Annotated in this window: 98 protein-coding genes, 1 tRNA gene, 3 rRNA genes, 4 pseudogenes and 1 other annotated feature (2 of these 107 cut by a window edge); of the genes and pseudogenes, 70 read left to right on the top strand and 36 right to left on the bottom strand. The window is 73.9% G+C overall.

Annotated elements, in window-relative coordinates:
• The 3 genes from ACU616_RS24655 to ACU616_RS24645 all read right to left on the bottom strand — a co-directional run.
• Positions 1–795: the 5' portion of a PP2C family protein-serine/threonine phosphatase gene (locus ACU616_RS24655; protein ID WP_446761026.1), read on the bottom strand. It extends 660 nt beyond the left edge of the window; 795 of the gene's 1,455 nt are visible here — the first part of the coding sequence; its start codon is at positions 793–795; the stop codon falls past the left edge of the window.
• Positions 792–1,520 (bottom strand): GAF and ANTAR domain-containing protein, encoded by a 729-nt coding sequence (locus ACU616_RS24650; RefSeq protein ID WP_446761025.1) that lies wholly within the window; start codon positions 1,518–1,520, stop codon positions 792–794. The genes ACU616_RS24655 and ACU616_RS24650 overlap by 4 nt, the downstream gene beginning before the upstream one ends.
• 87 nt (positions 1,521–1,607) lie before the next feature.
• Entirely contained in the window at positions 1,608–2,654 is a 1,047-nt protein-coding gene (locus ACU616_RS24645) for an MBL fold metallo-hydrolase (protein WP_446761024.1), read from the bottom strand.
• A 41-nt stretch (positions 2,655–2,695) separates the two neighbouring features.
• On the opposite strand from ACU616_RS24645, the gene ACU616_RS24640 reads away from it, so the two are divergent.
• From ACU616_RS24640 to ACU616_RS24615, 6 genes are all read left to right on the top strand, one after another.
• Complete coding sequence (locus tag ACU616_RS24640; protein ID WP_446761023.1) at positions 2,696–3,190, top strand: PH domain-containing protein; 495 nt, start codon at positions 2,696–2,698, stop codon at positions 3,188–3,190.
• Between the two features lie 403 nt (positions 3,191–3,593).
• Entirely contained in the window at positions 3,594–4,193 is a 600-nt protein-coding gene (infC, locus tag ACU616_RS24635; protein WP_446761022.1) for a translation initiation factor IF-3, read from the top strand.
• 115 nt (positions 4,194–4,308) lie between these two features.
• Entirely contained in the window at positions 4,309–4,503 is a 195-nt protein-coding gene (gene rpmI, locus ACU616_RS24630) for a 50S ribosomal protein L35 (RefSeq protein WP_446761021.1), read from the top strand.
• A gap of 34 nt (positions 4,504–4,537) precedes the next feature.
• Positions 4,538–4,924 carry a 50S ribosomal protein L20 gene (gene rplT, locus ACU616_RS24625; protein ID WP_093579784.1) on the top strand — a complete coding sequence of 129 codons (387 nt, stop codon included), beginning with the start codon at positions 4,538–4,540 and terminating at the stop codon, positions 4,922–4,924.
• A 169-nt stretch (positions 4,925–5,093) separates the two neighbouring features.
• Positions 5,094–5,885 (top strand): TrmH family RNA methyltransferase, encoded by a 792-nt coding sequence (locus tag ACU616_RS24620; protein ID WP_446761020.1) that lies wholly within the window; start codon positions 5,094–5,096, stop codon positions 5,883–5,885.
• A gap of 26 nt (positions 5,886–5,911) precedes the next feature.
• Positions 5,912–6,505, top strand: a complete 594-nt coding sequence (locus tag ACU616_RS24615) for a DinB family protein (protein WP_446761019.1) — start codon at positions 5,912–5,914, stop codon at positions 6,503–6,505.
• A 14-nt stretch (positions 6,506–6,519) separates the two neighbouring features.
• On the opposite strand, the gene ACU616_RS24610 is transcribed toward ACU616_RS24615, so the two are convergent.
• From ACU616_RS24610 to ACU616_RS24600, 3 genes are all read right to left on the bottom strand, one after another.
• Positions 6,520–7,869 carry a hypothetical protein gene (locus ACU616_RS24610; RefSeq protein WP_446761018.1) on the bottom strand — a complete coding sequence of 450 codons (1,350 nt, stop codon included), beginning with the start codon at positions 7,867–7,869 and terminating at the stop codon, positions 6,520–6,522.
• 98 nt (positions 7,870–7,967) lie between these two features.
• On the bottom strand, positions 7,968–10,262 hold the full coding sequence (locus ACU616_RS24605; RefSeq protein ID WP_446761017.1) for a diguanylate cyclase domain-containing protein: 2,295 nt from the start codon (positions 10,260–10,262) through the stop codon (positions 7,968–7,970).
• Positions 10,263–10,364: 102 nt separating this feature from the next.
• Complete coding sequence (locus tag ACU616_RS24600; RefSeq protein WP_446761016.1) at positions 10,365–11,207, bottom strand: EamA family transporter; 843 nt, start codon at positions 11,205–11,207, stop codon at positions 10,365–10,367.
• 114 nt (positions 11,208–11,321) lie between these two features.
• Here ACU616_RS24600 and pheS point away from each other — a divergent pair, with 114 nt between their 5' ends.
• From pheS to ACU616_RS24585, 3 genes are read left to right on the top strand one after another with little or no spacing between them, the layout of a single operon-like run.
• Complete coding sequence (pheS, locus tag ACU616_RS24595; protein WP_446761015.1) at positions 11,322–12,389, top strand: phenylalanine--tRNA ligase subunit alpha; 1,068 nt, start codon at positions 11,322–11,324, stop codon at positions 12,387–12,389.
• Positions 12,386–14,860: a phenylalanine--tRNA ligase subunit beta gene (gene pheT / locus ACU616_RS24590; protein WP_446761014.1), complete on the top strand. Its 2,475-nt coding sequence runs from the start codon at positions 12,386–12,388 to the stop codon at positions 14,858–14,860. The genes pheS and pheT overlap by 4 nt, the downstream gene beginning before the upstream one ends.
• Positions 14,853–15,659, top strand: coding sequence for an SDR family NAD(P)-dependent oxidoreductase (locus ACU616_RS24585; protein WP_446761013.1), 807 nt, complete (start codon positions 14,853–14,855; stop codon positions 15,657–15,659). Before pheT ends, ACU616_RS24585 begins: the two co-directional genes overlap by 8 nt.
• Before the next feature lie 6 nt (positions 15,660–15,665).
• Here the strand turns inward: ACU616_RS24585 and ACU616_RS24580 are convergent, their stop codons facing one another.
• On the bottom strand, positions 15,666–16,199 hold the full coding sequence (locus ACU616_RS24580; protein ID WP_446761012.1) for a 3-keto-5-aminohexanoate cleavage protein: 534 nt from the start codon (positions 16,197–16,199) through the stop codon (positions 15,666–15,668).
• Between the two features lie 185 nt (positions 16,200–16,384).
• Between ACU616_RS24580 and argC the strand changes: the two genes are divergently transcribed.
• The 14 genes from argC to ACU616_RS24510 all read left to right on the top strand — a co-directional run bounded on the left by argC (position 16,385) and on the right by ACU616_RS24510 (position 33,958).
• Positions 16,385–17,425: an N-acetyl-gamma-glutamyl-phosphate reductase gene (gene argC / locus ACU616_RS24575; RefSeq protein ID WP_446761011.1), complete on the top strand. Its 1,041-nt coding sequence runs from the start codon at positions 16,385–16,387 to the stop codon at positions 17,423–17,425.
• Positions 17,422–18,573: a bifunctional glutamate N-acetyltransferase/amino-acid acetyltransferase ArgJ gene (gene argJ, locus ACU616_RS24570; protein ID WP_446761010.1), complete on the top strand. Its 1,152-nt coding sequence runs from the start codon at positions 17,422–17,424 to the stop codon at positions 18,571–18,573. The genes argC and argJ overlap by 4 nt, the downstream gene beginning before the upstream one ends.
• Positions 18,570–19,637, top strand: coding sequence for an acetylglutamate kinase (gene argB, locus ACU616_RS24565; protein WP_446761009.1), 1,068 nt, complete (start codon positions 18,570–18,572; stop codon positions 19,635–19,637). Before argJ ends, argB begins: the two co-directional genes overlap by 4 nt.
• Positions 19,634–20,818 (top strand): acetylornithine transaminase, encoded by a 1,185-nt coding sequence (locus tag ACU616_RS24560; RefSeq protein ID WP_446761008.1) that lies wholly within the window; start codon positions 19,634–19,636, stop codon positions 20,816–20,818. Before argB ends, ACU616_RS24560 begins: the two co-directional genes overlap by 4 nt.
• Positions 20,815–21,762, top strand: a complete 948-nt coding sequence (gene argF / locus ACU616_RS24555; RefSeq protein ID WP_446761007.1) for an ornithine carbamoyltransferase — start codon at positions 20,815–20,817, stop codon at positions 21,760–21,762. Before ACU616_RS24560 ends, argF begins: the two co-directional genes overlap by 4 nt.
• Positions 21,759–22,295, top strand: a complete 537-nt coding sequence (locus ACU616_RS24550; RefSeq protein ID WP_446761006.1) for an arginine repressor — start codon at positions 21,759–21,761, stop codon at positions 22,293–22,295. Before argF ends, ACU616_RS24550 begins: the two co-directional genes overlap by 4 nt.
• Positions 22,292–23,752, top strand: coding sequence for an argininosuccinate lyase (argH, locus tag ACU616_RS24545; protein ID WP_446761005.1), 1,461 nt, complete (start codon positions 22,292–22,294; stop codon positions 23,750–23,752). Before ACU616_RS24550 ends, argH begins: the two co-directional genes overlap by 4 nt.
• Positions 23,716–24,399, top strand: coding sequence for a DNA-3-methyladenine glycosylase (locus ACU616_RS24540; RefSeq protein ID WP_446761530.1), 684 nt, complete (start codon positions 23,716–23,718; stop codon positions 24,397–24,399). The genes argH and ACU616_RS24540 overlap by 37 nt, the downstream gene beginning before the upstream one ends.
• Positions 24,392–25,669 carry a tyrosine--tRNA ligase gene (gene tyrS, locus ACU616_RS24535; RefSeq protein WP_446761004.1) on the top strand — a complete coding sequence of 426 codons (1,278 nt, stop codon included), beginning with the start codon at positions 24,392–24,394 and terminating at the stop codon, positions 25,667–25,669. Before ACU616_RS24540 ends, tyrS begins: the two co-directional genes overlap by 8 nt.
• Positions 25,670–26,036: 367 nt before the next feature.
• Positions 26,037–27,560: ribosomal RNA gene (locus tag ACU616_RS24530) — 16S ribosomal RNA — on the top strand.
• Positions 27,561–28,090: 530 nt separating this feature from the next.
• A 23S ribosomal RNA gene (locus tag ACU616_RS24525) occupies positions 28,091–31,232 on the top strand.
• 125 nt (positions 31,233–31,357) lie between these two features.
• Positions 31,358–31,474, top strand: a 5S ribosomal RNA gene (gene rrf / locus ACU616_RS24520).
• Together the 16S, 23S and 5S rRNA genes form the textbook arrangement of a ribosomal RNA operon.
• A 1,047-nt stretch (positions 31,475–32,521) precedes the next feature.
• Positions 32,522–33,499 (top strand): hypothetical protein, encoded by a 978-nt coding sequence (locus ACU616_RS24515; protein WP_446761003.1) that lies wholly within the window; start codon positions 32,522–32,524, stop codon positions 33,497–33,499.
• Between the two features lie 99 nt (positions 33,500–33,598).
• Positions 33,599–33,958: a single-stranded DNA-binding protein gene (locus ACU616_RS24510; protein WP_446761002.1), complete on the top strand. Its 360-nt coding sequence runs from the start codon at positions 33,599–33,601 to the stop codon at positions 33,956–33,958.
• 23 nt (positions 33,959–33,981) lie between these two features.
• Here ACU616_RS24510 and ACU616_RS24505 read toward each other — a convergent pair whose 3' ends face one another.
• Positions 33,982–35,313: a DUF1015 domain-containing protein gene (locus ACU616_RS24505; protein WP_446761001.1), complete on the bottom strand. Its 1,332-nt coding sequence runs from the start codon at positions 35,311–35,313 to the stop codon at positions 33,982–33,984.
• A 171-nt stretch (positions 35,314–35,484) separates the two neighbouring features.
• Here ACU616_RS24505 and ACU616_RS24500 point away from each other — a divergent pair, with 171 nt between their 5' ends.
• The gene (locus ACU616_RS24500) at positions 35,485–35,856 is read left to right on the top strand and encodes a tetratricopeptide repeat protein (protein ID WP_446761000.1); all 372 of its coding nucleotides are present in this window, start codon (positions 35,485–35,487) and stop codon (positions 35,854–35,856) included.
• Positions 35,853–36,986: an HAD-IIA family hydrolase gene (locus ACU616_RS24495; RefSeq protein WP_446760999.1), complete on the top strand. Its 1,134-nt coding sequence runs from the start codon at positions 35,853–35,855 to the stop codon at positions 36,984–36,986. The genes ACU616_RS24500 and ACU616_RS24495 overlap by 4 nt, the downstream gene beginning before the upstream one ends.
• Before the next feature lie 37 nt (positions 36,987–37,023).
• Here the strand turns inward: ACU616_RS24495 and ACU616_RS24490 are convergent, their stop codons facing one another.
• Entirely contained in the window at positions 37,024–37,362 is a 339-nt protein-coding gene (locus ACU616_RS24490; RefSeq protein ID WP_446760998.1) for a sterol-binding protein, read from the bottom strand.
• A 213-nt stretch (positions 37,363–37,575) separates the two neighbouring features.
• On the opposite strand from ACU616_RS24490, the gene ACU616_RS24485 reads away from it, so the two are divergent.
• The 5 genes from ACU616_RS24485 to ACU616_RS24465 all read left to right on the top strand — a co-directional run bounded on the left by ACU616_RS24485 (position 37,576) and on the right by ACU616_RS24465 (position 42,593).
• Positions 37,576–37,860 (top strand): hypothetical protein, encoded by a 285-nt coding sequence (locus ACU616_RS24485; RefSeq protein WP_446760997.1) that lies wholly within the window; start codon positions 37,576–37,578, stop codon positions 37,858–37,860.
• The gene (locus ACU616_RS24480) at positions 37,860–38,684 is read left to right on the top strand and encodes a TlyA family RNA methyltransferase (RefSeq protein WP_446760996.1); all 825 of its coding nucleotides are present in this window, start codon (positions 37,860–37,862) and stop codon (positions 38,682–38,684) included. The genes ACU616_RS24485 and ACU616_RS24480 overlap by 1 nt, the downstream gene beginning before the upstream one ends.
• 94 nt (positions 38,685–38,778) lie before the next feature.
• Positions 38,779–39,837, top strand: coding sequence for an NAD kinase (locus tag ACU616_RS24475; RefSeq protein ID WP_446760995.1), 1,059 nt, complete (start codon positions 38,779–38,781; stop codon positions 39,835–39,837).
• Entirely contained in the window at positions 39,812–41,704 is a 1,893-nt protein-coding gene (recN, locus tag ACU616_RS24470; protein ID WP_446760994.1) for a DNA repair protein RecN, read from the top strand. Before ACU616_RS24475 ends, recN begins: the two co-directional genes overlap by 26 nt.
• A 172-nt stretch (positions 41,705–41,876) precedes the next feature.
• Entirely contained in the window at positions 41,877–42,593 is a 717-nt protein-coding gene (locus ACU616_RS24465) for a methylase (RefSeq protein ID WP_446760993.1), read from the top strand.
• A 69-nt stretch (positions 42,594–42,662) separates the two neighbouring features.
• Here ACU616_RS24465 and ACU616_RS24460 read toward each other — a convergent pair whose 3' ends face one another.
• Entirely contained in the window at positions 42,663–43,529 is an 867-nt protein-coding gene (locus ACU616_RS24460) for a TetR/AcrR family transcriptional regulator (RefSeq protein WP_446760992.1), read from the bottom strand.
• 215 nt (positions 43,530–43,744) lie between these two features.
• Here ACU616_RS24460 and steA point away from each other — a divergent pair, with 215 nt between their 5' ends.
• From steA to ACU616_RS24420, 8 genes are read left to right on the top strand one after another with little or no spacing between them, the layout of a single operon-like run.
• On the top strand, positions 43,745–44,881 hold the full coding sequence (gene steA, locus ACU616_RS24455; protein WP_446760991.1) for a putative cytokinetic ring protein SteA: 1,137 nt from the start codon (positions 43,745–43,747) through the stop codon (positions 44,879–44,881).
• Positions 44,878–45,831 carry a copper transporter gene (locus tag ACU616_RS24450; protein ID WP_446760990.1) on the top strand — a complete coding sequence of 318 codons (954 nt, stop codon included), beginning with the start codon at positions 44,878–44,880 and terminating at the stop codon, positions 45,829–45,831. Before steA ends, ACU616_RS24450 begins: the two co-directional genes overlap by 4 nt.
• Positions 45,828–46,661 (top strand): hypothetical protein, encoded by an 834-nt coding sequence (locus ACU616_RS24445; RefSeq protein ID WP_446760989.1) that lies wholly within the window; start codon positions 45,828–45,830, stop codon positions 46,659–46,661. The genes ACU616_RS24450 and ACU616_RS24445 overlap by 4 nt, the downstream gene beginning before the upstream one ends.
• A gap of 29 nt (positions 46,662–46,690) precedes the next feature.
• Positions 46,691–48,322, top strand: a complete 1,632-nt coding sequence (gene murJ / locus ACU616_RS24440; RefSeq protein WP_446760988.1) for a murein biosynthesis integral membrane protein MurJ — start codon at positions 46,691–46,693, stop codon at positions 48,320–48,322.
• Positions 48,315–49,520, top strand: coding sequence for a glycosyltransferase family 4 protein (locus tag ACU616_RS24435; protein ID WP_446760987.1), 1,206 nt, complete (start codon positions 48,315–48,317; stop codon positions 49,518–49,520). Before murJ ends, ACU616_RS24435 begins: the two co-directional genes overlap by 8 nt.
• The gene (locus tag ACU616_RS24430) at positions 49,517–51,910 is read left to right on the top strand and encodes a hypothetical protein (protein ID WP_446760986.1); all 2,394 of its coding nucleotides are present in this window, start codon (positions 49,517–49,519) and stop codon (positions 51,908–51,910) included. The genes ACU616_RS24435 and ACU616_RS24430 overlap by 4 nt, the downstream gene beginning before the upstream one ends.
• Positions 51,888–53,636 carry a CTP synthase gene (locus ACU616_RS24425; RefSeq protein ID WP_446760985.1) on the top strand — a complete coding sequence of 583 codons (1,749 nt, stop codon included), beginning with the start codon at positions 51,888–51,890 and terminating at the stop codon, positions 53,634–53,636. Before ACU616_RS24430 ends, ACU616_RS24425 begins: the two co-directional genes overlap by 23 nt.
• Before the next feature lies 1 nt (position 53,637).
• Entirely contained in the window at positions 53,638–54,237 is a 600-nt protein-coding gene (locus tag ACU616_RS24420; protein ID WP_446760984.1) for an NUDIX domain-containing protein, read from the top strand.
• Positions 54,238–54,327: 90 nt separating this feature from the next.
• On the opposite strand, the gene ACU616_RS24415 is transcribed toward ACU616_RS24420, so the two are convergent.
• Together ACU616_RS24415 and ACU616_RS24410 are read right to left on the bottom strand one after the other, a co-directional pair.
• Complete coding sequence (locus tag ACU616_RS24415) at positions 54,328–55,026, bottom strand: hypothetical protein (RefSeq protein WP_446760983.1); 699 nt, start codon at positions 55,024–55,026, stop codon at positions 54,328–54,330.
• Between the two features lie 47 nt (positions 55,027–55,073).
• A complete protein-coding gene (locus ACU616_RS24410; protein ID WP_446760982.1) occupies positions 55,074–55,715 on the bottom strand; it encodes a hypothetical protein in 642 nt (213 codons plus the stop codon).
• A gap of 179 nt (positions 55,716–55,894) precedes the next feature.
• On the opposite strand from ACU616_RS24410, the gene ald reads away from it, so the two are divergent.
• The 8 genes from ald (at position 55,895) to ACU616_RS24370 (ending at position 62,810) form a co-directional block, all read left to right on the top strand.
• On the top strand, positions 55,895–57,010 hold the full coding sequence (gene ald, locus ACU616_RS24405; protein ID WP_446760981.1) for an alanine dehydrogenase: 1,116 nt from the start codon (positions 55,895–55,897) through the stop codon (positions 57,008–57,010).
• On the top strand, positions 56,989–57,966 hold the full coding sequence (locus ACU616_RS24400; protein WP_446760980.1) for a site-specific tyrosine recombinase XerD: 978 nt from the start codon (positions 56,989–56,991) through the stop codon (positions 57,964–57,966). Before ald ends, ACU616_RS24400 begins: the two co-directional genes overlap by 22 nt.
• A 200-nt stretch (positions 57,967–58,166) precedes the next feature.
• Positions 58,167–59,075 (top strand): ParA family protein, encoded by a 909-nt coding sequence (locus ACU616_RS24395; RefSeq protein WP_446760979.1) that lies wholly within the window; start codon positions 58,167–58,169, stop codon positions 59,073–59,075.
• Positions 59,076–59,148: 73 nt separating this feature from the next.
• A complete protein-coding gene (locus tag ACU616_RS24390; protein ID WP_446760978.1) occupies positions 59,149–59,658 on the top strand; it encodes a hypothetical protein in 510 nt (169 codons plus the stop codon).
• Between the two features lie 61 nt (positions 59,659–59,719).
• Complete coding sequence (locus ACU616_RS24385; protein ID WP_446760977.1) at positions 59,720–60,568, top strand: segregation and condensation protein A; 849 nt, start codon at positions 59,720–59,722, stop codon at positions 60,566–60,568.
• Entirely contained in the window at positions 60,565–61,416 is an 852-nt protein-coding gene (gene scpB, locus ACU616_RS24380; protein ID WP_446760976.1) for an SMC-Scp complex subunit ScpB, read from the top strand. Before ACU616_RS24385 ends, scpB begins: the two co-directional genes overlap by 4 nt.
• Positions 61,417–61,537: 121 nt before the next feature.
• The gene (locus tag ACU616_RS24375) at positions 61,538–62,386 is read left to right on the top strand and encodes a pseudouridine synthase (RefSeq protein WP_446760975.1); all 849 of its coding nucleotides are present in this window, start codon (positions 61,538–61,540) and stop codon (positions 62,384–62,386) included.
• A gap of 112 nt (positions 62,387–62,498) precedes the next feature.
• The gene (locus tag ACU616_RS24370; RefSeq protein WP_446760974.1) at positions 62,499–62,810 is read left to right on the top strand and encodes a DUF559 domain-containing protein; all 312 of its coding nucleotides are present in this window, start codon (positions 62,499–62,501) and stop codon (positions 62,808–62,810) included.
• A gap of 76 nt (positions 62,811–62,886) precedes the next feature.
• Here ACU616_RS24370 and ACU616_RS24365 read toward each other — a convergent pair whose 3' ends face one another.
• Positions 62,887–64,086, bottom strand: coding sequence for an ROK family protein (locus tag ACU616_RS24365; RefSeq protein WP_446760973.1), 1,200 nt, complete (start codon positions 64,084–64,086; stop codon positions 62,887–62,889).
• A gap of 66 nt (positions 64,087–64,152) precedes the next feature.
• Here ACU616_RS24365 and xylA point away from each other — a divergent pair, with 66 nt between their 5' ends.
• The 10 genes from xylA to ACU616_RS24315 all read left to right on the top strand — a co-directional run bounded on the left by xylA (position 64,153) and on the right by ACU616_RS24315 (position 72,564).
• Positions 64,153–65,343, top strand: coding sequence for a xylose isomerase (xylA, locus tag ACU616_RS24360; RefSeq protein ID WP_446760972.1), 1,191 nt, complete (start codon positions 64,153–64,155; stop codon positions 65,341–65,343).
• Position 65,344: 1 nt separating this feature from the next.
• A complete protein-coding gene (xylB, locus tag ACU616_RS24355) occupies positions 65,345–66,745 on the top strand; it encodes a xylulokinase (RefSeq protein WP_446760971.1) in 1,401 nt (466 codons plus the stop codon).
• Complete coding sequence (locus tag ACU616_RS24350; protein ID WP_446760970.1) at positions 66,742–67,656, top strand: aldose 1-epimerase family protein; 915 nt, start codon at positions 66,742–66,744, stop codon at positions 67,654–67,656. The genes xylB and ACU616_RS24350 overlap by 4 nt, the downstream gene beginning before the upstream one ends.
• 120 nt (positions 67,657–67,776) lie before the next feature.
• Positions 67,777–68,139, top strand: a complete 363-nt coding sequence (gene aroH / locus ACU616_RS24345) for a chorismate mutase (protein ID WP_446760969.1) — start codon at positions 67,777–67,779, stop codon at positions 68,137–68,139.
• Between the two features lie 44 nt (positions 68,140–68,183).
• The gene (cmk, locus tag ACU616_RS24340; protein ID WP_446760968.1) at positions 68,184–68,927 is read left to right on the top strand and encodes a (d)CMP kinase; all 744 of its coding nucleotides are present in this window, start codon (positions 68,184–68,186) and stop codon (positions 68,925–68,927) included.
• Complete coding sequence (der, locus tag ACU616_RS24335) at positions 68,924–70,273, top strand: ribosome biogenesis GTPase Der (protein ID WP_446760967.1); 1,350 nt, start codon at positions 68,924–68,926, stop codon at positions 70,271–70,273. Before cmk ends, der begins: the two co-directional genes overlap by 4 nt.
• A gap of 62 nt (positions 70,274–70,335) precedes the next feature.
• The gene (locus ACU616_RS24330; protein WP_446760966.1) at positions 70,336–71,217 is read left to right on the top strand and encodes an alpha/beta fold hydrolase; all 882 of its coding nucleotides are present in this window, start codon (positions 70,336–70,338) and stop codon (positions 71,215–71,217) included.
• 75 nt (positions 71,218–71,292) lie between these two features.
• Positions 71,293–71,366: transfer RNA gene (locus tag ACU616_RS24325), tRNA-Pro, on the top strand.
• A gap of 291 nt (positions 71,367–71,657) precedes the next feature.
• Positions 71,658–72,200: a helix-turn-helix domain-containing protein gene (locus ACU616_RS24320; protein ID WP_446760965.1), complete on the top strand. Its 543-nt coding sequence runs from the start codon at positions 71,658–71,660 to the stop codon at positions 72,198–72,200.
• On the top strand, positions 72,163–72,564 hold the full coding sequence (locus tag ACU616_RS24315; protein ID WP_446761529.1) for a transposase: 402 nt from the start codon (positions 72,163–72,165) through the stop codon (positions 72,562–72,564). Before ACU616_RS24320 ends, ACU616_RS24315 begins: the two co-directional genes overlap by 38 nt.
• Positions 72,565–72,926: 362 nt before the next feature.
• Here ACU616_RS24315 and ACU616_RS24310 read toward each other — a convergent pair whose 3' ends face one another.
• The 5 genes from ACU616_RS24310 to ACU616_RS24290 all read right to left on the bottom strand — a co-directional run bounded on the left by ACU616_RS24310 (position 72,927) and on the right by ACU616_RS24290 (position 78,489).
• On the bottom strand, positions 72,927–73,832 hold the full coding sequence (locus ACU616_RS24310; protein WP_446760964.1) for an asparagine synthase C-terminal domain-containing protein: 906 nt from the start codon (positions 73,830–73,832) through the stop codon (positions 72,927–72,929).
• A gap of 379 nt (positions 73,833–74,211) precedes the next feature.
• Positions 74,212–74,742: an IS630 family transposase gene (locus ACU616_RS24305; RefSeq protein ID WP_446760963.1), complete on the bottom strand. Its 531-nt coding sequence runs from the start codon at positions 74,740–74,742 to the stop codon at positions 74,212–74,214.
• A 47-nt stretch (positions 74,743–74,789) separates the two neighbouring features.
• A complete protein-coding gene (locus ACU616_RS24300; protein ID WP_446761466.1) occupies positions 74,790–75,182 on the bottom strand; it encodes a hypothetical protein in 393 nt (130 codons plus the stop codon).
• 553 nt (positions 75,183–75,735) lie between these two features.
• Positions 75,736–76,689 (bottom strand): CapA family protein, encoded by a 954-nt coding sequence (locus ACU616_RS24295; RefSeq protein WP_446760962.1) that lies wholly within the window; start codon positions 76,687–76,689, stop codon positions 75,736–75,738.
• Between the two features lie 1,155 nt (positions 76,690–77,844).
• A complete protein-coding gene (locus ACU616_RS24290) occupies positions 77,845–78,489 on the bottom strand; it encodes a site-specific integrase (RefSeq protein ID WP_446760961.1) in 645 nt (214 codons plus the stop codon).
• A 49-nt stretch (positions 78,490–78,538) separates the two neighbouring features.
• Here ACU616_RS24290 and ACU616_RS24285 point away from each other — a divergent pair.
• The 4 genes and pseudogenes from ACU616_RS24285 to ACU616_RS24270 all read left to right on the top strand — a co-directional run.
• Positions 78,539–79,297: pseudogene (locus ACU616_RS24285) on the top strand (IS256 family transposase); the annotation flags it as partial.
• A gap of 217 nt (positions 79,298–79,514) precedes the next feature.
• Complete coding sequence (locus tag ACU616_RS24280; protein ID WP_446759525.1) at positions 79,515–80,780, top strand: IS110 family transposase; 1,266 nt, start codon at positions 79,515–79,517, stop codon at positions 80,778–80,780.
• Positions 80,781–80,887: 107 nt separating this feature from the next.
• Positions 80,888–81,373, top strand: a pseudogene (locus ACU616_RS24275) (transposase); the annotation flags it as partial.
• Between the two features lie 94 nt (positions 81,374–81,467).
• Positions 81,468–82,673, top strand: a complete 1,206-nt coding sequence (locus tag ACU616_RS24270; protein ID WP_446761528.1) for an NAD(P)-dependent alcohol dehydrogenase — start codon at positions 81,468–81,470, stop codon at positions 82,671–82,673.
• A 94-nt stretch (positions 82,674–82,767) separates the two neighbouring features.
• Here the strand turns inward: ACU616_RS24270 and ACU616_RS24265 are convergent.
• The 5 genes and pseudogenes from ACU616_RS24265 to ACU616_RS24245 form a co-directional block, all read right to left on the bottom strand.
• Positions 82,768–84,048: pseudogene (locus ACU616_RS24265) on the bottom strand (IS3 family transposase).
• Positions 83,633–83,761 (bottom strand) — a sequence feature (AL1L pseudoknot). Its footprint overlaps the pseudogene before it by 129 nt.
• A gap of 49 nt (positions 84,049–84,097) precedes the next feature.
• A complete protein-coding gene (locus tag ACU616_RS24260) occupies positions 84,098–84,424 on the bottom strand; it encodes an MFS transporter (protein ID WP_446760960.1) in 327 nt (108 codons plus the stop codon).
• A 267-nt stretch (positions 84,425–84,691) separates the two neighbouring features.
• Positions 84,692–85,846, bottom strand: a complete 1,155-nt coding sequence (locus tag ACU616_RS24255) for an acyl-CoA dehydrogenase family protein (RefSeq protein WP_446760959.1) — start codon at positions 85,844–85,846, stop codon at positions 84,692–84,694.
• A gap of 97 nt (positions 85,847–85,943) precedes the next feature.
• Positions 85,944–86,402, bottom strand: coding sequence for a MaoC family dehydratase (locus ACU616_RS24250; protein ID WP_446760950.1), 459 nt, complete (start codon positions 86,400–86,402; stop codon positions 85,944–85,946).
• Between the two features lie 178 nt (positions 86,403–86,580).
• Positions 86,581–90,111, bottom strand: coding sequence for an indolepyruvate ferredoxin oxidoreductase family protein (locus ACU616_RS24245; RefSeq protein ID WP_446760958.1), 3,531 nt, complete (start codon positions 90,109–90,111; stop codon positions 86,581–86,583).
• A 738-nt stretch (positions 90,112–90,849) separates the two neighbouring features.
• On the opposite strand from ACU616_RS24245, the gene ACU616_RS24240 reads away from it, so the two are divergent.
• Both ACU616_RS24240 and ACU616_RS24235 read left to right on the top strand, forming a co-directional pair.
• The gene (locus ACU616_RS24240) at positions 90,850–91,029 is read left to right on the top strand and encodes a hypothetical protein (RefSeq protein WP_446760957.1); all 180 of its coding nucleotides are present in this window, start codon (positions 90,850–90,852) and stop codon (positions 91,027–91,029) included.
• Positions 91,030–91,243: 214 nt separating this feature from the next.
• On the top strand, positions 91,244–94,855 hold the full coding sequence (locus tag ACU616_RS24235; RefSeq protein WP_446760956.1) for an indolepyruvate ferredoxin oxidoreductase family protein: 3,612 nt from the start codon (positions 91,244–91,246) through the stop codon (positions 94,853–94,855).
• A 104-nt stretch (positions 94,856–94,959) separates the two neighbouring features.
• On the opposite strand, the gene ACU616_RS24230 is transcribed toward ACU616_RS24235, so the two are convergent.
• From ACU616_RS24230 to leuC, 3 genes are read right to left on the bottom strand one after another with little or no spacing between them, the layout of a single operon-like run.
• Positions 94,960–95,742, bottom strand: coding sequence for an RraA family protein (locus tag ACU616_RS24230; RefSeq protein ID WP_446760955.1), 783 nt, complete (start codon positions 95,740–95,742; stop codon positions 94,960–94,962).
• The gene (gene leuD / locus ACU616_RS24225) at positions 95,735–96,334 is read right to left on the bottom strand and encodes a 3-isopropylmalate dehydratase small subunit (protein WP_446760954.1); all 600 of its coding nucleotides are present in this window, start codon (positions 96,332–96,334) and stop codon (positions 95,735–95,737) included. Before leuD ends, ACU616_RS24230 begins: the two co-directional genes overlap by 8 nt.
• A 3-nt stretch (positions 96,335–96,337) precedes the next feature.
• Positions 96,338–97,744 carry a 3-isopropylmalate dehydratase large subunit gene (gene leuC / locus ACU616_RS24220; protein WP_446760953.1) on the bottom strand — a complete coding sequence of 469 codons (1,407 nt, stop codon included), beginning with the start codon at positions 97,742–97,744 and terminating at the stop codon, positions 96,338–96,340.
• 415 nt (positions 97,745–98,159) lie between these two features.
• Here leuC and ACU616_RS24215 point away from each other — a divergent pair, with 415 nt between their 5' ends.
• Together ACU616_RS24215 and ACU616_RS24210 are read left to right on the top strand one after the other, a co-directional pair.
• On the top strand, positions 98,160–99,551 hold the full coding sequence (locus ACU616_RS24215; protein WP_446760952.1) for an SLC13 family permease: 1,392 nt from the start codon (positions 98,160–98,162) through the stop codon (positions 99,549–99,551).
• 127 nt (positions 99,552–99,678) lie between these two features.
• On the top strand, positions 99,679–100,299 hold the full coding sequence (locus ACU616_RS24210; RefSeq protein WP_446760951.1) for an IclR family transcriptional regulator: 621 nt from the start codon (positions 99,679–99,681) through the stop codon (positions 100,297–100,299).
• Positions 100,300–100,611: 312 nt separating this feature from the next.
• Here the strand turns inward: ACU616_RS24210 and ACU616_RS24205 are convergent, their stop codons facing one another.
• The 5 genes from ACU616_RS24205 to ACU616_RS24185 all read right to left on the bottom strand — a co-directional run bounded on the left by ACU616_RS24205 (position 100,612) and on the right by ACU616_RS24185 (position 104,730).
• Positions 100,612–101,070, bottom strand: coding sequence for a MaoC family dehydratase (locus ACU616_RS24205; RefSeq protein ID WP_446760950.1), 459 nt, complete (start codon positions 101,068–101,070; stop codon positions 100,612–100,614).
• 30 nt (positions 101,071–101,100) lie between these two features.
• Positions 101,101–101,988, bottom strand: a complete 888-nt coding sequence (locus tag ACU616_RS24200; protein WP_446760949.1) for an amidohydrolase family protein — start codon at positions 101,986–101,988, stop codon at positions 101,101–101,103.
• Entirely contained in the window at positions 101,985–102,893 is a 909-nt protein-coding gene (locus tag ACU616_RS24195; RefSeq protein WP_446760948.1) for an SDR family NAD(P)-dependent oxidoreductase, read from the bottom strand. Before ACU616_RS24195 ends, ACU616_RS24200 begins: the two co-directional genes overlap by 4 nt.
• 224 nt (positions 102,894–103,117) lie before the next feature.
• On the bottom strand, positions 103,118–103,645 hold the full coding sequence (locus ACU616_RS24190; RefSeq protein WP_446760947.1) for an MBL fold metallo-hydrolase: 528 nt from the start codon (positions 103,643–103,645) through the stop codon (positions 103,118–103,120).
• Positions 103,645–104,730, bottom strand: a complete 1,086-nt coding sequence (locus tag ACU616_RS24185) for an S-(hydroxymethyl)mycothiol dehydrogenase (protein WP_446760946.1) — start codon at positions 104,728–104,730, stop codon at positions 103,645–103,647. Before ACU616_RS24185 ends, ACU616_RS24190 begins: the two co-directional genes overlap by 1 nt.
• Before the next feature lie 159 nt (positions 104,731–104,889).
• Between ACU616_RS24185 and ACU616_RS24180 the strand changes: the two genes are divergently transcribed.
• From ACU616_RS24180 to ACU616_RS24155, 6 genes and pseudogenes are all read left to right on the top strand, one after another.
• Positions 104,890–105,972, top strand: a complete 1,083-nt coding sequence (locus tag ACU616_RS24180) for a Rieske 2Fe-2S domain-containing protein (RefSeq protein WP_446760945.1) — start codon at positions 104,890–104,892, stop codon at positions 105,970–105,972.
• Positions 105,973–106,034: 62 nt separating this feature from the next.
• Positions 106,035–106,331: a hypothetical protein gene (locus tag ACU616_RS24175; RefSeq protein WP_446760944.1), complete on the top strand. Its 297-nt coding sequence runs from the start codon at positions 106,035–106,037 to the stop codon at positions 106,329–106,331.
• Between the two features lie 125 nt (positions 106,332–106,456).
• A pseudogene (locus ACU616_RS24170) lies at positions 106,457–107,416 on the top strand (PDR/VanB family oxidoreductase); the annotation flags it as partial.
• A gap of 32 nt (positions 107,417–107,448) precedes the next feature.
• Positions 107,449–108,660, top strand: coding sequence for a cytochrome P450 (locus ACU616_RS24165; RefSeq protein WP_446760943.1), 1,212 nt, complete (start codon positions 107,449–107,451; stop codon positions 108,658–108,660).
• 94 nt (positions 108,661–108,754) lie between these two features.
• The gene (locus ACU616_RS24160) at positions 108,755–109,495 is read left to right on the top strand and encodes an IclR family transcriptional regulator (RefSeq protein ID WP_446760942.1); all 741 of its coding nucleotides are present in this window, start codon (positions 108,755–108,757) and stop codon (positions 109,493–109,495) included.
• 57 nt (positions 109,496–109,552) lie between these two features.
• Positions 109,553–111,133, top strand: a complete 1,581-nt coding sequence (locus ACU616_RS24155) for an AMP-binding protein (protein WP_446760941.1) — start codon at positions 109,553–109,555, stop codon at positions 111,131–111,133.
• 405 nt (positions 111,134–111,538) lie between these two features.
• Here the strand turns inward: ACU616_RS24155 and ACU616_RS24150 are convergent, their stop codons facing one another.
• From ACU616_RS24150 to ACU616_RS24130, 5 genes are all read right to left on the bottom strand, one after another.
• Complete coding sequence (locus ACU616_RS24150) at positions 111,539–112,081, bottom strand: winged helix-turn-helix domain-containing protein (RefSeq protein ID WP_446760940.1); 543 nt, start codon at positions 112,079–112,081, stop codon at positions 111,539–111,541.
• Positions 112,082–112,112: 31 nt separating this feature from the next.
• Positions 112,113–112,376: a hypothetical protein gene (locus ACU616_RS24145; RefSeq protein WP_446760939.1), complete on the bottom strand. Its 264-nt coding sequence runs from the start codon at positions 112,374–112,376 to the stop codon at positions 112,113–112,115.
• Positions 112,377–112,493: 117 nt separating this feature from the next.
• Positions 112,494–113,741: a DUF3500 domain-containing protein gene (locus ACU616_RS24140; protein ID WP_446760938.1), complete on the bottom strand. Its 1,248-nt coding sequence runs from the start codon at positions 113,739–113,741 to the stop codon at positions 112,494–112,496.
• Positions 113,731–114,594, bottom strand: coding sequence for a fumarylacetoacetate hydrolase family protein (locus ACU616_RS24135; protein WP_446760937.1), 864 nt, complete (start codon positions 114,592–114,594; stop codon positions 113,731–113,733). The genes ACU616_RS24140 and ACU616_RS24135 overlap by 11 nt, the downstream gene beginning before the upstream one ends.
• Positions 114,594–115,343, bottom strand: the 3' portion of a protein-coding gene (locus ACU616_RS24130) for a family 1 glycosylhydrolase (RefSeq protein WP_446760936.1). The gene runs 252 nt beyond the window's last position; 750 of the gene's 1,002 nt are visible here — the last part of the coding sequence; its start codon lies off the right edge, out of view; its stop codon occupies positions 114,594–114,596. Before ACU616_RS24130 ends, ACU616_RS24135 begins: the two co-directional genes overlap by 1 nt.

The following is a 115,343-nucleotide window of genomic DNA, read 5'->3' as shown; positions in this document are numbered from 1 at the left end:
CGTGGCGGCGGTGAGCGGCGGCAGCTGCTGCCAGACCAGCTCGGCCGACGGCGACCGCGGGCGGCTGCGCCGGGCGCGCTCCAGCGCGTCACCGTGGGTGCTCGTGGAGACGAGCAGGTGCGCGACCATCGAGGCCAGCCACGAGCACTGCTCGCGCAGGCCGGGGTCCTCCAGGTCCCGGGCCGCGGCCACCCGCGCCTCCAGGACGCCGATCCGGTCGGCGCCGTCGAGCAGTGGTACCCACAGGCGGGGCAGGCCCCCGGCCTCCGACGGCAGGAGCTGTCCGGTCCGGAAGACGCGCCCGGGCAGCGTGCCCTCCACGGTGACCGGCTCGGCGGGCGGCGAGCCGTCGCCCGGGAGCCGCACCAGCCGGCGCTGCTCGTGGTCCACGACGTGCACGGCGATCTCGACGCCGAGGGCCCGGCCGCCCTCCGCCGCGAGGGGGACCACCTGCTCCGGCGCGGCGGTGCGGGCGGCCTCGAGCAGCTGCAGCAGCGCGGCGAGCGGGCCGGTGGTGGGTCGGGGCGGGCGCAGCGGCCGGGAGTACGGCACCCGCCAGGCTGCGCGGAGCTCGTCGAGGCGCTCGTTGACGGCCACGGCCAGCAGGTCGCCGTCGACGTCGGGCAGCTCCACCAGCCCCTCGAGGTGCGCCTCCACGTCGATCAGGTCGGCGTTCCCGCCCAGGCCGAAGTAGCGGGTCCACAGCTGCTCGGGGGTCAGGTCGGCGTGGCCGAACGCGGCGTGCAGCCGGGCCCGCCGGGCGTCGGCGGGCACCTGCTCGGGCGAGGCCGTCACCGGCGCCGGCGGACGGCGGAGTCGACCACCGACCGCGCCGCCTGCCGCAGCGACCCCGACTCCCCGCCGGACCGGGACAGGAGCATGGCCAGCGCGGTCTCCTCGCCGACCCCGTGCCGCGCCATCAGCACGCCCTTCGCCGTGTTCACCACGTCGCGGGAGGTCACCGCCCGGCGCAGCTCGGCGCTGGCCCGCCGCGCCGCCTCCCGGGTCGTCACGTGGGTGACCAGCAGCGCCGCCTGGGCCGCGAACAGGACGAGCAGCGAGGCGTCGTGGGCGGTGAAGGCCCCGGGCCGGTGGCCGTACACCTTGAGGGCACCGAGGGTGCGGTCCCCGGTCACCATCGGCGCACTCATCGAGGACCGCAGCCCGAGACCGACGGCCGCCGACGCCCAGCCCGGCCAGCGGGAGTCGGCACCCAGGTCGTCGGCGCGCACCAGCGTGCGATCGGCGACCGCGGCCAGGCACGGCCCCTCGTCGAGCTGGTACTGCAGCGCGTCGGCGCGCTCGACCCGCGGGTCGGTCGACCCCGACGAGCGCCGTCCGGCGTCGTCGACGATCGACACCCCGGCACCGTCGGCGCCCGGGACGACCTCCAGCGCCAGCGAGCCGATCAGGCCCAGTGCGGTCGCCACGGTCTCCTCGGACAGCAGCAGACCCGACATGCGGGCGAAGACGACCGACAGTTCGTCGGCCAGGGGCAGGGAGGGGACGTCCTGGCGCACGGGCACCTCGGGGGGAGCGGCCGTGGCGCTCCCGTCGCTTCGAGATACCGCGGCCTGCGGAGATCCCAGGCTAGTCGCGGTCCGCGCTCAGCGGAGCTGCGCCGCCGTCCAGGCCGGCACCGGGCCGCCGTCGCCGACGACGAGCCCGCGGCTGGCCAGCAGCCGCAGGTGGGCGTCGGTCTCGGTGACGGCGAAGATCCGCATCCGCCGCTCGTAGTCCGACCACGGCCGGGACCAGGTCAGGTGCGCGGCGAGGTCCCACGGCGTGCTGCCCGGGTGTGCCCGGACGGCGGCCAGCAGCTCGGCCAGCCGGCGCTCGTGGTGCGCGCGCAGCTCCCGGGTCCGCTCGGCCAGCCCCCGGAAGCGCCACTCGTGGCCGGGCAGCACCTCGGCCACCTCCCGTCCGGCGACCGCCTCGAGCGACCCGAGGTAGTCGTGCAGCGGATCGCCCGCGCCGGGGTGGGTGGAGATGTTCGGGCTGATCCGGGGCAGCACGTGGTCACCGGCGAAGAACAGGCCGGTGTCCTCGTCGGCGAAGCACAGGTGCCCGGCGGTGTGGCCGGGGGTGTGCACCGCGCGCAGCGACCAGCCGGGCAGGTCCGCGCGGTCGCTGTCCTCCAGCAGCCGGTCGGGCCGGGCCAGCCGCCGCCAGTGCACCCGCTCCTCGGGGGTCCCGGCGTCCGAGCGGGCGTCCTCCTCGGGCGCACCGAGGCCGACGAGGAAGGCGACCTCGGTCTCGGTCGACGCCTCGGCGGAGCGGTCGAGCATCGCGGCCATCGCCGACACGTCGGCCGGGTGCATCGCCACCCACGCCCCGGAGGCCTCCCGGACCCGGGCCGCCAGCCCGACGTGGTCCATGTGCATGTGGGTGACGAGGACGCCGCGGACCTCGGCGACGTCCCCGCCGATCGCGGTCAGGCCGGCGCGGAGGGCGTCCCAGCTGTCGTCGGCGTCCCACCCGGTGTCGACGAGGCCGAGGCCGCCGCCGGCGAGCTCGAGCACGTAGGCGTTGACCCAGCGCAGGGGGCCGGGCATCGACACCGGGACCGACCACAGCCCCGGCCGCACCCGCTCGACCGGGGGCAGCGTCCGCTCCTGCCAGGCCGTCCGCTGCGCGTGTCCGGTGACCTCCACGCCCAGCACTCTGCCAGCCGCCCGGCTGGGACCATGGGGGTGTGCCGACACCGCCCGCCGCCCCCGACCGCGTCACCGCCGTCCCGCGCCGGATGCGGCTCGTCTGCGCCCTCGCCGCCGCCGCGGTCGTGGTGGCCATGGGCGTCGTCGCGGCGCTGCTGACGTCGTCCTCGACCGGGGTGGTCGCCTTCGGTCCCGCCGACCAGGCCGCGATGCTCGGTCTCGGGGTGTTCGTCGGCGCCGGCGTGCTGTTCCTCGGCCGGGCGCGGGTCGACGCCGACGCCGCCGGGGTCCGGGTGCGCAACGTGCTGGGCCGGCACGAGCTGCCGTGGGACGCCGTCCGGGCCGTGCGCTTCGGCCGGTCGGCGTCCTGGGCGAGCCTGGAGCTCACCAACGGCGACGAGGTCACCGTCATGGCGGTGCAGGCCCTCGACGGCGAGCGGGCCGCGGACGCCGTCGAGGGGCTGCGGGCGCTGCTGGCGGCCCACCGCGCCGCCCACCCCAGCCCGGCGACCGGGCCCCTGCTCTGGGACTGAACAAGGACGCTGCTGCCCCCCACCCCTCGCTGGCGCTCGGGGCGGGCCCCTGCAGGAGGGCCGTTCCAGCACGTCGCCACGCTCGGGGCGGAGCCGGCGCAGGGGGAATGACCGCGGGCCGGCGGGCGCTGTAGCATGGGCGAGCCTCCCCGCTACACGAGGCGCGCGAACCACCACCCAGCGGCCCCGCCCCGGGCCGCTGACCAAGAGGAGCCCGCTCCCACCTGGCGCCGTCGAGGCGCCCAGGTCCCGGATCGCGAGAGCCCGGCCCGCCCCGGCCGGTGTTGTCGCGACGGGCACGACCCCCCGCGGGTCCGTGCCGCACCGGCGAACGGGCCCTGTGAGCACCTGCTCACGGGGCCCGCGTCGTCCCGGTGCCCGGTCGGGCGCGACTCCTCCCGCGATGAGCAGAGGAGAGGCCATCACCGAGCCCCGTATCAACGACCGTATCCGCGTCCCCGAGGTCCGCCTGGTCGGTCCGGAGGGCGAGCAGGTCGGCATCGTGCCGATCGGCGAGGCGCTGCGACTGGCGCAGGACTCCGAGCTCGACCTCGTCGAGGTCGCGCCCATGGCCCGGCCGCCGGTCGTCAAGCTGATGGACTACGGGAAGTTCAAGTACGAGTCCGCCCAGAAGGCCCGCGAGGCCCGGCGGAACCAGGCGCTCACCGTCATCAAGGAGATGCGGCTGCGCCTGAAGATCGACCCGCACGACTACGAGACCAAGAAGGGCCACGTCGAGCGCTTCCTCAAGGGCGGCGACAAGGTCAAGATCACCGTGATGTTCCGCGGCCGCGAGCAGTCGCGCCCGGAGATGGGCTACCGCCTGCTGCAGCGGCTGGCCGCCGACGTCCAGGAACTGGGCGTCGTCGAGTCCAACCCCAAGCAGGACGGCCGCAACATGGTCATGGTGATCGCTCCGCACCGGAACCAGGCCGCGACCGACGGCGCCCGCCGTCAGGCGAAGGCCGACCGGGCCGCCGAGGGCTCCGCCCCGACGGCCTGACGACCCTCCTGCAGGGCCGAGGACCGCACCACCACGGACGGACGGTGCCGTGCGGCAGCAGCGTGCTGCCGCACGGCGCGCCCGCGCGACGACAGACGAACAGGACGACGAGGACATGCCGAAGCAGAAGACCCACAAGGGCACCGCCAAGCGGGTGCGCGTGACGGGCGGCGGCAAGCTCATGCGCGAGCAGGCCAACAACCAGCACAAGTTCGAGCACAAGTCCTCGCGGCGCAAGCGCCGGCTCGACCAGGACCAGGTCCTGTCCCCGGCCGACACCAAGACCCTCAAGAAGCTGCTGGGCATCTGAGCCCCCGCCTCCCCGAACAGAGAGGAGTCTTCACGTGGCACGCGTGAAGCGGGCGGTCAACGCCCAGAAGAAGCGCCGGACGACCCTCGAGGCCGCCAGCGGGTACCGCGGTCAGCGTTCGCGCCTGTACCGCAAGGCCAAGGAGCAGATCCTCCACTCGGCCACCTACAACTACCGCGACCGCAAGGTGCGCAAGGGTGACTTCCGCAAGCTGTGGATCACCCGCATCAACGCCGCGGCCCGGCAGAACGACATGACCTACAACCGGTTCATGCAGGGCCTGAAGCTGGCCGGCATCGAGCTCGACCGCCGCGTGCTCGCCGAGCTCGCGGTCAACGAGCCCGCCGCGTTCGCCGCGCTGGTGGAGACCGCCCGGGCCGCCGTCGCCGCGGCCCCGGCCGGCGGCGAGCAGGCCGCGTAACGCACTCCTCCCCGACGCCGTCGGTGACCGGTCCGCAGGGACCGGCACCGGCGGCGTCGGCGTCTGCGGGGCCCGACCACCCGGCGAGATCTGCACAGTGGTGCCCTCCCAGGCCCCGAAGGGCACCACTGTGCAGATCTCGCGGCCTGGGACGGGAGGGGACGACGACGTGAGCGAGCTGCTGACCGAGCGGTCGGGCCGGGTGGCCGCCGCGCGCAAGCTGACCCGCCGGGCCGGCCGGGACGCCGCCGGCGCGTTCCTCGCCGAGGGCCGCCAGGCGGTCTCCGAGGCGCTGGCGACCGCACCCCACACCGTCCGGGAGGTGTTCGCCACGGAGGCCGCCGCCGCGGCGCACGCCGACCTGCTGGCCGGCTCCCCGGTCCCCGTCCGGCCGGTCACCGAGCGGGCCGCCGCCGGGCTGTCGGAGACGGTGACGCCGCAGGGCCTGGTCGCCGTCTGCGCGCTCTCCGACGTCCCCGCCGGGCGGCTGGTCGACGCCCCGCCGGCGCTCACCGTCGCGCTGGCCGGGCTGGCCGACCCGGGCAACGCCGGCACGGTGCTGCGCACCGCCGACGCGTGCGGAGCCGGCGCCGTGGTCTTCGGCGCCGGGTCGGCCGACCCCTACGGCGGCAAGGCGGTCCGCTCCAGCGCCGGCAGCCTGTTCCACGTCGACGTCGTCCGCAGCGCGCCCCTGGGACCGCTGCTGGCCGGGTTGCGGGGACGCGGGGTGAGCGTGCTGGCTGCCGACGGCGGCGGCGAGACCGCTCTCGACGAGCTGGGGGACACCCTGGCCGGCCCGGTGCTGTGGCTGTTCGGCAACGAGGCCCGCGGGGTGCCGGCTGAGCTGGCCGCGGCCGCCGACGCCCGCGTGCGGATCCCGATGCGCGGCCGGGCGGAGAGCCTCAACCTCGCCGCGGCCGCCGCGATCTGCCTCTACGCCACCCAGCTCGCCCAGGGGTGACGGCACCGGCTGGCAGGGTGGCCGCCGTGGACGACGCCGCCGCCAAGAGGACCCTGCACGGCTCCCTGGTCACCGCCCGCGAGACGCTGCTGTGGAAGCTCGAGGGCCTCTCGGAGTACGACGTCCGCCGGCCCCTGACCCCCACCGGCACCAACCTGCTCGGGCTGGTCAAGCACCTGGCGTGCATCGAGGGCGGCTACCTGGGCTTCGTCGTGGGCCGGCCGATCCCCGGGCCCATGCCGTGGGACGACGAGGACGCCGGGCCCGACGACGACCTGTGGGCCACCGCGGAGGAGTCGCGCGCCGACGTCCTCGCGCTGTACGCCCGCGCCACCGCGCACGCCGACGCCACCGTCGAGGCGCTCCCGCTAAACGCGGTCGGCGAGGTGCCGTGGTGGCCCGAGGAGCGGCGCCGGCCGACGCTGCACACCCTGCTGGTGCACGTGCTCGCCGAGGTGAGCCGGCACCTCGGGCACGCCGACGTGCTGCGGGAGGGCCTCGACGGCGCGGCGGGGCTGCGCCGGGAGGTCAGCAACCTGACCCGCGACGGCGACGCGGACCGGGCCGCCCACCGCGAGCAGGTCGAGCGGGCCGCCCGGCAGGCGGCCGGCCTGGCCTGACCGTGTGGCGGCGCTCAGGCGGCCGCGGTCTCCCGCTCCTCGAGCTCGGCGAAGGAGGTCACCGTGCCGTCGCGCGCCAGCCGCCGGGTGGTGCGCGCGTGCCGGGCGAAGCGCAGCAGCGCCAGGACGACGTAGACCCCCGACAGGACCAGCACCAGCACGCGGTCGGCGTCGGCGGGCAGCAGGATGCTGCCGACGAACTGCACCGCGAACAGCGCGAACAGGGTGGCCGCGCCGGAGGCGGTCAGCCGCAGGCCGACCAGCAGGGAGACGGCGAACAGCGACTGCGCGGCGGTGAGCAGCAGCTCGGTGCGCTGCTGGGCGTCCAGCGGCAGGCCGGAGAACGACGTCGAGCTCAGCGCGAAGACCAGCGGGATGGTGCCGACCAGCAGCGTCCACTGGTTGACCTTGCTCGACAGCAGCGTGCCCAGGGAGTCCGAGGCGCGCAGCCGCGACGCGTAGAGGCACGCGACGATGAGCTCCGGCGCCTCGCTGGCCAGCGGGGCCACCCACTGCACGAGCAGGAACTCGTCGACGCCGAGCGTCGTGCCGGTCTCGACCAGCGACTCGGCGAAGTGCTCGGCCGAGAGCAGGATGACCAGCGCGGCGACGGCGATGACCCCGGCCACCCAGGCGCGCCGCCGTCGCCTCGGCTGCTCGCCCAGCCACCGCGAGGTGCCGATGAGGTCGGGGTCCTCGGCCGGCGCCTGGGCCAGCCGGCGGGCGTAGAGGACGAAGATCGTCACCAGCACGACGGCGTCGACGATCGTCAGGCTCGAGCGCAGCGGCAGGTGCAGCGAGTACAGGGTGGCGATGCCGAGGAACACGACCTCCGGCGACATGGCCGGTGCCAGCCGCACCTCGCCGCGCCGCGTGCCGGCAGCGCCGGAGCCCGACCGGCGGGAGCGCGCGACGGCGACCGCCGCCACCAGCACGACCAGCGGCCAGCCGACGCCGACGAGCACCCGGTTGGCGCCGGTCATGTTGGCCAGCGCCAGCGAGCAGGCGTCCTCCCCGCCGCCGGGCGGCGTGCACGAGCCGGTGTCGCCGAACGTCGTCCCGGCGGTCCAGGTGAAGACGAAGTCGACGGCGTACTCGGGCAGCACCGCCAGCAGCGCCAGCAGGGCCAGCGCCAGGCCGGCGCTGATGTCGACCTGCGCCGCCTCGGCGGCCCACGACAGCAGGAAGGCCGCGCCGACGATCGCGGTGCCGTAGAGCAGCGCCTGCAGCGGAGGCGGCAGGTCCGGCGCGGGCAGGCCCAGGTAGGCGGCCGCGCCCAGGGAGACGCCGGGCAACGCGACGAGCGCCGCGGCCAGGAGGGGCGCAGGCGGCCGTCGCCGCGGGGACGGGTCGGCGTCGGGCACGGGCGCACCTCCGGGGACGCGAGCGGGGGACGGCGCACCCCGCGCCGTCCCCCGCTCCTACCCCCGGCGGGCCCGGCTGCACGCCGGGCGGGCCGCCGTCAGCCGAGCGCGGAGGGGGCCGGCACCGGCACCGCGTCGCGCACCACCGCCCGGCGCCCGGCCTTGCGGTCGTACATCCGCAGGTCGGCGGCGTGCAGCAGGTCGGCGAAGGCGTCGCCGTCGGCCGGGCAGACGCTCACCCCGATGCTGGCCCCCACGCCCACCTCCGTGCCACGCAGCGACACCGGGCGGCGGATGGAGGCGGCCAGCTCCTCGGCCACCCGCCCGGCCTCGGCCGCCGCCGTCTCCGGGGAGAGGTCGGGCAGGGCGACGAGGAACTCGTCGCCGCCGAGGCGGGCCACCAGGTCGCGGCGGCGGACGCGGTCGCGCAGCCGCCGCGCGACCACCTGCAGCAGCTCGTCGCCGGCGGCGTGGCCGAGCCGGTCGTTGACCTCCTTGAACCCGTCGAGGTCGACGAACAGCAGGCCCAGCGCGTCACCGCGGGCGCGGGCCTCCCAGATCGCCGCCTCGACCTGCTCCTCCAGCCGGCGCCGGTTGGGCAGCCCGGTGAGCGGGTCGGTGCAGGCCAGCTCCTGGATGCGGGCCAGCGCGGCCGACGTGCGGTCCCGTTCCCGCACCAGGGCACGCTCGGCCTCCACCCGGGCGGTGACGTCGACCTGCACGCCGATGTACTGGACGACGGTGCCGTCGGCGTCGTGCACGGGCGCGAGGTGCAGCTCGTTCCACCACGGCGTGCGCTCGGGGCCGCGCAGGTTGAGCACGGTCTCCCGGCAGGGCCTCCCGGCCTCGACCGCGGCGCGGATGCGGGCCACCGCGCCCGGGTCGGTGTCGGGGCTCTGCAGCAGCCGGCAGTTGCGGCCGAGGATGTCCTCCGACGGCAGGCCAGCCAGCTCCCGGAATGCCTGGTTGGCGTAGACGATCGGCTGGTCGGGCAGCCGCACGTCGACGACGGTCACCCCGCTCGGCGTGGCCTCCAGCGCGCGGCGCAGCAGCACCTCGGCGTTCGTCGTCCCCACGGCCAGGCCGCCGGCCGGGCGTCTCGCGGGCGCCGCCGGGACCGGTGGGCTGGCGGCGGGGGCCGGGGCCGGGCCGGTGCGCGGCGCCACCCGCGACAGCAGCGACGACGCCGCCCGCGACACCGTCGTCCGCTCGTAGGTGAGCGCGTACTCGAAGGTGCGCTCCATGTCCGGGCCGTCGCCGCCGAGGTCGCGGGCCAGCAGCGCGGCGCTGAAGTGCGGGGAGAGCACGGTGACGTCCCACTCGCCGCGGACCGGGTCCTCCGGGGACAGGGCCGCGCCGCGGACGCCCGGCAGCGGCTCGACCGGCAGGTCCTCGCCGAGCGCGCAGACGAAGCCGGTGCGCTCGACGAGGTCGCGGTAGCGCTGCGTGGTCGAGACGGTGAAGTGGCGGGCCTCCTGGAAGGTCGCGGCCACGACGCAGGTCTCGCCCAGGCGCATGGCCTCCCGCTCCAGCTGCTTGGACAGCTCGATGAGCAGCGCCTTGGGCGCGCGCCGCAGCGGCACGTGGTCGGGCAGGCACGCGAAGGGCGAGACCTCCCCGACGGCGCCGCTGGGCCGGCCGGCGCCGGGCAGCACCAGCTCGCCCACCGGCCGGTCGGCCACCGGCCCGAGCGCGGGGCGGCCGAACAGCCACCCCTGCCCGAGGGTGGCGCCCAGGCCGCGCGCGGCCTCCAGGTGGCCCTCCTGCTCGATGCCCTCGGCCAGGACGACGGCGCCGCTGCGCTCGGCGTAGGCGTTGACCGCGTTCATGATCTCCGCGACCGCCGGGCCGGGGCGCTCCTGCACCAGGCGCAGGTCGAGCTTGACCACGTCGGGGCACAGCAGCGGCAGGAACGCCAGCGACATCGACTCCGCGCCGACGTCGTCCACGGCGATCGCCCAGCCCAGCTCGCGCACCCGCTCGACCGTGCGCAGCAGCTCGGCCGGCCGCGCGGCGATGGCCCGCTCGGTGATCTCCATGACCACCCGCAGGTGGCCGGGGGCGCGCTCGGCGATGGCCAGCAGGTCGGCCAGCGGCGCCGTGTCGAGCACCTCGGGCTCGACGTTGACGAAGACCGTCAGCGGCGCCACGAGCGCGGCGTCGACCGCACCGCGGAAGGCGGCGGCCCGGCACGCCTCGTCGAGCTCGGCCAGCCGGCCGGCGGCGCGGGCGGCGGCGAACAGGGCGTCGGGCCGCTCCAGCGGGCCGACCGGGCCGCGGGCGAGCGCCTCGTAGGCCACCACGCGCCCGGTGTCGAGCTCGACGATCGGCTGGAAGACGCTGTGCATGCCCCGCAGGGCGTCGGCGAGCGGGACGTCGGTGACGAGGGGCATCCGTGCCTCCGGGGAGTGGCTCACCCAGGGGTTGTCGGCAGGGGGGAGCCCGCGGACGTGCCGGGGCGGCCGCGGGTCCCCCGGAGGGGGGAGCCGCCGGGCTCAGGCCGGCAGGGCGATCAGGACGACGGCCGCCGCGGCCACCGCCAGCCCGGCCCGCTGGGTGCCGGACAGCCGCTCGCGCAGCACCACCTGGGCGAGCACCACCGTGCTCGCCGGGTACAGCGCGGCCAGCACGCCGGTGACGGCGAGCCGACCGCCGACCTGCGTGGCGGCGAGGAACAGGGCGTTGGCCGTCACGTCGCCGATCCCCGTCAGCAGCACGACCGGCAGCGCCGGGCGCGCCACCCGCAGCGACCGCCGGGCGAGCAGCGCGAGCCCGCCCACCAGCAGCACCGACACCACGCGGGCGGCGACGAGCGGGCCGAGCCCCGACTCCCCGCCGGTGCGGTCGAGCAGCACGAAGAAGGCGCCGAAACCGGCGCCGGCGGCCAGCGCGGAGGCGACCGTGCCCAGCCGGGCGGTGCGCAGCGAGGACAGCCCGCCCTCGGCCGCGACGAGCACCACCGCGGCCAGCGCCAGCACGATGCCGGAGGCGGCGAGCACGCCGATCCGCTCGCCGAGCAGCAGCCCGCCGAGCACCGGCAGGGCCGCGGCCGACACCGCCGTCACCGGTGCCACGACGCTCATCACACCGGCGGCCAGCGCCCGGTAGAAGAGCAGCAACCCGGCAGCCCCGGCGGTGCCGGCGCCCGCACCCCAGACGAGGTCGGCCCGGTCCGGGTCGCCGCCGAGGACGGGCAGCAGCGGCAGGAGGACGACCAGCCCGGCGGCCTGCGACACCGCGACGACGGCGACCGTGGCCGCCCGCCGGCTGGCCAGCCCGCCGCAGAAGTCGGCCATCCCGTAGACGACGGCCGACGCGAGCGCCAGCAGCACCGCCACGGCGCCCACTCTGCCGGGGCCCCGTGAGCCGTCCCTGCCCGGGTCCGGCCGCCGCCGGGCGTGTCCCGAAACCCGGGCGCGACGGTCCCGGGGCGCCGGGCAGAATGGCCTCCCGTGTCCGGCGCCAACGACCCCTACGACCCCAAGCAGGTCGCGGCCCTCTCCGCCGAGGCCCTCGACGCGGCGGTCGCCGCGGCCCGGGAGGCCTTCGCGACGGCGGCCGACCTCGAGGCGCTGGCCGCCGTCCGCCCGGCCCACCTCGGTGACCGCGCCCCCGTGCCGCTGGCCCGCCGCGAGCTCGGTGCGCTGCCGCCGGCCGCCCGCGCCGACGCCGGGAAGCGGGTCAACGCCGCCCGGGTCGCCGTCACCGAGGCCCACGACCTGCGGCGCGCGGAGCTCGAGGCCGAGCGCGACGCCCGGGTGCTGGCCGAGGAGCGGGTCGACGTCACCCTGCCCTGGGACCGCACGCCGCGGGGCGCCCGCCACCCGCTGACCACGCTCATGGAGCGCATCGCCGACGTGTTCGTCGGGATGGGCTACGAGGTGGCCGACGGCCCCGAGGTCGAGGCGGAGTGGTTCAACTTCGACGCCCTCAACATCCGGCCCGACCACCCGGCGCGCACGATGATGGACACCCTGTTCGTGGCCCCCGAGGACTCCGGCCTGGTGCTGCGCACGCACACCAGCCCGGTGCAGGCACGCACGCTGCTGGCCCGCCGTCCGCCGGTGTACGTCGTCGCGCCCGGGCGGGTATACCGCACCGACGAGCTCGACGCGACGCACACCCCGGTGTTCCACCAGGTCGAGGGCCTGGCCGTCGACCGGGGCCTGTCCATGGCGCACCTGCGCGGCACGCTGGACCACGTGGCCCGGGTCCTGTTCGGCGCCGAGGCGCGCATCCGCTGGCGGCCGTCGTACTTCCCGTTCACCGAGCCCTCGGCGGAGGTCGACGTCTGGTTCCCCGGGCACCGCGACGGCCCGCGCTGGGTCGAGTGGGGCGGCTGCGGGATGGTCAACCCGCGGGTGCTCGTGGCCTGCGGCGTCGACCCGGAGGAGTACAGCGGCTTCGCCTTCGGCCTGGGCATCGAGCGGGCGCTGCAGTTCCGCTCCGCCGTCGGCGACATGCGCGACATCGTCGAGGGCGACGTCCGGTTCACCAAGGCGTTTGGAGTCGACCAGTGAGGGTCCCGATCGGCTGGCTGGCCGAGTACGTCGACGTCCCCGCCGGGACGACGGTCGAGGACCTCGACGCCGCCTTCGTCCGCCTCGGCCTGGAGGTCGAGGAGGTGCACCGCCCGGCCGAGGTCACCGGCCCGCTGGTCGTCGGCCGGGTGCGGGAGATCGAGGAGCTGACCGGCTTCAAGAAGCCGATCCGGTACTGCCGAGTGGACGTCGGCGAGGCGGGGCCGCGGGGCATCGTCTGCGGGGCGAGCAACTTCGCCGTCGACGACACCGTCGTCGTCGCGCTGCCCGGCGCCGTGCTGCCCGGCGGCTTCGAGATCGCCGCGCGCACGACCTACGACCACGTCTCCGACGGGATGATCTGCTCCGCGCGCGAGCTCGGCATCGGCGAGGACCACACCGGCATCCTCGTGCTCGGCACCGGCGGCGAGGGCCCCGAGCCCGGCGCCGACGCCCGCCCCGTGGTGGGCCTCGACGACGTCGTCATCGAGCTGGCCGTCACCCCCGACCGCGGCTACTGCCTGGCGATGCGCGGCATCGCCCGCGAGATGGGCACCGGCCTGGGCGTGGGCTGGCGCGACCCGGGCGCGGCGGAGGTCCCCGCCTGGTCCGGGGAGCCGGCCTGGGACGTCACGGTCGCCGACCCCGACCGCTGCGACCGGTTCTCCATGGTCGCGCTCGAGGGCCTGGACCCCACCGCGCCCAGCCCCTGGTGGATGCGCCGGCGGCTGGCGCAGTCGGGGATCCGCACCATCTCGCTGGCCGTGGACGTCACCAACTACGTGATGCTCGAGCTCGGCCAGCCGATGCACGCCTTCGACCGCGACGCCGTGACCGGCCCGATCGTCGTCCGCCGGGCGCGCGAGGGCGAGCGGCTGACCACCCTGGACGGCGCCGCCCGGGTGCTCGACGCCGACGACCTGCTCATCACCGACGACACCGGCCCGATCGGGCTGGCCGCGGTCATGGGCGGGGCCTCCACCGAGATCGGCGACGGCACGACGAGCGTCCTGCTCGAGGCCGCGCACTGGGAGCCGACCGGGGTGGCCCGCACCGCCCGCCGGCACCGGCTGCCGAGCGAGGCCGCGAAGCGCTTCGAGCGCGGCGTGGACCCGGAGATGACGGTGGCCGCGCTGGCCCGCGCCGCGCAGCTGCTGGCCGAGCACGGCGGCGCCCGCGTCGTCGGCGCCCCGGTCGACGTCGACACCCGCGGCCCGCGCCCGGCGATCACCCTGGACGCCGACCGGCCCGGCCGGGTCTCGGGGGTGCCCTACGCGCCGGCGCAGGTGGTGGAGCTGCTCGGCGCGGTCGGCTGCGCGGTCGACGCCGACGGTCCCCGGCTGGCCGTCACCCCGCCGTCCTGGCGGCCCGACCTCACCGACCCCGCCGACCTGGTGGAGGAGGTCGTCCGCCTCGCCGGCTACGACGACGTCCCCTCCGTGCTGCCCACCGCCCCGCCCGGGCGCGGCCTGACCGACACCCAGCGCCGCCGCCGCGCGATCGGCCGGGCGCTGGCCGAGGCCGGCCACGTCGAGGCCCCCGCCTACCCCTTCGTCGGGACGCCGGCCCTCGACGCGCTCGGCCTGCCCGACGACGACCCGCGCCGGCAGGTGCTGCTGGTCCGCAACCCGCTGCGCGAGGAGGAGCCGGGCCTGCGGACGACGCTGCTGCCCGGCCTGCTGGGCACGCTGGCCCGCAACCTCGCCCGCGGCCAGCGCGACGTCGCCCTGTTCGAGCACGGCTCGGTGTTCCCCGGCGGCGTCCGCGGGCCCGCGCCGCTGCCGGGTGTCGAGGCCCGGCCCGACGAGGAGACCCTCGCCGCACTGCTCGCCGCGGTGCCCGAGCAGCCCTGGCACGTGGCCGTCGCGCTGGCCGGCAACCGCGAGCCGCGCGGCTGGTGGGGCCCGGGCCGCCCGGCCGGCTGGGCCGACGCCGTGCAGGCCGCCCGGCTGGTGGCCGCGGCCGCCGGCGTCGAGCTGTTCGTGCGTCCCGGCGAGCGCGCGCCCTGGCACCCCGGCCGCTGCGCGGAGCTGGTGGTGGACGACCGGGTCGTCGGGCACGCCGGCGAGCTGCACCCGCGGGTGTGCGCCGCACTGGGCCTGCCGGCCCGCACGTCGGCCATGGAGCTCGACGTCGACGCGCTGCCCGCCGCCGGCGTGCCGGTCGGGCCGCCGATCTCGACCTTCCCGCCGGTCTTCCTCGACCTGGCCTTCGTCGTGCCCGACGAGATCACCGCGTCGCACGTCGAGTCGCTGGTGCGCGGGGGAGCGGGAGAGCTGTTCGAGTCGGTGCGCCTGTTCGACGTCTGGTCCGGCCCGCCGGTGCCGGCCGGGTCCCGCTCGCTGGCGTACTCGCTGGTGCTGCGGGCGCCGGACCGCACGCTCACCGCCGCCGACGTCGCGCACGTGCGCGAGGGCATCCTGGCCGTCGTCGAGATGCAGGGCATCACCCTGCGCAGCGGCGATGCCTGACCTGAGCGGTCTCGTCGCGCTCGTCACCGGCGCCTCCGCGGGCATCGGGCGGCACCTCGCCGAGGGACTGGCCGCGCGCGGCGCCGCCGTCGCGGGGCTGGCCCGAGGCGCCGACCGGCTGCGGACGGCGATGGACGAGGTCGCCGCGGCCACCGGCGCCCGCACCCTCGCGGCGGCCGCCGACGTCACCGACGCCCCGGCGGTCGACACCGCCGTCGCCGAGGTGACCCGGGTGCTGGGACCGGTCGGCCTGCTGGTCAACAACGCCGGCCTGGTCGACGCCGCCGAGGTGCCGCTGTGGGAGGCCGACCCCGACCAGTGGTGGGCGGTGGTCGAGAGCCAGGTGCGCGGGCCGTTCCTGCTCGCCCGCGCCGTCCTGCCCGGGATGGTCGCGGCCGGCAGCGGGCGGGTGGTCGGCCTGGCCAGCGGCATCGGCACGCGCGCCGACCCGCACTACAGCGCCTACTCGGTCGGCAAGACCGGGCAGATGCGGATCACCGAGTCGATCGACCTGGCCGGGGCGGCGCACGGGGTGCGGGCGTTCGACGTGGCGCCGGGCGTCGTCGACACCGCGATGACCCGCGCCATGCCCATGCACGAGGGCCGCACCGAGTGGACCCGCCCCGAGGACGTCGTCGACCTGGTGGTGGCCATCGCCGCCGGCGAGCTCGACGCCTGGTCGGGCCGCTTCGTCCGGGCCGGCGTCGACGACCTCGCCACCCTGCGCGCCACCACGCCGACCGGCGAGGCTCGCAAGCTCCGCCTCCGGCCCTACGGCGACACCGACCCGCTGGCCTGACTGCCCTCAGCGGGCGCCCAGCGACCGGGCCGCGAGGACGAGCGCGGCGTTGCCCGGCGCCGGGCTGCCGTCGGGCAGCTCGACGAGCACCCGGCAGCACCGGTCGCGCAGCGGGGAGGACCGCCACGCGCGGACGGCGTCGGCGTGCCACGGCCCCGCCTCGACGCCGACACCCCGGTCCAGCAGTGCCGCGGCGACCTCCTCGGCGCCGTCCTCGTGCCAGGTGACCGAGGCGGTGTCGGGGAGCGCCGTCCAGGACCGCACCGCGGCCACCCGCGCGGCCGGGTCGGGCACCGCCCAGGCGCCGGTGGTGACGCCCACCGGCAGCCCGGGCGCCCGGGCCCGGACCGCGGTGAGCGCCGCGGCCAGCTCCGCGGCGGCCAGCGTGTCGGCGCCCGCGGCGTCCTCGGGGTGCAGGTGCACGCCGCCCGCCCCGGCCGCGCGGACCGCGAGGGCGTCGTCGGCCAGCCGTGGCGGGGTGACTGGCAGGGCGGGGTGGTCCTCGGGACGGCGGGCGCCGTTCAGGCAGGCCTGCAGCACGCCGGCATCCTGTCCTCCACCCCGCTCCACCTGCACACGCCGGCGCTCCATGCGCACCGGCCGGTGGTCCTCCTGCGCGACCTCGTGCTCTGCCCATACCTGTGGGCAGAGCACGACGTCGCGCAGGAGGACCCTCCCGGGACCCCGGATGAACGGTCATGCACAGCCGTGTATGGTCATGCATCGTGAGCGGAACGCAGACGTGGACGGTCGGGGTCACCGGCGCCACCGGGTACGCGGGAGGAGAGGTGTGCCGGCTGCTGGCCGGGCACCCGAACCTCCGGCTGGCCGGGGTGCACGCCAACTCGAGTGCCGGCCGACGCCTGGGCGAGCTGCAGCCCCACCTGCTGCCCTACGCCGACCTCGAGGTGCAGCCGAGCGACGCCGACGCGCTGGCGGGCTACGACGTCGTCGTCCTCGCGCTGCCGCACGGGGAGTCCGCCGCCGTCGCCGCGCAGCTCCCCGACGACACCCTCGTCATCGACTGCGGCGCCGACCACCGGCTGGACGACCCCGCGGCCTGGGCGCGGTGGTACGGCACCGAGCACGCCGGCACCTGGCCCTACGGCCTGCCCGAGCTGCCCGGCCGGCGCGAGCAGCTCGCGGGTGCCCGGCGGATCGCCGTCCCCGGCTGCTACCCGACCTCGGTCACCCTCGCGCTGGCCCCCGCACTGGCCGCCGGGCTGGTCGGGCCGGACGTCGTGGTGGTCGCCGCCTCGGGCACCTCCGGCGCGGGGAAGTCCGCCAAGCCGCACCTGCTCGGCAGCGAGGTGATGGGCTCGGTCAGCGCCTACGGCGTCGGCGGGGTCCACCGGCACACCCCGGAGATGGTGCAGAACCTCTCCCGGGCCGCCGGGACGCCGGTCACCGTCAGCTTCACCCCGACCCTGGTGCCGATGAGCCGGGGCATCCTCGCCACCTGCTCCGCGCCGCTGGCCGCGGGGACCGACGAGGCCGCCGCCCGCGCCGTCTACGAGAAGGCCTACGCCGACGAGCCGTTCGTGCACCTGCTGCCCGAGGGGCAGTGGCCCACCACCGCCCAGGTGCTCGGCGCCAACACCGTGGCCCTGCAGATCGCCGTCGACCCCGACGCCGGCCGGCTGGTCGTCGTCGCCGCGGTCGACAACCTCACCAAGGGCACCGGGGGAGCGGCGATCCAGTGCGCCAACCTCGCCCTCGGCCTGCCCGAGACCACCGGCCTGCCGGTCGTGGGGGTGGCCCCGTGAGCACCACCGCTCCGCAGGGCTTCCGGGCCGCCGGTGTCGCCGCCGGCCTCAAGTCCTCCGGCGCGCCGGACGTCGCGCTGGTCGTCAACGACGGCCCGGACGACGCCGCGGCCGCCGTCTTCACCACCAACCGCTTCCCGGCCGCACCGGTGCTCTGGAGCCGCCAGGTCCTGGCCGGCGAGCGGGCGCGGGCCGTCGTGCTCAACTCCGGCGGCGCCAACGCCTGCACCGGCCCCGGCGGCTTCCAGGACACCCACGCCACCGCGGAGCACGCCGCCGCCGAGCTGGGGCTGGGCGCCATCGACGTCGCGGTGGCCAGCACCGGCCTGATCGGCGTCCGGCTGCCCATGGACAAGCTGACCGCCGGCGTCACCGCGGCGGTGAAGGCGCTCAGCGACGACGGCGGACCCGACGCCGCCCGCGCGATCATGACCACCGACAGCGTCCCGAAGACCACCGTGCAGGCCCGGGACGGCTGGACCGTCGGCGGCATGGCCAAGGGCGCCGGCATGCTCGCGCCGAGCCTGGCCACGATGCTCGTCGTCCTCACCACCGACGCGGTGGTCGACGCCGGCACCCTGCAGACCGCGCTCGCGCAGGCGACCAGCGTCAGCTTCGAGCGGGTCGACTCCGACGGGTGCCTCTCCACCAACGACACGGTCATCGTCATGGCCAACGGCGCCGGCGGCGTCAGCCCGAGCGCCGAGGAGGTCACCGAGGCGCTGACCGCCGCGTGCACCGACCTGGCGATGCAGCTGCTGGCCGATGCCGAGGGCTCCACCAAGGACATCGCGATCACCGTGCGCAACGCCGCCAGCGTCGAGGACGCGCTGAGCGCCGGCCGCGCCTGCGCCCGCAACAACCTGCTCAAGACGGCGCTGTTCGGCAACGACCCCAACTGGGGCCGGGTGCTGGCCGCGATCGGCACCACCGACGCCGCCTTCGAGCCCGACCGGGTCGACGTCACGATCAACGGCGTCACCGTCTGCCGGGGCGGCGCGATCGGCGACCCGCGCGAGGGCGTCGACCTCACCGGCCGGGGGATCACCATCGACGTCGACCTCCGGGCCGGCGGCGAGCAGGCGACGATCTGGACCAACGACCTGTCCGTCGCCTACGTGCACGAGAACTCGGCGTACTCCACGTGAGCAGCGAGGCCGGACCCCACCCCGAGCCGCACGTGAGCACCGTGCACGACCCGGGCGCCCAGGACCCCACCCCGCCCGACGTCCGCGTCGACGAGCCGGTGCCGCCGGCCCGCCGCCGGATCGGCACCAGCCGGGTCATGCGCACCCACGACCCCGAGGGCGACGCCCGCCGGATCGCCGTCCTCACCGGGGCGCTGCCGTGGCTCAAGGAGTTCCACGGCAACGTCGTGGTGATCAAGTACGGCGGCCACGCGATGGTCGACGACGAGTGCCGCCGCGCCTTCGCCGAGGACATGGTGTTCCTGCGGACCTGCGGCATCCTGCCCGTCGTCGTCCACGGCGGCGGCCCGCAGATCACCGGCATGCTCGACCGGCTGGGCATCGAGAGCGAGTTCCGCGGCGGCCTGCGGGTGACCACCGAGGAGACCATCGAGGTCGTCCGCATGGTGCTCACCGGCCAGGTCACCCCGGAGGTGGTCGGGCTGGTCAACCAGCACGGCCCGCTGGCGGTCGGCCTGTCCGGGGAGGACGGCGGCCTGTTCACCGCCGAGCGGACGACGGCGCTCGTGGACGGGCAGCCGGTCGACGTCGGCCTGGTCGGGGACGTGGTCGCCGTCGACCCGACGCCGGTCAGCGCGCTGCTCGAGCGCGGCAAGATCCCGGTCATCGCCACCGTCGCGCCGGACCGGGACGGCGTGGTGCACAACGTCAACGCCGACACCGCCGCCGCCGCGGTCGCCGTGGCGCTGGGCGCGGTCAAGCTCGTCGTCCTCACCGACGTCGAGGGCCTCTACGCCGACTGGCCCGACCGCGACTCGCTGGTGCAGCAGATCGACGCCGCCGAGCTCGCCGAGATCCTCCCCACGCTCGACGCGGGGATGGTCCCGAAGATGGCCGCCTGCCTCCGGGCGGTCGAGGGCGGGGTGAAGCGGGCGACCGTCGTCGACGGCCGGACCCCGCACGCCCTGCTGCTGGAGATGTTCACCACCGAGGGCACCGGGACGATGGTCGTCCCGGCCGCAACGACACCTGACGACGCCCCGACCCGGGAGGAGCCGGCATGACCCACACCGAGGAGCTGGCCACCCGCTGGTCGGCGGTCATGATGGGCAACTACCGGACCCCACCGGTGGCGCTCGCCCGCGGCGCGGGGGCCACCGTCTGGGACGTCGACGGCCGGGAGTACACCGACCTGCTCGGCGGCATCGCGACGACGATCCTCGGCCACGCCCACCCGCGGGTGGTCGAGGCGATCACCAAGCAGGCGCAGACCCTGGGCCACGTCTCCAACCTCGCGATGCACGAGCCCGGCGTGACGCTCGCCGAGCGGCTGCTGGAGCTGGCCGGCCGGCCCGGGCGGGTCTTCTTCTGCAACTCCGGCGCCGAGGCGAACGAGGCCGCCTTCAAGATCAGCCGGCTCACCGGCCGCCCCGAGGTGGTCACCGCCGAGGGCGCCTTCCACGGCCGCACCATGGGCGCGCTCGCGCTCACCGGCCAGCCGTCGAAGGCGGCGGCCTTCGCGCCGCTGCCCGGCGGCGTCCGGTACGTCCCGTACGGCGACGCCGACGCGCTGGCCGGCCTGGTCTCGCAGCAGACGGCGATGGTGCTGCTGGAGCCGATGCTCGGGGAGGGCGGCGTGCTGCCCGCCCCGCCCGGCTACCTGGCCGCCGCGGCGCGCACGGCGGCCGGCGCCGGCGCGCTGTTCGCCGTCGACGAGGTGCAGACCGGCACCGGCCGCACCGGGCACTGGTTCGCCCACCAGGCCGACGGCCTGCAACCCGACGTCGTCACGCTGGCCAAGGCCCTCGGCGGCGGCCTGCCGCTGGGCGCCACGCTCGCCTTCGGCGACGCCGCCGAGCTGATGACCGCCGGGTCGCACGGCTCGACGTTCGGCGGCAACCCGATCGCCGCCGCGGCCGCGCTCGCCGTGCTCGACACCATCCGCGACGAGGGCCTGCTCGAGCGGGCCAAGGAGCTCGAGCACCGGTTCACCGCCGGCATCGAGGCCCTCGGGCACCCGGCCGTCTCCGGCGTCCGGGGCAGGGGAGCGCTGCTCGGCGTCGTCCTCACCGCCCCGGTCGCCGCCGTCCTGGAGGAGCGGCTGCGCGACGCGGGCTTCCTCGCCAACGCCGTCGCCCCCGACGTGCTGCGGCTGGCGCCGTCCCTGGTGCTTCCCGACGCGCAGGTCGACGCCTTCGTCGCCGCCCTGCCGGCCGCCCTCGACGCCGCGACGGCCGACTCGTGACCCGGCACCTCCTCCGGGACGACGACCTCACCCCCGACGAGCAGGTTGAGGTCCTGGCGCTGGCCGCCGAGCTCAAGCGCACCCGGCACACCGACGCCGCGCCCGTCCCGCTGCGCGCGGCCAACGGCGTGCCGCGGGCCGTGGCCGTGCTCTTCGACAAGCCCTCGACCCGCACCCGGGTGAGCTTCACCGTCGGCGTCGCCGAGCTCGGCGGCTCCCCGCTGGTGATCGACGCCGGCACCAGCCAGCTCGGCCGGGGCGAGCCGGTGGAGGACACCACCCGGGTGCTCGACCGGCAGGTCGCCGCCATCGTGTGGCGCACCTTCGGCCAGGAGCGCATCGAGGCCATGGCCGCCGTCAGCCGGGTGCCGGTGGTCAACGCGCTCACCGACGAGTTCCACCCCTGCCAGATCCTGGCCGACCTGCAGACGGTGGCCGAGCGCCGGGGCCGCCTCGCCGGCCTGACCCTGAGCTACCTCGGCGACGGCGCCAACAACATGGCGCACTCCTACCTGCTCGGCGGGGCCACCGCCGGGATGCACGTGCGGATCGGCTCACCCGACGCCTTCCAGCCCGACCCGGCCGTGCTCAAGCGGGCGGGGGAGGTCGCCGCGGAGACCGGCGGCTCGGTGCTGTGGACTCCCGACGCCGCGGCCGCCGCCAACGGGGCCGACGTCCTGGTCACCGACACCTGGGTCTCGATGGGGCAGGAGGACGAGTACGACGCCCGCACCGCGCCGTTCCTGCCCTACGCGCTCGACCAGGCCGCGCTCGACCGCGCCGCCGACGACGCCGTCGTCCTGCACTGCCTGCCGGCCTACCGCGGCAAGGAGATCGCCGCCGAGGTGATCGACGGGCCGCGCAGCGCGGTCTGGGACGAGGCCGAGAACCGGCTGCACGCCCAGAAGGCCCTGCTCACCTGGCTGCTGGAGCGATCTGCGTGACCACGGCGCTCACCCGCTTGGCACGCCAGGCGCGGGTCCGCGAGCTCATCGCGGCCCAGCCGGTCACCTCCCAGACCCAGCTGGCCGCGCTGCTGGCCGAGTCGGGCATCGAGGTCACCCAGGCCACGCTCTCGCGCGACCTGGAGGAGCTCGGCGCGGTGAAGCTCCGCGGCTCCGACGGCGCTCCCGCGTCCTACGTGCTGCCGCCGGAGAACGCGCCGCTGCGCCCCGCCCAGGCCGCCCCCGCCCGGCTGACCCGGCTGCTGGCCGACCTGCTGACCGGCGCGGAGGGCAGCGCCAACCTCGCCGTCCTGCGCACACCGCCCGGCGCGGCGCAGTTCCTGGCCTCCGCGCTGGACAAGGTCGGCCTCCCCGACGTCCTGGGCACCATCGCCGGGGACGACACTCTGCTGGCCGTCTCCCGCGAGCCGGACGGCGGTCCGGCCCTGGCCGAGCGCCTGCTCGCCCTGGCCCGGCGCACGCCGGCCGTGTACCCGGAACTGCAGACCGACCTGGAGGACAGCGCACCGTGAGCCCGGCCGACCCCGCCGCCGCAGCCGCCGGCCCGTCGCAGACCCGGCTGTGGGGTGGCCGCTTCGGCGGCGGCCCGTCCCCGGCGATGGCCGCGCTGTCGAAGTCCACCGACGTCGACTGGCGGCTGGCGCCCTACGACCTGGCCGGCTCCCGCGCCCACGCCCGGGTGCTGCACCGCGCCGGCCTGCTCGCCGACGACGAGCTCGAGCAGATGGTGGGCGCGCTCACCGAGCTCTCGGCCGAGGTCGCCGCGGGCACCTTCGCGCCGGTCGAGGCCGACGAGGACGTGCACGAGGCGCTCGAGCGCGGGCTCATGGCCAAGCTCGGCACCCTCGGCGGCAAGCTGCGCGCCGGCCGCTCCCGCAACGACCAGGTGGCCACCGACCTGCGGCTGTACCTGCGGCACAACGTGCGCGCGCTGGTCGGCGAGCTCGCCTCGCTGGAGTACGCGCTGCTGGGCCTGGCGCAGCGGTACGCCGACGTCCCGGCGCCGGGCATGACCCACCTGCAGCACGCCCAGCCGGTGCTCGTCGCCCACCAGCTGCTCGCCCACGCGCACGCGATCGCCCGCGACGTCGACCGGCTGCAGGACTGGGACCGCCGCGCCGCCGTCAGCCCGCTGGGCTCCGGCGCGCTCGCCGGCTCCTCGCTGCCGCTGGACCCCGACGCCGTCGCCGCCGAGCTCGGCTTCGACCGCGCCGCCGACAACTCCATCGACGCGGTCAGCGACCGCGACTTCGCCGCGGAGTTCTGCTTCGCCGCCGCGCTCATCGGCGTCCACCTCTCGCGGCTGGGGGAGGAGGTGGTGCTCTGGACGTCGACCGAGTTCGGCTGGGCCCGCCTCGACGACGCCTGGGCCACCGGGTCGTCGATCATGCCGCAGAAGAAGAACCCCGACATCGCCGAGCTCGCCCGCGGCAAGTCCGGCCGGTTCGTCGGCAACCTCACCGGCCTGCTCACGATGCTCAAGGGCCTCCCGCTGGCCTACGACCGCGACCTGCAGGAGGACAAGGAGCCGGTCTTCGACTCCTTGGAGCAGCTGCTGCTCCTGCTGCCCGCGGTCACCGGGATGGTCGCCACGCTGACCCTGCGCCCGGAGGTGCTCGAGGCCGCCGCGCCGCAGGGGTTCGCGCTGGCCACCGACGTCGCCGAGTGGCTGGTGCGCACCGGCGTGCCGTTCCGCTCGGCCCACGAGATCTCCGGCGCGATGGTCGCCGTCTGCGAGGAGGCCGGGGTCGAGCTCGACGAGCTCGACGACGACCAGCTCGCCGGCATCGACGAGCGGCTCACCCCCGAGGTCCGGTCCGTGCTGTCGGTGCGCGGGGCGCTCGCGGCGCGCAGCACCCGCGGCGGGACGGCGCCCGAGCGGGTCGCCGGCCAGCTCGCGTCGCTGGAGGACGTCGCCGCCGCGCACGGCCGCTGGGCGGCCGACTCGCCCGTGGCGGCCGCGCTCTGAGCCTCCCCGGCCGCCTGGTCACCGCCGACGAGCTGCTCGGGCCGGCCGACGTCGTCGCCCCGGCGCTGCTCGGCTGCTGGCTGGTCACCGACCGGCCAGAGGGGACCGTCGCCGTGCGGCTGACCGAGGTGGAGGCCTACGCGGGGGACGGGACGGACCCCGCGGCGCACTCGCACCGCGGTCCCACCCCGCGCGCGGCGATCATGTTCGGGCCGCCCGGGCGGCTCTACGTCTACTTCAGCTACGGCGTGCACTGGTGCGCCAACGTCGTCGTCGGCCCCGAGGGGGTCGGCTCGGCGGTGCTGCTGCGTGCCGGCGAGGTGGTGGTGGGGGAGGAGCTCGCCGCGGGCCGTCGTGCCTCCGCCCGCGTCGGGCGCGACCTCGCCCGCGGCCCGGCCCGGCTGACCCAGGCGCTGGCGATCGGCCCGGACGACAAGGGCGCCGACCTGCTGGACGCCGCCTCGCCGGTCCGGCTGCACGCCGGCGAGCCGCCGTCCGCCGTCTCCACCGGGCCGCGCGTGGGCATCAGCGTGGCCACCGAGCTGCCGTGGCGGTTCTGGGAGACGGCGTCGGCGTCGGTGAGCGCGTTCCGCCCGGGTGGGCGTCCCCGGTCCCGGCCGGGCAGGGAGGATCGACGCCGTGACTGACGTGATCGACGAGCTGCACCGGCGGGGGCTGATCGCCCAGACCACCGACGAGGAGGCGCTGCGCGCGCACCTGGCCGCCGGCCCGGTCACCTACTACTGCGGCTTCGACCCCACGGCGCCCAGCCTGCACGTCGGGCACCTCGTGCAGTTCATGGTGCTCCGCGCCCTGCAGCGGGCCGGGCACCGGCCGATCGTGCTGGTCGGCGGTGCCACCGGCCTGATCGGCGACCCGCGCCCGTCGGCCGAGCGGCAGCTCAACGACCGGGCCACCGTCGCCGGCTGGGTCGACAGCATCCGCCGCCAGGTGGCGCCCTTCCTCGACCTGCCCGCCGAGCGGGAGGGCCTGGCGGCGCCGGTCTACGTCGACAACCTCACCTGGACCGAGCCGCTCTCGGCCATCGACTTCCTGCGCGACCTCGGCAAGCACTTCCGGGTGGGCCGGATGCTGGCCAAGGAGGCCGTCTCGGCCCGGCTGAACAGCGAGGCGGGCATCAGCTACACCGAGTTCAGCTACCAGATCCTGCAGGCCAACGACTTCCACGAGCTGCACCGGCGGCACGGCTGCACGCTGCAGAGCGGCGGGTCCGACCAGTGGGGCAACCTCACCGCGGGCATCGACCTGGTCCGCCGCACCGAGGGCGCGACGGTGCACGCGCTGTCGACCCAGCTGGTCACCAAGTCCGACGGGACCAAGTTCGGCAAGAGCGAGGGCGGGTCCGTCTGGCTCGACCCGGCGCTCACCTCGCCCTACGCCTTCTTCCAGTTCTGGCTCAACGCCGACGACGCCGACGCCCGGACGTGGCTGCCGCTGTTCTCCGAGCGCCCGGCCGAGGAGGTGTCGGCCGTCCTCGCCGAGAGCGCAGAGCGTCCCGCCTCCCGCGCGGCGCAGCGCGCCCTCGCCGAGGAGCTCACACTCCTGGTGCACGGCCCCGAGGAGCTGCGGCAGGCCGAGGCCGCCGGGCGCGCCCTGTTCGGCCGGGATGACCTGACCAGCCTGGGTCCGGAGACCCTGGGCGCGGCGCTGCGGGAGGCCGGCAGCGTCACCCTGGACGGCGAGACGCCGAGCGTGGCCCAGCTGCTGCAGCGGACCGGGCTGGCCTCCAGCCTGTCCGACGCCCGCCGGACGGTGAAGGAGGGCGGCGCCTACCTGAACAACGAGCGGGTCACCGACGCCGACGCCGTCCCCCAGGAGGCCGAGTGGCTGCCCGGGGGATGGCTGGTGCTGCGCCGCGGCAAGCGAGCGGTGGCCGGGGTGCAGCGGGCCGGCTGACGCCGCGGGCGTGTGAACGCCAGGTGACACGCCGGTTCCGGAACGGTGTCGACGGTCACGGGCCGCCTCGTTTGACACGGTCCTGACAGCCACGTAACTTCATCTCTGCGCGCCGCACGGCCCGGGAGGGCCGACGGGGAGGACCCAGCAGGGAACACCCGGTGTGGGCGCAGGGTTGGACAACTAGCCGCCGAGGAAGCCCGAGAGGGTGGAGTTGGTGTGCGTCCGCTCCTTGAGAACTCAACAGCGTGCCGAAAGTCAGTGCCAAGTAGTAACCCCGTCCTGGGCCTTGTGTGGTCTGGGTGGGATTCCTTTGGTTGATTGATCGAGATCTGTCAGGTCTCGGTTCTCGGCCTGGTGTCAAGCATCTACGGAGAGTTTGATCCTGGCTCAGGACGAACGCTGGCGGCGTGCTTAACACATGCAAGTCGAACGCTGAACCATCTTCGGGTGGGGATGAGTGGCGAACGGGTGAGTAACACGTGGGCAACCTGCCCCCGGCTCTGGGATAACTCCAAGAAATTGGGGCTAATACCGGATGTCCTCTGCTGGCCGCATGGTCTGGTGGTGGAAAGGGTTTCCGGCTGGGGATGGGCCCGCGGCCTATCAGCTTGTTGGTGGGGTAGTGGCCTACCAAGGCGACGACGGGTAGCCGGCCTGAGAGGGTGACCGGCCACACTGGGACTGAGACACGGCCCAGACTCCTACGGGAGGCAGCAGTGGGGAATATTGCGCAATGGGCGGAAGCCTGACGCAGCGACGCCGCGTGGGGGATGACGGCCTTCGGGTTGTAAACCTCTTTCAGCTCCGACGAAGCGAACAGTGACGGTAGGAGCAGAAGAAGCACCGGCCAACTACGTGCCAGCAGCCGCGGTAATACGTAGGGTGCAAGCGTTGTCCGGAATTATTGGGCGTAAAGAGCTCGTAGGCGGTCTGTTGCGTCGGCTGTGAAAACCCGGAGCTCAACTCCGGGCCTGCAGTCGATACGGGCAGACTCGAGTGTTGCAGGGGAGACTGGAATTCCTGGTGTAGCGGTGAAATGCGCAGATATCAGGAGGAACACCGGTGGCGAAGGCGGGTCTCTGGGCAACAACTGACGCTGAGGAGCGAAAGCGTGGGGAGCGAACAGGATTAGATACCCTGGTAGTCCACGCCGTAAACGTTGGGCGCTAGGTGTGGGGGCCATTCCACGGTCTCCGTGCCGCAGCTAACGCATTAAGCGCCCCGCCTGGGGAGTACGGCCGCAAGGCTAAAACTCAAAGGAATTGACGGGGGCCCGCACAAGCGGCGGAGCATGTTGCTTAATTCGATGCAACGCGAAGAACCTTACCTAGGCTTGACATGCGCGGAAATCTCGCAGAGATGCGGGGTGCCTTTGGCGTCGTGCACAGGTGGTGCATGGTTGTCGTCAGCTCGTGTCGTGAGATGTTGGGTTAAGTCCCGCAACGAGCGCAACCCTCGTTCCATGTTGCCAGCACGTGATGGTGGGGACTCATGGGAGACTGCCGGGGTCAACTCGGAGGAAGGTGGGGATGACGTCAAATCATCATGCCCCTTATGTCTAGGGCTGCAAACATGCTACAATGGCCGGTACAAAGGGCTGCGATACCGTGAGGTGGAGCGAATCCCAAAAAGCCGGTCTCAGTTCGGATTGGGGTCTGCAACTCGACCCCATGAAGTTGGAGTCGCTAGTAATCGCAGATCAGCAACGCTGCGGTGAATACGTTCCCGGGCCTTGTACACACCGCCCGTCACGTCACGAAAGTCGGTAACGCCCGAAGCCGGTGGCCCAACCCCTTGTGGGAGGGAGCCGTCGAAGGCGGGATCGGCGATTGGGACGAAGTCGTAACAAGGTAGCCGTACCGGAAGGTGCGGCTGGATCACCTCCTTTCTAAGGAGCACCTCGCTCGGCGGACACGGTCCGTCGGGTGCAGAGCTGTACGCGGGTCGTGACGGTTGCCCACTACCGGGTGGCCGCGGGTGCTCGTGACAGTGCTCGAGGGTGGAACGCTGACCAGTTCGGCCGGCAGCTGCTGCTGCTCCTAGTACGGCGTCATCCTTCGGGGTGGCGTGGGGAACGGGGTGACAGGGGTGGATCCGGTCGTAGGCACGCTGTTGGGTCCTGAGGGAGCGGGCCCGTCTGTCGTGGGTGTGAGTCCGCGGCGGTGGGGGGTTGTTGTCTCTGTCCGGGCCTTCCTGGTCTCAGACCGGCCGAGTGTTCTCGGTGCTGGTGGGGTCGTGTGGGGGGTGCGCGGGTTGGTCGTTGAGAACTGCACAGTGGACGTGAGCATCTTTTGATCTCTGTGTTGCAGATCTCTGTGTTGCAGAGTGTTTGTTTGCAGGGTGTTTGCTTGTAGGTGTCCCGCCCCCGGCGTGGCTGTCTTCTTCGGGAGGGGTCGTGTGTGGGGGTGGGTTGTGTGTGGTCAAGATGTTGAGGGCACACGGTGGATGCCTGGGCACCAGGAGCCGATGAAGGACGTGGGAGGCTGCGATATGCCTCGGGGAGCTGCCAACCGAGCGTTGATCCGAGGGTGTCCGAATGGGGGAACCCCGCACCAGTCATGTGGTGTGACCCGCGCCTGAACACATAGGGCGTGTGGAGGGAACGTGGGGAAGTGAAACATCTCAGTACCCACAGGAAGAGAAAACAACCGTGATTCCGTGAGTAGTGGCGAGCGAAAGCGGATGAGGCTAAACCGAGGGCATGTGATAGCCGGCAGGCGTTGTGTCGTCGGGGTCGTGGGACAGTCGTGTCGCCTCTGCCGGGGTGGCGGGGAGTGAGAAAGCGGTCGGGTTAGCCGAAGGCCTCTGGAAGGGGTCGCCGTAGAGGGTGAGAGCCCCGTAGGTGAAAGCCTGTCGTCTCCTTGTTTCTGTATCCCAAGTAGCACCGAGCCCGTGGAATTCGGTGTGAATCTGGCGGGACCACCCGCTAAGCCTGAATACTCCCTGGTGACCGATAGCGGACGAGTACCGTGAGGGAAAGGTGAAAAGTACCCCGGGAGGGGAGTGAAATAGTACCTGAAACCGTGTGCCTACAAGCCGTGAGAGCCGTGAATCCGCGCGTCGTGTGTGGGCGGTGATTGCGTGCCTTTTGAAGAATGAGCCTGCGAGTTAGTGGTGCGTGGCGAGGTTAACCCGTGGGGGGTAGCCGTAGCGAAAGCGAGTCCGAACAGGGCGGTTGTAGTCGCGTGTCCTAGACCCGAAGCCGAGTGATCTACCCATGGCCAGGTTGAAGCGCGGGTAAGACCGCGTGGAGGACCGAACCCACCAGGGTTGAAAACCTGGGGGATGAGCTGTGGGTAGGGGTGAAAGGCCAATCAAACTCGGTGATAGCTGGTTCTCCCCGAAATGCATTTAGGTGCAGCGTCGTGTGTTTCTTGCCGGAGGTAGAGCACTGGATGGCTGATGGGCCCCACAAGGTTACTGACGTCAACCAAACTCCGAATGCCGGTAAGTGAGAGCGCGGCAGTGAGACTGCGGGCGATAAGGTTCGTAGTCGAGAGGGAAACAGCCCAGATCATCGGCTAAGGCCCCTAAGCGTGTGCTAAGTGGAAAAGGATGTGGGATCGCAGTGACAACCAGGAGGTTGGCTTAGAAGCAGCCATCCTTGAAAGAGTGCGTAATAGCTCACTGGTCAAGTGGTTCCGCGCCGACAATGTAGCGGGGCTCAAGCACACCGCCGAAGCCGTGGCACTTCCATGTATGCCCGCCGGTTCCCTTCGTGGGGCCGGCCAGGTGTGGGGGTGGGTAGGGGAGCGTCGTGTGGCGGGGGAAGCGGCGGAGGGATCCAGCCGTGGACGCCATGCGAGTGAGAATGCAGGCATGAGTAGCGAGAGGGGAGTGAGAACCTCCCCCGCCGGAAGACCAAGGGTTCCTGGGCCAGGCTAATCCGCCCAGGGTGAGTCGGGACCTAAGGCGAGGCCGACAGGCGTAGTCGATGGACAACGGGTTGATATTCCCGTACCCGCGAAGGAACGCCCATGCTGGACCCAGCGATGCTGACCCACCGAAACCGGTGGCTCGTCTTCGGACGGGTCGCTGGGAGTAGCTGGGGACCCGGACTGGTAGTAGGCAAGCGATGGGGTGACGCAGGAAGGTAGTCGGGCCGGTGAGTGGTAGTACCGGTGCAAGGGTGTGGCCCGTGTCATAGGCAAATCCGTGGCACATGCAGGGTGAGGCCTGACGCATAGCCGAGTGAGGCGAATCCGATGATCCTATGCTGTCGAGAAAAGCCTCTAGCGAGTTCCGAGCGGCCCGTACCCCAAACCAACTCAGGTGGTCAGGTAGAGAATACCGAGGCGATCGAGCGAACTGTGGTTAAGGAACTCGGCAAAATGCCCCCGTAACTTCGGGAGAAGGGGGACCGGTGTCCGTGAACCGCCGTGCGCGGGGCAGCGGCTGCCGGTCGCAGAGACCAGTGAGAAGCGACTGTTTACTAAAAACACAGGTCCGTGCGAAGTCGTAAGACGATGTATACGGACTGACGCCTGCCCGGTGCTGGAACGTTAAGGGGACGGGTTAGTGCGCTTCGGTGTGCGAAGCTCAGAACTCAAGCGCCAGTAAACGGCGGTGGTAACTATAACCATCCTAAGGTAGCGAAATTCCTTGTCGGGTAAGTTCCGACCTGCACGAATGGCGTAACGACTTCTCAGCTGTCTCAACCACAGGCTCGGCGAAATTGCACTACGAGTAAAGATGCTCGTTACGCGCGGCAGGACGGAAAGACCCCGGGACCTTCACTACAGCTTGATATTGGTGTTCGGTTCGGCTTGTGTAGGATAGGTGGGAGACTGTGAAGCGGGCACGCCAGTGTTCGTGGAGTCGCCGTTGAAATACCACTCTGGTCGAATTGGATGTCTAACCTGGGTCCGTGATCCGGATCAGGAACAGTGTCAGGTGGGTAGTTTAACTGGGGCGGTTGCCTCCCAAAGGGTAACGGAGGCGCCCAAAGGTTCCCTCAGCCTGGTTGGCAATCAGGTGTCGAGTGCAAGTGCACAAGGGAGCTTGACTGTGAGACCGACGGGTCGAGCAGGAGCGAAAGCTGGGACTAGTGACCCGGCACCGGCAGGTGGAAGCGGTGTCGCTCAACGGATAAAAGGTACCCCGGGGATAACAGGCTGATCTTCCCCAAGAGTCCATATCGACGGGATGGTTTGGCACCTCGATGTCGGCTCGTCGCATCCTGGGGCTGGAGTAGGTCCCAAGGGTTGGGCTGTTCGCCCATTAAAGCGGTACGCGAGCTGGGTTTAGAACGTCGTGAGACAGTTCGGTCCCTATCCGCCGTGCGCGTAAGAGACTTGAGAAGAGCTGTCCCTAGTACGAGAGGACCGGGACGGACGAACCTCTGGTGTGCCAGTTGTACCGCCAGGTGCACTGCTGGTTGGCTACGTTCGGCAGGGATAACCGCTGAAAGCATCTAAGCGGGAAGCTCGCTTCGAGATGAGGTCTCTCACCCAGTGAATGGGGTAAGGCCCCCGCCCAGACCAGCGGGTTGATAGGCCGGAAGTGGAAGCACCGCAAGGTGTGGAGCTGACCGGTACTAACAGGCCGAGGGCTTGACCACAACACCCCTCCTGTCAAGTAACAAAAGTGTGTTTCGCGTCCACTGTGCGGTTCTGAACGCACCCAACCCGCCCCACCCCCGCCGCATGGGGGTGTGGTCGGAGGGTTGGTGTATGTTCACAGTGTTACGGCGGTCATGGCGAGAGGGAAACGCCCGGTCCCATTCCGAACCCGGAAGCTAAGCCTCTCAGCGCCGATGGTACTGCCCTGGAGACGGGGTGGGAGAGTAGGACACCGCCGGACAACCATTCCCAGACGGGGGTCGGAGCCAAGCGCTCCGGCCCCCGTCTTCGTGCGTGCACGAGTCCACCCCCCGGCACTCCGAGTGAGTGCTGACCTGCCCATCGAGGTATTGACGACCACATGACATCTCCCCGACGCGGCTCCACCGGCCGCGGCCGACCCAGCGGCGCGAACGACCGCGGCCAGAGCTGGTCTGGCCGAGACGACCGTCGGGGGCCACGCGCTGCTGGACGCACGGGCGCGACGGATGGCCGCGCGCGCGGCACCGCGGACGGCCAGCCCGGCAGTGGCGAGGGCTCCGGCCGGGCCTCTGACCGCGGCGGACGCGACGGCGGTGCGACGGGCCGACGGGTCGCTGGTGGCGGACGGACCCCGACGGACGGCCAGGGCGGCCGTCCGTCGGGGTCCGTCGGTCGGGGAGGGCAGGCGGAGCGTTCGACATCCCGGGGCGGGTCGAGCGGCGACTGGCGTGACCGGCGTCCCGGTGGCGACCGGCCGACGGGCGACTGGCGGGACCGCCGCCCCACCGGCGCCGACTCCCGTGCCGGCCGTTCCAGCGGAGGTCGGGCCGGTGGAGACCGCCCGGATCGCTACTCCGCAGGTGGACGCGGTGACGACCGGCGCGAGCGGCGCCCCGCGGGTGAGCAGACCGGTGGCCGGCGGGATCGGCGCCTCGGCGAGGACCGACCGACCGGGGACTGGCGCAACCGGCGTCCGTCGGGGGACCGGACGACGGAGTGGCGAGACCGCCGGCCGGGCGCCGAGCGTTCCTCGACGAACCGGCCCGGCGCCCGCCGGGAGGACGCCGCTCCGCGCGGCGAGCGACCGTGGCAGGACCGGCGGGAGCGGACCGAGGGTGCCCAGCAGCGGCCTTCCCGGCAGGAGTGGCGGGACCGTCGTCCGCAGGGTGAGCGGCCGGCTCGGACGGGAGGACAGCCTGCCGACTGGCGGAACCGCCGTCCGGAGGCCGGTGGCGCCCGTCCCGAGCGCCGGGGAACGGGACGCCCCGACCGTGCCGGCGACGGTGACCGGCGGGAGCGCCGTCCCGTGTCCGACCGCGGAGGCTCGACGGACCGCACCCCGCCGGTGGCGCCGGGCCCGGACCTGCCCGACTGGGCCGACGCGCGGGAGCTCGATCCCGCGGTGCGCGCCGCCCTGCGCGGACTGGAGAGCCGCAACGCCGAGCGCGTGGCCCGCCACCTCGTCACCGCCGGTGCGCTGGTCGACGAGGACCCCGAGCTGGCGCTCGCCCACGCGCGCGCGGCCCGGGACCGGGCTTCCCGCATCGCCGTCGTCCGTGAGGCGGTCGGGGTCGCGGCGTACCACGCCGGCGACTACGCGGAGGCCTCGCGGGAGCTGCGCGCCTATCGCCGGATGAGCGGTGACGAGGGGTACCGGGCGGTCCTGGCCGACTGCGAGCGGGCGCTGGGCCGCCCCGAGGTCGCACTGCGCCTCGTGCGGGAGGCCCTCGCGGACACCCCCGGCGCCGAGGAGAGCGTGGAGCTGCAGCTCGTGGAGGCCGGGGCCCGGCAGGACCTCGGTGAGGTCTCCGCGGCACGCCTGGTGCTCGAGGCTGCGCTCGGCGGGCGCCCGACGCCGACCGCCGTGGACTTCGCCGACGAGGGCACGCGACGGCTCGCGTCGGCCTACGCCGACCTGCTGGACGCGGCCGGCGACCCGACGGCCCCGGCCTGGTGCGACGCGGTCGCCGCCAGCTCGCCCGAGGAGGACGACGACGTCGCGTTCGGCGAGGAGGACCTGCCCGTCCCCACTCCGGACGTGGAGGGCACGGCGGACACCGAGGACGCCGCTTCGGACGCCGAGGACGCCGGGGACGCCGCGCCATCCACCGCGGAACCGGCCGTGGCCCCACCGGGCGACAGCGCGGACGCCGGTACCGACGAGGGCTCCGACCCGGACGACGTCACCGGAGCCGGCGGTCTCGACTTCGACGCCGACGTCGAGCGGGAGGTCGCCGAGCTGCTCGGCGAGGTGGACCCGCCGGCCGACGACGCCACGCACTGACCACCGACGGCAGCGTCCGCACCGTCCACACCGCCGTGCCGGGTCCACAACCGGCCTCCGGGGCCCCTCGGGGACCCGGAGGCCGGTCAGGCTGCCGTCATGAGCGTGGCAGTGATCGACCGGAACGACGTGGTGCTCCGCGGGCGGCTGTCGGCACCGGCGGAGTGCAAGACCCTGCCCAGCGGGGACACCCTGGTGAGCTGGCGCCTGATCGTGCGCCGGCCCGAGCCGCGGGCCCGCGGCCAGTCGGTCGACGTGCTCACCTGCATCACCTACGACAGGGCGCTGCAGAGACGGGTCGCCGCCTGGCTGGCCGGTGACGTGGTCGAGGTCGAGGGAGCTCTGCAGCGGCGGTTCTGGCGCACCGGGGGCGGCACCGTCTCGGTGTGCGAGGTCAACTGCCGGCGGGGCCGCAAGGTGCCGCGGACGTCGGCCGGGAACTCGGTGCGGACGGCGTGAGGACAGCCGCCGGCCGGGGGTGGTCAGTCGCCGTGCGGGCGCAGCACCAGGCCCGTGCGCGGCTTGGGCACGAACAGCGTCGACTTGCGCGGCATCCGGGCACCGGCCCGGGCGACCGCGGCGACGTCGGCCGGCGAGGGCGGGCGCAGCAGCAGGGCGACGCCGGTGCGCTCGGTGGCCAGCCGGAGGGCCTCGGGCACGTCGTGGGCGACCAGCAGGGACGCGGGGTCGTCCGGCCGTCCCCACAGCCCGGTCACCAGCCCGGTGGTGGCCAGGACGACGTCCAGGTGCCGCCAGGCGGCGGGTGCCTCCGCCGGGACCGTGGACCGCACCTCCGGCGAGGGGTCGGTCAGGGACAGCAGCCGCCGTCCGTCGGTGAGCAGGAAGCTCCCGACCCCGGGGACGGGGGCCACCCGGGCGGTGGCCGCGGCGAGGTCGTCGGGGCCGTGGGGGAGGGGGACCTCCGTGACCGTGAAGCCCCGCGCGGCGGCGACCGCGGCGTCGTCGAGCGACAGGTCGGGCACCACCCGGTGGATCGCCTCGACCCGCAGGCCGCCGCTGCCCATGGGGGTGAGCAGGGCCAGCACCCGGCAGTCCCCGTCGGGGTGGGTCCGGTGGAGCGCCTGCGCAGCAGCGAAGCGGTGGTGGCCGTCGGCGATGACCGCCCCCGTGCGACCGAGCGCCTCACGCAGCCGCCGCAGCGTGTCCGCGTCGGTGACCCGCCACAACCGGTGACGGACGCCGTCGGTGTCGGTCAGCTCCATCACCGGGACGCCGCCCAGGGCCGCCTCGGTCAGGTCGGCGACCTCCGGCTCCGGGTCGTGCGCCAGCACGATCGGCTCGAGGTCGGTGGCCGTGGCGGCCAGCAGGGCACGCCTGCCCTCGACGGCCGCAGGGAAGGTGTCCTCGTGCGGCAGCACCGACCGGCCGCCGCCGGCGACGGCCACCGCGCCGAGCCAGCCGACCGTGGCCGGCCCCTGCGCCGGCTGCATCGCGTAGAGCCACGACGCCGTGACCTCGTCACGGACGAGGACGCCGGCGGCCTCCCACTCGTGCAGCGTCCGGGCCGCCCGGGCGGCCCGGCCGTCCGCGTGCCGGTCCGCGGGGCCCGTGCCGGCGGGTGCCCCGGCGGTGCCGGCACCGGACGTGCCCCCCGGCAGGATGAGGCGGACGATGTTGTGCGGGTCGGCGGCGGCCAGGCGCTCGCGGCCGTCGGGTGTCACCAGGTCGTAGGCTGGCGAGCTCACCCGGGCCAGGTGCTCGGGGTCGTGGCGCGAGTAGGTCAGGGCGCGGAAGGGCCGGACGTCCAGTCCCGTCGCTGCGGGGTGCGGGGGTCCCACCGACGACGCGTGCACGACGGGATCGTAGGAGTCATCCGTCGCGGTCCGTCGTCCCGGCCGGGTCCGGGACCCGGACCGCCGGGGTGCCGGCCGGTGCACGGCAGCCGGAGGAGCGGGAGGGCAGCGGTGTCGACAGCAGGGACCCCACCGGGAGGCGCCACGGACGAGGGGGCACCCGGGGGCGGCGTGTACGAGTGGTACCAGCGGGGACTGGACCTGCTGGCCAACGGTGACCCGGCGGCCGCGGCGACCCTCCTGAGCCGGGCGGCGGAGGCCGAGCCGGGGTCCCGCAGCGTGCTCGAGGCCCTCGCCCGCGCCCAGTACGACACCGGGCGCTACCGGGAGGCGATCGACAGCTTCACGGCGCTGACCGCGGTCAACCCGACCGACGACTACGCGCAGTTCGGCCTCGGCATGGCCGCCAGTCGCGCCGGAGAGCTGGGACTGGCCGCCGAGCACCTGGCGCTGGCGGTGGCGATGCGGCCCGACCTCGGTCACTACGCGCGGGCCCTGCGCGGTGTCCGGGCCCGGCGCGCCGCCCGTCAGGAGTCGGCGTGAGCGCCGCGCCTGCCCCCGGGAGGTCCGGCGCGGTCGAGCGTCCGGGTCTGGCCGCGGGCTGCGACCGCCCGCCCGCGCAGGTCCACGACGTCGCCCTGCTCGACCTCGACGGCGTCGTCTACGTCGGCCCGGACGCGGTGCCCGGTGTCCCCGCGGCGCTGGCCGCGGCCCGCGAGGCGGGCATGCGGCTGGGGTTCGTCACGAACAACGCAGCTCGCCCCCCGGAGGAGGTCGCCCACCACCTCACCGCCCTCGGCGTCCCCGCCGGGCCCGACGAGGTCATCACCAGTTCCCAGGCGGCGGCCTCGGTCGTGGCCGGCCTGCTCGGCCGGGGCGCCCGGGTGCTCCCGGTGGGCGGCCCCGGCGTCGCCGCGGCACTGCGCGCCGCCGGTCTGACCGTCGTCGACCGCGCGGAGGACGCCCCGGCCGCGGTCGTGCAGGGCTACGGCCGGGAGGTCGGCTGGGCGCAGCTGGCCGAGGCCGTGGTCGCCGTGCGCAACGGCGCCCGCCACGTGGCCACGAACGCCGACGCGACCATCCCCTCGCCGCGGGGGCCGCTGCCGGGCAACGGAGCGATGGTCGGTGTCGTCCGGGACGTCACCGGCCGCGAGCCCCTGGTCACCGGCAAGCCCGACCCGGCGATGCACGCCGAGTGCGTGCGTCGCACCGGTGCGGAGCGCCCGCTCGTTGTCGGTGACCGGCTCGACACCGACATCGAGGGCAGCCAGCGGGCGGGAGCGGCGAGCCTCCTGGTCCTCAGCGGGGTCACCGACCCGGCGACCCTGCTGGCCGCCGGCCCGCTGCACCGCCCCGACCTGCTCGCCGCCGACGCCGCCGGCCTGCTCGTCGTCCACCCGCCGGTCGTCCGCGACGGCGGCGGCTGGCGGTGCGGCCACTGGCTGGCGACCGCCGAGGGCACGGGGCCGCTGGAGCTGCGCGCGGCCGGGGACGCCGGCGACCGGCCGGCCGGACGCAGCGGCGACGGACTCGGCGGCGACGGGCTCGACGGGCTGCGGGCGCTCTGCCTGGCCTCGTGGACCCGCGACGCCGACGGCGCTCCTGCGGAGGTGCGGGCCGGGGACGAGGAGGCTCAGCGGGCCCTGGCCGGGTGGGGACTGGGGGAGCGGTGACCGGGACGACCGCGGTGGCCGCCGCCGGCCGGCCGGGTCAGAGGAGCGAGCGCAGCCGCAGCAGGTCGCGCAGCCCGGCCTCCATGCGCACCCGGCCCGACGCCCACGCGGGAGCGAACGCCAGCCGTCCCTCGGTGAGGGCGACGAGGTCGTCACTGGTCATGGTGAGGCGGATGTCGGCCTTCGGCCCACCGGCCACGTCGGGCTCGGCGCGCAGGCCGTGCACCCGTCCCGTCACCAGCCGCCCGCGGACGACCTGGCCCAGGTCGGTCAGCCGGCACGACAGCGAGCGGTCCAGACCGCTGGCGGCCGGCTGCGCGGCGAGGGTGCCCATGACGTCCTCGAGGGCGGACACGCACTGCTCCAGCGTCGCCACGGTGGCAGGCCTCCTCGGGGGTCGGACGGGCGCCGTCCGGGTCGCTGCCGAGCGGCCCGCGGAACGCTACCGCTCCCGTCCGCGCACCCGTCACCGTCGTCCCCGGCCGGTACCCTCGCGGGCCGGAGGGAGCGCAGTCCGCCGCCTCCTCCGGAGTCCCGGTGCCGCCCGTTCCGCGGCCGGCGCCCCCTCCCCGTCCGAGAGGTCCGTGCCATGACCGAGCCGAGCCGGCCGCGTCCGGTCCCGGGCCCGCCGCGGCCCGGTCCCGTCGGCACGGTGGCGCCCGCTCCGCGACCCGGTGCGGTGCCGCCCGGTGCGGTGCCGCCCGGGCCGGCGGTCGCGGGCGGCGACCCGGGCGGGGTGCTCGCCGGTGGCGAGGCCGGTGCCGGGAGCCCCTACGCCGGGCTCGACGAGCGCCCGGTCGCCGAGCACGTGGCCGTCTTCGAGGCCGAGCACGACCGCCTGCAGCGCGAGCTCGCCACGATCGACCAGCTCTGATGGCCCGTCGCAGCCGGCTCGACGCCGAGCTCGTGCGCCGCGGGCTGGCCCGCTCCCGCGAGCACGCCGTCGAGCTCATCGCCGAGGGCCGGGTGGCCGTCTCGGGGCAGGCCGCCACCAAGCCGGCCACCGCTGTCGACGCCGGCACCCCCGTCGTGGTGCGCACCGACCCCGACGAGCAGCGCTGGGTCTCCCGCGGCGCGCACAAGCTCCTCGGTGCGCTGGAGGCACTCCCCGTCCCGGTCGAGGGCCGCCGCGCCCTCGACGCCGGCGCCTCCACCGGCGGCTTCACCGAGGTGCTCCTGCACCGCGGCGCCCGCGAGGTGGTGGCCGTGGACGTCGGCTACGGCGAGCTGGCCTGGTCGCTGCGCACCGACGAGCGGGTGCGGGTGCTCGAGCGCACGAACGTCCGCACGCTGACCCCCGAGCAGATCGACGGGCCGGCCGACCTCGTGGTCGCCGACCTCTCCTTCATCTCCCTGCGCCTGGTGCTGCCCGCGCTGACGGCCTGCGCCACGGACGGCGCCGACCTGCTGCCCATGGTCAAGCCGCAGTTCGAGGTCGGCCGCGAGCGGCTGGGGGCCGGTGGTGTCGTCCGCGACCCGGCCGCCCGGGCCGCCGCCGTCCTGGAGGTGGCCACCGCCGCCGCCGACCTCGGGTGGGGGACCGCCGGCGTCGTCGCCAGCCCGCTGCCCGGCCCGGCCGGCAACGTCGAGTTCTTCCTGTGGCTGCGCCGTGACGCCGGCCGGCCGCAGGAGGCCGACGTCCTGCGCGCGGTCGAGGCGGGGCCGCGGGGTGCCGGCCCGCGGGGAGCGGCGCGGTGAGGTCGACCCGCCCCGTGACGGCGCCGACGCCGGCACGGGGGGACGCTGGGGACCGACGGCGAGGCACGACGCGCAGCAGCAGCGAGGAGGACCGATGAGCGAGGCCGGTCAGGCCGGATGGCGTCCCGGCGGCGGACGCCACGTGCTGCTGGCGGTGCACACCGGGCGGCAGGACATCGTCGAGCTGGCCCGCAGCTCCGCCGCCCGGCTCGCGCGGGCGGGCATCACCGTGCGCGTGCTGGCCGACGAGGCGAGCGAGCTGCGGATCGAGGGCGCCGAGGTCGTCCCCGCCGACGCCGAGGCGGCCCGCGGCGCCGAGATCGTCATGGTCTTCGGCGGCGACGGCACCTTCCTGCGCGCCGCCGAGCTCGCCCGCTACAGCCACGCCGCGCTCATGGGCGTCAACCTCGGCCGGGTCGGCTTCCTCGCCGAGACCGAGCCCGAGGCCGTGGAGGAGACGCTGACGGCCATCGAGGACTGCGAGTACTCGGTGGAGAAGCGACTGGCGATCGAGGTCGACGTCCTCGACGCGGCCGGCGGGGTCGTCGGCGGCACCTGGGCGCTCAACGAGGTATCGGTGGAGAAGGCCGAGCGCTCGCGCGTCCTCGACGTCGTCATCGCCGTCGACGGGCGCCCCCTGACCAGCTTCGGCTGCGACGGCCTGCTCTTCGCCACGCCCACCGGCTCGACGGCCTACGCGTTCTCCGCCGGTGGACCGGTGGTGTGGCCCGACGTCGAGGCGCTGCTGCTGGTCCCGTCCAACGCCCACGCCCTGTTCGGCCGGCCGCTGGTCACCTCCCCGGACTCCGTCCTGTCGGTGGCCATCCCCCCCGACGGCAACCGCGCCCGGGTGTCGGCCGACGGTCGGCGTGCGCTCGACGTGCCCGACGGCGGCCGCGTCGACGTGCGCCGCGCCGCCCGGCCGGTGCGCATCGCCCGGGTCCACGCGGCCACCTTCGGTGACCGGCTGGTGGCCAAGTTCGGCCTGCCGGTGCGCGGGTTCCGCGACGCCCGGCGGCACGACCCCGGCCAGGAGCTGCGGCCCTCCCGCAACGTGCTCATGCGCGACGTCGTCTCGCTGCCCGGTGGGGACGACGCCGCGACAGCGTCCCGGGGGGAGGTGCGCGGTGGCGCCGCGGACCCCGACGCGTGAGCGCGGCGGCCGCGGCCGCCGCACCGCGTCCTCCCCGACCGGGGAGGACGGCACCCCGGTCGCCCCCGCACCGGCCGAGGTGGCCGTCGACGGCGCCGCGGCGGCTGTCCGCACCCGGGCGGACGGGCACGCCCGGGGCCGGCTCACCGAGCTGCGGATCCGCGGGCTGGGCGCCATCGACGACGTCACCCTCGAGCTGGGCCGCGGCCTGACCGTCGTCACCGGCGAGACCGGCGCCGGCAAGACCATGGTGGTCACCGGGCTGACGCTGCTCTTCGGCGGCCGCGCCGACCCCGGCCGGGTGCGCGCCACCGGCCGGGCCGGGGTAGAGGGCCGCCTGGAGCTGCCACCGGAGTCGCCGGTGTGGGAGCGGGCCGCCGACGCCGGCGCCGAGCCCGACGACGACGGCAGCCTCATCCTCGCCCGCACCGTCAGCGCCGAGGGCCGCTCGCGGGCGCACCTGGGCGGCCGCAGCGTCCCCGTCGGCGTGGTCTCCGAGCTGGCCGAGGGGCTCCTGGCGGTGCACGGGCAGAGCGACCAGCTGCGGCTGTCGCGCCCGGCCGAGCAGCGCCACGCCCTCGACCGCTACGCCGGCGCCGCCCACCTGCAGCTGCTCGAGGACTACCGCGCCGCCCACGCCCGCTGGCGCGAGCTGGCCGCCGACCTCGACCGCCGCCGCGGCCAGGCCCGTGAGCTCGCGCAGGCCGCCGACGTGCTGCGGCACGGGCTGGAGGAGATCGAGGGCCTGGTGCCGGAGCCCGGCGAGGACGACGCCCTCGACGCGCTGGCCCGGCGCCTGGGCGACGCCGACGCCCTGCGGGCCGCGGTCGACGAGGCGCGGATGGCCCTGGTCGGCGACGTCACCGGCGACCTCGGCGCCGAGGGCCTGCCGCAGGACGCCACCGCGGCCCTGGCCACCGCCGAGCGGGCGCTGGCCGGCACCGACGACCCCGCGCTGGTGCTGCTGGCCCGCGACCTCGCCGACGCCGTCGCCGTCGTCTCCGACGTGTCGGTGCAGCTCGCCGGGTACGTCGCCGACCTCGACGCCGACCCCGCCCGGCTGGCCGAGGTCCTCGACCGGCGCGCCGCGATCACCGCGCTGGTGCGCAAGTACGCCGACCCCGGGCAGGGGCTGGCCGGCGTGCTGGCCTGGGCGGAGGACGCCCGGCGCAAGCTCGACGAGCTCGACGTCTCCGACGAGGCGCTCGAGGCGCTGGAGGCCGCCCGCGACACCGCCCGCGCCGAGGTCGACGACCTCGGCGCCCGGGTCTCGGCCGGCCGCCGCGCCGCCGCCGACGGCTTCGCCGCCGAGGTGGGACGCGAGCTCGCGGGCCTGGCGATGAAGAGCGCGCGGGTGTCCTTCTCGATCGACAGCCACCCCGACCAGCCCGGCCCCGACGGCATCGACGAGGTCGCGCTGCTCATGGCCGCCCACCCCGGCGCACCGCCGCGGCCGGTGCACCGCGGCGCCTCCGGCGGTGAGCTCTCGCGGGTGATGCTGGCCATCGAGGTGGTCTTCGCCGGGGCCGACCCCGTGCCGGTGATGGTCTTCGACGAGGTCGACGCCGGCGTCGGCGGGCAGGCGGCCGGCGAGATCGGCCGGCGGCTGGCCCGGCTGGCGCGCGAGCACCAGGTCGTCGTCGTCACCCACCTGGCGCAGGTCGCCGCGTTCGCCGACACGCACCTGGTCGTCGACAAGTCACCGGACACCGCCGCCGGGGTTACCGCCACCGACATACGGGCCGTCGACGGCGAGGACCGGGTGCGCGAGCTCGCCCGCATGCTCTCCGGCCTGGCCGACAGCGAGACCGGCCAGGCGCACGCCCGCGAGCTGCTGGCCGTGGCCGCCGCGGCGCGGGCGGACTGAGCGGCGGCAGGGACCGGGCGGCGGCCCGGGCGACCGATCGGGCACGACCGGATGGTGGAACGCAGGAGTGGGCGCCGCCCGGGACGGGTAGGCCGAGCCCCGTGCGTGCGCCGAAGCCGTTCCCGAACCCGTCCCGCCCGCCCGTCCGGGCCGCCGTCGCCGGGGCCGCCCGGTGAGCTGCTTCGACTCCGCCGACGAGTCGGCGCACTACGGCTTCTCCGTCTGCATGCTGCTGCAGCAGTACCGCGAGCAGCTCGGCTGGGAGGCCGCGCCCGTCGTCGAGCTGGGCACCGGTGACGCCTCGGCCATCGCCGACGTGGTCGCGGGCCTGCCGGGCCTGCGCGTCCGCAGCTTCGACATCAGTGCCGACTCCGTCGAGAGCGCCCGGGCCAACATCGCCAGGCGCGGCCTGTCCGAGCGCTACACCGTCGAGCTCGGCGACTTCTTCGACCAGGCCGACGCCGCCGGCGGCGAGCCGGTGACCACGGCGATCGCCAACCCGCCCTACATCCCGGCGCCCGACCGCGACATCCTCATGCCCGAGCTGTGGGGCGGCGAGCGCGGCAACGACCTCACGGTCCAGCTGCTCAAGGCCGGCTACGACAACGTGATCACGGCCGTGGCCAGCTACGCCGACCCGCTCACCACGGTCTCGACCGCGGCCGACCTCGGCTACCGGGTGGTCAACTTCCTCGCCATGGGGCTGGACTACGGGCCCTACAGCAGCGAGCCCAAGGTGCGCGAGCACATCCGGCGGATCGTCGCCGAGGGCCGCGGGTGGGCCGGCGACGACGAGTACATGGTCGCCGTCGCGCTGTTCACCCGGGACCCGGCCATCCCCGGCGACCGCTCCGACCAGCTGCTGCGCGCCCTCCAGCTCGACGTCTGAGCACCCGGGCCCGGCCCCGCTGCAGGGTCCCGCGCCGAGCGGAGCGAGGTGTGGGGGCAGCGGGGTCCTTCACCAGCGGCGCTTGGCGTACCCCGCGAGCCCGAACTGCAGCAGCGACAGGCCGCGCCGGCCCGCCGTCCGCAGCTCGGCGGCCAGGTCCGGGCCGGTGACGCCGGCCAGCACCCGGTCGCGGGCGAGCTCCAGCAGCCGCCCGTAGAGGGCGGTGACCGCCGAGGCGGTCAGCTCGGGCTCCACCGCGCCGGCCGGCGCGCCGGTCTCCTGCCGGATCCGTGCGGCCAGCGCCGCGGTGAGCTCCCCGAGGATCTCCCGTTCGCGCACCTGCAGCGTCCGCGACCCGCGCACCACCCGGGCCATCGCCGCCACGCCCTCGGCGGCCTCCGGGGCGCCCAGCTGCGCCATCGCCGAGACGAGGAAGACGCCGGCCGCCGCGGCGACCGACTCGCCGGCCGGCCGGGAGGCGACGGCGCCGAGCAGCGCAGCCCGCATCGGCGGGTCGGTGGACAGCACCAGCCCCTCCTTGACGGGGAAGTGGTTGAACACCGTCTTCTCCACGACCCCGGCGCGCTGCGCGATCTCCACGACGCTGACGGCGTCGAAGCCGCGCTCGGCGAACAGCTCCGCGGCCGCCTCGACGATCCGGTCGCGTGTCTCCAGCCGCCGCCGCTCGCGCACCCCGGCACCCCGGCGCCGGCGTGGTCCCCGCTCGGGCGGCGCCGGCTCCGCGGCGGCGGCCGTGCCGGGAGCGGCCGGTCCCTGCGGCTCCTCGCGGACGGGCGGTTCGGGAGCAGCTGCCGGGCCCGGGGCGGCGCCACCGGCCACCGCGCGCATCACCGGCGGCGTGGGGGGCGTCCGCGCGTCGTCCGCGGCCCCGGGCGGGGTCGCCGGGACGCTGGCAGCTGGAGCCCCACGTGTCACGGCGGCGACGCTAGACAGCGTGCCTGGGTGCTCCGGCGCGACAGGTGGGGCAGGTGCGGCGGGCGTGTCGCGCCGTCCGTGGTGTCGAACACCCTGCGTGACCAGGCCGTCGCTGGAGCGCGTCGGAGGACAGGGCTCCCGGACCCCCGTGGGAGCATGCGTCAATGCGCATCGGCACCCTGCGACGGAGCCGCGCCCAGGAGACGGAGCCGGGGGTGAGCGGCACCGTCCGGCTGGACCGCCGCACGAAGAACCTCACCAAGCGCCTCCGGCCCGGCGACATCGCCGTCATCGACCACGTCGACATCGACCGCGTCAGCGCCGACTCCCTGGTCGCCGCCGGCGTCGGCGCCGTGGTCAACGCCGCGCCGAGCATCTCGGGCCGCTATCCCAACCTCGGCCCGGAGATCCTCACCGCCGCAGGCATCCCGCTGGTCGACGGCGTCGGCAAGGACGTGTTCGGCGCCCTCAAGGAGGGCGCGCGCGTCCGCGTCGAGGGCAACCGGCTGTTCACCGCCGACGGCACGGCCGTCGCCGAGGGCACGGAGCAGACGCCCGACACCGTGGCCAGCGCCATGACCGAGGCCAAGGCCGGCCTCTCCACCCAGTTGGAGGCCTTCGCCACCAACACGATGGAGTACATGAAGCGCGAGCGGGCGCTGCTGCTCGACGGCGTCGGCGTCCCGGACGTGCAGACGAGGATCGAGGGCCGGCACGTGCTGGTCGTCGTCCGCGGGTACGACTACAAGGAGGACCTGCAGGCGCTGCGGTCCTACATCCGCGACTACCGGCCGGTGCTCGTCGGCGTCGACGGCGGCGCGGACGCCCTCGTCGAGGCCGGCTACCAGCCGGACATGATCATCGGCGACATGGACTCGGTCAGCGACCACGTCCTCAGGGGCGGCGCCGAGGTGGTGGTGCACGCCTACGCCGACGGCCGCGCCCCCGGGCTCCAGCGGGTGCAGGACCTCGGCGTGGACGCGATCACCTTCCCGGCGGCGGCCACCAGCGAGGACATCGCGATGCTGCTGGCCGACGAGAAGGGCGCCAAGCTCATCGTCGCCGTCGGCACGCACGCCACGCTGGTGGAGTTCCTCGACAAGGGCCGCGGCGGCATGGCCTCGACCTTCCTCACCCGGCTGCGGCTGGGTGGCAAGCTGGTCGACGCCAAGGGCGTGAGCCGGCTCTACCGCAGCCGCATCTCCGGCGTCGCCCTGGTCGTGCTGGTCCTGGCCGCGCTGCTGGCGATCGTGGCCGCCCTGGCCGTGACCACCGCCGGGCGCATCTACTTCGACCTGGTGGTCGACCAATGGGACAGCTTCGTGTTCTGGCTGGAGAACCTCTTCTCGTGATCGACTTCCGTTACCACCTGGTCTCCCTGATCGCGGTCTTCCTCGCCATCGCCCTCGGCCTGGTGATCGGCGCGACCCAGCTGTCCGGGCCGCTGCTGGACAACCTGCAGGGGCAGGTGACCTCGCTGCAGGAGGACAAGCGGGACCTGGAGGACCAGACGCAGGACCTGCAGACGCAGGCCGACTCGAGCAACGCCTTCGAGTCCGCCGTCGCCCCCGCCCTGGTGCAGGGCACCCTCACCGACCGCAGCGTGCTGCTGGTGCAGGCCTCCGAGGACGTCACCACCGACACCGTGGAGGAGGTCACCGCGCTCGTCACCCAGGCCGGCGGCACGGTGAGCGGGCAGATCACCGTCCAGCCCGAGTACAGCGACGCGGCCGGCGAGCCGGGTCTGCAGAGCTACGTCACCGGCCCCGGCCGCCCGACCGGCGTGCAGCTGCCCGAGACCGACGACACCGGCCAGCTCGTCGGCGCGCTGCTCGCCCAGGTGCTGATGGTCCCGGCCGACCCCGCGGCCCCGGCGCCCGACACCGCCGCCGTCTCCGCCGTCCTCGCCGGGCTGTCGGCCCTCGACGTCCTCGTGCAGGACTCCTCCGCCGTGACGCCGGCGGACTTCGCCGTCGTGCTCACCGCCGGCGCGCCGGACGCCGAGGAGGCCGCCGACGCGACCGACTCCGTGCTCGACCTGGTCACCGCGCTGGACGCCGCGGGATCGGGTGCCGTCGTGGCCGGGGACACCGAGTCGGCCGGCGAGACCGGGCTGGTCGGCGTCGTCCGCGCCGACCCCGAGGTCTCCGCGGCGGTGTCCACCGTCGACAACGTGACCAGCCCCGCCGGCCAGATCAGCACCGTCCTGGCGCTGGGCCGCGAGGGCGAGGGCACCTCCGGGAAGTACGGCACCGCGGAGGACACCCAGCCGGTGCCGCCGGTGCCCGCCACCACCCCGTGACGACGGCCAGACGGCGGCGCGCGCTGTTGGTCCTCGCCGGCGCGGCCGCCGCCCGCGGCGGCCTGGCCGCGGCGGCCGCGCTCGACGCCCGCCCGGCCGGGGTCCCGTGGCGGCGCACCAACCACGCCGGCCGGCCGGTCAGCCTGCTCGGGGGGCCGGCGACGGCCGTCGCCGCGACCGCCGCCGCCGTCCTCGGCGCACCGGCCGGCACCCGGACGGCGGCCGCGGTCGTCGGGGCGGTGTCGGGCCTGGTCGGCGGCTACGACGACCTCGCCGGCGCCCGGCCCGAGCAGGCCCGCGACAAGGGGCTGGCCGGGCACCTGCGCGCGCTGCGCGCCGGGCGCGTGTCGGCCGGCGCGGTCAAGGTCGCCGGCATCGGCGCCGCGGCCGCGGTCGCGGCACTGCTCACCCGCGAGGACCGGGACCTCGCCGACAGCGTCCTCACCACCGGGCTGGTCGCCGGCACCGCCAACCTGGTCAACCTGCTCGACCTGCGCCCCGGCCGCGCCGCGAAGGCCGCCGTCCTGACCGCCACGGCCACCCTGTCCGGGCCGGCCGGCGACCTGGTCGCCGGGCCGCTGGGCGCTGCGCTGGCCGTGCTGCCCGCCGACCTCGGCGAGCAGGTGATGCTCGGCGACGCCGGCGCCAACGCCCTCGGTGCGCTGCTCGGGCTGCGGCTGGCCGCCGTCCCCGGGCGGCCGGCGCGGGTGGGTCTGCTGGCCGCGGTCACCGCGCTGACCCTCGCCAGTGAGCGGGTCAGCTTCACCCGGGTCATCGAGGCCACCCCGGTCCTGCGCGAGCTCGACCGGCTCGGCCGCCGCCGGACGTGACCCCGGCCGGGCCGGCGGCCACTGGGACGGTGCCGGGGCGCCGGCGGCAGCTGACGCAGGGGGTGGCCGGCGCCGCGGCGCTGATCGCGGTCCTCACCGTCCTGGCCCGGCTGGCCGGCTTCGGCCGCACGCTGGTGTTCACCAACGCCGTCGGCGCCGACAGCACCGGCGACACCTACACCGCCGCCAACACCGTCCCGAACATCGTGTTCGAGGTGGTGGCCGGCGGGGCGCTGGCCTCCCTCGTGGTGCCGATGCTGGCCGGGGGGATCGCCGCCGGAGACCGGGAGCAGGTGCGCCGGACCGCCTCGGCGCTGCTGGGCTGGACCCTCCTGCTGCTCGTGCCGCTGGCCGCGCTCGTCGCCGTCCTCGCCGAGCCGATCGCCGGGCTGCTGCTGGGCGGGGGCACCGACGCCGAGGTCGCGCTCGCGGCCCGCTTCCTGCTCGTCTTCGCGCCGCAGGTCGTCCTCTACGGCATCGGCATCGTGCTCACCGGCGTCCTGCAGGCGCACCGCCGCTTCGCCGGCCCGGCCCTCGCGCCGCTGCTGTCCAGCCTCGTGGTGGCCGCCGCCTACGCGCTGTTCGCGCTCGTCGGCGGCGCCCGCGACGCCGCGGACCTCTCCACGCCGGCCGAGCTGGTCCTCGGGGTCGGCACGACGCTCGGCGTCGCCGCGCTCGCGCTCTCGCTGCTGTTCCCGCTGCGCCGGCTGCGGCTGGGCCTGCGGCCGGCGCTGCGCTTCCCGGTCGGCGCCGCGCCGCGGGTGCGCCGGCTGGCCGTGGCCGGGGTGCTGACGCTGGCCGGCCAGCAGCTGGTGGCCGCCGTCGCCATCCGGCTGGCCAACAGCGGCGCCCCCGACGGCACCCAGGTGGTCTACACCGCCGGGCTGACGCTGTTCCTCGTGCCGTGGGCGGCGGTGGCCGTGCCGCTGGCGACCTCGGCCTACCCGCTGCTGGCCGAGCGGGCCGACCGCGGCGACGAGGCCGGCTACCGGCGGGCGCTGGCGCCGGTGACCGTGCTGGTCGTCGTCGCGACCCTGGCGGCCGCGGCCGTGCTGGCCGCCGTCGCCGGGCCGATGGCGCGGGTCTTCCTGCTCGGCGGCAGCACCGCCGACGTCGCCGCGCTGCGCGACACCATCCTCGCCTTCGCCCCCGGGCTCGCCGGCTACGGGCTGGTCGCCGTCCTCACCCGGGCGCTCTACGCGCGCGGGCTGTGGAGGGCGCCGACGGCGTGCGTGCTCGGCGGGTGGCTGCTGGCCGTGGCCGCCGACCTCGTCCTCACCGCCGCGCTGCCGGCGGCCGACCGGGCGCCGGCCCTGGCCGCGGGGCACAGCCTCGGGGTGACCGTCGCCGGTCTGGCGCTGCTGGCCGTGACCGCGCGCGTGGCGGGCGCCGCGGGGCTGGCCGGGCTGGCGCGCTGCGGGCTGCCGGCGCTGCTCGCCGCCCTCCTCGGTGCCGCCGCCGGCCTGCTCGTGGCCCGCGGCCTGGGCGCCGACCCGGTGCCCTCCGGCCCGCTGCCCGCGACGGTGGGCAGCGGCCTGCTCGCCGCGGCGGCCGTGACCGTCGTGGTCGGGGCGGTCATGATGGGGACGGCGCGCCGCCCGCTGACCGCGGCGGTGCACGCCCTGCGCACACCCGGCCGGACGGAGGTGGACGGTGGCTGAGCAGGTCCCGCTCCGAGCCCCGTCGCAGGCCCCCCCGCAGGCCCCCCCGCAGGCCCCCCCGCAGGCCCCGCTGGTCGAGCGCCGGGTCGCCGAGGTGCTGGCCACCAGCACCGGCGGCGTGGGCACCCACCTGCGCTCGGTGCTCCCCGCCCTGGCCGGCGCCGGGGCGGCCGTCACCGTCTGCGGGCCGGCTGCCACCGACGCCCTGTTCGGCTTCTCCGCGGCCGCGGCGTTCACGCCGGTGGAGATCTCCGCCGGGCTCGACCCGCTCGCCGACGTCCGCGCCGGGATCGCCCTGCGCCGGGCGCTGGCCGGCGCCGACCTCGTGCACGCCCACGGCCTGCGCGCCGGGCTGGTGGCCGCCGCCGCGGTGCGCGCCGCCGGCCGCCGGGCACCCCGCCGGCCGCTCGTCGTCACCCTGCACAACGCGCTGCCCGAGCGGTCGGGGCCGCTGCGCCGGGTGCTCGCGCAGGCCGAGCGGTCCACCGTCCGCGCCGCCGACGTCGTGCTGGCCGCCTCCGGCGACCTCGCCGCCAACGCCCGCCGCCTCGGCGCCCGTGACGTGCGGGTGGCCCCGGTCGCCGCGCCGGCGCTGCCCCCGGCTCGACGCGGCCGTGACGACGTCCGCGCCGAGCTGGGGCTCGCCGACGGGCGGCCGCTGGTGCTCGCCGTCGGGCGGCTGCACCCGCAGAAGGGCTACGACGTCCTGCTCGACGCCGCGGCCACCTGGGCCACCGCGCCGCGGCCGCCGCTGGTCGCGATCGCCGGGGACGGGCCGCTGGCGGCCGGGCTGTCGGCCCGCGTCGCCGCCGAGCGGCTGCCGGTGGCGCTGCTCGGCCGCCGCGGCGACGTCGCCGAGCTGCTCGCCGCCGCCGACCTCGTCGTCCTGCCCTCGCGGTGGGAGGCGCGCTCGCTCACCGCGCAGGAGGCGCTGCGCGCCGGCACGCCGCTGGTCGCCAGCCGGGCCGGCGGGCTGCCCGAGCTGCTCGGCGACGCCGCCGAGCTGGTCCCGCCCGGGGACGCCACCGCGCTGGCGGCGGCGGTCACCGCGCTGCTGGCCGACCCCTCCCGGGCCGCCGCGCTGGCCACCGCCGGCCGGCAGCGGGCGGCCGGCTGGCCCGACGAGGCGGCCACCGCCCGGCAGCTGGTCGCCGTCTACCGCGAGCTGCTCGGCCCACCCGGGAGCGGCCGGCGATGAGGCGGGACCGGCGGCTGCTCGTCCTCCTGCTGGCCGTCCTGGCGCTGCTCGTCCCCGGGCTCCCCGGGGCCGGAGCGGCCGAGGGGGCGGCGGGGGACTGGCGCGCCGACCGGGTCCTCGTCGTCGGCGTGCCCGGGCTGCTGTGGAGCGACGTCGACCCCGAGCGCACCCCCGCCCTGGCCGAGCTGGCCGGCAGCTCCCCGATGGGCGCGGTGTCGGTGCGCGCCGCCCGCTCGACCACCTGCCTGCTCGACGGCTGGGCCACCCTGGGCGCCGGCAACCGCGCCCGCTTCCCGGCGCCCGACGAGGCCGCGCCCCAGGTGCCGGTGCCGACCGTGCCGCTGCCCGGGGAGGTCCCCGGGGGGAGCGCGGCGACGCCGGCACCCGAGGCGGCCCCCGCCGGGCCCCCGGCCGACCCGGAGCTGTCGTTCTGCGGCCTGCAGGAGCGCCTCGCCGACGTCGGGCTGGCCGACCCGCTCACCGCGGTGCGCGCCGTCGCCGAGGACCAGGCCACCGCCCGCTTCGGCGCCGAGCCGGCGGTACTCGGCGAGGCGGTCGGCTGCGCCACCGTCGTCGGCCGGGCGCCGGTGGTCGCCGTCGCCGCGCCCGGCGTCGGGCTCACGCAGCAGGAGGCGCTGCCGGCCGACCCGGCCGGCGTGGCCGCGCTGCTCGAGCCCTGCCCGCTGACGCTGGTCTCCCTCGACGGCCTGGTCGACGCCGGCGTCCCCGGCGAGGGCAGCGAGGACGGCACCGAGCCCCGGTCGCGGCAGGCGGCGCTGACCGGCATCGACGACGAGCTCGCCCGCCTGCGCGCCGCCGTGGCCGCGCTGCCGGGGGAGACGCTGCTGCTCGTGCAGGGCGTCTCGGAGGTCAACGACGGCCGCCCCCAGCTGCACGTCGGCCTGGCCTCGGGTCCCGGCTTCACCGGGCCCGGCTGGCTCACCTCGGCCAGCACCGGCCGGGCGCCGTACACCCAGCTCATCGACGTCGCGCCGACCGTCCTGCGCGCCCTGGACCTCCCGCGGCCGGCGTCGGTCAACGGGCAGCCGCTGACCGTGACCGGGGAGCACCCGGGCACCGCCGAGGCCGTCGCCGCCCTGGAGCGCGCCAACACCGCCGCGGTCACCCACCACCGCAGCACCGGGCTCTTCTACGCCGTCCTGGTCGCCGTCGTCACCGCCGTCGTCGCCCTCGGGCTGCTCGTGCTCGGCGTCCGCCGCGACAGCCGGCCTCGCGCCCGGCTGCGGCCGGTGCTGGAGCTGGCCGCCCTCGCCGCCGCCGCGCTGCCCGCGGCCACCTACCTCGCCGGGCTGCTGCCGTGGGAGCGCGCCGGGTCACCGCGCCTGGCGCTGGCCGGGTCGGTGCTGCTGGCCGGCGCGGCCGTGCTGGCCGTGTCCGTCCTGGGCCCGTGGCGCCGCCGCCGCACCGGGCCGCTGCTCGCCGTCCTCGGCGTCACCGTGGCCACGCTGGTCGGCGACGTGCTCACCGGCTCGACGCTGGAGCTCAACGGGCTGCTCGGCTACGACGCGATCGTGGCCGGGCGCTTCACCGGCTACGGCAACCTCAGCTCGGGCCTGCTCGCCGGCGGGGCGCTGCTGGTCACCGCCGCGGCCGCCACCGCCGCGGGACGGCGTGCCGGCCGGGGCCGCGACGACGGCGGACGGCGGCAGCGCCGCGTCACCGGCGCCGTCGCCCTCGCCGCGGGCCTGGTCACCGTCACCCTGGTCGGCGCGCCGGGGCTGGGCCGCGACTTCGGCGGCGTGCTCGCCGTGCTGCCCGGCTTCCTGCTGCTGGCGATGCTGCTCACCGGGGTGCGGGTGACCGCCGTCCGGCTGGGCGCGGTGCTCGCCGCGGGGGTGCTCGCGGTGGGCACGCTGGCCGTCCTCGACTGGCTGCGCCCCGCCGACGAGCGCAGCCACCTGGGCCGCTTCGTCGAGCAGGTGCTCACCGGCGAGGCGTGGACCGTGGTCAGCCGCAAGGCGCAGGCCAACCTCGACATCCTCGTGGGCAGCTCGCTGTCGTGGGTGCTGCCGGTGGCGCTGCTCGCCGCCGTCTGGCTGGTCCGCCGGCCCCGCCTCCGCCCGAGGGGCGGCTGGAGCGGGCCGGGGCTGCTGCGCGACGGCGGCTCGGGGCTGCGCCCGGCCGACGCCGCGGTCCTGCGCGCCGGGCTGCTGGCCACCGCCCTGAGCCTGGCGCTGGGTGCGGCGGTCAACGACTCCGGCGTGGCGTTGCCGGCCACCGCCGCGGCGCTGCTGGTGCCGCTGCTGGTGGCACTGGCGGCCCGGGCGCCGCGGGCCACCGGGAGGAACGGGGACGTCCCCGGGAACGCCCCGGGCGAGGGCCCGCACCGTGTTACGGTCGTCTCCCGTGGGTCGACCTGGAACACGTGATCAGTCCGCCTCGAGTCGCCTCCTGCACAACTCCCAGCCGACGAAGTTCGTCTTCGTCACCGGCGGGGTCGTCTCCTCCCTGGGCAAGGGCCTGACGGCCAGCTCGCTCGGCGCGCTGCTGTCCGCGCGGGGCCTGCGGGTGACCATGCAGAAGCTGGACCCCTACCTCAACGTCGACCCCGGGACGATGAACCCGTTCCAGCACGGCGAGGTCTTCGTCACCGAGGACGGCGCCGAGACCGACCTCGACATCGGCCACTACGAGCGGTTCCTCGACACCGACCTGACCGGCCGCTCGAACGTCACCACCGGGCAGGTCTACTCCGAGGTGATCGCCAAGGAGCGGCGCGGGGAGTACCTCGGCGACACCGTGCAGGTCATCCCGCACATCACCAACGAGATCAAGGCCCGCATCCTGGCCGCGGCCGAGGCCGGCACCGTCGACGACGAGCCGGTCGACGTGGTGATCACCGAGATCGGCGGCACCGTCGGCGACATCGAGTCGCTGCCCTTCCTCGAGGCCGCCCGGCAGGTGCGCCACGAGATCGGCCGCGACAACGTCTTCTTCCTGCACATCTCGCTGGTGCCCTACATCGCGCCGTCGGGGGAGCTGAAGACCAAGCCCACCCAGCACTCGGTGGCCGCTCTCCGCAACATCGGCATCCAGCCCGACGCGCTGGTGTGCCGCGCCGACCGGGAGATCGGCACGCCGCTCAAGCGCAAGATCAGCCTGATGTGCGACGTCGACGCCGAGGGCGTCATCTCCTGCCCCGACGCGCCGTCGATCTACGACATCCCCAAGGTGCTGCACCGCGAGGGCCTCGACGCCTACGTCGTCCGCCGGCTCGGGCTGCCCTTCCGCGACGTCGACTGGACCGTCTGGGGCGACCTGCTCGACCGGGTGCACCGGCCGAGGCAGACGGTGACCATCGCGCTGGTCGGCAAGTACGTCGACCTGCCCGACGCCTACCTGTCGGTGAGCGAGGCTCTGCGCGCCGGCGGCTTCGCGCACCGCAGCCGGGTGCAGATCCGCTGGGTGCCCTCCGACGAGTGCCAGACCCCCGAGGGCGCGGCGGCCGCGCTCGGCGACGTCGACGGGGTCTGCGTCCCCGGCGGGTTCGGCGTCCGCGGCATCGAGGGCAAGCTCGGCGCCATCCGCTACGCCCGCACCAACGCGATCCCCACTCTCGGGCTGTGCCTGGGCCTGCAGTGCATGGTGATCGAGACCGCCCGCGACCTGGCCGGCATCGAGGGCGCCAACTCCACCGAGTTCGACCCCGACACCGCCGACCCGGTCATCGCCACCATGGCCACCCAGGTCGACGTCATCGCCGGCGAGCGCGGCATGGGCGGCACCATGCGGCTGGGCAGCTACCCGGCGGCGCTGCAGAAGGGCTCGGTCGTCGCGGCGGCCTACGGGTCGACGGAGATCACCGAGCGGCACCGGCACCGCTACGAGGTCGCCAACGCCTACCGCGACCGGCTCACCGAGGCCGGGTTGGTGTTCAGCGGCACCTCACCCGACGGGCTGCTGGTCGAGTTCGCCGAGCTGCCGCGCGAGGTGCACCCGTTCTTCGTGGGCACCCAGGCGCACCCGGAGCTCAAGAGCCGCCCGACCCGCCCCCACCCGCTGTTCGCCGCGTTCGTGCGCGCGGCCATCGAGCGGCAGGAGTCCGCGCGGCTGCCCGTGCCGGTGGAGCACGAGGCCGAGAAGGTGGGCATCTGACGTGAGCGAGCCGGCCGCCGAGGGCGACTACCGGGTGCTGGGCACCGAGACCGTCTACGAGGGCCGGGTCATCACCCTGGTCCGCGACACCGTGGCGATGCCCGGCGGCGGCGACAGCGTGCGCGAGGTGGTCCGCCACCCCGGCGCGGTCGCCGTCGTCGCCCTGACCGACGACGGCGACGTCGTCCTGCTGCGGCAGTACCGGCACCCGGTGGGCGGCTACCTGTGGGAGCTGCCCGCCGGCCTGCGCGACGCGGAGGGCGAGGCGCCGCTGCTCACCGCCCAGCGCGAGCTCGCCGAGGAGGTGCGCATGGCCGCCGAGCGCTGGTCGCTGCTCACCACGACGTACAGCACGCCGGGCTTCTGCGACGAGCTCGTGCTCGTCTACCTCGCCGAGGGGCTCTCCGACGTCGACCGGCCCGAGGGGTTCACCGTCGAGCACGAGGAACTGGACATGACCGTCGAGACCGTGCCGCTGGCCGAGGCCGTGCAGCGGGTGTTCGACGGGTCGATCCGGAACTCGGCCGCCGTCGTCGGCCTGCTCGCCGCCGCCCAGCACCGCGCCGCGGGCACGCGGCTGCGCCCCGTCGACGCGACCTAGCGACCTGCATCCGCGCGCGAGATCTGCACACTGGCGCGCTTCGGCGGCCTGGAGGGCGCCACTGTGCAGATCTCGCGCGGACGGCGCAGGTCAGCCGATGACGACGGGGCTGGACCAGCCGATCTGCACGTACTCGGTGACGCCGGTGTCCTCGTCGAGGACGAGCTCCTCGAGCCAGAACACGTAGGGGACCCCGCCGGTCAGGCCGCCCAGGGCCGCGGTCACCTCGCCGCAGCCGGCGCGCTGGCCGACGGTCACCTGCGGCGGCGCGGGCTGCTCACCGGCCACCAGCTGCTGGCTGACCGCCGTCAACCGGTAGCCCCGGACGACGTCCCGGCCGTCGGCCTGCCAGCTCACCGTGGCCGACCCCGCGCCGGGCACCACACCCGGCGGGACCTGCCGGAGGCTGCCGTACCCGCCGCACCGGGCCGGTGGCGGGGTGGTCTGCAGCGGCTCGCCGTGGGGCACCAGCGGCGTGGGCAGCTCCACCTGCAGCCGGCGCGGCGCCGGGACGGCGAGCACCGGGGTGTCGACGACGGGGTCGGGCACGCCGGTCCAGGCCTCCGGCGACTCGACCACCGGGGCCGGCTCGGGACCGTCGGCGGTCCCCGCGTTGCGGAACGGCGCCCAGGAGGCGGTCACCTGCGCGGCGATCTCCGTCGCCGGCGCCGACAGCGTCACCAGCCCGACCGCCGTCGCGACCAGCACCCCACCGGCGATCCCGCCGGCCGAGGGGCCGGAGCGCCCCCGCCGCCGCGACCGCGCCCGGCTGCGTCCCGTCCGTCCCACGCCCACCTCCTGGCTCAGCGGGGACATCGGCACGCGGGGCGGGGACCTCAACCCGAGAGCGGGGGCGCGGTGGCACCCGGGCCGGGATCGGGCAGCCGCAGCCCCAGCCGGGCGGCCTCCAGCGCGGCCAGCGCGCGCACCGCGCCGGGGTCGCCGGCCCGCCAGGCGGCGCCGGTGCCCGGCGGCAGCGCCGCCAGCCGGGCCAGGGGAGCGGTGGCGACGGCGCGCGCCGCCAGCAGCTCGAGGTCGCCCGGGCCGCCCGACATCCGCGCCACCGCCGCGGCCTCCCGCACCCAGCGCAGCCGCCACGGCAGCCACCGCGCCAGCAGCCACCCGACCGGCAGCACCACCAGCACGACGGCGAGCACGGTGGCCAGCGTGCCGACGGCGTCCTGCGCGGACTGCCCGGCCCCGCTCACCGAGCCCGCGGCGTCCCCGAGCGCGTCGAACGGCGCCGACAGCTCGTCGCCGACCACGGGCACGTCCTCGGCCGCCGACGCCGCCGAGCCCATGCTGTCGGCCACCGACGTCCCGAGGTCCTCCACCGCGCGGCCGGGCTCGGCCAGCACGAGCACCGCCCCGTGCACCACCCGCGCGACCAGCACCCACAGCACCGCCCACGCGAGCACGCCGGCGTCGGCGAGGACCTGGCGCAGCCGGCGGTCGGGACGGGCGGCGTACAGGCGCATCAGGGACCTCCTCCGGGCGGGTGACCCCGGCCATCGTCGGGGCTGCGCGCGGTGGCGGCAGCGCGGGCGCTGGCTAGGCTCCGGCCGGAGCCGCCCCACCAAGGCGGCCGCAGCAGCACGACCCAGGAGCTGGCGCGGACCGACGACCTCGGCCCGGCCGCACGGACGGGAGCGATCGGATGCACGTCGGGGTGCCCCGAGAGGTCAAGAACAGGGAGTACCGGGTGGCGCTGACCCCGGCCGGGGTCACCGAGCTGACCCGGGCCGGTCACACGGTGCTCGTCGAGGCGGGCGCGGGGGAGGGGTCGTCCATCCCGGACGCCGACTTCACCGCGGCGGGCGCGCGGATCGTCGGCAGCGCCGACGACGTCTGGGCCGACGCCGACCTGCTGCTCAAGGTCAAGGAGCCGGTGGAGGAGGAGTACGGGCGGCTGCGCGCCGGGCAGACGCTGTTCACCTACCTGCACCTGGCCGCCTCGCGGGCCTGCACCGAGGCCCTGGTCGCCTCCGGCACCACCGCGATCGCCTACGAGACCGTGCAGACGGCGAACGGCGCGCTGCCGCTGCTGGCGCCGATGAGCGAGGTGGCCGGGCGGATGGCGCCGCAGGTCGGCGCGCACAGCCTGGAGCGGGCCCACGGCGGGCGCGGGGTGCTGCTCGGCGGGGTGTCGGGCGTCTACGCGGCCAAGGTCGTCGTCCTCGGCGCCGGGGTGTCGGGGATGAACGCCGCGGCGATCGCGCTGGGCATGCAGGCCGAGGTCGTCGTCCTCGACCGCGACATCGACAAGCTGCGCGCCGCCGACCGGATCTACCAGGGCCACCTGCAGACCGTCGCGTCCAACTCCTACGAGGTCGAGCGCGCCGTGCTCGACGCCGACCTGGTCATCGGCGCGGTGCTGGTGCCCGGGGCGAAGGCGCCCACCCTGGTCGGCAACGACCTGGTGAAGCGGATGAAGCCCGGCTCGGTGCTCGTCGACATCGCCGTCGACCAGGGCGGGTGCTTCGAGGACAGCCGGCCCACGACACACGACGAGCCGACCTTCCGCGTGCACGAGTCGGTGTTCTACTGCGTGGCGAACATGCCCGGCGCCGTCCCCAACACCTCCACGCACGCGCTCACCAACGTCACGCTGCCCTACGTCATGGCCCTGGCCGCCCAGGGCACGCGGGCCGCGGTGGGCGCCGACCCGGCCCTGGCCCACGGCGTCAACGTCGTGGCCGGCCACGTGGTGCTGCCGGAGGTGGCCGACGCGCACGGGATGGACGCCGTGCCGTGGGAGGAGGTCCTCACCTGACCGCGACCGCTGCGCCGCCCGACGTCGAGCGGGTGGTGACCGGCTACCTCGACCACCTCACCGTCGAGCGGGGCCTGGCCGCCAACACGATCTCCTCCTACCGCCGCGACCTGCGCCGCTACGCGCGGTTCCTCGCCGACGCCGGCGTGCGCGGGCTCGGGGAGGTGGCCGAGAGCGACGTCTCCGGCTTCCTGGCCGCGCTGCGCGCCGGGGACGACGAGCACCCGCCGCTGTCGGCGACGTCGGCGGCGCGCGCGGTGGTCGCCGTCCGCGGCCTGCACCGGTTCGCCCTGCTCGACGGGCTGGTGCCCGGCGACGTCGCCGCCGAGGTCCGCCCGCCGGCGCCGGCGCGGCGGCTGCCCAAGGCGATCCCGGTGGAGGCCGTGGTGGCCCTCATCGAGGCGGCGGGCTCGCTCGAGGGCCCGCGCGGGCTGCGCGACCGGGCGCTGCTGGAGGTCCTCTACGGCACCGGCGCGCGCATCTCCGAGGCCGTGGGCCTGGCCGTCGACGACCTCGACCGCGGGCAGTCGGTGGTGCGGCTGGCCGGCAAGGGCGGCAAGGAGCGGATCGTGCCGGTGGGCAGCTACGCCCTGCGCGCGGTCGAGGAGTACCTCGTCCGCGCTCGCCCGGCGCTGGCCACGGCCGGGCGGGGCGGCGTCCGGGGCGGGCGGCTGTTCCTCAACGCCCGCGGCGGGCCGCTGTCGCGGCAGAGCGCCTGGGCGATCCTGCGGACGGCGGCCGAGCGGGCCGGCGACGCCGCGCTGGCGCAGCACGTCTCCCCGCACACGCTGCGGCACTCCTTCGCCACCCACCTGCTCGACGGCGGCGCCGACGTCCGCGTGGTGCAGGAGCTGCTCGGCCACGCCTCGGTGACCACGACGCAGGTGTACACGCTGGTGACGGTCGACAGGCTGCGCGAGGTCTACGCCAGCAGCCACCCGCGCGCGCTGAGCTGACGACCGACCGGGCACTGCTCCGGCACAAGTTGCCCACGGCGGCGCGGTGGCCGCCCGGGGACAACGGCAACACTCGCCATCCCCGGCGTGTCCTCCCGCGCCATCCGGGTCGGCGTCCCTACCGTCGGTGACGACCCGAGCGGACAGGACGGCTGCCCGCGGCCGGCACCGCCGGCAGGGCACCGGAGGAAGGGCGACCCATGGCGATCCGAGGGGACGTGGCCGGACAGGCCCTCGTGCTCCCGGCCGAGGGCGGCACCGAGATGGGCGCCGCCGCCTCGAAGCTGGACCCCGCGCGCGCACGGCAGCGCCGGCTCCCGGAGCCGCCGCCCCTCGAGCGGCACGGCCCGGCGCAGGTCATCGCGATGTGCAACCAGAAGGGCGGCGTCGGCAAGACGACGTCGACGATCAACCTGGGCGCCGCGCTGGTGGAGTACGGCCGCCGCGTGCTGCTGGTCGACCTCGACCCGCAGGGCGCGCTGTCGGTCGGCCTGGGCGTGCCCGCCCAGCAGCTCGAGCGCACCGTCTACAACGCGCTCATGGAGCGGCACACCACACTGGCCGACGTCCGCGTGGGCACCGACGTGCCCGGCCTGGACCTGGTGCCGAGCAACATCGACCTGTCGGCCGCCGAGGTGCAGCTGGTCAGCGAGGTGGCCCGCGAGCAGACGCTGCTGCGGGCGCTGGACTCCGTCCGCGACGAGTACGACTACGTCCTCATCGACTGCCAGCCCTCGCTGGGCCTGCTGACGGTCAACGCGCTCACCGCCGCGCACGGCGTGGTCATCCCGCTGGAGTGCGAGTTCTTCTCGCTGCGCGGCGTGGCGCTGCTCGTCGACACGATCGACAAGGTCAAGGAGCGGCTCAACCCGTCGCTGGAGGTCTCCGGCATCCTCGCGACGATGTACGACTCCCGGACCGTGCACTGCCGGGAGGTGTTCAGCCGGGTGGTCGAGGCCTTCGGCGACACCGTGTTCCAGACGGTCATCCAGCGCACCGTCCGCTTCCCGGAGACCACCGTCGCCGGCCAGCCCATCACCACCTGGGCGCCGACCTCCTCGGGCGCGGCCGCCTACCGCGACCTGGCCAAGGAGGTGATCGCGCTGTGAGCGGGCGTCCGAGCTCACCCCCGTGCGGCGGACGTCGCGGAGCGCGTCCGACGAGCGCCGGCGAGGAGGTCGCGTGACGCGCCGTCCGGTGCTGCCCGGTGCCGACGAGCTGTTCCGGCGCACCGACACGCCCGCGGCGGAGGTCACCGAGCTGCCCGACCTGAGGTCGGCCACCACCTCCTCGGCGCTGCGGTCGGCCCACCGGCGGGTGGCCGCCGTGCCGGACGAGGAGCCGACTCCCGGCGGCGCCGGCCTGACGCTGGTCCCCGGCGGCGGGCAGGCCGACCCGCTGGCCGCCTACCGCGCGCCGGTCGCCCCGGCGCCGTCGGCCCCCGGTGCCCGCACCCGGGGCAAGGCCGCCCGCCCGGTCGGGGGCGCCCGCACACGGCACGACGAGAAGATCACCGTCTACATCTCCGCCGAGGAGCTGCTCGCGCTGGAGAGCGCCCGCCTGTCGCTGCGCGCCGAGCACGGCGTGGCCGCCGACCGCGGCCGGATCGTGCGCGAGGCGATCACCGTGCTGCTCGCCGACCTGGCCGACAACGGCGAGGACTCGGTGCTGGTCCGCCGCCTCCGCGGCTGAGGCCCGCCGTCCGCGCGCGAATGGCGGGATCTGTCGGGGGCCGGCCGTAGCCTTGCCCTCCGTGAACGGTGCAGCGCAGGCGGTGGCGCAGCGCCCGGGGGCCGACCCGGCGCGCTTCACCGTCCGGCTCACCAACTTCGAGGGCCCGTTCGACCTGCTGCTGCAGCTGATCGCCAAGCACCAGCTCGACGTCACCGAGATCGCCCTGTCGGTGGTCACCGACGAGTTCATCGCCCACCTGCGGGCGATGGGCGACGAGCTCGACCTCGACCAGGCCAGCGAGTTCCTCGTCGTCGCCTCCACCCTGCTCGACCTCAAGGCCGCCCGGCTGCTGCCGGCCGCCGAGATCGAGGACGAGGACGACCTCGAGCTGCTGGAGGCGCGCGACCTGCTCTTCGCCCGCCTGCTGCAGTACCGCGCCTACAAGCAGGCCGCCGCGTTCCTGCGCGAGCGCGAGGGCGGCGCCGTCGGCCGCTACGCCCGCGAGGTGCCGCTGGAGCCGCGCTTCGCCGGGCTGCTGCCCGAGGTGCTGCTGGGCGTCACGCCCGAGCGCTTCGCCGCCCTGGCCGCGCGGGCGCTGGCCCCGAAGGAGCCGCCGACGGTCGGCGTGGCGCACCTGCACACCCCGGCCGTGAGCGTCGCCGAGCAGCTGCTCGCCGTCCGCAGCGCGCTGCTCGGCTCGGGCACGCTCAGCTTCCGGGCGCTGACCGGGGACTGCTCGACGACGATGGAGGTCGTCGCCCGCTTCCTCGCCCTGCTCGAGCTCTACCGGCAGCAGCGCGTCACGTTCACCCAGTTGACGCCGCTCGGCGAGCTGCACGTGCGGTGGACCGGCCCGGCCGCCGTCCCGGCCGTGGCCGACCTCGGGGACGGCGGGCCCGGGGACGACGACCGGGAGGAGGCCTCGTGACGAGCCCGGACGACGAGCGGGGCCCCATCTCCTGGGAGACGCTGGCCGCCGAGCTGGCGGCCACCCGCGAGGAGACGGCCGGGCGCCCCGACGCCGACCCCGCCGTCTGGGACGCCGTCGCCGCGGAGCTGGCCGCCCGGGTGGCCGAGCGGCCGGCGGTGCCCGACGCCGAGCCCCCGCCGGTGCCCGCCGAACCCGGGCCGACGCCGACGCCCGGGCCGACCGCCGGGTCGACCGGGCCGGAGCCGCCGGCGCTGTTCGAGCTGCCGCCGGCGCCCGAGCCGGAGGAGCAGCTCGACCCCGGCGAGCTGCGCGGCGGGCTCGAGGCGCTGCTGTTCGTCGCCGACGGCCCGGTCGACGAGGCCACCCTCGCCGGGGCGCTGCGCTGCCCGCCGGCCCGCGTGCGGACGGCGCTGGGCGAGCTCGCGGCCGACTACGACACCCGCCGCGCCGGCATCACGCTGCGCCGGGTGGGGGAGGGGTGGCGGCTCTACACGCGGGAGGAGTTCGCCCCGGTGGTCGAGCGCCACCTGGCCGACGGGCAGCGCACCCGCCTGACCCAGGCCGCGCTGGAGACGCTCGCCGTCATCGCCTACCGCCAGCCGGTGACCCGCGCCCGGGTGTCGGCGATCCGCGGGGTCGGCGTCGACGGCGTCATGCGCACCCTGCTCGCCCGCGGCCTGGTGGCCGAGGTGGGCACCGACCCCGACAGCGGCGGCGGTCTGTACGGGACGACGCCGCTGTTCCTGGAGCGGCTGGGCCTGACCGGCCTCGACGAGCTCCCCCCGCTGGCGCCGCTGCTGCCCGACGCCGCCGCCGTCGCCGCCGAGCAGCTGCCGGAGGGCTGACCCGTCGCCGGTGCTCCTCCCGCACTGCGGGCACCGCAGGACCGGCACCGCACGAGCACCACCCGCACAGCCGCCGTCGGCGCCGTCCGCCGGTCCGCGCGGGGGTGGGAGACTGGTCGCGATGACCACCGCCCCGCACCCCGACGAGCTCCCCGGCACCCCGGCCGGCGAGGGCTGGTCGGAGGACATGGAGCTCGCCCCGGCCCACCCCGCCGACCGCGAGCCCGCCGCCGCACCCGAGGAGCGCCAGGGGGAACGGCTGCAGAAGGTGCTCGCCCGCGCCGGCGTCGGCTCCCGCCGCGTCTGCGAGGAGATGATCGACCGCGGCCGGATCAGCGTGAACGGCCGGACCGTCGTGGTGCAGGGCATGCGGGTCGACCCGGCCACCGACAAGATCGCCGTCGACGGGCGGCGGATCGAGCTGCGCGACGACCGCGTCACCTATGCGATCAACAAGCCCTCCGGCGTGCTCACCGCGATGAGCGACGACCGCGAGCGCCCCACGATCGGCGACATGGTCGGCGACCTCGCCCCCGGGCTGGTGCACGTCGGTCGGCTCGACCAGGACACCGAGGGCCTGCTGCTGGTGACCAACGACGGCGAACTGGCCCACCGCCTGGCCCACCCCTCCTACGGGGTCAAGAAGACCTACCTGGCGCAGGTGTCGGGCTCGGTGTCCCGCGAGGTGCACCGCCGGCTGCGTGCGGGCGTGGAGCTCGAGGACGGCCCGGTGAAGGTCGACTCCTTCTCCGTCGTCGACACCCACGCCGGGCAGTCGGTGGTCGAGGTGGTCCTGCACGAGGGCCGCAAGCACATCGTGCGCCGGCTGCTGGCGCACGTCGGTCTGCCGGTGTCGCGGCTGACCCGCACCGCGGTCGGCCCGGTGCAGCTGCAGCGGATGCGCAGCGGCTCGATCCGCCGGCTGACCCGCCAGGAGGTCGGCGCCCTCGAGGAGCTCGTCGGCCTGTAGGGGACGCCCCTTCCCCGTGATCACCGGCACCTGGCTGTCCTCGTCGGTGTGCCGGGCAGCCACCCGTCGATGATCACCAGGGCCGGCCGCGGTGTCCCGGCCGGAGAGCCTGGTGCGGTACCGGCTGCTGGCCGGCGAGCTGCCCGACCCCCGGCCGCAGCTCGGGATCCGGGACGGCCGGGGGCGGGTCGTCGCGCACGGCGACCTCGGCCACGAGCCGGAGCGCGTGCTGATCGAGTACGAGGGGCGCCAGCACGCCGGGTTCGAGCAGTTCGGCAGGGACGTCGACCGCTGCTCGCCGGTGGCCGCCGACGGCTGGCTGGTGCTGCGGTTCGCGGCGCGGCACGCGGAGTCGCCCACGGTGGTCGTCGAGCGCACCCGCCGGGCCCCGGTCAGCCGCGGCCGGCGCCCCGGCTCCCCGTGATCATCGGTGAACGGCGGCCCGACCCGCGGACGGTGACAGCCACCCGCCGATGATCACGTTAAGGGGGGCGCGGTGGTCAGTCGATCCAGCGGGCGGGGTCGGCCAGGACGCCGTCCAGCGCCCGCAGGGCCGCCCCCGTCGCCCCGGCGGCCGGGAGCGCGGAGGCCTCCCGCACGTCCATGCGGCGCCACCGCGCCGAGAGCACCCGCCGCCCCAGCAGGTGCTCGACCCGCGGGCGCAGCAGCCCGGTGAGCGCGCCCAGCTGCCCGCCGAGGACGACGGTGGGTAGGTCGAGCACGTTGAGGACCCCGGCGAGCGCCACGCCCAGCGCGTCGGCCGCCGCGGTCACGGCCCGCTCGGCGTCGGCGTCCCCCGCGGCCACGCGCGCGGCGAGCTCCGCCGGCGGGGCGTCGCGCGCCAGCCCGGCGGCGACCATGAGCGCGTGCCGCCCGGCGTACTGCTCCAGGCAGCCGGTCGAGCCGCAGCGGCAGGCCGGCCCGGCCGGGTCGACGCACACGTGGCCCACCTCGCCGGCCCACCCGGCGCTGCCGCCGACGACGTGTCCGTCGAGGACGGCGGCGCCGCCGATGCCGATCTGCCCGGACAGGTACAGGAAGTCCCGCAGGGGGCCCGGCCGCCCCGGCGCCGCCTCGGCGACCGTGCGGGCGGCCAGGTCGGCCTCGTTGCCGGGCAGCGGCGTGAGGCCGCCCGGCAGGTGCGTGGCCAGCAGGTCGGCGGCGGGGACGCCGGACCAGCCGAGGTTGGGTGCCTGCAGCAGCACGCCGCTCCCGGCGTCGACCAGGCCCGGCAGTGCCAGCCCGGCCCCGGCCAGCCGCACCCCTCCGGCCCCGGACACGACCTCGGTGGCCAGCGCGCCGAGCCGGGCCAGCGTCGGCTCGGGGTCGGCGCCGGCGAGGTCCCGTTCCTCCACGTGCTCGGCCACCACCCGGCCGCGCAGGTCCAGCACCCGGGCGGCGAGCAGCCCGGCGTCGACCTGCAGGCCCAGGGCGCCGGTGCGCGCGCTGGGCAGCAGCGGCGTGGCCGGCCGGCCGGGACCCGACGGGGTCGGCCGCGCGCCCTCGTCGAGCAGGCCGCCGGCGACCAGGTCGTCGACCAGCCGGGTGGCGGTCGCCCGCGTCGTCCCGGCCCGGGTGGCGACGTCGGCCCGCGACGGCGGTGTGTCCGCGGCGCAGACGGTCCGCAGCACGAGCGCCAGGTTGGTGCTGCGCAGCGTCGACTGGCGCGCGACGCTGGGCTGCGGCCGGGTCGTCGTCACCTCTTGAGACTAACCGGGTCCGGGGGTTATGTTCTACGGCAATACAAATCCGATGGAGGGATCCCCATGAGCGCGTTGCAGCCCACCCGCGACGACAAGTTCACCTTCGGCCTGTGGACGGTCGGCTGGCCGGCGCGCGACCCGTTCGGCGACGCCACCCGCCCTGCCCTGGACGTGGTCGAGTCGGTGCACAAGCTGGCCGAGCTGGGCGCCTACGGCGTGACCTTCCACGACGACGACGTCATCCCCTTCGGCAGCGACACCACCGCGCGGGACGAGCACGTCAAGCGCTTCCGCACGGCGCTGGACGAGACCGGCCTGGTCGTGCCGATGGTCACCACCAACCTGTTCACCCACCCGGTGTTCAAGGAGGGCGGCCTGACCGCCAACGACCGCGAGGTGCGCCGCTACGCGATGCGCAAGGTCATGCGGAACATGGACCTCGCCGCCGAGCTGGGCGCGCAGACCTACGTGCTGTGGGGCGGCCGCGAGGGCACCGAGGTCGACACCGCCAAGGACCTGATCGCGGCGCTCGACCGCTACGCCGAGGCGATCGACACCCTGGCCGCCTACTCTGAGGCCCGCGGCTACGGCCTGCGCTTCGCGCTGGAGCCCAAGCCCAACGAGCCCCGCGGCGACATCTTCCTGCCCACCGTCGGGCACGCCATCGCCTTCATCTCCAGGCTCGAGCACGCGCACCTCGTCGGCATCAACCCCGAGGTCGGCCACGAGCAGATGTCGAACCTGAACTTCACCCACGGCATCGCCGAGGCGATCTGGCTGGGCAAGCTCTTCCACATCGACCTCAACGGCCAGCACGGGCCCAAGTTCGACCAGGACCTGGTGTTCGGCCACGGCGACCTGCTGCAGGCCTTCAGCACCGTCGACCTGCTGGAGAACGGCGGCCCACAGGGCGGCCCGTCCTACGACGGCCCCCGGCACTTCGACTACAAGCCGCTGCGCACCGAGGACATGGACGGCGTGTGGCGCTCGGCCGCGGCGAACATGCGCACCTACCTGCTGCTCAAGGAGCGGGCCGCGGCCTTCCGCGCCGACCCCGAGGTGCAGGAGGCGCTCGCCGCCGCCCGCGTGCCCGAGCTGCGGCAGCCGACCCTGGCCGAGGGCGAGACCTTCGAGGACCTGCTGGCCGACCGCTCGGCGTTCGAGGACTTCGACGCCGACACCGTCGCCCGGCGCGGCGCCGGGGTCGTGCGCATCGACCAGCTCGCGCTCGAGCACCTGCTGGGCGCCCGCTGACATGACCCTGGTGGCCGGGGTCGACTCGTCGACCCAGTCGTGCAAGGTCGTGGTGCGGGACGCCGACAGCGGCGCCCTGGTCCGCGAGGGCCGGGCGCCGCACCCCGAGGGCACCGAGGTCGACCCGGCCGCCTGGGAGGCGGCGCTGGGGACGGCGATCGCCGAGGCCGGCGGTCTCGACGACGTCGCCGCGGTCGCCGTCGGCGGCCAGCAGCACGGGATGGTGTGCCTGGACGCCGACGGCGCGGTCGTCCGGCCGGCGCTGCTGTGGAACGACACCCGCTCCGCGCAGGCGGCGACCGACCTGACCGCCGAGCTCGGCGGTGGGCAGGCGTGGGCCGACGCGGTCGGGCTGGTCCCGGTCGCGTCGTTCACCGTCACCAAGCTGCGCTGGCTGGCCGAGCACGAGCCGGACAACGCCGACCGGACGGCGGCGGTCTGCCTGCCGCACGACTGGCTGACCTGGGTGCTGGCGGGCCGGCCCGGCCTCGACGCCCTGGTCACCGACCGCGGCGACGCCAGCGGCACCGGCTACTGGTCGCCGGCGGAGGAGGCCTACCGGCCCGACCTGCTGCGGCGGGCCTTCGGCCGCACCCCGGTGCTGCCGCGGGTGCTCGGCCCGGCCGAGCGGGCGGGGACGGCGACCACCGGCGCCGCGCTGGGCCCGGGCACCGGCGACAACGCCGCCGCCGCGCTGGGCATCAACGCCGAGCCCGGCGACGTCGTCCTGTCGATCGGCACCTCCGGGGTGGTCTCCACCGTCTCCACCACGCCCAGCGCCGACCCCTCGGGCACCGTCGCCGGGTTCGCCGACGCCACCGGCAACTTCCTGCCGCTGGTGGTCACCCTCAACGCCGCCCGCGTCCTCGACGCGACCGCGCGGCTGCTCGGCGTCGACCACGAGCAGCTGTCCCGGCTGGCGCTGTCCGCGCCGGCCGGGGCCGGCGGGCTGGTGCTGGTGCCCTACCTGGAGGGGGAGCGGACCCCGGACCGGCCCTGGTCCACCGGGGCGGTGCACGGCCTGACCCTGGGCACCGCCGACCCGGCGCACCTGGCGCGCGCCGCCGTCGAGGGGCTGCTGTGCGGGCTGGCCGACGGGCTGGAGGCGATCGCCGCCCAGGGCAACCCGGTGCGGCGGGTCCTCCTGGTCGGCGGCGGCGCCCGCTCCGAGGCCGTCCGCCGGCTCGCGCCGGCCGTCCTCGGCGTCCCCGTGCTGGTGCCGCCGCCGGGGGAGTACGTCGCCGACGGCGCGGCCCGGCAGGCCGCGTGGGTGCTCGCCGGCGGCGACACCGCGCCGGTGTGGCCGGCCACCAGCACCGAGACCTTCGAGGCCGACCCGGTGCCGTTCGTCCGCGAGCGCTACGCCGAGGTCCGCGACCTCACCGCCGGCCGCGCGCGGTGAGCGTGCTCCCGACGGGCGAGCAGCACGTCCTGCGCGCCGGGGACGCCGAGGCCGTGGTCGTCGAGGTCGGCGGCGGGCTGCGCAGCTACCGGGCCGGCGGCCGCGACGTCGTCGACGGGTACGGGCCCGGCGAGATGGCCGCCGACTGCCGCGGGCAGGTGCTCGCCCCCTGGCCCAACCGGCTGCGCGACGGCGTCTGGTCCTGGGACGGCGCCCGGCACGTCACGCCGGTGACCGAGCCCGAGCGCGGGACGGCGCTGCACGGCCTGGTCCGGTACGCCGCCTGGCGGGTGGCCGGCCGGGCGGAGGACGCCGTCGTCCTCGAGCACGTGCTGTTCCCGCAGCCGGGTTACCCGTTCGCCCTGCGGCTGCAGGTGGCCTACGCGCTGTCGGTCGGGGGGCTGCGGGTGACGACGACGGCGACCAACGAGGGCGACACCGACCTGCCCTACGGCGAGGGCCACCACCCCTACCTGGCCTCGCCGGGCGGACGCCTCGACGGCGACGAGCTCACCGTGCCGGCGGCCACCCGGATCACCCCGGACGAGCGGCTGTTGCCGCTGGGCACCGAGCCGGTCGAGGGGACGCCGTACGACCTGCGCGCCGGCCGGCGGATCGGCGGCCTGCGCCTCGACGACTGCCTCACCGACCTCGCGCGCGACGCCGACGGGGTGGCCGAGGTGCGGCTGGTGGGCCGCGACGGCCGTGGCGCCGCCGTCTGGCTGGACGCCTCCTACCGCTACCTGCAGCTGTTCAGCGGCGACGTCGTCGAGCCGGCGTCCCGCCGCCGGCAGGGGCTGGCCGTCGAGCCGATGACCTGCCCGCCGGACGCCTTCCGCTCCGGGGAGGCGGTCGTCCGGCTGGCGCCGGGGGAGTCGACGACGTCGACCTGGGGCATCCGCCCGCTCTGACCCGCCCCGAGGCGCCGCTCGTCGTGCCCGCGGCTGCCACGGGGAGGGCGGTGGCGGGAGGTACCTAGACTCGACCGGGCACCCCGGAACGGGAGCCGGGACCGACCGAGGAGGGTGCACGTGGCCGTACGGGCCATCCGGGGCGCGACACAGGTGGACGCCGACGACCGCGACCAGGTCCTCGAGGCCACCCGGGAGCTGGTGAGCACGGTGGTCGAGCGCAACGGCCTCGACCACGGCGACATCATCAGCATCCTGTTCACCGCGACCCCCGACCTCGTCTCGGAGTTCCCCGCGCTCGCCGCCCGCGAGCTGGGTATGGGCGACGTGCCGCTGATGTGCGCGACCGAGATCTCCGTGCCGCACGCGCTGCCGCGGGTGCTGCGGCTGATGGCGCACGTGGAGACGCCGAAGCCGCGGGCGGAGATCCAGCACGTGTACCTGCGGGGTGCCGTGGCGCTGCGACGGGACATCGCGCAGTGAGCGAGCGCCAGCGAGCGGCGACCACTGCGCGGGGTGATCGCGCAGTGAGCGAGCGCCAGCGAGCGGCGACCACGGCGCGGGGTGACCGCGCACTGAGCCCGGTGGGCGGCTTCCGGGGGCAGGTGACCCTCGACGGGCCGTCGGGGACGGGCAAGTCGTCGGTGGCGCGCGCGGTGGCCGCCCGGCTGGGCGCGTCCTACCTCGACACCGGCGCCATGTACCGCGCCGCCACCGTGGCCGTGCTCGACGCCGGGGTCGACCCGGAGGACGCCGAGGCGGTGGCCCATGTGGTGGCCGGCACCCGCATCGAGGTGGGGACGGCGGCCGACACCGAGCGGGTGGAGGTCGACGGCACCGACGTCGCGGTGCGCATCCGCGGCGCCGAGGTCACCCGCACCGTCTCGGCGGTCTCGGCGGTGCCCGCGGTGCGCCGGCGGCTGGTCGACCAGCAGCGGTCGCTGGTGGCCGCGGCCGACGCCGTTGTCGTCGAGGGCCGCGACATCGGCACCGTGGTGCTGCCCGACGCGACGGTGAAGGTCTACCTGACCGCCGCGCCGGAGGCCCGCGCGCAGCGGCGGGCGGCCCAGCTCGGTCTCACCACCCCCGACGAGGTCGCCGACCTGGCCGCCGACCTGCGCCGCCGCGACGAGTACGACAGCAGGCGCGCGGACAGCCCGCTGCGGCCGGCCGCCGACGCGGTGGTGGTCGACAGCACCGACCTCGACCGGGACCAGGTGGTCGACCGCGTGGTGGAGCTGGCCTGCTCGGCAGTGGAGGTGGGCTCGTGAGCGAGGAGGGGGCCGGCGCTCCGCTGCCGGTGGTGGCGATCGTCGGACGGCCCAACGTGGGCAAGTCGACGCTGGTCAACCGGGTCCTGGGCCGGAGGGCCGCGGTGGTGCAGGACGTCCCGGGGGTCACCCGCGACCGCATCTCCTACGAGGCGCTGTGGAACGGTCGGCGGTTCACCGTGACCGACACCGGCGGCTGGGACCCGCGGGCCGACGGGCTGGGTGCCTCGATCAGCCGGCAGGCCGAGCACGCGATGCGCACCGCCGACGTCGTCGTGCTCGTCGTCGACAGCCAGGTCGGGGCCACCGACACCGACCTGGCGGCCGCGCGCATCCTGCGCCGCAGCGACCGGCCGGTGATCCTCGTCGCCAACAAGGTCGACGACGAGCGCAGCGAGGCCGCCGCTGCCGAGCTGTGGTCGCTGGGCCTGGGGGAGCCGCAGCCGGTGAGCGCGTTGCACGGCCGCGGTTCCGGCGACCTGCTCGACCTGGTCCTCGACGCGCTGCCCGAGGCGCCGCGCGGGGAGCCGGAGGAGGGCGGTCCGCGCCGGGTGGCGCTGGTCGGACGGCCCAACGTGGGGAAGTCCAGCCTGCTCAACCGGCTGGCCAAGGAGGAGCGCTCCGTCGTCGACTCCGTCGCCGGCACCACCGTGGACCCGGTCGACTCGATCATCACCCTCGGCGGCGAGGAGTGGCGGTTCGTCGACACCGCCGGCCTGCGCCGCAAGGTCAACACCGCCAGCGGCACGGAGTACTACGCCAGCCTGCGCACCGAGGCCGCCATCCAGGCCGCCGAGGTCGCCGTCGTCCTGCTGGCCGCCGACGAGGTGATCAGCGAGCAGGACCAGCGGGTGATCACGCAGGTGATCGAGGCTGGCCGCGCGCTGGTCATCGCGTTCAACAAGTGGGACGCCATCGACGAGGACCGGCACGCCCAGCTGGAGCGGGAGGTCGAGCGCGACCTCGCCCGCGTGCGGTGGGCCTCGCGGGTGAACATCTCGGCGGTCAGCGGCCGCGGCGTCGGCAGGCTCGCCGACCACCTGCGAGCCGCGCTGGCCTCGTGGGAGACGCGGATCCCCACGGCGGAGCTCAACGCCTACGTCCGTCAGCTGGTGATGGAGACGCCGCCGCCGGCCCGGGGCGGGCGCGCGCCGAAGATCAAGTACGTGACGCAGGCCGACGTCCGGCCGCCGCGGTTCGTCGTGTTCACCACCGGGTTCCTGGAGGCGGGCTACAGGCGGTTCCTCGAGCGCAAGCTGCGCGAGCGGTGGGGCTTCGGCGGGACGCCGATCGACATCTCGGTCAAGGTCCGCGAGGGCCGGGGGAGTGCGAAGCAGCGCGGCTGACCGATGAGTCCGGCCTCCGGGGCGCGTCTCCACTGCGCGATCCCACGAACCCGGAGGCCGAGATGACCGCACCGCAGACGCACACGCTCGAGACGGCCGGAGCCGTCATCACCTACGACGTCCGACCGGGGGACGGTCCGCCGCTGCTGCTCATCGCCTCGCCGATGGGCGCCTCGGGTCTGGCCTCGCTGGCGGCGCGCTTCCCCGACCGCACGGTCGTCACCTACGACCCGCGCGGGGCCGACCGCAGCCGGCGCACCGACGGCGCGAACGAGTCGACGCCGGAGGAGCACGCCGACGACCTGTCCCGGCTGATCACGACGCTGGACGCCGGACCCGTCGACGTCTTCGCCACCAGCGGGGGAGCGGGGAACGCGCTGGCGCTGGTGGCCAGGCACCCGGAGCAGGTGCGGACGCTGGTGGCGCACGAGCCGCCGGCGGCCGCGCTCCTGCCCGACCGCGAGGCGGCGCTGGCCGCCTCGCGGCACGTGCACGAGACCTACCTGGCCCGTGGCTTCGGCGCCGGCATGGCCGAGTTCATCGCGCTCGTGATGCACTCCGGGCCGGTCCCCGAGGACTGGGCCGCCCGGCCGGTCCCGGACCCCGCGGTGTTCGGCCTGCCCACCGAGGACGACGGGTCCCGCGACGACGTGCTGCTGGGGCAGAACATCGTGTCCTCGACCCACCACGAGCACGACATCGAGGCGCTGCGGGCGGCATCGACGCAGATCGTCGTCGCGGTCGGGGAGCGCTCGGCGGGGCAGCTGGCGCACCGCGGCGGCGAGGCGGTCGCCGAGCGGCTGGGGATGGCGCCGGTCGTGTTCCCCGGCGACCACGGCAGCTTCCTCGACGCCGGCCACGGCGAGCCTCCGGACGTCGACGCCGTGGCCGAGAAGCTGCGGGAGGTCCTGGCTGCCGGGGACCGGGTGCCGACGGGCGGCTGACCACCGGACGGACACCGGGACCGGGTGCGGTAACCTGCTCCTGCAGCGATCGGGCGGTGCGAGCCGCCCGGCGCTCGGGCTGTAGCGCAGCTTGGTAGCGCACTTGACTGGGGGTCAAGGGGTCGCAGGTTCAAATCCTGTCAGCCCGACAGTGAAACCGCAGGTCAGGGGCCGTGTCCGGAGAGATCCGGAACGGCCCCTGACCGCTCTCGGGAGGCGGTTGACCACCTATTTGACCACCATTAGGCCTCCCTCACTCGTCGAGGTGGCCCAGCGATCCGTCTGTCTCCAGGAGCGGCCGCATGAGTTCGGGCGCTGTGGCCGCCCGCGGTCGATGCGCAGATGGGTTGGGCGCTCGGCGTCGGTGCCGCTAATGATCATTAATGGCGGGAGTTCCGTAGTCTGCTGACAGCCGGCGCGGCGCGCGCTATGCCGTACCCATGAGGTATCCCCAGGGTGGCGGGCTCACTGCCGAGGAGTGCGCCCGGCGGGAGAAGGTGCGGCTTCAGGCCGCGGAGTGGATCGAGGAGGGCGCCACCGACGCCGAGGTGGCGGCCCGGTTCCGGGTGACCCGGATGTCGGTCAACCGCTGGCGCCGCGCGCTGGCCGCCGGCGGTCGCCCGGCCCTGGCCTCGAAAGGCCCAGGCGGGGCACGCTGCCGGCTCACCCCGGCGCAACTGGAGGAGCTGCAGGTGCTGCTGGAGGCCGGCCCGGCCGCCTGGGGCTGGGCCGATCAGTGCTGGACGCTGGCGCGCACCGCCGCGGTCGTGCACACCCGGTTCGGCGTGGAGTACACCCTGCCCGGTCTCGACCTGCTGCTGCACCGCCTCGGCTGGAGCGTGCAGGTGCCCGCGCGGCGCGCGGCGGAGCGGGATGAGGAGCAGATCGCCGCCTGGCGGGAGGAGAGCTGGCCGCAGATAAAAGGACCGCGGCGGACCTGGGCGCCTGGCTGGTCTTCGAAGACGAGTCCGGTCAGGGGCTGAGGCCGCCGAAGGGGCGCACCTGGGCCGCCGCGGTCGGACTCCGGTGGTGCGGGTGACCGCGGCGATCAGCCCGCGGGTGTCAGTGGCCGCCCTGGTCGCGGTCAAGCCCGGGCAGCGGCCCCGGCTGATCTACCGCACCCACCGCGGCCGACGCGGCGGGCGCAAGGGGTTCACCGAGGCCGACTACGCCCGCCTGCTCGACGCCGCCCATCAGCAGCTGGGCGGGCCGATCGTGCTGGTCTGGGACAACCTGAGCACCCACGCCAGCAAGGCCATGGCCGAACTGATCGCCGCCCGGCCGTGGCTGACGGTCTACCGGCTGCCGCCCTACGCCCACGAGCTCAACCCCGTCGAGCCGGTGTAGTCGCATCTGAAGCGCTCGCTGGCCAACCTGACCAAGCACACCATCGCCGAGCTGACGGCGCTGGTGAAGACGCGGCTGAGACGGATGCAGTACCGCTTCGGGCTGCTGGCCGGCTTCCTCGCCAGTACGGGGCTCCAGTTCGGACCGTTCTTGTAACACCCGCCCTTATAGGTCGTTAGAGCGCGGCACGTCGAGGTGTGCGATCCGCTGATCCAGGTGGCACGGTTCGGCGCTGACTGCTGGCGGCCCTGTCGCAGAACTGCTGGCTTGCCGCGTCAGGTCGGCTCGTCAGCCGGCGTCCGCGCCACGGAGTTGCTGTGCGACGACTCGGCGTCGGACCGGGACCGGGCGTGCGGTCCCGGTCACGTGCTGGTCGTGCGAACGGGTCGGCGCACGAGGGAGGCGAGATTCCAGCGCAGCGCTCCGGCGAGGTCACGGACGTGTTCGCCGAGCGTGAGGTCGCGCGGGGTCCGGGCCGCGGTGATGGCGGCGTCGAGGTCGTAATCGTGCTCCCTGAGCACCTCGGAGAAGTCACGCTGCAGCGGCGCGGCGCACTGGTAGCCGAGGCTGCGGTAGAGGCGCGGGAACAGCGGCCGGAAGAGCCGGATCCGTTCGTGCAGCCCGCTGGAGTGCGACATCGGGTTCTTGTGCCGGGCGGCGACGTAGTCGGGGAGGAGATCGGCGAAGGCGTGCCGCACGATCCACTTCTCGTAGCCGTCGCGGTACTTGAGCTCCTGCGGGATCCGCATGGCGAGGTCGAGCATCGTCACGTCCAGGAACGGCACCCGCGCCTCGACCCGGTTACCCATCGAGGTGCGATCGACGCGCTGCAACTCCGTACGGCTGAGGTGAGCGATCTTGTGCAGGAACAGCCGGCGGCGGTCGGCATCACCGATCCGGCGGTACATCGTGTAGCCACCGAACAGCTCGTCGGAGCCGTCGCCGGTGAGGACCACCTTCACGCCGGCGTGGTGGACGGCGACGAACAGTCGCTGGGAGACGACGGCGTTGATGATGTCGCCGTACTCGGTGAGCTCGGAGACGCGCATCGCCTCCCGCACGTCGCGCAGGCTCAGCTCCCGCGGCCGGACGGGGACCACGACGTGCGGCACCCCGAGGTCGGCGGTGAGCCTCCGGGCGTAGGTCAGGTCCTCGCTGCCCTCCGCGCCCACGGTGAAGGCCACGCAGTAGCGAGGGAGGCGGCCGTCGACGGCGCCCAGCCACACCTCGACGCCCGCATCGACTGCGTAGCAGCCGCCCTCACGCACGCCGAGCTCGTCAGATGGCGCTACTCCACGTGTACCGGAGCCGGGCTGGGCGACCGGAAGCCGGACGTCATCTGACGGTCGTGCAACCGGCCGCGGCGGCACGGCTCAGGGTCCGCTGGGGGTTCGACGGCGGCCGGCACCGCGTGCCAGGCACCGACCCATCTCGTGAATCAGGCAGAGGATGCTGATGGTGGTGGACCGGCACGACGCTGAGGACCCCTCCCGCCCACCGGCCGGCGGCGCGCTGATCGCCTTCTACTGCCCCGTGTGCGGCTCCCTCCGCCCCGCCCAGAACCGCCAGCCGGCGCCCGCTCCGACGTGTGCCGGCTCGAAGGTCAGAACCGGCGAACAGCATGAGCCGACACACTGACAGCGGTCTTCAGGTGGCTTGGTGGGTGGAGTAGCCGGCATGGGCGAACCAGCCAGCGGCGTCGGTGGCGGTGACCGCGGCCAGCGCCACGGCGATGGCCGCGTCCAGGGCCGCGCGGGTGCGCGCGCCGGCGGCTTTCACCAGGGCCTTGATCTTGCTGAAAGCCTCCTCCACCGGAGAGAAGTCCGGCAGGAACACCAGCCGGCATCCCGCGGCCTCGACCAGCGCGCGCATCCGCTCAGGCTTGTGCGCGCCGACGTTGTCGACCACCACCACCTGCCCGGGCCGCAGCGCCGGCAGCAGCACCTGCTGCAGATAGGCGGCGAACACCGCCGCGGTCGTGCCGCCCTCCACCGTCATCGCCGGGCTCATGCCCGACAGCGCCAGCCCGGTGATCAACGTGGTCACCGGCCCGCGGTTGCGCGGCACCGCCCCGACCGCCCGGGTGCCCCGCGGAGCGCGGGCCCGGCGGCGGGTCATCGAAATGTGCGTGCCGCACTCATCGACGAACACCAGCCGGGCCGCGTCGGTGGTAGCCACCTCGCGATGCCACCGGGCGCGCGCGGTCTCGTCGCGCTCGGTGGCGCTCAGGCTTTTGACTTCAGCGGCCGGCCCGGCCGCCGCCGCCGTCCGCGCGGCGTCAGCGCCTGATCGGGATCGTCGGCCGGCAGGGCGGCGATCGCCCGCGACATCGTCGCCGCCGACACCACCACGCCCCGCTGGCTGGCGAAGGCGCTGACATGCTCGGCCAGGGTGGCATCGGCCGCCGCGCCCAGCCTATCCGGCAGCCAGGCCTGCAGCTGCTGCCTCTTCTCCGGCACCGGCCCGTGCCGCTGCGCGGTCGGGGCCAGACTGCCGATGTTCCGCCGCCGGGCCAGGTATCGGCCCACGGTGTTCACCGACACCCGGAAGGTCACTGCCGCCTGCTCCTGGGTCATCCCGCCATCGACTGCGGCAACGACCCGCTCACGCAGATCCATCGAGTACGCCCGCATGCCTCAGGCCTACTCCACCAAGCAACCAGCACACCGCTGTGAGGACCTCGCTTCGCTGCTGAGCTCTTTGCTCATCTTGTAGCGCTTGGGGCAGCCTCGACGAGCACGTGTGCCGAAGCGCAGAATGGGGGAAGCGATAAATCCCGGGGATGCGGTATGCGTAAGGACTGGACAAGACTGATCCTCACCGGTGTCAGCGGGGCTGGCACCCGATGAACGATTTACTCAGCGGCGGGTCAGTCGCTTTGATCGTAGTTGCGCATTGGAAGGAAACCCCACGCGCGAGATTTCGGAAGTTTGCATACTTTACATGAGTCCCCTGGTGGGACTTCGGGGTCACCTCAGTGGACGCTCGGCGGTCCTACCATGCAGATTGTGTTGAGCGTTCACAGAAGCGATGAGAGCCCGCAGTTCTCGTGGGCGATGGAGAGCCGGGGCGTTGCAGCGCTCCAGGAGACCAAGGAGGGCAGCGGAAGCGTGGCTGGTCCTTGTCTCGCCTCGTGAGCAAGCCGGCCAGGCCTGCGGGGTGGCCTGGGTGTCAGCAGGTGGGTGCACTCAGTTCGCCGGTGGGGGAGAGGTCGACGCCGCAGGCACCGAAGTCGGTGCGGGACAGGTCCCGCACCACGCTCAGGGCGTGCTGGCCGGGATCGATCTGGGCGAGTCCTGGGTCGACCATCACGGTGCCGACCAGCCGGCCGGAGTTCCAGGTTCCATCGGCGGCCAGCCGTAGCGTGAGGATCCCGCCGACGCCCGCCGGGCCGTCGTTGGACAGGGTGCGGTAGCCGGTGAAGTTGCCCAGGCTGTAGGCGATCAACCGGCCGCGGTACCACTCCATGCCCCGCAGCACGTGCGGACCGGCACCCAGGACCGCGTCCGCGCCGGCGTCGATCACCGCACGGGAGAAGGCCATGGCATCCCCTCGGTTCTCGCCGAGGAAGATCTCCGGGCCCGGGCGGACGTGGGACTGGTCGGCACCCTCCGCGCCGGCGTGGATGGTCACCAGGACCACATCGGCCTGCTCGGCGGCCTGACCGACGAGCTGTTGTGCGGCGGGGATGTCGAGCAGGCTCTGCGCCCAGCCGTAGGGTGCAAAACCGAGGATCGCCACCCGCAGAGACCCGACGTTCTGCAGGGTCACCTGCCCGGGCATGCCCGTGTAGTGCAGACCCGCCGCCGTCAGCGCGGCCTGCGAGTCACGCAGGCCCGCGTCGCCGAAGTCGTGGGAGTGGTTGTTGGCCAGGTTGATGACGGTGAACCCCGCCTCGCGCAGCCGTTGGGCATACGACGGTGGTGTCCGGAAGGCGAAGCAAGCACTGCTGGTCGCGCCGCACTTGGTCGACGTCGCGATGTCGGTGAGGGCCTGGTCCAGGTTGGCCAGCACGACGTCGCCGGTGAGCTCCTCAGCGACGGCGTCGAACACGTGGCGGCCATCGTCGGGAGGCAGTTCCGGCGTCGCCCCCATGATGACGTCGCCGACGGCTCTGACCTCCACACTCGTGAGCGCGGACTGATCCCCAGACTCTCCCGCCTCCGCGGGAGGCGTCGCCTGGTCGGCGGACGCGCCGCCCGAGGTGTTGGACGCCGGCCCCTGGTCCGTGGACGGTTCGACAGGGCCACCGGGCGAGCAGGCGGTGGTCATCACGGTGAGGACCACGGTCAGCAGCGGCCGGAGCGTTTTCGCCGAGGCCGACCGCGCCCCATGTGGCGGCAGGCGGCGGGCCGCCTCCGTCGCCGAGTCCGCGTGTTCCGGTGGACAACCTGCCCCGCGCATGCTCGGAATGGTTAAGCAGGTCGGCGCTCGGATGGGCCGGGTCGGCGTGCTCAGCAGCGCGAGGACGTCCTGTCTGCGTGGCGGGCACGGCCTGCGGCCGAATCCTCACGCGAGCAGAGCTGTGCGGGCGCCTCAGCTGAGCGCAGATGAGAGTGCGCCTGCGCCGAACGCCCCGGCACAGCACTGCTCAGAAGACGTGGAGCCTGACCCGGTTCTCCGGACACATTGGGTTAGGTGATCATGCCGCGGTGATTGATGATCGGTTCTCCAACTCTCTGGGGGTGAGCCAGCCGAGGGCGGAGTGCGACGCGACGCGACCAACTTACGGCCAACAGACCACCCTCGATCCCCGACGATGACCAACGCGAGTCGATGACTTGAACCCGCGCTGACCTGCGTGTTCGTTGCCGACCAGACGCTGTCAACACCCTTAAGATAAAGTTGCAGGTAAACGGGTCACCGCGTGGTACCTAAGCCTTCGTTGACTGGGCGAGGGGAGCGGTACATCGCTGCTGTCGGTCACGCCCCAAAGACGACGACGGGCACGGCAAGAGCCGGGCACTCCCTTCCCTGAGGGCGCCATTACGCTCAGCGACGAGTAGGCCTGCGAGGGATCAAGGGTGTCCGAGCATGGCCGGACGGCGCTCATTGACCACCATTTTGACCGCCATTGCAGCCCGTTCGGGGTTGTTCACCACTGTTCGCCGTCGTTCCGTATGCCGGTTGACCTGCACAGATGGACTTAGACGGACGCTCACGAACCCGCGGCCGACGGCTGGGGGTCAAGGGGTCGCAGGTTCAAATCCTGTCAGCCCGACAGTGAAACCGCAGGTCAGAGGCGGGTCGGCCGTGAAGGTCGGCCCGCCTTCTGCATCACTACAGCAACGCGTACAGCAACGCGGCCCGAGGGACAGCAGCGGTCACCAACGGAGCGCCTGGTCGAGCCGGTCGGCCGCTTCCCGCTGCTGGGCGGGACCGACGTGGCTGTAGATGTCGGCCGTGATGGCGTACGACGAGTGGCCCAGGTGCTCCTGGACGACCTTGGTGTGCGTGCCGGCCGCCAGCAGGAAGCTGGCCGCGGAGTGGGCGCAGCGTGTGCAGGGTGACGCCGCGGAGCCCGGCCCGCTCCGCGAGGAACTCGAAGCGCCGCAACACGTTGCGGGGCTCGAGCGGCGTCCCGATCTCGGTGGTGAAGACCAGGCCCTGCTCCTGCCAGGCTCCTGCGGCCGCGCGCTGTTCCTCCAGTTGCCGGGTCCGGTGGGCGCGGAGCGCCTCGATGGCCGAGCGGGGGAGTGACACGGTCCGGCGGGACTTGTCGGTCTTGGGTTCCTCGAGCCGGAGCCCCTGGGAGGTTCGGGAGAGGGTCCAGCGGACCCGCAGCAACCCGGCGTCGAGGTCGACGTCCGGCCAGTGCAGGGCCAGCGCCTCGCCGCGGCGCAGCCCGGTGGCCAGCAGTGGCGTCCACCAGGGTGGTGTGCGACGGCCCGGTGAGTAGCGGGCCCTGAACGTCGAGGCGGCCACCGCGTGATCTTCTGGGAGACCTCTCACAGTCCTTCAGGAGTTCGACGCGATGACCGCACCGAGCAGTATCGACGCTGCCCACTTCCTGCACGAGCAGCCGACCCAGGCCAGCCCCGATCTGCTGCGGCAGATGCTCACCACGTTCATCAACACGCTGATGTCGGCCGAGGCCGACGCGGTCTGCGGCGCCGGCTACGGCGAGCGCAGCGAGGCCCGCACGAACAGCCGCAACGGCTATCGGCCCCGCGAGTTCGACACCCGCGCCGGCACTCTCGACATCGCCATCCCAAAGCTGCGCTCGGGCAGCTACTTCCCGGACTGGCTACTCGAGCGCCGCCGGCGGGCCGAGCGGGCACTGACCACGGTGGTCGCGACCTGCTACCTGCTGGGCGTCTCGACCCGGCGGATGGAGAAGCTCGTCGAGTCCCTCGGGATGAGCCGGCTGAGCAAGCCGCAGGTCAGCGACATGGCGAAGGACCTCGATGAGCAGGTCGCGGCCTTCCGGCACCGCCCGTTGGATGCCGGCCCGTACACGTTCGTGGCCGCCGACGCCCTCGTGCTCAAGGTCCGCGAGGGCGGCCGGGTGGTGGGCGTGCACGCCCTGCTGCCCATCGGCGTGAACGCCGATGGGCACCGGGAGATCCTCGGCCTGCAGGTCACCTCCGCCGAGGACGGCGCCGGCTGGCTGGCCTTCGTCCGGGACCTGACCGCCCGCGGGCTGACCGGAGTTCAACTGGTCACTTCCGACGCGCACCGCGGGCTGGTCGAGGCGATCGGCGCCGCGGTGCACGGTGCGGCCTGGCAGCGCTCATCTGCTGACATCGGCTCTTGGCGGGAGGTTCCCGTCGGTCACCTCCGCCGCCGGGAGAGGACCTTGGCAGCGTGACCTTCGAGGTCCAGCGGCAGACCTGTCCCTCCCGGCGGCGGCGGGCTCGGTACTGGCCAGTGGGAGTCGTGCCTTGAGCACCGAGATGAGCGTCCAGCCGAGCCGGCCATGAGGTGACCGGACTCGAAGGGCCAGATGCATGCAGAGCAGCTACACGATCGACCTCGGCGTCGAGGAGGTCTTCATCGGCATCGACTGGGGCGCCAGCCACCACCAACTCTGCGCGGTCAACGCCACCGGGCAGCGGATCCGGCAGGTCCGCCTGGGCCACGACGTCGCAGGCCTCAACCAGCTCGACGCCGAGCTCGCCGGGCTGGGAACCGGCCTGCCGATCTGCGTGGAACGCGCCGAAGGCCTGCTCATCGAGCGGCTGCAGGCCGGCGGGCACCGCGTCTTCCCGATCAACCCGCGGATCGCCGCCCGCGCTCGCGAGCGCTATCGGGTGGCCAGCAGCAAGGACGACGTCTTCGACGCCTTCACTCTGGCTGACACGCTGCGCCACGAGCACGCGCACTGGCGCCCGTTGCCGGTCGCCTCGCCGGCGCTGGCCGAGTTGCGCGCGCTCTCCCGCGACCGGGACCGATTGCTGGAGTCCCAGCAACGTGTTGAGGCGCAATTGCACGCCATCCTGGACGCCTATCACCCGGCGCCGGCGCAGTTGTTCTCCTCGATCGACCGGGACATCACGCTGGCCTTCATCGCCGATTATCCGACGCCGCAGGCCGCTGCCCGCATCGGCGAGCAGCGGATGGCCGCCTTCTGCCGGCGGCAGTCCTACCGCGGCCGAGTCGATCCGGCCGTCCTGGTGCAACGGTTGAAGGACCACCTGCTCACCGGCGCCGAAGGCACGGTGGCCGGCAAGGCGCACTCGGCGCAGGTGTTCGCCGAGCTCCTCGGTGTGCTCAATCGCCAGCTCGCCGACTACGACCAGCGTCTCGAGCTGGCTCTCGCCAAGCACCCGGATGCGAAGATCTTCCTGAGCTTTCCCGGGGTGGGCCTGCTCACCGCGGCCACCCTGCTCGCCGAGATCGGCGAGGACCGCGAGCACTACCCGACGGTCGGGGTGCTGCTGGCCGAGGCCGGGCTGGCACCGGTCACCCGCTCCAGCGGCCGCTCGCACCGGGTCGGCTTCCGCTACGCGGCCAACACCCGGCTGCGCGAGGCCTGCACGTGGTGGGCCTACAACTCGCTGAAGACCTCGCCGTGGGCGCGCGCCGCCTACGACGCCGCCCGAGCCCGCAAGCAACCGCATCACCGCGCGCTGCGCGGACTGGGCGCCCGCTGGATGCGCGTGCTCTGGCGAGCCTGGACCGACGGCGTTCCCTACGACCAGGCGCGGCACCTCAAGACCGGGCCGGCCAGCGAGATCCTCACCGCCACCCCGACCGAAGCCACCACCGCCTGACACCCCCATCTCCCACCCGCGCTCCCGACGTGACGCGCGGGCCGTTGGCATGCCTGCGTTCACACCCACCAACGGGCTCCTGAGCTGCGAAGTTGACAGTGGGAGTCTGCCGCACCCATTACGCGGCCAACCTGATGGTGGTCTGCCCGAAGAACGCCTGGACCTGGGTGCGGGCGCTGCTGCACTCGTTCTATGAGCAGCCCGACGCCGACTCGGTGCACGCCCAGTTCGACCACGTGCTGGCCGCCCTGACCGACAAGCTCCCGAAGGTCGCCGAGCACCTCGAGCAGGCGCGGGCCGACGTGCTGGCCTTCACCGCCTTCCCGAAGGAGGTCTGGCGGCAGATCTGGTCCAACAACCCCTCCGAGCGGTTCAACCGCGAGATCCGCCGGCGCACCGACGTGGTCGGCATCTTCCCCGACCGCGACGCGCTCATCCGCCTGGTCGGCGCCGTGCTCGCCGAGCAGCACGATGAATGGACCGAAGGCCGTCGCTATCTGGGCCTCGACGTCCTCGCCCGCTGCCGGCTGCGGCCGGTCGACGACACCGGCCAGACCACCGAGGAGGTGACCATTCCGGCGCTCAGCGCCTGACCAGACCGAAGATCACGCGGCCGCCGTCACACACCACGCCACGGGACTTGACCGGGTCGCGGCGGTCCCTAGCGTGTACCGAGGCGGGCCGGTGATGTGGCCGACCCCATACTTCCGTCGGTCGCCGACCCACCAGTCGGGCCGGGCCGGATCGGCGACGAGGCACGAAGGAGATGCGCCAATGCGTACCGAAGCAGCCGTCGTCCGTGAGAAGAACGGCCCCTTCCAGCTGCAAGAGATCGAGCTCGACGAGCTCCGCGCTGACGAGGTGCGGGTACGCCTGGTCGGCGCCGGGGTGTGCCACACGGACGCGGTGGTGCGCGAGCAGATCTACCCGACGCCGCTGCCCGCGGTGCTCGGGCACGAGGGTGCCGGCGTCATCGAACAGGTGGGCGATGCGGTGGTCGGAGTGTCGATCGGCGACCACGTGGTCCTCTCGGTGAACAGCTGTGGCCGGTGCCGGCAGTGCCTGGCCGGGGACAACACGTATTGCGCGGACCTGTACGCGCGCAACTTCGGCGGCACCCGGCCCGACGGCTCGACCGCGCTGCGGGATCCGGAGAACCGGGAGGCGATCTCCTCCCACTTCTTCGGCCAGTCGTCTTTCGCGCGCCGGGCCAACGTGCAGGCCCGCTCGGTGGTCCCGGTCCCGCCGGATGTCCCGCTCGAGCTGATGGGGCCCCTCGGCTGCGGCATCCAAACCGGCGCCGGAGCCGTGATGAACTCGCTGCGTCCGCCCGCTGGCTCGAGCATCGCCGTGTTCGGTGCGGGAGCGGTGGGGCTGTCCGCGGTGCTCGCTGCGCAGGCGGTCGGCTGCGCTCAGATCGTCGCGGTGGACATCGTCCCGGAGCGGCTGTCGCTCGCGAAGGAACTGGGCGCGACCGACACTGTCGATGCGCGCGACGGCGACGCCGCCGAGCGGATCAAGGAGCTGACCGGCGGCCTCGGCGTGGACTTCGCCCTCGAGACGTCGGGGGTGGCGGCCGTCCTGCGCACCGCCGCCGACTCCCTGGCCCTCCGCGGGACCGTCGGGCTGGTCGGCGCCCAGGCCCCTGGACAGGAGACCTCGTTCGAGACGGGCCTGTCCATGACCCGCGGGTGGAAGCTGCAGATGATCATTGAGGGCGACGCCGTCCCGCAGACCTTCATCCCGCGGCTGATCGAGCTGTGGCGGAAGGGCCGATTCCCCTTCGACCGGCTGGTCACCTTCTACGACTTCGCTGACATCGAGAAGGCTTTTGCCGACTCCGCTGCAGGCGGAACCATCAAGCCCGTCCTGCGGTTCGCGACGAGCGACTGACGGCGCCGGCACGCGGACACGGACCCGTGCGAGGGGAAACGACCTGACCACCACCGAAGTGGCAACGGCCGTCCGGACCGGTCCCGCCCCGGGTTCAGTGGAGGCTCGGAACTGACGCGGCGACGGTAGTCGCCGCGATGTTGTGCCAGGAGAATCTGTCCTCGTGCTCGGCCGGTGGAATCAGGCCGATCTCGCCGTGCAGGCGTCGGTGGTCTAAGCAGGCGATGTTCCCCACTTCGTGGGAGGTCCCCCCATCGGCAGCGGCGATCTCGAGGTCGTCGATGCCCTTCCAGGGCCCGCGGTTGCGGACCAGCTCGGCCTTGAACAGCGAGTTGAACGCCTCGGCCAGCACGTGGTCATAGGAGTCCCCAGTCGAGCCCACGGGGGCGACGACGCCAGCGTCAGCCAGGCACTGGGTGTACCGCACCGCGACGTATTGCGACCCCTTGTCCGAGTGGTGAATCAGTCGCTGACGTCGCGGCGGCCCGCCGACGGGTCCAGATGCCCATCTCCAGGGCGTCCAGGGCCAGGTCGGTGCGCAAGGACTTCGACAGCTGCCAGCCGACCACCCGGCGGGAGAACACGTCGATGACGAGCGCGGCGCACGCCCAGCCGGCGAAGGTCCGGCAGTAGGTGATGTCAGCGACCCACAGCTGGTCCGGGCCGGTCGCGGTGAAGGCGCGCTCGACCAGGTCCGGGCGGGTGTCCGGGCCGGTGCCCGGCACCGTGGTCCGCGGACCCTTCGCCCGGCTGATGCCGCCCAGACCCTTGCGGCGCATCAGCCGGGCGACGGTGCAGCGGGCCGCCCGGTGGCCCTGCCGGCGCAATTCGGCGTGCACCTTCGGGACGCCGTAGACGCCGTAGTTGTCGCGGTGCACCTGCGTGATGACCGCGGTGGTCGCCGCGTCGCCGATCGACCGCGCCGACGGCGGCCGCGACCTGGTGGCGTAGTAGGTGCTCGGGGTGATCGTCGCGCCGGCCTCGGTGAGGACGTGGCAGATCGGCTCGACCCCGTGCTCGAGCTTGTGGGCGTCGATGAGGGCGATGATCAGCGGGAGGGGCGGTCGAGCTCCGCCGCGAAGGAAGCCGACGCGCTCTTCAGGATCGCGTTCGCCCGGCGCAGCTCGCGGACCTCCCGATCCAGCTCGGCCAGCCGGGTGGCGTCATCGGTAGTGGTGCCCGGCCGGTGACCGGCGTCGATCTCGGCCTGGATGACCCAGTTGCGCAGCGTCTCGGGGTTGATGCCCAACTGCTCGCCGATCCGTGTCAACGCCTCGGACCGGGTCGCCGGGTCCCGCCGGGCGTCGACCGCCATCCGGGTCGCCCGCTCCCGCAGCTCATCGGGGTACTTCCTCGGTGCCGCCGTGACTCTCATCCTCACGTGGATTGAGAGCCTCCATCAGACCCGGGGCGGGACAGCTGGATCAGTCCGCAGTTCTGCGGCCCCAGGAAGCCGCAGCCACACCCTGGGCGACACGGGCGGCGATCAGCGGGCCGGCCGTGGGTGCCGCCCCTGCGGCCGCGCTGCTCAGCACGAACGCGGCCAGGCCGAGGAGGAACAGGCGGCGCCGGCCGAAGGCGTCACCCAGCCGTCCAGCCGGCACGAGCGCCAGGCCGAAGGTGAGCGCGTACCCGGAGACCACCCACTGCGCTGCCGAGGGAGAGGCGTCCAGGTCCTCCTGCAAGGCGGGGAGTGCCACGGCGACGATGCCGAGGTCCAGGACGCCCATGAACCCGACGACCAGGGCCACCGACAGCGCCTGCCAGCGCCGCAGATCGGGTTGGTGGGCGTCCTCGGCCGCTGATGTGTCCGCCCTCGGTCGGACCTGATCACGGGTGCTTCCTACGGCCGAGGGAGCGGACCGGGCTGCGGTCCCGGCACGATCCTCCACTGTCCCCGGTGCCTGCGCGGCCGCAGGAGTGCGACCTCGACCTCAGGCGGGGGTACGAGCCCCGGCCGCCTCACCGATCGGCTGCCGAGCCCGACGGGTGTCCTCGGCCTGTCCGTCGTGGGCCAGTCAGCGCTCCCTGACCAGGGAACGGCCGATGATCTCCTTCATGATCTCGGTCGTGCCGGCGTAGAGCGTGCTGGCGCGGGCATCGACGAACTCCCGTGCGATGCCGTACTCGCGCATGAAGCCGTATCCGCCGTGCAGCTGGAGGGCCCGCGTGACGACCTGCTGCTGCAGTTCCGTCACCCACCACTTGCACATCGCGGCCTCGACCTCTGTGAGGTCGTTCCGGACGTGCCCGGCGATGCAGCGGTCCAGGAAGACCTGCGCGACCTCCACCTGGGTCGCGAGCTCGGCCAGCGTGAACTTGGTGGCCTGGAAGTCGGCGATCCGCTGCCCGAAGGCGCGCCGATCCCTGGTGTAGGCCAGCGCCTCGTCGAGGGCGCGGTGCATGCTGGCGACGGCGGTGACGGAGACGCTCAGCCGCTCCTGGACCAGGTTGCGCATGAGGTACCCGAAGCCGGCGCCCTCCTCGCCCAGCAGGTTGGCCCGGGGCACCCGTACCCCGTCGAAGAACAGTTCTGCCGTGTCCTGGGCTGCCAGGCCGATCTTGTGCAGCCGTCGTCCCCGTTCGAATCCGGGCATGCCGCGCTCCACGACCAGCAAGCTGATGCCCCGGCTGCCGGCCGAGGGATCGGTCTTCGCTGCCACCACCACCACGTCGGCGAGGACGCCGTTGCTGATGAAGGTCTTGGCGCCGTTGAGGACGTAGTCGTCGCCGTCCCGGGTGGCGGTCGTGGTGATCGACTTGAGATCACTGCCGGCGCCCGGCTCGGTCATCGCTACGGCTGCCACGGACCGGCCCGCGCACAGGTCCGGCAGCCACCGGCTCTTCTGCTCGTCGCTGCACAGCTGGACCAGGTACGGGGCGATCAGGTCGTTGAAGCCGCAGAGGTTCATGACGACGGCGGTCGCGCCTGCCCGGGTGAGCTCCTCGTTCAGGACGACGTTGTAGCGGAAGTCGTCCACCCCGCCGCCGCCGTACTTCTCATCCACCTCGAAGCCGAGCAGCCCCAGTTCGCCGGCGGCTGTGAACAACCCCCGGTCGACCTGTCCGGCCGCTTCCCACTCGGGGAGTCGCGGCCCGACCCGGTCCTGGACGAATGCCCGTGCCATGGTCCGGAAGTCGTCGTGCCCTGCTTCGAAGATCTCTCGCCTCATCGCTCCTCCTCAGGCGCTTGCACCGCGCCGGGTGCTGTTGCGGTTTGCGGACAGTGCCGGAGGTAGGCGTCTCCGGCACTGCGTGGCGGACGGGTCCTCAGCTGTAGAAGCGGAACACCGGTTCGGCGATGCAGACCGGCTTGTCGCCGCCTTCGCGCTCGATGACCGCGGTGGCGGTGATCTGCAGGCCGCCGGTGACTTCTTCGACGTCCTTGAGGGTGGCGGTGAGCCGGAGCTTGGAGCCGACCGGGACCGGGGCGGGGAAGCGGACCTTGTTCAGGCCGTAGTTCACGGCCATGCCGACGTCGGTGACCACCAGGACCTGCGACCACATGGGGATGAGCAGGGAGAGGGTGAGGTAGCCGTGGCCGATCGGTCCGCCGAAGGGGCTCTCGCGGTTGGCCCGCTCGACGTCCACGTGGATCCACTGGTCGTCGCCGGTGGCCTCGGCGAAGAGGTTGACCCGCTGTTGGGCGACCTCGACCCAGTCGCTGGTGCCCAGTTCGGTGCCGGTGAGGCCGGGGAGTTCGGCCAGGGTGGTGCGGGTGGTGCTCACGATCGTTCTCCTTGGGGAAGGGGGTGGGGGTCAGCGCAGGCCGAGTGCGGTGATGGCGTTCTGCTTCATGATCAGCGGCTTGACCTCGTCGCGGATGTCGAGTGCCGCGAAGTCCTTCATCCACCGCTCGGGGCGCAGCAGCGGCTAGTCCGACCCGAACAGGTGCCTGCGTAGCCGCTCAGGGCAGGCGCGACAACAGTTCGGCGAGGCGCCGGCGGTACTCCTCGACCCCCGCGAGCTTGACGTGCTCGTAACCGCGCACCAGGTCCGGCAGCTCGGCGATCTCCACCGCGAGCGGCAGGGACGTCGTGTCGAGGCGCCGCAGGACGTCCTCGATGACGCCGCGGTACTCCCTGACGAGCTCGCGCTCGATCCGTCGCACCCCGGCGTAGCCGAACGGGTCCAGGCGCGTGCCGCGGACGCGGCGCATGCCGTAGAGCGCCTGGAACGCAGGCTTGAACCACGGACCGAGCTCGATCTTGTCCTTCATGCCCAGGGCACGCAGGACCGGCGGGTGGAGCCGGTACGACGCCCGGCTGCCGGGGCCGAACTGAGCGGCGAGCCGCTCGTCCATGGCGGGGTCGAGTGCCAGGCGGGCGACCTCGTACTCGTCCTTGTAGGCCATCAGCTTGTACAGGTTCCGGGCGACCGCCTCGGTCAGCTGCGTCGACCCGGGGACGGCCTCGTCCTCCCGTTGCCGCACCTGCTCGACGAAGTCGGCATAGGCCCGGGCGTAACGGGCGCTCTGGTAGGCCACCAGCTCGGGGATCCGCCGGTCCAGGACGGCCCCGAGCTCGCCGTCGGCCCGGACGCGCGACCGGACACGGTCGACGGCGGCCGGGTCCACGACGCCGGGCACGGTGGAGTGCTCGGCCGCCGGCTCGGACGCGGCAGTGGTCCCGACGATGACCTGCCGGCCGCGACGGAACGCCGCCAGGTTGTTGTCCACCTTGGTGCCGTTGAGCCGGATCGCCTGCTCGAGGGACTCGGCGCTGATCGGCAGAGCGCCGGCCTGATAGGCGGCGCCCACCATCACCATGTTCGAGTACTGCTCGTCGCCGAAGCTCTCCTGGGCGACCGCGGCAGCGTCGAGGTAGTGGGCGGCGGCGAAGCGGCCGCCCAGCTGCTCGCGGATGCTGCCCTGGTCCGGGAACTCGACGCCGGTGTCGACGACCATCTGCCCGGTCGGCACCTCGGCGGTCGAGACGACGGCGACCGTCCGCTCCGGGTGCGCCACCTTGAGGTTCACCGGGTCGGCGGCGACCAGGCTGTCGCACCCCAGGTAGAGGTCGCACTCGCCGGCTGCCAGCTTGGCGGCCCGGTCCGAGGGCTGGAAGCTGACCTTCACGTCGGAGACGACCGCGCCCCCCTTCTGGGCCACGCCGGTCTGGTCCAGTGCGCGCACGTCCAGCCCGTCGAGGAAGGCCGCCGTGGCGAGCACCTGCCCGACGGTGACCACGCCGGTGCCGCCGACACCCGTGATCCGCATGGCGAACTGGTCGGTCCGCACCCGCATCTCGGGCTCGGGCAGCACGGTGTCGTCCGAGGGCAGCGCAGGCCGCTTCGGCTTGGCCTTTCCCGGCACCACCGTCATGAACGACGGGCAGTCGCCCTTGAGGCAGGAGTAGTCGAAGTTGCACGACGACTGGTGGATCTGGGTCTTGCGGCCGAACTCGGTGTCGACCGGGTGCACCGACATGCAGTTGGACTTCTCGCCGCAGTCGCCGCAGCCCTCGCAGATGCGCTCGTTGATCACCACGCGCTGCACCGGGGTGGGTGCCAGGCCGCGCTTGCGCTTGCGCCGCTTCTCCGCGGCGCACTCCTGGTCGTGCACCACGACGGTCACCCCGGGGACGGCGGCCAGCTCGCGCTGGACGTCGAGCAGGTCGTCGCGGTGGCGCACCGACACGCCCGGCCGGGACAGGACGCCGGCCCGGCGCAGCACCTTCGTGACCCGCTCCGGCTCCTCGGTCGTGACGACGACCCGGCTGGCCCCCTCGACCAGGAGCAGCTCGGCGACCCGCTCGACGGTCATCCCGCCGACCGCGTCCTGCCCGCCGGTCATGGCCACGGTGGAGTTGAGCAGCAGCTTGTACGTCATGTCGACGCCGGCGGCCACAGCCGCGCGGACGGCCAGGCTGCCCGAGTGGGCGAAGGTGCCGTCGCCGACGTTCTGCACCCAGTGCGGCACGTCGACGAACGGCGACATGCCGATGTAGTGCGCGCCCTCGCCGCCCATCTGGGTCATGCCGACGACGTCACCGACCTGCTTGTCCGCCATCCCCATCACCATGCCGTGGCAGCCGATGCCGCCGCCGACGACCATGCCGTCGGGCACCTTGGTCGAGGAGTTGTGCGGGCAGCCGGAGCAGAAGTAGGGCGTGCGCGGCACGAGGGACAACGACAATCGCGTCCGGGGCCGGTTCACCTTCCACGCGCGGACGGACTCGATGCCGGCCGGCTCCAGGCGGCGGGCGAGTCCGGCGGCCACGAGATCGGGGTCCAGCTCGCTGGAGGCGCTGAAGAGCCAGGTGCCGGCGTCGTCCCGCTTGCCCACGACGCGTGGAGCGTCCGCGACGCCGTACAGGATCTCCTTGACGGCGGTCTCGAGGTAGGCGCGCTTGTCCTCGACGACGACGATCTCGTCGAGGCCGTCGGCGAACTCGCGGACGACCGTCGGCTCGACCGGGTACACCGCGCCGAGCTTGAGCAGCCGGATGCCGTGGCGCTCGAGTTCCTCGGCGCCGAGCCCGAGCTGGTCCAGGGCCTGGCGCAGGTCCAGCCAGGTCTTGCCGGCGGCCACGATGCCGATGCGGGCACCGGCCCGGGCGCCGCTGATCGTGTTGAGGCCGCTGCGGCGCAGGTACTCCAGGACGATCGGTAGCCGCTTCTCGTGCAGGCTCTGCTCGAGGCCGGCGAGGGCCAGGCCCAGCATCCGCGCGTGCGGCTGGTGCGAGTACGCCTTCAGCCCGCCGGGCAGGTCGCTCAGGTCCGGCGGCGTCCAGGAGGAGGCCACCTCTGCCGTGGACGCCCCGTCGGCGACGTTGGTGCCGATCTTCAGGGCGCTCCACAGGCCGCTGGCACGGGACAGTTCCACCGCGTGCAGCCCGTACAGCAGGACGTCGTGGGAATCCGCGGGGTAGAGCGTCGGCACCTGGAGGTCGGCGAGGCTGTGCTCCGACGAGCACGGGAAGGTCGACGACTTGGCCGAGGGGTCGTCACCGACGAGGGCCACCACACCGCCGTGCGGCGAGGTGCCGGACATGTTGGCGTGCCGGATCGCGTCGGACGCGCGGTCCAGGCCGGGCGCCTTGCCGTACCAGATCCCCGTGATGCCCTTCACGTCCGCGTCCCGGAACGGCACGCCCTGGCCGGCCAGCTGCGTGCCGCCCACCGCCGTGGCTGCCAGCTCCTCGTTGAGGCCGGGCTGGTGGACGACCCCGTTCGGTTCGAGGAGGGTCATGCGCCGGCCGACCTCGAGGTCGTAGCCCGCCAGCGGCGATCCCTCGTAGCCCGAGACGTACAGCGCCGGCTTCTGGCCCCGGGCGGCGTCGACCTTCGCTCGGTCGAGCAGCATCCGGACCAGCGCCTGGATGCCGGTCAGGTAGATCCGGCCGGAATCGGCCAGGTACCGGTCCTCCAGACCGAAGGAGTCGCGCCGGTGCGCCGGGCGCCCGGGTGTGCCGACCGGGCTGAGGGTTGCGGTCATCGATACTTCTCCTCGGTGGTCACGGGTGGCGGGCTCACGGGACGGCGTTGCCGCGGACGCGGGCGACGAGGTGCGACGGGGTCGTGGCTTCGGCGAGGCCGAGATCGGCGGGAGGTGCCCACCGGGGACGGACGCCCCTGTGCCGTGGATCAGTGGGCCGGGTGGTCGTGCCAGACCTGGTCGGCGAGCACGAGAGCCATGAAGGGTCCTCCGGAGATGCGGGGGGATCGGTAGCTACCAAAATATGAGAAGTGTTCTCAAGCTTCGGGAACACGGTAAGCCCCGGGTGACGGGTCACACAACCCCCGAGGGCGGACCTCCACGGCTCGTCGCCTCGTCCAGACGACGTGGCTGCCGAGGCGGCAGCGGTCCGGGAGCTCGCGCCGGCAGCTGCGTGGCAGGTCGGCGCGCCGTCCTGCTGTCGTCGGCCCGGCGTGCGCCTGACGAGCTGCCCACGTGCATGGCGCCGGCCGGTGTTGCGGTCCGAGCCGGTCGTGCACCGTCCGCGCCGTCGTGGCACCGCGCGTCCTGTGACGGCCGGCGCAGCCGCTGCCATCACGGCCCGGCGCCATGCCCTGGCCGTCCACCTGGATCCGGCCGCCGATCTTGATGAGGCCGCCGCGATGCTGGCGAGCCGACTGATCGTCGGATGAGTCCCCAGCACCGACAGACCGGGATAGCGTGTGTGTCCCTGGCCCTCCGCGGCATGTCGTGCCGTGACCTGATGCTGGAGGATGGATGCCTGACTACACCGCGACCGCGATCGCCGAGGGTGACCACTGGGAGATCGACATCCCCGATGTCGGTAGCACTCAGGCCGACAGCATGGACGATCTCGAGCAGGCAGCGGTCGACCTGGTCGTTGCGGTGACGCACGCCGCCCCCGAAGTCGTGAACGTCGAGCTGCGCGTCATCTGACCCGGCCGGCTGCTCCCGGGCGACGGGCGAGCCGTCCACCGCACTCAGCAGTGAGAGCAGCGCGACGTCCGGGGCCGGAGCGGTTGCCGGCGGGTCGGCGGCCTGCGGCGTCCTCGACACTCGACGCCGTGACCTGAGCAGCCCCGCGTGTCCGCAGCCGCCATGAACGAGCCAACCCGATGCGCCCAGCAGACCCAGGTGGGAGGGTGGCGATGTGACCGAGGCCATAACCGATCCCGCTGAGTACGACCTCAAGGACCGCTACCGGCCCGGTAGCGGGGCGGTCGTCCTGACCGGCGTCCAAGCGATCACCCGGCTCATGGTCGAGCAGCACAACCGTGACCTGTCCGGCGGACGTCGCACTGCGACCTTCGTCTCCGGCTACCAGGGAAGTCCACTGGCGGGCCTCGACAAGACGATCGCCGCGCTCCCGGAGCTCTCCACCGCGCACGACGTGCGCCTCGTCCCAGCCCTCAACGAGGAGCTGGGTGCCACGGCCGTGTGGGGATCCCAGCGGGCGCTCCCGGGAGAGACGCGGAGCCACGACGGCGTGATCGGCTTCTGGTACGGCAAGGCGCCGGGGGTCGACCGGGCGACGGACGCGATCCGGCACGCGAACATGTTCGGTGCGCATCCCCGGGGCGGTGTGGTGGTCCTCGCCGGGGACGACCCCGGTTGCAAGTCCTCCAGCATCCCGTGCGCGAGCGAGCGGGCTCTGGCCTCGATGGACCTGCCCGTGCTCTACCCACGCAACGGCGAGGAGATGATCGCCTTCGGGCTGCACGCGGTCGCGCTCTCCCGCGCGTCCGGGTGCTGGGTCGCGCTCAAGATCGTCGCGGACGTGGCCGACGGCTTGTGGACGGTCGATCGCGACTTCTCGAGCATCGACATCACCGTCCCCGATGTCGAGTGGGACGGGAAGCCGTGGCACTACGAGCAGATCGACTTGAGGGATCCCCGCCTGTCTCTGCTCGCGGAGGCCGAGCTGGTCGGCCCACGCTGGGAGATGGTCCGGGCGTTCAACCGGGCGAACTCCCTCGACGAGGTGGTCGTCGACCCCGCGGACGCCACCGTCGGGCTGGTGGCTGCGGGCACCGCCTACGACGCCCTGCGTCAGGCGCTGGTGGAACTCGGCCTCGATGACGACGACCTGCACCGGGCAGGCGTCCGGATCATGCGGGTCGGCATGGTGTACCCCCTGGACCCCGACCGCATCCGCTACCTCGCGCGCGGACTCGACGAACTGCTGGTCGTCGAGGACAAGGCATCGTTCCTCGAGTCGCAGATCCGCGACGTCCTCTACGGCCGCGCCGACGCGCCGGCCGTGCTGGGGAAACGGGACGCGGACGGGCGGGCCCTCGTTCCGGGCGACGGCGAACTGGTCGCCGCACGGCTGGTCCCGCCGTTGCGCCGGTTCCTGGCCCACCGGGTGGAGCTGGCCGAGCCTCCGCGGACGCCGGTGCAGTTGCCGCTCCTGCCGCTGGCTCGCACTGCGTACTTCTGCAGTGGCTGCCCGCACAACCGTTCCACCGTGGTACCGGAGGGTTCGCTCGCCGGTGGCGGGATCGGGTGCCACGCGATGGTGACCATCGAGGCCCGGCCGACGAGCGAGGTCACCGGACTGACCCACATGGGCGGCGAGGGCGCCCAGTGGATCGGGCAGAGCCCGTACACCGACATCCCGCACATCTTCCAGAACGTCGGGGACGGCACCTTCTTCCACTCCGGTCAGCTGGCCGTCCAGGCATGCGTCGCCGCCGGGGTGAACATCACCTACAAGGTCCTCTACAACAGCGCGGTGGCCATGACCGGCGCTCAGGACGCTGAGGGGGCGGTCGGTGTCCCGGAGCTGACCGTCAAGCTGCAGGCGGAGGGTGTCTCCCGCATCATCGTCTGCGCCGACGAGCCGGAGAACTACGGCCGGGCCAGGTTCGCCGACGGCGTGGCCGTGTGGCACCGGGACCGACTGGACGAGGCGCAGCGCATCCTGCGCGACACGCCTGGTGTGACGGTCCTGATCTACGACTCCCGCTGCGCGGCGGACGCGCGGCGCCTGCGCAAGCGGGGAAAGCTGCCGCAGCGCCCGACGCGCGTCGTCATCAACGAGATGGTCTGCGAGGGCTGTGGCGACTGCGGCGTGAAGAGCAACTGCCTCTCGGTGCAGCCGGTCGACACCGAGTTCGGGCGCAAGACCCGCATCGACCAGAACTCCTGCAACACCGACTACAGCTGCCTGGACGGGGACTGCCCGTCCTTCATCACGCTCACCGTGCCCGACGGCGCCGCCAAGAAGGACCGCCGGGAGCGGGTCGCGCCGCCGGCCGTGGCGGACGTCGAGTCCACCCTGGGCGACGAGACGGTCAACGTGTTCCTGGCCGGGATCGGCGGCACGGGCATCGTGACGGTCAACCAGGTCCTGGCGACGGCGGGTCTCGTGGCCGGCCTGAAGGTGCAGGGCCTCGACCAGACGGGTCTGAGCCAGAAGGCCGGGCCGGTCACCTCCCATCTGCGCATCGCCCGCACGCGTCTCGAGCCGTCGAACCGGATCACCCCCGGCTCGGCCGACTGCCTCCTCGCGCTCGACCTCCTCGTCGCCACGGACGCGCGGTTCATGGGGTACGGGGACCCCTGGCGGACGGTGTGCATCGCCTCGACGAGCCCGACCCCCACGGGCGACATGGTGTACGACCCCTCGATCCGCTATCCGGAGGAGGAGGACCTGCTCGGGCGCATGCGCGCGCTGTCGCGGGAGGTCGTCTCCTACGACGCCCTGGGGGTGGCCGAGGCGCTGCTGGGAGGAACCGTCGCCGCGAACTTCCTCCTCATCGGGTCGGCGTACCAGTCCGGCGCGTTGCCGCTGCCTGCTGACGCCATCGAGCAGGGGATCCGGATGAACGGTGTCGCGGTCGAGGCGAACATCGCGGCGTTCCGGTGGGGGAGGGCCGCCGTCGCGGCGCCGGAGGAGTTCCAGCGTGCCGTGCGCGAAGCGCGACCGTCCGCCGACGTCGTCCACGCGCCGGTGCCCGCGCACCTGTTCAGGCGTTCCTCCCTGGCGGGTGAGACCCGTCGGCTCGCCGAACGCCGGGCAGCCCACCTCGTGGACTACCAGGGGGAGCGGATCGCCAAGCGCTACCTGCGCATCGTGGAAGCCGCCTGGGACGCGGAGCGGCGTCTCGGTGACCGGACGTCGTTCAGCGAATCGGTGGCTCACGGGCTGCACCGCTTCATCGCCTACAAGGACGAGTACGAAGTCGCCCGGTTGCTCACCGACCCCGCCCTGATCGCGAAGGTCGAGGCCGAGGTCCCGACGGGGGAGAACCTCACCTACCGCCTGCATCCTCCGATGCTGCGCGCGATGGGCATGACGAAGAAGATCGGACTGGGGCCGTCCACGCACGGTCTCCTCCGGACCATGGCGCGAGCCAAGCGACTGCGCGGCACGCCGCTGGACCCCTTCGGATACGCCCACGTGCGCCGGGTGGAGCGGGAACTGCGGGACCACTACATGGCGATGATCGAGGCTCTGGCCCGGGACCTCGATGACCGCAACTACGAGACCGCGACGGCGGCGGCGGCGGCGGCCGACCTCGTCCGGGGGTACGAGCAGGTCAAGCTCGGCAACGTACGCCGGTACCAGGAGGCGTTGGCCGCGCTGGAGCTGCCACCGTCCGTGCCCCCCTTCCCCAGTGTCGCCGGCGCTCCGCCGGAGGCCCGCCCGCACGTCACGTTGGCCGCCGTGCCGACGGAGGGCTTGAGTGTCCACTCGCGGCCACAGCCCGACGCCCACCAGGTCGAGATGACTCCCGACGAGCCGCTGCACGGGTGAGCAGGACCCGGCCGGTCGCTGGGCACGGTGGTGCGCAGCGACCGGCCGTCACCCGGGGTGGAGAGCCGGTCCGGATCCACTCCTCCTGGTCGTGGGGCGCGTCGTCACAGGACAGCGCTGCCGCGGACGCGGGCGACGAGGTCCGACAGGGTCGTGGCTTCGGCGAGTGCCCGGTTCATCCCCTCCTCGGCGGTCACGAGCCGACGGCACTCGGCGACCACGGCGGCCGCCTCGGCCAGGGGAACCACGCACACGCCGTTGCCGTCGGCGACGACGAGGTCGCCGGGGTGGACGCGCGCGCCGGCCAGGTTGACCGGCCCGTTGAGCTCTGCAGTCGCCCACCGGAAGCGGCCGGCCATCGGGGAGGTACCCCGTGCCCAGACCGGGACCGGCCGGCTGCGCAGCGCCTCGACGTCGCGGACCGCGGCGTCGACGATGACGCCACCGACACCCGCGACCTCGGCGAAGCCCAGGGATATGTCGCCCAGGACCGCCGCGTCGACCTGCCCGGCTGCGCTGATGACGGCGACGTCGCCGGGGCCGGCGAGCCCGTAGAGGTCACGGTCGCCGGCGAGCGCCGGGCTGCGCAGTCGGCGGTGCGTGGCCGGGACGCCGCCGTACGGCTCGTACCGCAGGGTCACGGCCTGGCCGCACACCCGTTGGCCGGCCGCGATCGGCGGGAGGTGCGCGCCGGGGACGACCGACCCGACACCCAGGGCGTCGAGTGCGTCGGCGACGAGGCAGGCGACGTCCGGCTGCCCGCGCAGGAACGTCAGATCGGCGGGGTCCAGCCGGGGGAAGTCGACCTGCGTGATGAGGGTCTCGGGAACTCCGCCGAAGAGCCGGGGACGCAGCTCCTCCAGCCCCGGAACCAGCGAGTCAGCCACGAGTGGTCTGTGGCAGGCCCGGGTGCCGCCGGGCCTCGAAGGCGTCGACCGCGTCGAGGTGGTGCTCGGTGACAGCGATGTCGTCGAGGCCGTTGAGCAGCCGGTAGCGCGTGTCGTCGTCGATCTCGAAGCCCACCGAGATCCCCGGCGCCGTGACGCGGCGCTCGACGAGGTCGACGGTGACGAGCGTGCTCGGGTCCTGCTCGGCCATCGTCCACAGGTGCTCGATGACCTCCTGGTCGAGCACGACCGGGAGCAGTCCCCGCTTGGGCGCGTTGCCGCGGAAGATGTCGCCGAAGCGGGGCGACAGCACGGCCTTGAAACCGTAGTCCTGCAGCGCCCAGACGGCGTACTCCCGGGACGAGCCGGTGGCGAAGTCCGCGCCGGCGACCAGGATGTCGGCGCCCTGGTAGGCAGGCTGGTTCAGCACGAAGTCCGGTTCCTGATCGCGCCAGTTGCCGAACAGCGCACGGGCGTACCCGGTACGTGATGTGGCGTTCCGTCCGAAGCGACCGGGAAAGATCTGGTCGGTGTCGACGTCGGAGCGTCGCAGCGGGACGACGCGGCCCGTGTGGACCGTGAAGGCATCCATGGCTCAGTTCTCCAGGTCGGAGGGGCTGGCCAGGCGACCGGCGACCGCACTGGCCGCGGCGACCTCGGGCGAGACGACGTGCGTGCGGGCGCCCGGCCCCTGGCGGCCCTCGAAGTTGCGGTTGTTGGTCGATGCCGACCGCTGGCCCGGCTGGAGCATGTCCTCGTTGAGGGCGCAGCACATCGAGCAGCCGGTCCCCGGTTGCAGCGTCACGCCGGCCTCGTTGAAGACCTGCTCGAGCCCCTCGTCGACGGCCTGCGCGCGGACCGTGGCGGAGCCGGCGACCAGGAGCACCTGGACTCCCTCGGCCACCCTGCGGCCTTGGAGAACACTGGCGGCCGCACGCAGGTCCTCGATCCGGCCGTTCGTGCACGACCCGATGAAGACGGCGTCGATGGGGATGTCGCGCATGGCGGTACCGGGCGTGAGGTCCATGTACTCGTGTGCGCGGGCGGCCGCGCGGCGGCTCTTGTCGTCGGAGAAGTCGTCCACCGAGGGCACTCGTCCGCTCAGCGGGACGCTCTGGGCGGGGTTGATGCCCCACGTGACGAACGGGGTGAGCGCCGAGCCGTCGATGACCACGCTCTTGTCGAAGACCGCGTCCGGGTCCGTGCGCATCTCCCGCCAGCGCGCGAGCTCGGCATCCCACTGCTCGCCCTGGGGCGCGTGGGGACGCCCCTTGAGGTAGGCGAAGGTGGTCTCGTCGGGGGCGACCAGGCCCGCCCGGGAGCCCGCCTCGACCGCCATGTTGCAGACGGTCATCCGGCCCTCCATCGACATCTCCTCGATGACCTGGCCGCGGAACTCCATGACGTGGCCGACGCCACCACCGGTCCCGATCTTGTTGATCAGCGCCAGGACGACGTCCTTCGGGGTCACGCCGGGCGCGAGCTGCCCGGTGATGGTGACGCTCATGTTCTTCATCGGGTGCATCGGCAACGTCTGGGTGGCCAGCACGTGCTCCACCTGGCTGGTCCCGATGCCGAACGCCAGCGTGCCGAAGGCGCCGTGGGTGGTCGTGTGGGAGTCGCAGCAGACGATCGTCATGCCCGGCTGGGCCAGGCCCAGCTCGGGACCGATGACGTGGACGATGCCCTGCCGGGCATGGCCCAGCGGGTACATCGGGATGCCGAACTCCTCGCAGTTGGCGCGCATCACCTCCATCTGGCGGCGGCGGTGCAGCTCGTTGAGCGGAACCCGGTCGACCGACGTCGGCGTCGCGTGGTCCTCGGTCCCCAGCGTGAGGTCGGGCCGCCGGACCCGGCGGCCGGCCTCGCGCAGCCCCTCGAAGGCCGGTGGGGTGTTGACCTCGTGGAGCAGGTGCAGGTCGATGTAGAGCAGGTCCGGTTCGCCCTCGGCGCGGCGAACGATGTGGTCCTGCCAGATCTTGTCGGCGAGCGTCAGAGCCATGGGGATCCTCTGGAGTGCAGGGGTCGGCGATTGCCAATATGTGGGAAGTGTTTCCCAACTTCCGGGAACACCGTAAGCCTCCGGCAACGTGACGCACAAGACACCCGCGAAGTTTTTGGGACTCGATCGTCCAGAGAGGCGGAGCACGTGGGTGCACGGGGGCCGGCGATCCGCCCGGACGGTTGCACGCTCCCCAGGCCGCGGCCGCCCCGGCGGGAACCGCCGCACCCGACGCATTCGGGACCCGCAGCGGCTCGAAACTTTGATTTCGGTCACAGCCTTGTGGTGATCTACGCCGCCCACTATGGTCCCCGTCACGTCCCACATTCTGGCGGGCCACTCCCAAATATTGGGAAGCTACGGACGCGACCACCCGGTTTCTGCGCGTCGGCCCCATCCTCGAGGAGGACCTGTCTTGGTTTACCTGATCTCCATCGTGGCGCTGGTGGCGGTTTTCGCCATAGCGACCGTGCGGCCCATCAACATGGGCATCCTCGCGTTCCTCGCGGCGTTCGCCGTCGGGGGCCTGGTCTCGGGCCTCTCGCTGGAGGAGATCCAGGACTCCTTCCCTGGCGACTTCTTCTTCGTGGCGTTCGGCATCACCCTGCTCTTCGGCCTGGCCCGGGCCAACGGCTCCCTCGACGTCATCATGCAGAAGTGCCTGAAGATCGTCCGGGGCAAGCGCTGGGCGATCGTCTGGATGATGTTCCTGCTGGCGGCCGCCCTCATGGCGCTCGGCTCGGTCCTGGCGGTGGCGATGCTCGCTCCCATCGCCATGCCCATCGCGAAGCGGTACAACATCAAGCCGCTGCTCATGGGGATGATGCTCAGCCACGGCATGCTGGGAACGGCCTTCTCGCCGATCACCGTCTACGCGGTGGGCATCCAGGAGCTGCTCGACGAGCAGGGCATCAACGTCTCGCCGGTGGCCCTCTTCTTCGTGCCCTTCCTGCTCAACGTGCTCCTCGCTGCCATCGCCTTCATGGCTCTCGGCGGCCGCGACCTGTTCCGAGAGCACACCGTCGTCGAGGACGACCTGGAGCTCGCGGCGGTCGGAGCCGGCGGCATCACCCACCCGACTCCGGGCGATGCCGGCGCCGGCGGCGGTTCCGCCGCTGGGGGCCACGGGATCGCCGAGAAGGCCGGCCGCCCGCGCGGCACCGGCCCCGCCTCGGTGACGCCGGACCAGACGCACATCGAGCAGCACACGGTGGTGACCTTCGAGCACTGGGTCACCTTCGCCTCGATCGCCGTGCTGCTCGCGGCCGCCCTGTTCGGCATCGACGTCGGCGTCGCCGCCACCTGCATCGGTGCCGTGCTGCTGCTCGCGTTCCCGCGCCACGTCGAGGCCACGATGCGGGCCGTCTCCTGGCAGGCCGTGCTCCTCGTCTGTGGCGTCGTCACCTACATGAGCGTCCTCAGCGCCAACGGCACCATCGACTGGCTCGGCGAGAAGGTCACCGAGCTGCCCTGGCCGGTGCTCACGGCTCTCGTGCTGTTCATCATCGTCGGCATGATCTCCGCCGTCGGGTCGTCGTTCGGCATCATCCTGATCGCCCTGCCGTTGGCACTGCCGCTGCTCGAGGCCGGCCACTTCTCGGTCGCGGCATTCGTCATCGGCCTGGCCTTCAGTGCCACCGTCGTCGACGTCAGCCCCTTCTCCACCAACGGCGTCATCGTCCTGGCCTCCGCCCAGGTGGAGGACAGGCAGCGCTTCCAGAAGCAGATGCTGACGTACTGCGGCTACATCATCGTGGTCGGCCCGCTGCTCGCCTGGGTCCTGCTGGTCGTTCCAAGCAGTTTCTGATCACCACGCCCGTCGAGTTCGGACCCCGGTCGCGCGCCGCCCCCAGCGGCGCCCGGCCGGGGTCCCTCGCATCGATCCGCGGGCTCCTCCGTTGCGGGAGCCTGCATAGGCTCGTGACATGACCTCAATGCACACGACCGGCGTCGGGGTGCTCGACAAGAGCATGGCCATCGTCGACCTGTGCGAACGACAGCCGGCCTCGGCCAGCGACATCGCGCGGGAGTTGGACCTCACCGTGTCGACGGCGCACCGCCTGGCTGCTGCCCTCACGGCACACGGCTTGCTGCAGCGAGACGCCGCGGGCCACTACCGCCTCGGCCGCCGGTTCTTCACCTCCAGGGTCGCCGAGATCGCCCAGCCGGTCCTCGAGCGGCTCACACAGGACACCGGGGAGAGCACCCAGCTGTGGGTGCTCCGCGGCGAGGACCGCCTCTGCGTCGCGAGCGTCATCACCGACACCGAACTGCGCGTCGTGATGGACGTCGGTGTCCGGCTGCCGCTCGTCGACGGTGGCTCCGCGTCGCTGGCCCTGCAGGGCAAGGTGCGGCCGGAGGGATGGGCCGAGACCCATTCGACCAGGACGCCGGGACTGGGATCGGTCAGCGCTCCGGTCATCCTGCACGAGGAGCCGGTTGCGGTGGTCAGTGTCATCGCGCCGCTGTTGCGCATCCCGAAGTCGCCGGGCGAGAGCTTCGGCAAGCAGGTCCTCGCCGCGGCGGCCGACATCGCGCAGCGTCTCGAGGACTGACGGGGCTTCCCGGCCGGCCGGTCCCTGGCGGCTCCGGTGCTGGTAGCGGCCGGTGGCTCAGCGCTCCCGGGGATGGGAGACGCTGGATGCCTGGGCTCGGCTCATGCGCTCACGGCGCTCCAGCCCCCGGACAAAGCAAGGAGGCCGTCACGTGCCCGATGTGCACGTGACGGCCTCCTGCGGCCGCTGTGGTGCCCGCCGCGCCCATGGGAGGTGGGCGTGACCGGCCACCTCGCCCACGTTCGATCCAGGCCAGGTCGCCGCGTCCCGCCCCGAGGATGTGCAGGTGGTGTCGAGGGCCGGGGGGCCGCCTCAGCTGTAGAAGCGGAACACCGGTTCGGCGATGCAGACCGGCTTGTCGCCGCCTTCGCGCTCGATGACCGCGGTGGCGGTGATCTGCAGGCCGCCGGTGACTTCTTCGACGTCCTTGAGGGTGGCGGTGAGCCGGAGCTTGGAGCCGACCGGGACCGGGGCGGGGAAGCGGACCTTGTTCAGGCCGTAGTTCACGGCCATGCCGACGTCGGTGACCACCAGGACCTGCGACCACATGGGGATGAGCAGGGAGAGGGTGAGGTAGCCGTGGCCGATCGGTCCGCCGAAGGGGCTCTCGCGGTTGGCCCGCTCGACGTCCACGTGGATCCACTGGTCGTCGCCGGTGGCCTCGGCGAAGAGGTTGACCCGCTGTTGGGCGACCTCGACCCAGTCGCTGGTGCCCAGTTCGGTGCCGGTGAGGCCGGGGAGTTCGGCCAGGGTGGTGCGGGTGGTGCTCACGATCGTTCTCCTTGGGGAAGGGGGTGGGGGTCAGCGCAGGCCGAGTGCGGTGATGGCGTTCTGCTTCATGATCAGCGGCTTGACCTCGTCGCGGATGTCGAGTGCCGCGAAGTCCTTCATCCACCGCTCGGGGCGCAGCAGCGGGTAGTCCGACCCGAACAGGACCTTGGTCTTGAGCAGGCTGTTGGCGGCGCGGACGAGTTGCGGGGGGAAGTACTTGGGGGACCAGCCGGACAGGTCGATGTAGACGTTGGCCTTGTGCTGGGCGACGGCGATCGCGGAGTCCTGCCAGGGCACCGAGGGGTGGGCCATGATGATCGTCAGGCCGGGGAAGTCCGCGGCGACGTCGTCGAGCAGCATCGGGTCCGAGTAGCGCAGCTTGATCCCGCGCCCGCCCGGGAGGCCGGAACCGATGCCGGTCTGGCCGGTGTGGAACAGCGCCGGCACGCCGAGGGCCTCCAGCTCGGCGTAGAGCGGGTAGTGCTGGCGGTCGTTCGGCAGGAAGTTCTGGTAGCTGGGGTGGAACTTGAACCCGCGGACCCCGTGCTCCTCCACCAGGCGGCGGGCGGCGCGGATGCCGGCGAGGCCGCGCGCGGGGTCGATGGAGCCGAAGGGGATGAGCACATCGGGGTGCTCGGCGGCGGCGTCGGCAATCTCCTCGTTGGACAGCGTCATCTGGCCGGTGGCGGCCTCGGCGTCGACGGTGAAGATGACCGCGGCCATCTTCTTCTGGCGGTAGTCGGCGGCGATGTCGTGCACCGTGGGGTCGTAGGGGTCGCCCTTGAAGTACTTGGCCGCTGCGGCGTTGAGCTCGTCGTCCAGGGCCAGGTGGCCGTGCAGGTCGGCGTGGACGTGGACGTGCACGTCGATGGCGACCAGGGCGTCGAGGTCCAGGCCGGTGCTGTGCGGGGCGGTCACTTCGGGGGCTCCGGGAACTCCTGGCCGACCTTCTGCTGCGAGCCGGCGAACTTCTCGGGCCAGACGCCGGCGATGGCGTCGGGCGACCAGCCGGTGCCGTCGGCGAACTCGACGACGACCTCGCTCGGGTGCGACCAGAGCGCGAGGCGGTCGCCGCCGATGCCGATGGCCTGACCGGTGATCCCGGAGGCGGCGTCGGAGGCCAGGAAGGCGACGAGTCCCGCGGCGTCCTCGGGGCTGCCGAAGCCGAGCTGCTGACGGGCGAACGGCGGCATCGGCTCGCCGGCCTTCAGCGCCTCGATGTAGGGCTGGAGGAAGGGGATCGTCTCGGTCATCGCGGTGGCCGCGACAGGGACGATGGCGTTGACGGTGATCTCCGCGCGGGCGAGCTCCATGGCCCAGGTGCGGACCATGCCGACGATGCCGGCCTTCGCGGCGGCGTAGTTGGTCTGCCCGAAGTTGCCGACCTGGCCGGTGGGCGAGCCGACGCAGATGATCCGGCCGCCCTCGCCCTGCTCGCGCATCCGGATCGCCGCCGCGCGGGTGCAGGTGAAGGTGCCCCGCAGGTGGGTGGTGACGACGGCGTCGAACTGCTCGTCGGTCATCTTCCACAGCGTGGTGTCGCGCAGGATGCCGGCGTTGTTGACCAGGACGTCGAGCCGGCCGAACTCGTTCGTCGCACGGTCGACCAGAGCCTGTGCGGCCTCGCTGCTGCCGACGGCGACGACCTCGGCGACGGCCGTGCCGCCGGCATCGGAGATCGACTTCACCGCGGCCTCGGCCACCTCCGCATCGACGTCGTTGACGACGACGGCAGCGCCCGAGCGGGCGAGTTCAGTGGCGTAGGCGAGACCGAGGCCCCGCCCGCTGCCGGTGACGATGGCTACTTTGCCCGATAGATCCACTGCAGAACTCCTCTGGGTAGGTGCGGTCCGCCCGATGGCCGGGCGGATGTGCGAACTGCTGCGCTCATGGGCGCGGGTGGGGGAGCGGAGAGAGTGAGGGTCGCGGGCGGGCGCACCTCCTCAAGAGACGTTCAGCACTTCCTGCCTGGTCGTGGGGTCCTCGCCGTGGCCGGTGTGTACCACCGTGTGCCCGTGCAGGCTCAGCAGCGTGCCGCGGATGGAGTTCAGGATGGTCGGCTTGTCGCTGAACGAGCGGCCGGTGGCGCCGGGCCCCCGTGGAACAGCGTGTCGCCGGTGAGGACGGCGGCCAGGTCCGGCGCGTGCAGGCAGGTGCTGCCCGGCGAGTGACCCGGCGTGTGCAGCGCGGTGAGCGACGTCCCGGCCACCCGGAACCGGGTGCCCTCGCCGAGCACCTCGTCCGGCCGCGCCTCCGGGTGTGCCTCGCCGAAGACCGTGTCCCACAGCATCGTGTCGGCCGGGTGGAACCAGATCGGTGCGCCGGTCGCCTCGCGCAGGTCGACGGCGGCGGTGATGTGGTCGTTGTGCCCGCGGGTGAGCACGATCGCGGTCACCTTCCGCCCGCCGACGGCCTCGACGATCGGGTCGACGCGGTGCGGGGCGCCGACGACTAGCACCTCGTCGTCGCCCTCGAGCCAGACGTCGTTGTCGACGTCGAAGTCCTGCCCGTCGAGGCTGAACACCCCCGGGACGACGGCCTTCTCGATGCGGACGCCCCTCGTGGACCTGGGCATCAGAGGACGACCACCGAGCGGAGCACCTCGCCCTTGTGCATCTTCTCGAAGGCGGCCTCGACGTCGTGGAGGCCGATGGTCTCGCTGACGAAGTCCTCGAGCGGGAAGCGGCCCTGTAGGTAGAGGTCGACCAGCATCGGGAAGTCGCGGCTGGGCAGGCAGTCGCCGTACCAGGAGGACTTCAGCGCCCCGCCGCGGCCGAACAGCTCGATCATCGGCAGGGTCAGCTGCATGTCCGGGGTGGGGACGCCGACCAGGATCACCCGGCCGGCGAGGTCGCGGGCGTAGAAGGCCTGCTCGAACACCTCCGGGCGGCCGACGGCGTCGATCGCGACGTCGACACCGAAGCCGCCGGTGTGGCCCCTGATCGCCGCGACCGCATCCGTCCCGCGGGAGTTGACCGTGTGGGTGGCGCCGAACTGCCGCGCCCACTCCAGCTTCCGGTCGTCGACGTCGACGGCGATGATCGTGCTCGCGCCGGCCAGCTTCGCCCCGGCGATCGCGGCGTCACCCACCCCGCCGCAGCCGAAGACGGCCACGCTCTCGCCGCGCTGCACGGCGCCGGTGTTGACTGCCGCCCCGACGCCGGCCATGACGCCGCAACCGAGCAGCCCGGCGGCGGTGGCCGGGGCGGCCGGGTCGACCTTGGTGCACTGGCCGGAGTGGACCAGCGTCTTCTCCGCGAACGCGCCGATGCCCAGCGCCGGGGACAGCTCGGTGCCGTCGGCCAGCGTCATCTTCTGCGCGGCGTTGTGCGTGTTGAAGCAGTAGTGCAGCTGACCCTTGAGACAGGCGCGGCACTGACCGCACACGGCCCGCCAGTTGAGGATGACGAAGTCGCCGACGGCCACGTTGGTGACGCCCGCCCCCACCGCGGCCACGGTCCCGGCGGCCTCGTGACCGAGCAGGAACGGGAACTCGTCGTTGATGCCGCCCTGGCGGTAGTGCAGGTCGGTGTGGCAGACCCCGCAGGCCTGCACGTCGACGACCGCCTCACCCGGACCGGGGTCGGGCACCAGGATCGTCTCCACGCTGACCGGTGCTCCCTTGCTGCGGGCGACGACAGCCTCGACCTCATGCGCCATGACAGTGACGCTAGGCACTTCCGGGGACGATCATGGAGGCCCTTCCGACATGCGGAAGCCGCCGGCCCACCGAACACTTCCGTTATTCGGAAGGCGACTGCCGACCGCCCATGAACCGCGTCACGCTGTGCCGGTCAAGGGAACACTGAGGAGGCATCCATGCCGTCGATCGTGCAGAATCAGTGGTACGTGGCCGCCTATGGTCGGGAGATCGGCCGGGAGCTGTTCGCTCGCACCATCTGCGGTGAGTCCATCCTCTTCTGGCGGACGTCGGCAGGTGCCGTCACCGCCATGAGCGATCGGTGCGTGCACCGCCGGTTCCCGCTCTCGCAGTCACCGAGCCATCTGGCCGACGACACCGTCGTCTGCGGTTACCACGGCTTCACCTACGACGCGGGCGGCGTCTGCGTCGCCGTCCCGGGTCAGACCCGCGTGCCGCGCACCGCCCGGCTGAAGTCCTATCCGGTCGTGGAGCAGGACGGTTTCGTGTGGGTCTTCATCGGCGATCCCGACCGAGCCGACGTCACCGCGATCCCGCGCGCGCCCTGGCTCGACCAAGAGGGCTACACCACGGTCTGTGGCATGGAGCCGCTGGCTGCGCGTGCCAGCCTGCTGATCGACAACCTGATGGACCTCTCCCACGAGACCTATCTGCACGGCGGTTACATCGGGACGCCGGAGGTCGCCAACACGCCGATCACCACCGAGGTCGACGAGGAGGCCGGGGTGGTGTACGTCAGCCGGCACATGGACGACGCCGACTGTCCCCCCTTCTACGCCAAGAGCACCGGTATCACGGGTCGCATCGTGCGCTGGCAGGACATCGAGTTCCACCCCCCGTGCCTCTACCTGCTGCACAGCCGGGTGGCGCCCGTCGGCGTGCTGCCCAACGACGACGGAACGGATCCGGAGGGTTTCCATGTCGAGGTCGTCTACGCGATCACGCCGGAGACGGAGTCGAGCACGCACGACTTCTGGGCGGTCGCCCGCGACTTCGCACTCGACGACGAGGGTGTCTCGGACTTCCTCCGCGAGAGCAACCGCACGGTCGTGCTGCAGGACGTGACAGCGCTCGACGTGCTGGAGAACGTGCTGACCGGTGAGCCCGACGGGTACCAGGAGCTCTCGATCAACATCGACACCGGTGGTCTCGCCGCCCGGCGGATCATCGCCCGGATGGCCGCGGAAGGCCGCGGCGAGACCGTCCCGGCATCGGTGACGACGTCCGCGGGCGCACGATGACCACGCCCTCGGACGGCTTGCCGTCCGCCCAGGTACCCCTCAACGCCGCCGAGGTGAGGTCGGTGCGCACCGGGGATCTCACGGTGCCCGCCCCGCGCCGGGTCCTCGAGGGCGAACGGGTCACGCGGGTCAACTGGCTGCCCGGTTCCGACCGGCTGCGGGGGCTCTGCTTCTGCGGGGCCGAGGCCGAGGCGTCGGACCCGAACATGATGTGGGAGTGGCTGCTCGCGCATCCCGACCATCCCGCCGGTGGGCCGGCCGAGCCACCGACGTCCGGCCCCCTGCCCACCCCTCCGGCGCACTACGTCTCCGATCCGCGGGTCATCCGTTTCGCCGAGAGGGTGCCGGCTCTCGCCTGACGGGAACCGTCGTCCCCTCCGACCCGGAGCGCATGGCCGCATCGGTGGCCAGATGCCGGGCCCCCATCGCCGGCACCGTGCCGGGACTCGAACGAGGAGCAAACGCCATGCACGTCACCCACGACGAGGTGGACCTGCGTCTACGTGTGCACCGTCGGACGGTGGGCGCCGACGGCGTCGTCGTCCTGGAGCTGCGTGATCCGGCCGGGGCCGACCTGCCCGCCTGGTCACCGGGTGCCCACATCGACCTGAAGCTGCCCGGCGGCCTCGTCCGGCAGTACTCACTGTGCGGGGATCCGCACGACCGCGCCGTGTGGCAGATCGGCGTGCTGCGCGAACCCGACGGCCGCGGCGGGTCGGCGTACGTGCACGACGACGTCCTGGAGGGTCGCGACATCGACGTGCGCGGCCCGCGCAACAACTTCCCGCTGGTCCCCGCAGCCCGCTACGTCTTCATCGCGGGTGGGATCGGGATCACCCCCATCCTGCCCATGGCTGCTGCGGCCGACGAAGCCGGCGCGGAATGGGAGTTCCACTACGGCGGCCGCAGCCGTACCTCGATGGCCTTCCTGGACACCCTGCAGGCGTTGGAGACATCGACCGGTCACGGACTGAGGGTCAGCCTCCATCCGCAGGACGAGGTCGGGTTGATCGATCTCCCCCGGATCCTCGGCACCCCGCAGCCGGACACCAAGGTCTACTGCTGCGGTCCCGAACCGCTGCTCAAGGCGGTCGAGGCGGCGTGCGCCGACTGGCCCGCCGGCTCTCTGCACCTGGAGCGGTTCGCCCCCAAGGAGCAGGGTGAGCGCGTGCTCAGTGGCGACTTCGAGGTGGAGCTGACCCTGCACGGGATGACGCTCACCGTGCCGCCGGAGAAGTCGATCCTCGAGGTCGTCGAGGAGGCAGGTGTCGCGGTCCTCTCCTCGTGCCAGGAGGGCACGTGCGGCACCTGTGAGACGCCGGTGCTGGCGGGCGAGGTCGATCACCGCGACTCGCTGCTCACGCCGGAGGAGCAGGCGGCCAACGACACGATGTTCATCTGTGTCTCCCGCGCCGCCTGCCCGAAGCTCGTCCTCGAACTCTGACCAGCCCCCGGAACCGGACCAGGAGCTTCCCCGTGACAGCAGAAGTGCTCCCGCCCTCGACGCTCCCGTCGCTGCCGGACGACCCCTTCGGCACGGAGGTGCTGACCGACCCCTACGAGTTCCACGAGCGCCTGCGCGCGGCGGGGCCGGTGGTCTCCCTGCCGCGCTACGGGCTGTACGCGATGGGCCGCTTCGACGAGGTGAAGGCGTCCCTCCAGGACTGGCAGACCTTCGTCTCCAGCCGCGGCGCCGGATTGGCCGACTTCGCGAAGGAGAAGCCCTGGCGTCCGCCGAGCCTCCTCCTGGAGGCCGACCCGCCCGACCACACCGTCGTCCGGACGGCGATGAACGGCGTCATCGCCCCCCGCACCATCCGCGCGCTCCGGGAGCGGTTCGCCGGGCCCGCGGAGGAGATCGCCGACCGGCTGGTCGAGCGTGGCACCTTCGACGCCGTCACCGACCTCGCCGAGGCCTACCCGCTGCAGGTCTTCCCCGACGCTGTCGGACTGCCCGACGAGGGGCGGGAGAACCTGCTGCCCTACGGGGCCCTGGCCTTCAACGCCTTCGGTCCGGACAACGAGCTGCGCCGTACCGCGCTGGCGCAGGCCGCTCCGGTGCAGGCGTGGATCTGGGCCAGCTGTCAGCGGGAGGCGCTGGCCCCCGGGGGCTTCGGCGCCCAGATCTGGGAGGCCGCCGACCGCGGGGAGATCACCCACGAGCAGGCGCCGATGCTGGTCCGGTCCTTGATCACCGCTGGTGTCGACACGACGGTGTACGGCATCGGCAACACCATGTATGCCCTCGCCTCGCACCCCGATCAGTGGGCCCAGGTGCACGCCGAGCCCACTCTGGCCAAGTTCGCGTTCGACGAAGCTCTCCGATGGGAGTCGCCGGTACAGACGTTCTTCCGGACCACCTCCCGCGATGCCGAGGTGGCCGGCACGGTCATCCCCGAGGGCTCGAAGGTCCTGCTGTTCCTCGGCTCGGCCAACCGGGACCCCCGTCACTGGGGTGAGGACGCCGATCGTCTCGACATCCGCCGTCGGGCAGCCGGCCACGTCGCCTTCGGCATGGGCGTGCACCAGTGCGTCGGCCAGCCCGTCGCGCGCATGGAGGTCGAACTCGTCCTGACCGCCCTGGCTCGCCGGATCCGCCGGATCGAGCTGGCCGGCACTCCGGTGCCCAAGCTGAACAACACGCTCAAGGGCTGGGCCAGCGTGCCACTCCGGATCGAGCCGGCCTGACCGTCGGGTGAGCGCCATGACCCCTGCCGGACGCCCGGACCCGCCCGTCGCGGCGGTCCCTGCAGGAGGCCGTGGGCGGGGTGAGACCGGGCCGGTGATCAGGCGGGCCACGCAGCTGCTGGCCGCCTTCACCGCGGAGCGGCCGGCGTTGACACTGAGCCAGCTGGCCCGGCGGACCGGCTTGCCGCTGACCACGACGCATCGCCTGGTCGGCGAGCTCGTCGAGTGCGGCCTGCTCGAGCGGCACCCGGAGGGCACCCTCCACGTCGGCCTCCGGCTGTGGGAGATCGCATCCCTGGCTCCGCGAGGCCTCGGCCTGCGGGAGCTCGCGCTGCCGTTCATGGAGGACCTCTTCGCCGTCACCTCGGCGAACGTCCAACTGGCCGTCCGGGACGGCCACGAGACCGTCTTCGTCGAGCGCCTTGCCGGCCGGAGCGCCGTTCCGGTGTACACGCGGGTCGGCGGCCGGTTCCCCCTGCACCCGACCGGTGTGGGACGCGTGCTGCTGGCCTTCGCCCCGCCGGATGTCCAGGAGGCGGTCCTCACCGGTCCGCTGCCCCGCTACACGCCGCATACGGTGACCGACCGGGAAGCGCTGCGCCGGGTTCTCGCGGACGTCCGGTCGCACGGTTTCGCGGTCAACGACCGACAGGTCTCCGAGGACACCCTCTCGGTGGCAGCTCCCGTGCACGGGGCCGACGGCACCGTCATCGCCGCCGTCTCACTCGTGGTGCAGGCCGGCTCGGCGTTGCCCGCAGCGCTGGCGCCTGCGGTCCAGGCCACTGCCCGGGGAATCTCCCGGGCGCTGCGCGACTCCGCGGTCCGCGATGTCTGACCGGGCTGGGCGCATGGTGTCCCCACTTGACCTGTCCCCACGGCAACGGAGCCCCGAGTGATCTACCGAACCGAGAAGCCCATGCCGGACGTCCCCCCCGTCCTCCTCTCGGAGCACGTGCTGCGGGAGGCGGCTGCCCGCGGGGACAAGCCTGCTCTCGTCGACGCCTCCACGGGAGAGACCCTCACGTTCGCCGAGGTCCTCGCGCAGGCGCAGGCGGGTGCTGCAGGTCTCGCCGCGGACGGGCTCGTACCGGGCGACGTCGTGGGTCTGCTGAGCCACAACCAGCCGGACTACGCGGTGGCAGTGCACGCGGTCCTGCGTGCCGGCGGCGTGATCTCACCGCTGAACCCCGCGCTCACCCCTGCCGAGATCGGCAAACAGCTGGGTCACTCGAAGGCCAAGGTGCTGATCGTGGCCGAACCGTTCGTCGAGAAGGCGCTGACAGCCATCGCCGGGACCGGTGTGGAGCAGGTGCACGTCCTGGGGCAGCACGCCGGGGCCCGGCCGTTCGGTGCGCTCACCAGCGGGACCGGTGCGCCCCCCGCCCTCGCTCTGGACCCGGCCACCGCCCTGGCTGTGCTGCCGTACTCGAGCGGGACGACGGGGATGTCCAAAGGGGTGATGCTGACCCACCGCAACATCGTCGCCAACCTGGAGCAGCTGCGCGTCGGCTGGCGCATGACGGAGGAGGACGTGATCTGCGGCGTCCTGCCGTTCTTCCACATCTACGGCTTCACGATCATCCTCAACAGCGCCCTGATGTCGGGCACGACGATCGTGACCATGCCCCGCTTCGAGCTGCGCGGATTCCTGCAGGTCGTGCAGGACCACCGCGTCACCCGCGGTCACTTCGCCCCCCCGCTCGTGCTCTCCCTCGCGACCGCGCCCGAGGTCGACGAGTACGACCTCTCGTCGCTGCGGACGGCTGTGAGCGGAGCCGCACCTCTGGACGCGGAGCTGGCAACCCGCGCGGAGGCACGTACCGGATGCGTCATCCGGCAGGGCTACGGGATGACCGAGGCCAGTCCCGGCACCCACTTCGTCTACGACGAGGACTTCCCCACCACACCGCCCGGCTCGGTCGGGAAGCTCCTCCCGGGCACCGAGGCCAGGCTGGTCGACCCGGCCACCGGTGAGGACGTCGCCGCAGGGGAAGCGGGGGAGCTCCTCGTCCGCGGCCCCCAGGTCATGGTGGGCTACCTCGACAACCCCGAGGCCACCGCCGACACCGTCACAGACGGGTGGTTGCACACCGGCGACATCGCTCGGGTGGACGAGAATGGCGACTACTACGTCGTCGACCGGCTCAAGGAGCTGATCAAGTACAAGGGGTTCCAGGTGGCGCCGGCCGAGCTCGAGGCGCTGCTCCTGACCCACCCTGACGTGCTGGATGCCGCCGTGATAGCCATGCCCGACCCCACCGCGGGTGAGGCGCCGAAGGCGTTCGTGGTGAGCCGGGGAGAACGTGACGCGGATGCCCTCCTGGCGTGGGTCGCCGAGCGGGTGGCGCCCTATAAGAAGTTGCGTGCGCTCGAGTTCGTCCCCGAGATCCCGAAGTCGCCCGCCGGGAAGATCCTCCGTCGCGTCCTCAAGGCGCAGGACGAGGCCGGTCGCTCCGCCGCTTCCCGCGCTTGACCGTCGAAGATCCGATCACCTGCCACTCGCCGACCGCCAAGCCGGGTCGAGCGGGTCCCGTAGCCATGTGCCATGGGGCGGACTTCCCAGGACGGAGCGGGATGCTCACTGCGCGAGGGGAGGTGTCGAGCCCCGGGCCGCGCCCGGACCTCCGCCATACGTCGCTTGCGCACCGACCACTGTCGGCGACGGCCCGCATGGCTCGTCGACGTCACGTGCGTCACCGAGGCCCCTGAGCTGCTCAGCCACCTGGGACCAGTACTGGTTCTCCGTCGCGGTCCTGGTTGATGCGATTGCGTCGCGGGGTTTGACGATCTGCTCTGCCTGCGCATGTGCGGACGGCCGCGGTCACCCGCACCACCGGGGTCCGACCGCGCCGGCCCCAGGTGCGACCCTTCGGCGGCCTCAGCCCCTGGCCGGACTCGTCTTCGACGACTCCCCAGGCGCCCAGGTCCGCCGCCGTCCTTTTATCTGCGGCCAGGTCTCCTCCCGCCAGGCGGCGATCTGCTGCTCATCGCGCTCGGCCGCGCGCCGGGCGGGCACCTGCACGCTCCACCCGAGGCGGTGCAGCAGCAGGTCGACCCCGGGCAGGGTGTAGTCCACCCCGAACCGCTCGTGCACCACCGCGGCGGTGCGGGCCAGCGTCCAGCACTGATCGGCCCAGCCCCAGGCGGCCGGGCCGGCGTCCAGCAGTACCTGCAGCTCCTCGAGCTGAGCCGGGGTGAGCCGGCAGTGGGCCCCGCCCGGGCCCGTGGAGGCCAGCGCCACCCGGCCGCCGTCGGCCAGCGCGCGGCGCCAGCGGTTGGCCGACATCCGGGTCACCCGGAACCGGGCGGCCACCTCGGCGTCGGTGGCGCCCTCCTCGATCCACGCCGTGGCCTGAAGCCGCACCTGTTCCCGTCGGGCGCACTCCTCGGCGGTCAGCCCGCGACCCCGGGCGTACCTCATGGGTACGGCATGGCGCGCGCTGCACCGGCTGTCAGCAGACTACGAACTCCCGCCGTTGATGATCGTTGATCGCGTGCACGTGCACGTGCGCGGCGGCGACCATCTCGGTCGCCTCGCCCCACGACGCGCGGTCGTGGATCGTGGCGCTGCGGTTCCAGCGCAGCGCGAGCTCCCGCAGGGCAGCCGCCTGGGCGACGCCGCGCGTCGTCAGCCGCCCCCATGGATACCCGCCGGCGTGCAGGATCGGGCTCGGCCTCCCGGATGATCTCCCGCACGACCGGTGGTGTGTCGCCACGGTCGAGCAGGAGGTAGCGGAAGAGGTGTCCGAGAGGGTTGCCCTGGGACCACTCGACATGGCAGGGCGGTCGCCGATGGCACGGGCGGCCCTGAGCGCGGGCCCGGGGTCACCCAGTCAGGCGTGCCGGGATCGCCACTCCCGCAGCCAAGCGCGGCCGTAGTCGTTGCCGTGTGGGGTGCGCAGCACGGTGTGGACGTGGAACGGCTTGGGGGTGTCGTAGTCGAGGAAGACGCCGCAGTGGTGGTCGAGTTCCGCGATCACCACCGGCGACTGCACGCGGTAGTAGAAGACGTCGCCGGGCGCGTGCCCGCCGATCCAGGAGAACCACGTCTCGTCGAGGTGCTCCTCGACCTCCCGCAGCCGCGCCGCCCGCGGGCCCTCGGGCAGCAGCTGCACGAACGTGGCGATGACGTCGAGCACGCGGGCGCGCGCCTCGGCGGACACCTCGGACAGCCGCAGGCCCTCGACCGGGATGACCCGGTTGTCCTGGAACGCGCCGGCCAGGTGCCGTTCGTCGCCGGGGTGCACCCGCCTCGGCGGCATCGCGGGGTCCACCAGTTGCGCGTACACGGTCGCGGCGGCCCGCTGCTCCGGCGTCAGCGCGGCCATCACCGCCACTCCGGTGGCGATGCGGTCGGTGAACAGGCCGGAGACGCCAGCGTGCGGGCCGGCGTCGATCTCGTCGGGCTCGGCGCCGACGAACACCGGCGAGACCACCATCCGGCCCTCGACCACCAGCACGTTGACCGCGCAGTGGTGGCCGTAGAGCTGCCAGCCCCACGGCGCGCGCAGGTCGGGGGTGCCGTAGAGCGCGACGTTGTAGCTCCACTCGCCGAGCACGGTGGGCAGGTCGACGACGTCGCCGAGGAAGCCGTTGACCAGCATCGCCGCGTGCACGAGGTCGGCGCCCTCCGGCGACAGCGAGGCGCGCACCAGCGCCAGCGCGGCCTCCCGCACCTCCTCCGGCTGGAACTCCAGCCGCAGGCCGGTGTCGAACTGCATGAACTCCGGGTTGGCCCAGGTCTGCCACTCGGGTGCGTCCACGGGGAAGGAGACCCGCGCCCGGTCCTCCGGCGTCAGCAGGCGCAGCAGCGCCTCGGCGGCGGTGACCATCGCGGCCACCGGCGCCTCCTCGCCGGGTTCGGCCGGGGTCAGCGGGTGCAGCCCCTCGCGGAGCGTGCCGTCCTCGGTCACCCCCCGGAACGGTGCCAGGTACAGCGGCGTCCAGCCCTCCACCAGCCCGCCGGTGAAGGTCCCCGGCGTCCGCGCGTGCTCGCGGTAGGCGTAGGGGTCCAGCCCGCGGACCTCCGCCAGCCGCGGGTGGTCGTGCGGGAAGAGGTACCGCCGGAACTCACCGGACACGTCGGGCCACCTCCCGGGTCTCGTTCCCCACGATCCGGTTGGTGAGGACGCCGAGCCGCTCGACCTCGACCTCGACGACGTCGCCGGGCTGCATCAGCCAGGGGGATGTGCGGGCGTAGCCGACGCCGGACGGCGTGCCGGTGGCCAGCAGGTCACCGGGCCGCAGGGTGAACGTCCGGCTGATCAGCGACAGCGTGTCCCCGACCGTGTAGACCATCTCGTCGGTGCGCCCGTCCTGCACGGTCTGGCCGTTGACCCGGGTGGTCACCCGCAGGCCGTCGCGCAGGTCGCCGACCTCGGCCGCGGGGACGAGCGGCCCGAGCGGGCCGGAGCGGTCGCCGTTCTTGCCGAGGATCCACTGGCTGGTGAGCTTCTGCGCCCGCCGCGCGGTGACGTCGTTGAAGGTCGAGTACCCGACGACGGCGGCCAGCGCCTCCTCCGGGGTGGCGTCGACCAGCGTGGTGCCCACGTAGGCGACCACCTCGCCCTCCCAGTCCAGCCCGTCTTCGTCGGCCGGCACCGGGATCGCCGCGCCGTCCACGGTGAGCGAGGCCGTCCAGCGGGCGAACAGCGTCGGGTGCGGCGGCACGCCCTCCCCGGCGAACGAGCCCTCGGCGACGTGCTTGAGGTAGTTCAGCCCGATGCAGACGACCCGGGCGCCGGGCAGCACCGGCGGCACGACCTCGACGTCCGCGGTGGGGACGGGGTCGCCGTCGGGCTCCGCGGCCAGGTACCGCGCCGCGTCGGCCCAGAACTCCTCGAGCGGCGCGAGCACGATCACCGACGCGCCGTCGTCGGCCAGGGCCGCCACCTCGACCGGCCCGCCGTCCCGGTGGATCCCCACGACGCGCATCAGGCGATCCCGTTCCGGTGGGCCACCCCGCCGAGCCAGGCGAGGCTCGACTTGGGCCAGCGGGCGAAGGTCTGCCGGTCGACGGCGACCAGGCCGAAGGTGGGCCGGTAGCCGAGCATCCACTCGAACTCGTCGAGCAGCGACCAGGGCAGGTAGCCGCGGACGTCGGCGCCGGCGTCGATCGCGGCGGCCAGCGCGTCGGTGGTGAAGGCGATGCGGTCGGCGTCGTCGGCGGTGGCGATGCCGTTCTCGGTGACCACCAGTGGGGTGTCCGGCAGCACCTCGGCGGCGCGGGCGACCGCGGCGCGCTCCTCGTGCATCCGCTCCTCGCCGCCGGCCTCGGCGAGGTGCTCCCCGCCCACCAGGGTCATGCCGGCGCGGCGCACGTTCCCGCGCGGCACCTCCATGGTCCGCCCGTGCAGGCCGAGCAGGGCGTCCGCGACCTCCTGGTCGGGCCCGGGCAGGCCCCGGATCTCCTCGCCGCGCCGCGCCATCGCGCCCGTCACCGGCTGGGTGGCCATCAGGTCGGGCTCGTCGAGCGTGCAGGCGTACTCGGCCTCGGCGAGCACCGGCAGGGCGAACTCGGCGAAGCGGGCGAGCCGGTCGCCGGTCTTCGGGCCGGTCCAGCCGCCGTCGTGCAGCCAGCGTGGCATCGTGAAGTGCACGAGCGTGACCACCGGCGCCGGCCCGCGGTCTCGGCAGCCGTCGAGGACGCGCCGGTAGTGGTCGAGCGCCGCGCGGGAGAACTC

The organism is Geodermatophilus sp. URMC 62 (genome assembly GCF_052931475.1).
Note: the sequence above shows the minus strand (reverse complement) of the source record. Positions and strands in the feature narration are given on the sequence as shown.

Coding starts and splice junctions, on each gene's coding strand:
- leuD (WP_446760954.1), bottom strand. CDS start 96,334: ATGGATGCCTTCACGGTCCACACGGGCCGCGTCGTCCCGCTGCGACGC.
- ACU616_RS24430 (WP_446760986.1), top strand. CDS start 49,517: ATGAGGCGGGACCGGCGGCTGCTCGTCCTCCTGCTGGCCGTCCTGGCG.
- rpmI (WP_446761021.1), top strand. CDS start 4,309: ATGCCGAAGCAGAAGACCCACAAGGGCACCGCCAAGCGGGTGCGCGTG.
- ACU616_RS24210 (WP_446760951.1), top strand. CDS start 99,679: ATGCACACGACCGGCGTCGGGGTGCTCGACAAGAGCATGGCCATCGTC.
- ACU616_RS24410 (WP_446760982.1), bottom strand. CDS start 55,715: ATGCGCCTGTACGCCGCCCGTCCCGACCGCCGGCTGCGCCAGGTCCTC.
- xylA (WP_446760972.1), top strand. CDS start 64,153: ATGAGCGCGTTGCAGCCCACCCGCGACGACAAGTTCACCTTCGGCCTG.
- ACU616_RS24150 (WP_446760940.1), bottom strand. CDS start 112,081: ATGAGGTACGCCCGGGGTCGCGGGCTGACCGCCGAGGAGTGCGCCCGA.
- ACU616_RS24475 (WP_446760995.1), top strand. CDS start 38,779: ATGAGCGAGGCCGGTCAGGCCGGATGGCGTCCCGGCGGCGGACGCCAC.
- ACU616_RS24330 (WP_446760966.1), top strand. CDS start 70,336: ATGACCGCACCGCAGACGCACACGCTCGAGACGGCCGGAGCCGTCATC.
- ACU616_RS24375 (WP_446760975.1), top strand. CDS start 61,538: ATGACCACCGCCCCGCACCCCGACGAGCTCCCCGGCACCCCGGCCGGC.
- ACU616_RS24320 (WP_446760965.1), top strand. CDS start 71,658: ATGAGGTATCCCCAGGGTGGCGGGCTCACTGCCGAGGAGTGCGCCCGG.
- ACU616_RS24245 (WP_446760958.1), bottom strand. CDS start 90,111: ATGACCGCAACCCTCAGCCCGGTCGGCACACCCGGGCGCCCGGCGCAC.
- ACU616_RS24280 (WP_446759525.1), top strand. CDS start 79,515: ATGCAGAGCAGCTACACGATCGACCTCGGCGTCGAGGAGGTCTTCATC.
- ACU616_RS24180 (WP_446760945.1), top strand. CDS start 104,890: ATGCCGTCGATCGTGCAGAATCAGTGGTACGTGGCCGCCTATGGTCGG.
- ACU616_RS24585 (WP_446761013.1), top strand. CDS start 14,853: ATGCCTGACCTGAGCGGTCTCGTCGCGCTCGTCACCGGCGCCTCCGCG.
- ACU616_RS24255 (WP_446760959.1), bottom strand. CDS start 85,846: ATGAGGCGAGAGATCTTCGAAGCAGGGCACGACGACTTCCGGACCATG.
- ACU616_RS24560 (WP_446761008.1), top strand. CDS start 19,634: ATGACCCACACCGAGGAGCTGGCCACCCGCTGGTCGGCGGTCATGATG.
- ACU616_RS24270 (WP_446761528.1), top strand. CDS start 81,468: ATGTGGCCGACCCCATACTTCCGTCGGTCGCCGACCCACCAGTCGGGC.
- leuC (WP_446760953.1), bottom strand. CDS start 97,744: ATGGCTCTGACGCTCGCCGACAAGATCTGGCAGGACCACATCGTTCGC.
- xylB (WP_446760971.1), top strand. CDS start 65,345: ATGACCCTGGTGGCCGGGGTCGACTCGTCGACCCAGTCGTGCAAGGTC.
- ACU616_RS24135 (WP_446760937.1), bottom strand. CDS start 114,594: ATGCGCGTCGTGGGGATCCACCGGGACGGCGGGCCGGTCGAGGTGGCG.
- ACU616_RS24300 (WP_446761466.1), bottom strand. CDS start 75,182: ATGGATCTGCGTGAGCGGGTCGTTGCCGCAGTCGATGGCGGGATGACC.
- ACU616_RS24605 (WP_446761017.1), bottom strand. CDS start 10,262: ATGCCCCTCGTCACCGACGTCCCGCTCGCCGACGCCCTGCGGGGCATG.
- infC (WP_446761022.1), top strand. CDS start 3,594: ATGAGCAGAGGAGAGGCCATCACCGAGCCCCGTATCAACGACCGTATC.
- ACU616_RS24395 (WP_446760979.1), top strand. CDS start 58,167: ATGGCGATCCGAGGGGACGTGGCCGGACAGGCCCTCGTGCTCCCGGCC.
- ACU616_RS24185 (WP_446760946.1), bottom strand. CDS start 104,730: ATGGCGCATGAGGTCGAGGCTGTCGTCGCCCGCAGCAAGGGAGCACCG.
- ald (WP_446760981.1), top strand. CDS start 55,895: ATGCACGTCGGGGTGCCCCGAGAGGTCAAGAACAGGGAGTACCGGGTG.
- ACU616_RS24190 (WP_446760947.1), bottom strand. CDS start 103,645: ATGCCCAGGTCCACGAGGGGCGTCCGCATCGAGAAGGCCGTCGTCCCG.
- ACU616_RS24485 (WP_446760997.1), top strand. CDS start 37,576: ATGACCGAGCCGAGCCGGCCGCGTCCGGTCCCGGGCCCGCCGCGGCCC.
- ACU616_RS24480 (WP_446760996.1), top strand. CDS start 37,860: ATGGCCCGTCGCAGCCGGCTCGACGCCGAGCTCGTGCGCCGCGGGCTG.
- ACU616_RS24510 (WP_446761002.1), top strand. CDS start 33,599: ATGAGCGTGGCAGTGATCGACCGGAACGACGTGGTGCTCCGCGGGCGG.
- ACU616_RS24240 (WP_446760957.1), top strand. CDS start 90,850: ATGCCTGACTACACCGCGACCGCGATCGCCGAGGGTGACCACTGGGAG.